This window comes from Eoetvoesiella sp. (genome assembly GCF_035555955.1).
GTDB lineage: Bacteria > Pseudomonadota > Gammaproteobacteria > Burkholderiales > Burkholderiaceae_B > Eoetvoesia.
The window spans coordinates 1-114,003 of sequence record NZ_DATMGA010000066.1 but is presented as its reverse complement, the minus strand read 5'-3'; the positions used below and the strand labels follow the sequence as shown (position 1 = coordinate 114,003).

Annotated in this window: 102 protein-coding genes and 2 tRNA genes; 41 read left to right on the top strand and 63 right to left on the bottom strand. The window is 62.1% G+C overall.

All coding sequences use genetic code 11. The annotated features are described in order from the left end of the window. Positions 1-106: 106 nt before the first annotated feature. From VNT00_RS15480 to VNT00_RS15465, 4 genes are all read left to right on the top strand, one after another. Positions 107-760, top strand: a complete 654-nt coding sequence (locus tag VNT00_RS15480; RefSeq protein ID WP_325589066.1) for a potassium channel family protein — start codon at positions 107-109, stop codon at positions 758-760. Between the two features lie 4 nt (positions 761-764). After that, a complete protein-coding gene (locus VNT00_RS15475; RefSeq protein WP_325589064.1) occupies positions 765-2,132 on the top strand; it encodes a TrkH family potassium uptake protein in 1,368 nt (455 codons plus the stop codon). Positions 2,133-2,417: 285 nt separating this feature from the next. Further along, positions 2,418-2,494 (top strand) — tRNA-Pro (locus VNT00_RS15470). 245 nt (positions 2,495-2,739) lie between these two features. Further along, positions 2,740-3,420: a PadR family transcriptional regulator gene (locus VNT00_RS15465; protein ID WP_325589062.1), complete on the top strand. Its 681-nt coding sequence runs from the start codon at positions 2,740-2,742 to the stop codon at positions 3,418-3,420. Positions 3,421-3,472: 52 nt separating this feature from the next. On the opposite strand, the gene VNT00_RS15460 is transcribed toward VNT00_RS15465, so the two are convergent. After that, the gene (locus VNT00_RS15460; protein WP_325589060.1) at positions 3,473-6,310 is read right to left on the bottom strand and encodes an autotransporter family protein; all 2,838 of its coding nucleotides are present in this window, start codon (positions 6,308-6,310) and stop codon (positions 3,473-3,475) included. A gap of 582 nt (positions 6,311-6,892) precedes the next feature. Next, positions 6,893-8,794 carry a GGDEF domain-containing protein gene (locus tag VNT00_RS15455; protein WP_325589058.1) on the bottom strand — a complete coding sequence of 634 codons (1,902 nt, stop codon included), beginning with the start codon at positions 8,792-8,794 and terminating at the stop codon, positions 6,893-6,895. 435 nt (positions 8,795-9,229) lie between these two features. Here VNT00_RS15455 and pgaA point away from each other — a divergent pair, with 435 nt between their 5' ends. From pgaA to csgH, 9 genes are all read left to right on the top strand, one after another. Next, positions 9,230-11,680 (top strand): poly-beta-1,6 N-acetyl-D-glucosamine export porin PgaA, encoded by a 2,451-nt coding sequence (gene pgaA / locus VNT00_RS15450; RefSeq protein ID WP_325589056.1) that lies wholly within the window; start codon positions 9,230-9,232, stop codon positions 11,678-11,680. Between the two features lie 9 nt (positions 11,681-11,689). Then, on the top strand, positions 11,690-13,726 hold the full coding sequence (gene pgaB, locus VNT00_RS15445; protein ID WP_325589054.1) for a poly-beta-1,6-N-acetyl-D-glucosamine N-deacetylase PgaB: 2,037 nt from the start codon (positions 11,690-11,692) through the stop codon (positions 13,724-13,726). Continuing rightward, positions 13,723-15,057, top strand: a complete 1,335-nt coding sequence (gene pgaC, locus VNT00_RS15440) for a poly-beta-1,6-N-acetyl-D-glucosamine synthase (RefSeq protein ID WP_325589052.1) — start codon at positions 13,723-13,725, stop codon at positions 15,055-15,057. The genes pgaB and pgaC overlap by 4 nt, the downstream gene beginning before the upstream one ends. Then, positions 15,054-15,533 (top strand): poly-beta-1,6-N-acetyl-D-glucosamine biosynthesis protein PgaD, encoded by a 480-nt coding sequence (gene pgaD, locus VNT00_RS15435; protein WP_325589050.1) that lies wholly within the window; start codon positions 15,054-15,056, stop codon positions 15,531-15,533. The genes pgaC and pgaD overlap by 4 nt, the downstream gene beginning before the upstream one ends. 454 nt (positions 15,534-15,987) lie before the next feature. After that, the gene (locus VNT00_RS15430) at positions 15,988-16,470 is read left to right on the top strand and encodes a curli production assembly/transport protein CsgE (RefSeq protein WP_325589048.1); all 483 of its coding nucleotides are present in this window, start codon (positions 15,988-15,990) and stop codon (positions 16,468-16,470) included. Next, positions 16,471-16,932, top strand: coding sequence for a curli assembly protein CsgF (locus VNT00_RS15425; protein ID WP_325589046.1), 462 nt, complete (start codon positions 16,471-16,473; stop codon positions 16,930-16,932). Continuing rightward, positions 16,929-17,930: a CsgG/HfaB family protein gene (locus tag VNT00_RS15420; RefSeq protein WP_325589044.1), complete on the top strand. Its 1,002-nt coding sequence runs from the start codon at positions 16,929-16,931 to the stop codon at positions 17,928-17,930. Before VNT00_RS15425 ends, VNT00_RS15420 begins: the two co-directional genes overlap by 4 nt. Positions 17,931-18,015: 85 nt before the next feature. Further along, positions 18,016-18,753, top strand: coding sequence for a hypothetical protein (locus VNT00_RS15415; protein WP_325589042.1), 738 nt, complete (start codon positions 18,016-18,018; stop codon positions 18,751-18,753). Positions 18,754-18,870: 117 nt separating this feature from the next. Beyond that, positions 18,871-19,203 (top strand): curli-like amyloid fiber formation chaperone CsgH, encoded by a 333-nt coding sequence (gene csgH / locus VNT00_RS15410; RefSeq protein ID WP_325589040.1) that lies wholly within the window; start codon positions 18,871-18,873, stop codon positions 19,201-19,203. A 273-nt stretch (positions 19,204-19,476) separates the two neighbouring features. Here csgH and VNT00_RS15405 read toward each other — a convergent pair whose 3' ends face one another. Further along, positions 19,477-19,617 (bottom strand): hypothetical protein, encoded by a 141-nt coding sequence (locus VNT00_RS15405; protein WP_325589038.1) that lies wholly within the window; start codon positions 19,615-19,617, stop codon positions 19,477-19,479. 33 nt (positions 19,618-19,650) lie between these two features. On the opposite strand from VNT00_RS15405, the gene VNT00_RS15400 reads away from it, so the two are divergent. Then, complete coding sequence (locus tag VNT00_RS15400; protein ID WP_325589036.1) at positions 19,651-20,391, top strand: response regulator transcription factor; 741 nt, start codon at positions 19,651-19,653, stop codon at positions 20,389-20,391. Between the two features lie 129 nt (positions 20,392-20,520). Here the strand turns inward: VNT00_RS15400 and sufT are convergent, their stop codons facing one another. The 8 genes from sufT to VNT00_RS15360 form a co-directional block, all read right to left on the bottom strand. Beyond that, positions 20,521-21,078, bottom strand: a complete 558-nt coding sequence (gene sufT, locus VNT00_RS15395) for a putative Fe-S cluster assembly protein SufT (RefSeq protein ID WP_325589034.1) — start codon at positions 21,076-21,078, stop codon at positions 20,521-20,523. An 11-nt stretch (positions 21,079-21,089) separates the two neighbouring features. Then, a complete protein-coding gene (gene sufU / locus VNT00_RS15390) occupies positions 21,090-21,536 on the bottom strand; it encodes a Fe-S cluster assembly sulfur transfer protein SufU (RefSeq protein ID WP_325589379.1) in 447 nt (148 codons plus the stop codon). A 14-nt stretch (positions 21,537-21,550) separates the two neighbouring features. Continuing rightward, positions 21,551-22,804 carry a cysteine desulfurase gene (locus VNT00_RS15385; protein WP_325589032.1) on the bottom strand — a complete coding sequence of 418 codons (1,254 nt, stop codon included), beginning with the start codon at positions 22,802-22,804 and terminating at the stop codon, positions 21,551-21,553. Further along, on the bottom strand, positions 22,801-24,111 hold the full coding sequence (gene sufD, locus VNT00_RS15380) for a Fe-S cluster assembly protein SufD (RefSeq protein ID WP_325589031.1): 1,311 nt from the start codon (positions 24,109-24,111) through the stop codon (positions 22,801-22,803). The genes VNT00_RS15385 and sufD overlap by 4 nt, the downstream gene beginning before the upstream one ends. Next, on the bottom strand, positions 24,108-24,878 hold the full coding sequence (sufC, locus tag VNT00_RS15375; protein ID WP_325589029.1) for a Fe-S cluster assembly ATPase SufC: 771 nt from the start codon (positions 24,876-24,878) through the stop codon (positions 24,108-24,110). The genes sufD and sufC overlap by 4 nt, the downstream gene beginning before the upstream one ends. A 14-nt stretch (positions 24,879-24,892) precedes the next feature. Continuing rightward, positions 24,893-26,341, bottom strand: a complete 1,449-nt coding sequence (sufB, locus tag VNT00_RS15370; protein WP_325589027.1) for a Fe-S cluster assembly protein SufB — start codon at positions 26,339-26,341, stop codon at positions 24,893-24,895. Continuing rightward, a complete protein-coding gene (locus VNT00_RS15365) occupies positions 26,304-26,777 on the bottom strand; it encodes an SUF system Fe-S cluster assembly regulator (RefSeq protein WP_325589025.1) in 474 nt (157 codons plus the stop codon). Before VNT00_RS15365 ends, sufB begins: the two co-directional genes overlap by 38 nt. A gap of 136 nt (positions 26,778-26,913) precedes the next feature. Continuing rightward, positions 26,914-28,701, bottom strand: a complete 1,788-nt coding sequence (locus VNT00_RS15360; protein ID WP_325589023.1) for an ABCB family ABC transporter ATP-binding protein/permease — start codon at positions 28,699-28,701, stop codon at positions 26,914-26,916. A 96-nt stretch (positions 28,702-28,797) separates the two neighbouring features. Between VNT00_RS15360 and VNT00_RS15355 the strand changes: the two genes are divergently transcribed. Beyond that, positions 28,798-29,325, top strand: coding sequence for a sigma-70 family RNA polymerase sigma factor (locus tag VNT00_RS15355; protein ID WP_325589021.1), 528 nt, complete (start codon positions 28,798-28,800; stop codon positions 29,323-29,325). After that, positions 29,322-30,233 (top strand): anti-sigma factor domain-containing protein, encoded by a 912-nt coding sequence (locus VNT00_RS15350; RefSeq protein WP_325589019.1) that lies wholly within the window; start codon positions 29,322-29,324, stop codon positions 30,231-30,233. Before VNT00_RS15355 ends, VNT00_RS15350 begins: the two co-directional genes overlap by 4 nt. Before the next feature lie 115 nt (positions 30,234-30,348). On the opposite strand, the gene VNT00_RS15345 is transcribed toward VNT00_RS15350, so the two are convergent. The 9 genes from VNT00_RS15345 to VNT00_RS15305 form a co-directional block, all read right to left on the bottom strand. Beyond that, complete coding sequence (locus VNT00_RS15345; RefSeq protein ID WP_325589017.1) at positions 30,349-30,747, bottom strand: MerR family transcriptional regulator; 399 nt, start codon at positions 30,745-30,747, stop codon at positions 30,349-30,351. An 86-nt stretch (positions 30,748-30,833) separates the two neighbouring features. Next, the gene (locus VNT00_RS15340; RefSeq protein WP_325589015.1) at positions 30,834-31,160 is read right to left on the bottom strand and encodes an integration host factor subunit alpha; all 327 of its coding nucleotides are present in this window, start codon (positions 31,158-31,160) and stop codon (positions 30,834-30,836) included. 12 nt (positions 31,161-31,172) lie between these two features. Continuing rightward, positions 31,173-33,584 carry a phenylalanine--tRNA ligase subunit beta gene (pheT, locus tag VNT00_RS15335; RefSeq protein WP_325589013.1) on the bottom strand — a complete coding sequence of 804 codons (2,412 nt, stop codon included), beginning with the start codon at positions 33,582-33,584 and terminating at the stop codon, positions 31,173-31,175. A 62-nt stretch (positions 33,585-33,646) separates the two neighbouring features. Continuing rightward, positions 33,647-34,669, bottom strand: a complete 1,023-nt coding sequence (gene pheS, locus VNT00_RS15330; protein ID WP_325589011.1) for a phenylalanine--tRNA ligase subunit alpha — start codon at positions 34,667-34,669, stop codon at positions 33,647-33,649. Between the two features lie 107 nt (positions 34,670-34,776). Further along, complete coding sequence (gene rplT, locus VNT00_RS15325; RefSeq protein WP_325589009.1) at positions 34,777-35,136, bottom strand: 50S ribosomal protein L20; 360 nt, start codon at positions 35,134-35,136, stop codon at positions 34,777-34,779. Between the two features lie 19 nt (positions 35,137-35,155). After that, a complete protein-coding gene (gene rpmI / locus VNT00_RS15320; RefSeq protein WP_325589007.1) occupies positions 35,156-35,353 on the bottom strand; it encodes a 50S ribosomal protein L35 in 198 nt (65 codons plus the stop codon). Positions 35,354-35,651: 298 nt separating this feature from the next. Beyond that, positions 35,652-37,043: a nucleobase:cation symporter-2 family protein gene (locus tag VNT00_RS15315; RefSeq protein ID WP_325589005.1), complete on the bottom strand. Its 1,392-nt coding sequence runs from the start codon at positions 37,041-37,043 to the stop codon at positions 35,652-35,654. Between the two features lie 146 nt (positions 37,044-37,189). Continuing rightward, on the bottom strand, positions 37,190-38,245 hold the full coding sequence (locus VNT00_RS15310; RefSeq protein ID WP_325589003.1) for a xylose isomerase: 1,056 nt from the start codon (positions 38,243-38,245) through the stop codon (positions 37,190-37,192). 13 nt (positions 38,246-38,258) lie between these two features. Beyond that, positions 38,259-39,344 carry an aromatic ring-hydroxylating dioxygenase subunit alpha gene (locus tag VNT00_RS15305; RefSeq protein ID WP_325589001.1) on the bottom strand — a complete coding sequence of 362 codons (1,086 nt, stop codon included), beginning with the start codon at positions 39,342-39,344 and terminating at the stop codon, positions 38,259-38,261. A gap of 211 nt (positions 39,345-39,555) precedes the next feature. Between VNT00_RS15305 and VNT00_RS15300 the strand changes: the two genes are divergently transcribed. Further along, positions 39,556-40,473 (top strand): LysR family transcriptional regulator, encoded by a 918-nt coding sequence (locus VNT00_RS15300; protein WP_325588999.1) that lies wholly within the window; start codon positions 39,556-39,558, stop codon positions 40,471-40,473. A gap of 32 nt (positions 40,474-40,505) precedes the next feature. Here VNT00_RS15300 and VNT00_RS15295 read toward each other — a convergent pair whose 3' ends face one another. Next, positions 40,506-40,979 (bottom strand): MarR family winged helix-turn-helix transcriptional regulator, encoded by a 474-nt coding sequence (locus VNT00_RS15295; RefSeq protein ID WP_325588997.1) that lies wholly within the window; start codon positions 40,977-40,979, stop codon positions 40,506-40,508. 211 nt (positions 40,980-41,190) lie between these two features. On the opposite strand from VNT00_RS15295, the gene VNT00_RS15290 reads away from it, so the two are divergent. Next, on the top strand, positions 41,191-42,228 hold the full coding sequence (locus VNT00_RS15290; protein ID WP_325588995.1) for a cupin domain-containing protein: 1,038 nt from the start codon (positions 41,191-41,193) through the stop codon (positions 42,226-42,228). Positions 42,229-42,232: 4 nt separating this feature from the next. Here the strand turns inward: VNT00_RS15290 and VNT00_RS15285 are convergent, their stop codons facing one another. The 4 genes from VNT00_RS15285 to VNT00_RS15270 all read right to left on the bottom strand — a co-directional run bounded on the left by VNT00_RS15285 (position 42,233) and on the right by VNT00_RS15270 (position 45,173). Then, positions 42,233-42,559 carry a DUF190 domain-containing protein gene (locus VNT00_RS15285; RefSeq protein ID WP_325588993.1) on the bottom strand — a complete coding sequence of 109 codons (327 nt, stop codon included), beginning with the start codon at positions 42,557-42,559 and terminating at the stop codon, positions 42,233-42,235. Between the two features lie 161 nt (positions 42,560-42,720). After that, a complete protein-coding gene (locus VNT00_RS15280) occupies positions 42,721-44,232 on the bottom strand; it encodes a YifB family Mg chelatase-like AAA ATPase (protein ID WP_325588991.1) in 1,512 nt (503 codons plus the stop codon). Positions 44,233-44,347: 115 nt separating this feature from the next. After that, positions 44,348-44,608 carry an accessory factor UbiK family protein gene (locus VNT00_RS15275; protein ID WP_325588989.1) on the bottom strand — a complete coding sequence of 87 codons (261 nt, stop codon included), beginning with the start codon at positions 44,606-44,608 and terminating at the stop codon, positions 44,348-44,350. 124 nt (positions 44,609-44,732) lie between these two features. Next, entirely contained in the window at positions 44,733-45,173 is a 441-nt protein-coding gene (locus VNT00_RS15270) for a hypothetical protein (RefSeq protein ID WP_325588987.1), read from the bottom strand. A gap of 521 nt (positions 45,174-45,694) precedes the next feature. On the opposite strand from VNT00_RS15270, the gene VNT00_RS15265 reads away from it, so the two are divergent. Both VNT00_RS15265 and VNT00_RS15260 read left to right on the top strand, forming a co-directional pair. Continuing rightward, positions 45,695-46,033 carry a P-II family nitrogen regulator gene (locus VNT00_RS15265; protein WP_325588985.1) on the top strand — a complete coding sequence of 113 codons (339 nt, stop codon included), beginning with the start codon at positions 45,695-45,697 and terminating at the stop codon, positions 46,031-46,033. An 11-nt stretch (positions 46,034-46,044) separates the two neighbouring features. Next, positions 46,045-47,274, top strand: a complete 1,230-nt coding sequence (locus tag VNT00_RS15260) for an ammonium transporter (RefSeq protein ID WP_325588983.1) — start codon at positions 46,045-46,047, stop codon at positions 47,272-47,274. A gap of 158 nt (positions 47,275-47,432) precedes the next feature. Here the strand turns inward: VNT00_RS15260 and ptsP are convergent, their stop codons facing one another. The 6 genes from ptsP to thrS form a co-directional block, all read right to left on the bottom strand. Then, entirely contained in the window at positions 47,433-49,139 is a 1,707-nt protein-coding gene (ptsP, locus tag VNT00_RS15255) for a phosphoenolpyruvate--protein phosphotransferase (RefSeq protein WP_325589377.1), read from the bottom strand. A gap of 90 nt (positions 49,140-49,229) precedes the next feature. Beyond that, positions 49,230-49,502 carry an HPr family phosphocarrier protein gene (locus VNT00_RS15250; RefSeq protein ID WP_325588981.1) on the bottom strand — a complete coding sequence of 91 codons (273 nt, stop codon included), beginning with the start codon at positions 49,500-49,502 and terminating at the stop codon, positions 49,230-49,232. Between the two features lie 25 nt (positions 49,503-49,527). Beyond that, entirely contained in the window at positions 49,528-49,935 is a 408-nt protein-coding gene (locus VNT00_RS15245; protein ID WP_325588979.1) for a PTS sugar transporter subunit IIA, read from the bottom strand. A 1-nt stretch (position 49,936) separates the two neighbouring features. After that, the gene (gene gshB, locus VNT00_RS15240) at positions 49,937-50,896 is read right to left on the bottom strand and encodes a glutathione synthase (protein WP_325588977.1); all 960 of its coding nucleotides are present in this window, start codon (positions 50,894-50,896) and stop codon (positions 49,937-49,939) included. A gap of 62 nt (positions 50,897-50,958) precedes the next feature. After that, positions 50,959-51,528 (bottom strand): translation initiation factor IF-3, encoded by a 570-nt coding sequence (gene infC, locus VNT00_RS15235; RefSeq protein WP_325589375.1) that lies wholly within the window; start codon positions 51,526-51,528, stop codon positions 50,959-50,961. A 15-nt stretch (positions 51,529-51,543) separates the two neighbouring features. Continuing rightward, positions 51,544-53,478, bottom strand: a complete 1,935-nt coding sequence (thrS, locus tag VNT00_RS15230; RefSeq protein ID WP_325588975.1) for a threonine--tRNA ligase — start codon at positions 53,476-53,478, stop codon at positions 51,544-51,546. Positions 53,479-53,799: 321 nt separating this feature from the next. Between thrS and VNT00_RS15225 the strand changes: the two genes are divergently transcribed. Genes VNT00_RS15225 through VNT00_RS15210 form a run of 4 tightly spaced genes read left to right on the top strand, consistent with a single transcriptional unit; the run spans position 53,800 to position 58,161 of the window. Further along, positions 53,800-54,924 (top strand): ABC transporter ATP-binding protein, encoded by a 1,125-nt coding sequence (locus tag VNT00_RS15225; protein WP_325588973.1) that lies wholly within the window; start codon positions 53,800-53,802, stop codon positions 54,922-54,924. Further along, the gene (locus VNT00_RS15220; protein WP_325588971.1) at positions 54,921-55,988 is read left to right on the top strand and encodes an ABC transporter substrate-binding protein; all 1,068 of its coding nucleotides are present in this window, start codon (positions 54,921-54,923) and stop codon (positions 55,986-55,988) included. Before VNT00_RS15225 ends, VNT00_RS15220 begins: the two co-directional genes overlap by 4 nt. 31 nt (positions 55,989-56,019) lie before the next feature. Beyond that, positions 56,020-57,309, top strand: coding sequence for an ABC transporter permease (locus VNT00_RS15215; protein ID WP_325588969.1), 1,290 nt, complete (start codon positions 56,020-56,022; stop codon positions 57,307-57,309). Between the two features lie 3 nt (positions 57,310-57,312). Next, positions 57,313-58,161 carry an ABC transporter permease gene (locus VNT00_RS15210; protein ID WP_325588967.1) on the top strand — a complete coding sequence of 283 codons (849 nt, stop codon included), beginning with the start codon at positions 57,313-57,315 and terminating at the stop codon, positions 58,159-58,161. 21 nt (positions 58,162-58,182) lie between these two features. Here the strand turns inward: VNT00_RS15210 and VNT00_RS15205 are convergent, their stop codons facing one another. Continuing rightward, a complete protein-coding gene (locus tag VNT00_RS15205; protein ID WP_325588965.1) occupies positions 58,183-59,925 on the bottom strand; it encodes a multicopper oxidase family protein in 1,743 nt (580 codons plus the stop codon). 13 nt (positions 59,926-59,938) lie between these two features. Then, positions 59,939-61,024, bottom strand: coding sequence for an RCC1 domain-containing protein (locus tag VNT00_RS15200; protein ID WP_325588963.1), 1,086 nt, complete (start codon positions 61,022-61,024; stop codon positions 59,939-59,941). 174 nt (positions 61,025-61,198) lie between these two features. Between VNT00_RS15200 and VNT00_RS15195 the strand changes: the two genes are divergently transcribed. Continuing rightward, positions 61,199-61,275, top strand: a tRNA-Val gene (locus VNT00_RS15195). A gap of 177 nt (positions 61,276-61,452) precedes the next feature. After that, positions 61,453-63,393: a bifunctional metallophosphatase/5'-nucleotidase gene (locus VNT00_RS15190; RefSeq protein ID WP_325588961.1), complete on the top strand. Its 1,941-nt coding sequence runs from the start codon at positions 61,453-61,455 to the stop codon at positions 63,391-63,393. Here the strand turns inward: VNT00_RS15190 and VNT00_RS15185 are convergent. From VNT00_RS15185 to VNT00_RS15140, 10 genes are all read right to left on the bottom strand, one after another. Continuing rightward, positions 63,383-64,066, bottom strand: coding sequence for a phosphoribosylanthranilate isomerase (locus tag VNT00_RS15185; protein WP_325588960.1), 684 nt, complete (start codon positions 64,064-64,066; stop codon positions 63,383-63,385). The genes VNT00_RS15190 and VNT00_RS15185 overlap by 11 nt on opposite strands. Before the next feature lie 36 nt (positions 64,067-64,102). Then, on the bottom strand, positions 64,103-64,948 hold the full coding sequence (gene truA, locus VNT00_RS15180) for a tRNA pseudouridine(38-40) synthase TruA (protein WP_325588958.1): 846 nt from the start codon (positions 64,946-64,948) through the stop codon (positions 64,103-64,105). Positions 64,949-64,953: 5 nt separating this feature from the next. After that, entirely contained in the window at positions 64,954-66,492 is a 1,539-nt protein-coding gene (locus VNT00_RS15175) for a type IV pilus assembly protein FimV (RefSeq protein ID WP_325588956.1), read from the bottom strand. 2 nt (positions 66,493-66,494) lie between these two features. Next, positions 66,495-67,625 carry an aspartate-semialdehyde dehydrogenase gene (gene asd, locus VNT00_RS15170; protein ID WP_325588954.1) on the bottom strand — a complete coding sequence of 377 codons (1,131 nt, stop codon included), beginning with the start codon at positions 67,623-67,625 and terminating at the stop codon, positions 66,495-66,497. Positions 67,626-67,763: 138 nt separating this feature from the next. Then, positions 67,764-68,840, bottom strand: a complete 1,077-nt coding sequence (leuB, locus tag VNT00_RS15165; protein ID WP_325588952.1) for a 3-isopropylmalate dehydrogenase — start codon at positions 68,838-68,840, stop codon at positions 67,764-67,766. Positions 68,841-68,849: 9 nt separating this feature from the next. After that, positions 68,850-69,500, bottom strand: a complete 651-nt coding sequence (leuD, locus tag VNT00_RS15160; protein ID WP_325588950.1) for a 3-isopropylmalate dehydratase small subunit — start codon at positions 69,498-69,500, stop codon at positions 68,850-68,852. A 9-nt stretch (positions 69,501-69,509) separates the two neighbouring features. Next, the gene (gene leuC, locus VNT00_RS15155) at positions 69,510-70,913 is read right to left on the bottom strand and encodes a 3-isopropylmalate dehydratase large subunit (protein ID WP_325588948.1); all 1,404 of its coding nucleotides are present in this window, start codon (positions 70,911-70,913) and stop codon (positions 69,510-69,512) included. Between the two features lie 132 nt (positions 70,914-71,045). Beyond that, a complete protein-coding gene (aroC, locus tag VNT00_RS15150; protein ID WP_325588946.1) occupies positions 71,046-72,104 on the bottom strand; it encodes a chorismate synthase in 1,059 nt (352 codons plus the stop codon). 154 nt (positions 72,105-72,258) lie between these two features. After that, positions 72,259-73,722, bottom strand: coding sequence for a protein adenylyltransferase SelO (locus VNT00_RS15145; protein WP_325588944.1), 1,464 nt, complete (start codon positions 73,720-73,722; stop codon positions 72,259-72,261). Next, on the bottom strand, positions 73,719-74,108 hold the full coding sequence (locus VNT00_RS15140) for a DUF2069 domain-containing protein (protein ID WP_325588942.1): 390 nt from the start codon (positions 74,106-74,108) through the stop codon (positions 73,719-73,721). Before VNT00_RS15140 ends, VNT00_RS15145 begins: the two co-directional genes overlap by 4 nt. 84 nt (positions 74,109-74,192) lie before the next feature. Here VNT00_RS15140 and VNT00_RS15135 point away from each other — a divergent pair, with 84 nt between their 5' ends. Together VNT00_RS15135 and VNT00_RS15130 are read left to right on the top strand one after the other, a co-directional pair. Beyond that, entirely contained in the window at positions 74,193-75,566 is a 1,374-nt protein-coding gene (locus VNT00_RS15135) for a YihY family inner membrane protein (protein ID WP_325588940.1), read from the top strand. Then, on the top strand, positions 75,550-76,020 hold the full coding sequence (locus tag VNT00_RS15130) for a CBS domain-containing protein (RefSeq protein WP_325588938.1): 471 nt from the start codon (positions 75,550-75,552) through the stop codon (positions 76,018-76,020). The genes VNT00_RS15135 and VNT00_RS15130 overlap by 17 nt, the downstream gene beginning before the upstream one ends. 66 nt (positions 76,021-76,086) lie before the next feature. Here the strand turns inward: VNT00_RS15130 and dusA are convergent, their stop codons facing one another. Next, on the bottom strand, positions 76,087-77,100 hold the full coding sequence (gene dusA, locus VNT00_RS15125; protein ID WP_325588936.1) for a tRNA dihydrouridine(20/20a) synthase DusA: 1,014 nt from the start codon (positions 77,098-77,100) through the stop codon (positions 76,087-76,089). A gap of 123 nt (positions 77,101-77,223) precedes the next feature. Between dusA and VNT00_RS15120 the strand changes: the two genes are divergently transcribed. Then, on the top strand, positions 77,224-78,192 hold the full coding sequence (locus VNT00_RS15120) for a homoserine kinase (protein WP_325588934.1): 969 nt from the start codon (positions 77,224-77,226) through the stop codon (positions 78,190-78,192). Positions 78,193-78,253: 61 nt separating this feature from the next. Beyond that, positions 78,254-79,039 carry a BPSS1780 family membrane protein gene (locus tag VNT00_RS15115; RefSeq protein WP_325588932.1) on the top strand — a complete coding sequence of 262 codons (786 nt, stop codon included), beginning with the start codon at positions 78,254-78,256 and terminating at the stop codon, positions 79,037-79,039. Positions 79,040-79,042: 3 nt separating this feature from the next. On the opposite strand, the gene VNT00_RS15110 is transcribed toward VNT00_RS15115, so the two are convergent. The 6 genes from VNT00_RS15110 to VNT00_RS15085 all read right to left on the bottom strand — a co-directional run bounded on the left by VNT00_RS15110 (position 79,043) and on the right by VNT00_RS15085 (position 86,986). Continuing rightward, on the bottom strand, positions 79,043-79,891 hold the full coding sequence (locus tag VNT00_RS15110; protein WP_325588930.1) for a 3',5'-nucleoside bisphosphate phosphatase: 849 nt from the start codon (positions 79,889-79,891) through the stop codon (positions 79,043-79,045). A gap of 25 nt (positions 79,892-79,916) precedes the next feature. Next, entirely contained in the window at positions 79,917-80,840 is a 924-nt protein-coding gene (locus tag VNT00_RS15105) for an alpha/beta fold hydrolase (RefSeq protein WP_325588928.1), read from the bottom strand. A gap of 71 nt (positions 80,841-80,911) precedes the next feature. After that, positions 80,912-82,159, bottom strand: a complete 1,248-nt coding sequence (locus VNT00_RS15100; RefSeq protein ID WP_325588926.1) for a dihydrolipoamide acetyltransferase family protein — start codon at positions 82,157-82,159, stop codon at positions 80,912-80,914. Further along, complete coding sequence (locus tag VNT00_RS15095; RefSeq protein WP_325588924.1) at positions 82,159-83,205, bottom strand: alpha-ketoacid dehydrogenase subunit beta; 1,047 nt, start codon at positions 83,203-83,205, stop codon at positions 82,159-82,161. The genes VNT00_RS15100 and VNT00_RS15095 overlap by 1 nt, the downstream gene beginning before the upstream one ends. A 2-nt stretch (positions 83,206-83,207) precedes the next feature. Beyond that, positions 83,208-84,446 carry a 3-methyl-2-oxobutanoate dehydrogenase (2-methylpropanoyl-transferring) subunit alpha gene (locus tag VNT00_RS15090; RefSeq protein WP_325588922.1) on the bottom strand — a complete coding sequence of 413 codons (1,239 nt, stop codon included), beginning with the start codon at positions 84,444-84,446 and terminating at the stop codon, positions 83,208-83,210. Between the two features lie 47 nt (positions 84,447-84,493). Beyond that, positions 84,494-86,986, bottom strand: a complete 2,493-nt coding sequence (locus tag VNT00_RS15085) for a DNA internalization-related competence protein ComEC/Rec2 (RefSeq protein ID WP_325588920.1) — start codon at positions 86,984-86,986, stop codon at positions 84,494-84,496. 229 nt (positions 86,987-87,215) lie between these two features. Between VNT00_RS15085 and VNT00_RS15080 the strand changes: the two genes are divergently transcribed. Beyond that, positions 87,216-88,460 carry a flavin-dependent oxidoreductase gene (locus tag VNT00_RS15080; protein ID WP_325588918.1) on the top strand — a complete coding sequence of 415 codons (1,245 nt, stop codon included), beginning with the start codon at positions 87,216-87,218 and terminating at the stop codon, positions 88,458-88,460. 10 nt (positions 88,461-88,470) lie between these two features. On the opposite strand, the gene VNT00_RS15075 is transcribed toward VNT00_RS15080, so the two are convergent. Genes VNT00_RS15075 through VNT00_RS15065 form a run of 3 tightly spaced genes read right to left on the bottom strand, consistent with a single transcriptional unit; the run spans position 88,471 to position 91,266 of the window. Continuing rightward, positions 88,471-89,289 carry a TatD family hydrolase gene (locus VNT00_RS15075; RefSeq protein WP_325588916.1) on the bottom strand — a complete coding sequence of 273 codons (819 nt, stop codon included), beginning with the start codon at positions 89,287-89,289 and terminating at the stop codon, positions 88,471-88,473. Between the two features lie 17 nt (positions 89,290-89,306). Further along, positions 89,307-90,002: an ABC transporter ATP-binding protein gene (locus tag VNT00_RS15070; protein WP_325588914.1), complete on the bottom strand. Its 696-nt coding sequence runs from the start codon at positions 90,000-90,002 to the stop codon at positions 89,307-89,309. Further along, the gene (locus VNT00_RS15065; protein WP_325588912.1) at positions 89,995-91,266 is read right to left on the bottom strand and encodes a lipoprotein-releasing ABC transporter permease subunit; all 1,272 of its coding nucleotides are present in this window, start codon (positions 91,264-91,266) and stop codon (positions 89,995-89,997) included. Before VNT00_RS15065 ends, VNT00_RS15070 begins: the two co-directional genes overlap by 8 nt. A gap of 44 nt (positions 91,267-91,310) precedes the next feature. On the opposite strand from VNT00_RS15065, the gene VNT00_RS15060 reads away from it, so the two are divergent. Next, positions 91,311-92,246, top strand: coding sequence for a hypothetical protein (locus tag VNT00_RS15060; RefSeq protein WP_325588910.1), 936 nt, complete (start codon positions 91,311-91,313; stop codon positions 92,244-92,246). Continuing rightward, positions 92,228-93,940 (top strand): single-stranded-DNA-specific exonuclease RecJ, encoded by a 1,713-nt coding sequence (gene recJ, locus VNT00_RS15055; RefSeq protein ID WP_325588908.1) that lies wholly within the window; start codon positions 92,228-92,230, stop codon positions 93,938-93,940. The genes VNT00_RS15060 and recJ overlap by 19 nt, the downstream gene beginning before the upstream one ends. A 63-nt stretch (positions 93,941-94,003) precedes the next feature. On the opposite strand, the gene VNT00_RS15050 is transcribed toward recJ, so the two are convergent. Then, complete coding sequence (locus VNT00_RS15050; protein ID WP_325588906.1) at positions 94,004-94,657, bottom strand: DsbA family oxidoreductase; 654 nt, start codon at positions 94,655-94,657, stop codon at positions 94,004-94,006. Positions 94,658-94,852: 195 nt separating this feature from the next. On the opposite strand from VNT00_RS15050, the gene VNT00_RS15045 reads away from it, so the two are divergent. Both VNT00_RS15045 and lon read left to right on the top strand, forming a co-directional pair. Then, a complete protein-coding gene (locus VNT00_RS15045) occupies positions 94,853-95,257 on the top strand; it encodes an Hsp20/alpha crystallin family protein (RefSeq protein WP_325588904.1) in 405 nt (134 codons plus the stop codon). 19 nt (positions 95,258-95,276) lie between these two features. Continuing rightward, positions 95,277-97,724 (top strand): endopeptidase La, encoded by a 2,448-nt coding sequence (gene lon / locus VNT00_RS15040; RefSeq protein ID WP_325588902.1) that lies wholly within the window; start codon positions 95,277-95,279, stop codon positions 97,722-97,724. Positions 97,725-97,835: 111 nt separating this feature from the next. Here lon and VNT00_RS15035 read toward each other — a convergent pair whose 3' ends face one another. Together VNT00_RS15035 and VNT00_RS15030 are read right to left on the bottom strand one after the other, a co-directional pair. After that, positions 97,836-98,756 carry a helix-turn-helix transcriptional regulator gene (locus VNT00_RS15035; RefSeq protein WP_325588900.1) on the bottom strand — a complete coding sequence of 307 codons (921 nt, stop codon included), beginning with the start codon at positions 98,754-98,756 and terminating at the stop codon, positions 97,836-97,838. 22 nt (positions 98,757-98,778) lie between these two features. Next, on the bottom strand, positions 98,779-100,629 hold the full coding sequence (locus tag VNT00_RS15030) for a feruloyl-CoA synthase (protein ID WP_325588898.1): 1,851 nt from the start codon (positions 100,627-100,629) through the stop codon (positions 98,779-98,781). 209 nt (positions 100,630-100,838) lie between these two features. Between VNT00_RS15030 and VNT00_RS15025 the strand changes: the two genes are divergently transcribed. After that, positions 100,839-101,456, top strand: a complete 618-nt coding sequence (locus VNT00_RS15025) for an LON peptidase substrate-binding domain-containing protein (RefSeq protein WP_325588896.1) — start codon at positions 100,839-100,841, stop codon at positions 101,454-101,456. 81 nt (positions 101,457-101,537) lie between these two features. Here VNT00_RS15025 and VNT00_RS15020 read toward each other — a convergent pair whose 3' ends face one another. After that, positions 101,538-102,377 (bottom strand): ferritin-like domain-containing protein, encoded by an 840-nt coding sequence (locus VNT00_RS15020; protein WP_325588894.1) that lies wholly within the window; start codon positions 102,375-102,377, stop codon positions 101,538-101,540. A 234-nt stretch (positions 102,378-102,611) separates the two neighbouring features. Between VNT00_RS15020 and VNT00_RS15015 the strand changes: the two genes are divergently transcribed. Together VNT00_RS15015 and infA are read left to right on the top strand one after the other, a co-directional pair. After that, positions 102,612-103,166: a hemerythrin domain-containing protein gene (locus VNT00_RS15015; protein WP_325588892.1), complete on the top strand. Its 555-nt coding sequence runs from the start codon at positions 102,612-102,614 to the stop codon at positions 103,164-103,166. A 469-nt stretch (positions 103,167-103,635) separates the two neighbouring features. Continuing rightward, entirely contained in the window at positions 103,636-103,893 is a 258-nt protein-coding gene (gene infA, locus VNT00_RS15010; RefSeq protein WP_325588890.1) for a translation initiation factor IF-1, read from the top strand. Here infA and VNT00_RS15005 read toward each other — a convergent pair. The 4 genes from VNT00_RS15005 to VNT00_RS14990 form a co-directional block, all read right to left on the bottom strand. Beyond that, positions 103,890-104,408 carry a SixA phosphatase family protein gene (locus VNT00_RS15005; RefSeq protein WP_325588888.1) on the bottom strand — a complete coding sequence of 173 codons (519 nt, stop codon included), beginning with the start codon at positions 104,406-104,408 and terminating at the stop codon, positions 103,890-103,892. The genes infA and VNT00_RS15005 overlap by 4 nt on opposite strands. Continuing rightward, a complete protein-coding gene (gene thpR, locus VNT00_RS15000; RefSeq protein ID WP_325588886.1) occupies positions 104,405-104,953 on the bottom strand; it encodes an RNA 2',3'-cyclic phosphodiesterase in 549 nt (182 codons plus the stop codon). Before thpR ends, VNT00_RS15005 begins: the two co-directional genes overlap by 4 nt. A 59-nt stretch (positions 104,954-105,012) precedes the next feature. After that, positions 105,013-105,849 (bottom strand): hydroxyethylthiazole kinase, encoded by an 837-nt coding sequence (gene thiM, locus VNT00_RS14995; protein WP_325588884.1) that lies wholly within the window; start codon positions 105,847-105,849, stop codon positions 105,013-105,015. Between the two features lie 106 nt (positions 105,850-105,955). After that, positions 105,956-107,134, bottom strand: a complete 1,179-nt coding sequence (locus tag VNT00_RS14990; protein ID WP_325588882.1) for a benzoate/H(+) symporter BenE family transporter — start codon at positions 107,132-107,134, stop codon at positions 105,956-105,958. 283 nt (positions 107,135-107,417) lie between these two features. Between VNT00_RS14990 and VNT00_RS14985 the strand changes: the two genes are divergently transcribed. Then, complete coding sequence (locus VNT00_RS14985; RefSeq protein ID WP_325588880.1) at positions 107,418-107,819, top strand: DOPA 4,5-dioxygenase family protein; 402 nt, start codon at positions 107,418-107,420, stop codon at positions 107,817-107,819. Here VNT00_RS14985 and VNT00_RS14980 read toward each other — a convergent pair. Next, the gene (locus VNT00_RS14980; RefSeq protein ID WP_325588878.1) at positions 107,807-108,643 is read right to left on the bottom strand and encodes a helix-turn-helix transcriptional regulator; all 837 of its coding nucleotides are present in this window, start codon (positions 108,641-108,643) and stop codon (positions 107,807-107,809) included. The genes VNT00_RS14985 and VNT00_RS14980 overlap by 13 nt on opposite strands. Before the next feature lie 156 nt (positions 108,644-108,799). Here VNT00_RS14980 and VNT00_RS14975 point away from each other — a divergent pair, with 156 nt between their 5' ends. After that, a complete protein-coding gene (locus VNT00_RS14975) occupies positions 108,800-109,975 on the top strand; it encodes an ABC transporter substrate-binding protein (RefSeq protein ID WP_325588876.1) in 1,176 nt (391 codons plus the stop codon). After that, positions 109,957-111,849, top strand: a complete 1,893-nt coding sequence (locus VNT00_RS14970; RefSeq protein WP_325588874.1) for an AMP-binding protein — start codon at positions 109,957-109,959, stop codon at positions 111,847-111,849. The genes VNT00_RS14975 and VNT00_RS14970 overlap by 19 nt, the downstream gene beginning before the upstream one ends. 193 nt (positions 111,850-112,042) lie before the next feature. Here VNT00_RS14970 and VNT00_RS14965 read toward each other — a convergent pair. Then, positions 112,043-114,003: DUF3772 domain-containing protein (locus tag VNT00_RS14965; RefSeq protein ID WP_325588872.1), on the bottom strand; the 1,961-nt coding region annotated here is incomplete at its 5' end.

The window sequence follows — 114,003 nt, the reverse complement described above, 5'->3', positions numbered from 1 at the left end:
GTCTGGATTACACGACGTGGCGGGGCTGGCGGTATGGTTTCATGCACGGCCTTCATGCTAAAAAACGTATATCAGAACAACAAACGACAGGGAACAAGGACGCCCAATGGGACAATTCGCCGTTATCGGTCTAGGGAGGTTCGGCTCGGCCGCTTCGCTCGAGCTCATGAAACTGGGACACTCCGTGCTTGGCGTCGATACCGACGGCAAGACCGTCGACAAATACGTCGACGAACTGACCCATGCGGTCATTGCCGACGTCACCGATAAGCATGCCCTGGAAGAGCTGGACCTCGGCAATTACGACGTCGTGCTGGTCGCCATTGGTTCGGACCTGCAGGCCAGCCTGCTGTGCGTGGTCCACCTGAAGGGCTTGGGGGTCAAGAACATCTGGGTCAAGGCCACCTCGCATTCTCAGCACCTCATACTGAGCAAACTGGGCGTTACCCGCATCGTCCATCCTGAAGAGGAAATGGGCATCCGGGTCGCGCAATTGCTCAGCTACCCCATGGTCAACGACTACATCTCCATGGGCAACGGCGAGTTCGTCGTCGAAATCGACGTGGGGGAACAACTGCACGAGGTCTCCGTCGGCAGTTTCCTGCAAAGCTCGGCAAGCACAGTGCACGTCCTGCTGGTCAAGCGCAAATCCGAGATCACGGTTCATCCCGGCCCGGAGTTCGTCCTGAACACCAAGGACATCGTGGTGCTGCTGGGCCAGCTTGCCGCATTGAAGGCGCTCGCGCCGAAGTTGGCCTAGCCGCATGCGCCACTGGGATCCCGGCCGCCCCTACCGGTCATACAAACGCTTTCGCAAGACGGGCCGCTTCAACGCCAGCCCTCCGCTGGTTCTGGCGGCGGGGTTTCTGGCGCTCATCGTGCTGGGCACCGTACTGCTGTCGCTTCCCGTGGCCACTTATCGCCCCATAGGCGTTTTCGATGCTCTCTTCACCGCCACCTCCGCCGTCACGGTCACCGGGCTGAGCCTGGTGGACATCGGCCCCACGTTCACACTGTTCGGCAAGGTCGTCCTTGCCCTGCTGGTGCAAATAGGAGGGCTGGGATTCGTCACGTTCGCCATCCTGGCCGCCCTGACTCTGGGCAAGAAGATCAGCCTGAAGCAGCAGGCCCTGGCGCTGGAAGCCTTCAATCAGACCAGCGTGTCCAAGATCCACAAGACGGCGTTTGCCGTGTTCAAGATCACGGCCTGCATCCAGATGATCGGCGTCGTGATTTTCCTGCTGTGCTGGTGGCCGGAATCCTCATTCACCACAGCCCTGTTCCGCGCGCTGTTCCATACCGTTATGGCGTTCAACAACGCGGGGTTCTCGCTGCAGGCCACGCAGATGTCGCTGTATATCAGCGACCCCGTCACCATATTGGCCACCACGCTGCTCATCATCCTGGGCGGCATCGGCTTCACCGTCCTGAACGACGTCCACAGCTCGTGGCGCTGGTCGAAATTCAGCCCCTACACCAAGCTGATAATCTGGGGCACCCTGGCCCTGAACCTGGCCGGCTTCGTCCTGATCTGGGCGCTAGAGTTCCGGAACGAAGGCACCCTGGCCACACTGCCGCCATCAGCGCAGGCCCTGGCCGCCTGGCTGCAAAGCGTCGCCGCGCGAACGGCGGGATTCAGCAGCATCAATGTCGATCTGCTCAGCGACAGCAGCAAACTGGTGCTGATCATGCTCATGTTCATCGGCGGCGGCTCGCTCAGCACCGCCAGCGGAATCAAGATCGGCACGTTCATCGTCCTGCTTGCCGCCGCGCGTTCCTATGTTTTCCAACGCCAGGAAGTCGTGCTGATGAATCGTTCGGTGTCTTCCGATACCGTGCAAAAGTCCCTGGCCCTGCTGTTGATAACCCTTGGCCTGACGCTGTTTTCCATCCTGTTGATGAGCATCTTCGAACAAGCGCCGTTCATCGACATCGTGTTCGAAGTGGTCACGGCCATCAGCACCACCGGCACGTCCACGGAACTGACCACGTCGCTTTCCACGCCAAGCCGCATACTGCTGGTGGTCCTCATGTTCGCCGGCCGGCTCGGCCCGCTGACCCTGATATACAGCCTGGCCACGCAAACGCGCAGCCGCATCCGCTATGCGGAAACCGAAATCCAGGTCGGCTAGGCCGTTCACGCTCATAGGCCCGCTGCCCGCCGCCGGCAAATGCCGCGCCCACGGCCGCCCGCATGCGACGCAACGCCTGCTCATGGACGAATCGCCTCGGGCAGGACGAGGCGATCCGAATTTTGCGTCCACGCCCCGCACCAGGATAAAAATTTATGCTAGAATCTCGTTCTTTACCGAACCACGGGTATCGTTAAACACCTGGCAAAACCAGGTGTTTTTTAAAGCGGCCGACAAAGCCCTACCCCAACCCTGAAGTTCGGCAAGCCAGGGGTACCTGGTTTTCGGGGCGTAGCGCAGCCTGGTAGCGCACTTGCATGGGGTGCAAGGGGTCGCGAGTTCGAATCCCGCCGTCCCGACCAATACAATCAAGGGCCTACAGCGTTTTGCTGTAGGCCCTTGTTCATTTCAGCTCGGCTCTTCCCCATCTGAAACTGTTCTTGCGCTTGACCAATCTGGTATCGTGGTGATGGCGTCCGATTCGATCGGACGCCGGATAGCAGCGCAAGCGAAAGTATAATGGCGCTTGACGCATGGTGCTGGCCTGCCGCGGATCGTCCGACTGCCGATCCGCGGCAGGCCGCACTCCACAAAGAGAAGGATTGCAATGCGGAGCAACTCGAGTAAGCGCACGGCCTCGCAGGTGTCGGAAGCGAGGAAGGCCAGGCAGAAGATTCCAATCATCGGCTACACACTAATGGGCAGGCTGGCCCAGGGCGACCAGACCGGCTACGAGCTTTCGTTGATGATGGGGCCGCCCCGCAATTTCATGTGGGAGGCCAAGCATAGCCAAATCTATACGGTTCTGGCGGCCTTGGCTAGCGCAGGCTATGTCACGTTCTCCCAGGTGATCCAGGACTCCAGGCCCAACAAGAAGGTTTACACGCTGACCGACCAGGGTAAGGCGGCGCTGCGCGACTGGGTCTTGCATTCCCCCACGCCCGAACCCCATCGGCACGAGTTCGCCATGAAGGTGGCGTCCTTGTGGACGCTGTCTCCCGCCGAAGCACTGGAAGTCGTGCGCGCCCAGATCGCCATGACCTATACTGAAATCGGCATGATCGACGACCATTACGAAGAAGCCCAGCGCCGAAACCAGGTCAGCTTTCCTCCTCCGGTGACCGACCGCTACTTCGGGCTGTACGCCACCGTCAAATATGCGCGGGACATCAAAATGTGCGCCATAGAATGGTACGAATGGATAGCCGAGCAGCTCGTCGCCGAATTGAACGGGCAAGAGGGCAAGACGGCCAAGCCTGCGCGCCCTGCCAAGAGCAGCCGATCCTAGCCGTCGGAATTGAGGAAGATAACGCGAGAGTGCCCTGGCGGCAGCCGTTGTGCTACCACCTCATACGGAAGCCTACCCGTCCCACAACGGAGTAGCTGTCTGCGAATTGGCTCAAGCTGGTGTTGACAAGGGCCTCGCCGTAGAACGAATACTTGTCGTCATTCCAGTTGAACGAGGCGCCCGCGCCAAAGCTCGCCCATAAGCGATCATTGCGGCTGGCAAAGCTCTGGCCGGCAACATCGACCTTTGCTTTTCCGAGAAATTCATAATGAATGTTTGCCACCCCGTACATATGCGCGCGGATGGGCATGCCATCGACATTCAGCCATGCGCCCTCATGGTCGAGCGTCACTCCGAAGCGGCTCCGCAGGCTCTCTCCACGGTCATTGCTGACGCGAGCGCCAAACGCATCGTTGAACGTGTCGAAATCGACATTGGAATAAACCAGTTGGACCTGTGGCGTAAACGACCAGACCGAATTCAGGACGATACGCTTGCCGCCTTCGATGGACGACGCATAGCCGAAACCGTCATTGCCCTTGGTCAACCCTCGGTGGGCCAGCCGGGAATTCAGATCGCTTTCATACCACGTAACGCGTGCCTGGCCGTCCAGATAAAAACCATTCTTGTTGTACCAGGTCAGCGTTCCTCCGAAGCCATAGCCGTCGGTGTCGATTTCGCCGTCCCCATGCGGGGAATAGGTATATGTCTTGCCGCGGACGTAGTGGACTGCCAGTCCGCCAATCAATTTGCCATGTTGGGCTTTGGTCAATTGACGATCCACGCCGATCTGAAGCCTGAAGATATCTTGGTCATAGGTCGTGTCCGATGTCGAGGAATGTGGATCAATATGGTTATAAGCCCCTTCGATGCGGCTCCATATGCCATTGCCTTCGATGGCAGCGCCGGGCCTGCTCGATGACGTGTAAGACTTGGTGATTGAGTCGGCACCCTGCCCAAACTGATTGCCCGCGCCAGCCCAAAAACGATTGCCGACGCGCTGTTGCAGGGTTGGCACGCTGTTCAAGGCAAGCAACGCTTGCGGATAGGCTTCGTAAGAAGGAACGCCGGCCTGATATAGTGGTTTCATTGGCGGCGAGCCGTCTGAATCGTCGTTCCCCTGGGGTGTCAGCTGCGAACGCAGGTACCAGTCGCCATCGTTCGGTGTCGTTGCCCCGCCCTGGTAAAGCTGGTAGGCATAAGCGCCGGCAACAATGGCAGGCTTGCCATTGACGGAGTAGTCGCCGGCGAGCGAGAAGCTACCTTTGGAAGCGCCGTCCACGCCAATGACACGGATGCCTTCGACGGTCGGCGCGCCTGTTCCGCCGACATTATTGACTGCCAAGCGTGTGGTGCCGCTCGTATCACCGTGGATAATCAGCTTATCGGTTTTTGATTCGTCATCGCCTAGAGCCGTATCAATCTGCAAGTTGCCGTTGGTGGCGACATAGTTTCCCGCGATTGTCATGATGTCGCCGGCGGCGCCGTCACGCAGGGTGACGAGGCCCGCATTGTTCACGTCGCCGCTGACTGAATAAACGCCGGCGCCACCTCCGCGGGCAACAAAGGACGACGTGGCATCAATAGCGAGCCTGCCATCCAGGGCCAGCCCCGCCATGCCGTCAAGCGTAGAGCCGTTGCTCAGGAAAACACCGGTGCCTGCCTCGTCGGCCTCACCGACCTTCCATGCGCCGTCGTTGATAGCCAGCGTGCTGCCATTCAGCCCAACGATTTCCCAGTTGACAATGTTGCCTCCGCTTGATGTTGCATGAATGCCGTCCAGGTTGAGCGTATCGACGATGCCATCGGCGCCGGACGTATCATCACCGCCGTCCAAGACCTGGCTGCCGTCATAGGCCACGGCGCTGACCGTAGCTGTATCGGAACCGCCCTGGCCGTAGAACCCGCCGATCAGCCTGCCGGCGGTCCAGGCGAAGGTGTCATTGCCATCGTCGGCGACCGAGTCGTCACCGAAAATTCTGCCTGTGTACGATCCGCCTGTCAGGTTGAATGCGTCGTCGCCGAGGCCAAGCATAGTGTCGCCAGTGACCGTGCCCGCGCTCGTTACAACGGCATTCCCGCTGCCTCCATTCCGTATCGCAATCCCCGACGAGGCGCCAACGATCCCAGTGGACGTGATTGCGATAGTCGTTTCGTTTGAGGTTACGGATTCAATGCCGGCGCCTGTGCCGCCGTTTACCGTGCCGCCGACTGTGATTGAAGTGGTTCCGGTTCCCTGGTTCGCCGCATAAATACCATAGTCCCCGCCGGTAATGGTGCCCGCCGTCTGGCTTATGCGAATATCTTTTGTCGCGGCTCCATTGTAGGCGGCAACGCCAGCGATGTCGGTGGCGGTCACATTGCCCGCGCTGCTAATAATAGTGGAGCCTATGCCCTGATTGTTTCCGTACATGCCGTAATAGTGGCCGGAAACCGTTCCACTTGTCTGGGTCAGGGTAATATCGGTTGCGGTGGGCGCGTTATAGGCATAAACCCCGTAAGAATCATAGCTTGTTCCCGTCTGGGTCACCGTTCCCGCCGTGATAATCGTCGCCGCTCCGGTTCCGTAGTTGTCCACGCGTATTCCGTGCGAGGTGCCCGTGATCGTTCCAGCGGCTTGTTCTATGGTGACATCGGCTGCAGCGGCGTCGTTGTAAGCGAATATGCCGTAGTCACCGTCGCCTGTCACGTTACCGGCAACGGTGACTGTATTCGAGCCGGCCCCGTATTTCTTGGCATCGACGCCGGTGGTTCCGATGATGCTGCTTCCGCTTTCTTGCGAGAAATCGATGCTGCTTCCCGAGCCTGTTATATCGAAACCGACACCGCTGCTGTTGATGTCGAGCGTGTTGTCGGCGACGATGTTCAGTGGGCCTGTCGTGCCTGTCAAGGCTTCTCCGGTAGAAGAGTCCGAACAGAGGTAGCTGCCATCGGCTTGTGTAGTGCACGCTGCCCAAGCAGTATCGACAGCTCCCGTCCAGGATGCCGGAAGTAGCGCTGGTATGAAGGCAATTCCTGCTGTGCGGATTGCAAGGGAGCCTACTGACGCCGAAACCCTGGAAGCAGCGGCGATCAGGCAGTGCGACGGAACGGCAACCTCCCCGGCCTGTCGCCTGATCATGTCATCAATGCGGAAAACCCAGCCTGTGTGATCGCATGAAGATTTATTGACCATCAGATCCCATCCAGTAAAAATAATGGTTTCTATAGAAATGTTTTAGGATGTTAGATGATGATTCTAGGCAATACCGCCAGTTACACATACGGGGATTACACTTTTTTGACAAAGCTTGACTTTTGCCAACTGGAAAAATCAACACGAGGCGCAAGGAATGGCAACTTCGAACCCCGCCATACTGGCCAATAAAATGAAGGCCTTACAGCGAAACCACTGTAAGGCCTTGTACTTTTCTTGGCGCTGAAACACCAAAAAAATCATTCTGTGCCGTGTAGCTCCGACTCTTCCTCCTTTTTATTGCTCCGGCATGTCGGGCTCGCGGAACGGGCCGGACGCATAAGGCTCGACCGAGGCCCAGGGCCGGTGCTTGCGCCGCTCCACGAAGATGCTGCTGCCCATGATTTTTTTGGCCTGGGTCTTGGCCTGAGCCGCCGCCACTGCTATCTGGTGCACGGAATCGAAGTGCAGGGGATCGACCTCGATCACGCCGATGGACAAGGACGGCAAGGCATAGAACTGCCGGTTGCCGCGCCGGTCCTTGGCGTAGTAGCCGCCCAGGTCGCTGCCTCGGGCCGTGTCGAAATACTGCGCCATGCCCAGCGTGAATTCGCGCAATATCGTGCTGCAGCGCTGTTCCCAGTCCTTGCTCTGAAACATGATGAGGAAGTCGTCGCCGCCGATATGGCCCACGAAATCGCTGTCGGCATCGGATGCGTTGCTCAGGATGCGCCCCGTCATTTGTATGATGTCGTCGCCCTTCTTGTAGCCGAACACGTCGTTGAACGGCTTGAAGTTGTCCAGGTCGACATAGCAGGCGCAAAAATAAAGCCCCGATTGCAGCAGATAGTCCAGGTGCTGGTTGATGGGAACGTTGCCCGGCAGCTGGGTCAGCGGGTTGGCATACCGGGCGGCGTCGATCTGCATGTCGGTCAGCTCGCGCAACAGATCGTGGCTGGTGCCTATCCCCATATAGCGGCCTTCGTCCGTAATGATGAAATCGCTGATCAGGCGGTGCTGGTCGGCCTGTACCAGAATATGGCTGAGCTGCTGCAGGCTGGTGTCTTTGTCGGCTACCAGAGGCTTGTCGTTCATGAACATGGAGCACGGCTTCTTGCCGTAGAGCTCACGCTGATATGGGCGGGCGAACCGTTCGATCAGCGCGGTGCGCGTAATGATGCCCAGGGGCTTGCCCGACGCTACGACCGGCACGGTATGCAGCTCGGCGTACTCGGCGAACACGTCGCAAACCTGGTTGTTGGTGAAGGTGGGCTCGACAACGGGCACCGAGCGCAGCAGCGTCTTTGCACTGCGGCCCGCGCGCGCCGGGGAAATTTTCATGCCATGCTTGACCGACCAGCCGTTTTCCAGCAGTTTCTTGAAGTCTTCGGACAGCGCCGTGACGGGGTTCGCCTTGGGATGCGCAATATAAAAGCCCTGGCCGCAGGCTATGCCGTTCTCGGCCAAAAAGCGTAGTTCGTTTTCGGTTTCGACGCCCTCGGCCACGATGACGGTGCCCGCCTTATGGGCGATGTCGTTCAAGGAGCGTATGAACTGCTGCTTGACCGGGCTGCTGTCCACCCCCTGGATGAAATGCATGTCGATCTTGATGTATTCGGGCAAAAGCTCGGACCAGCGGCGCAGGCTTGAAAAGCCCTCGCCCATGTCGTCGATAGCCATCTGGAAGCCCATGCGCCGATAGCGATCGATGACTTCCCGCAGCACGTCGTAGTCGCATCCGGTATGCGGATGCTCGGTCAGCTCGAAGACGATCCGGCCGGCCTCGACCCCGATTTCTTCCAGAAAGCCCAGGATGGTCTCGGCGCTGAAGTTCGTCAGCTCGAGCGCCATGGGGCTGACATTGAGAAACAGCTTTCCGGGCAGGTTCAGTTCGGCATAGCGTTCGAGGATGATGCGGCAGCAAAGGCGCTCGACCTCGAGGGCCAGGTCGTTGGCACGCGCCACCTTGAACAACTCGACGGGGGAATGCAGCGGGCCGTCGAGCGGGCCGCGAATCAGCCCTTCGTAGCCCAGTATATGGCCCTTGCCAAGGCTGATGATGGGCTGGAACACCGCGTCGAGCCGGCGGGTTTCGAGTATGCGTTCAAGGCAGGAAAGCCGGGCTGCGTCGGTACTGGCCGAATGGTCGCTTGCGCCGGCCGATGCGGGCGCATTACTTGAACCGCTATACGAAACCACGCAACCCCCTTTCAAGAAAGCATGTCTCAGGTCAACCGCAACCGTGATTATATTTAACTACTCAAAACAAGGTGTTGCCGGTTTATGAAATATTTATGCGGCAAGTTCCCTTCTTTACCATCTTAGTCCCCGGCCGGGCTCTGCGTGCGCCGCTTTCCGCCTAAGGCATCGGGCCTAACCCGTATTTCCTAGGCCTGGATTCCTAACGCATACGTAGGCCGGGGAGTACACCGTTCAGCGCATATCCCCGCTTAGGCCAGATGCTTAAGATTCAAACCATGACATCTGTATCCAGACATTAACGTCGGAATCCGCCAGGAAACTCCAGGACGAGATTCGGCCGCCCGGATGTAAAGCACGGATCAAAGCAAGAACCCAGGAGGGGATGATGAATCCGTTTACAGAAACGCCGAGCTTGCGTGAGCAGGTTGCAGCATGAACGACCTGACCCGCTCATTCTGCCTGCCCTTGATGCTGCTGCTAAGCGGCGCACCGGCGCTTGCGGCGCAAACCCAGGACTACGACTCACTGATCCTGCGGGCCCGCAAGGGCGACTACCAGCCAGCCCTGCAGATGCTGCAGGAACGCGAACAGCAGGGCCAAACCGACAAGCGCACGGTTTACGATCATATCACCATCGCCTCCTGGGCCGGACAGCCCGGCGAGGTTCTGGATCTTTACCGGAAATTCGCGCTGAACCCCGAGACACTGCCGGCCCCCGTCCTGTCGGCCGTCGCCCGCGCCTACCGCGACTCGAAAAACTGGGCGGATGCCCTGGCGCTATACCGGACCGGCCAGCGCCGCTTTCCCGGAAACCCGGCCTTTGCGCTGGAAGAAGCCATGACGCTGGCCGACTCCGGCAGCCTGGATCAGGCCGAACAGCGGGCAAAGGCGCTTGCCGCCGGCATGCCCGCCAATGCCGAAGCACAAAGCACGTTGAGTTATGTATACCGGGTCCGGCGCGAGCCCTATGCGGCGCTCCAGCATGCGGATGCCGCATACCGGCTGGACCCGGGCAATATTTCGGTCGTGCGGGAATATATTTTGGCCCTGCAGCAAGGCGGGCTGGCCCTTGCCGCCCTGCAGACAGCGCAAAGCCACCCCAAGGCGGCAAGCCCCGCATTGATGCGCGAGCTGCAGGGCGACTATGCCGCCGAGCTCAGCAATCTTGCGTCCATGCCAAGCCGTTCGCGCGAAGAACGGTTCCGCGCCGCCGACGCCGCCATCGCCCGATATGACGCCGAGCTGGCCGCCTGGGAACCGCTGGGCGAGCCGGCAAGGCGCGATGTGATACGGGCGCGGATAGACCGCATCCAGGCTTTGCATGCCCGCGTGCGCATGCACGATGTCGTGGACGAATACGAACGGCTAGTGGCCGATGGCGTAACCCCTCCAGACTATATCCTGGATGAGGTCGCCTCGGCCTATCTTTATACGCAGCAGCCCGACAAGGCGCAGGAGCTTTATCGGCGCTTTCTGGCCAGCCGCACCGAAGCGCCGACGCCTCTTGAAAAGGCCAACGACCAGATAAGCCTGTATTACGCGCTGGTGGAAGGCGGGAACTTCGACGCCGCCCAGACACTGATCGACAAAGCCCAGGCCGACCAGGCGGTCTGGATAAATATAAAAGGCGTTCCCAATAGATCGCCGAACGACGCCCGCCTTGCGCTGGCGCAAACCGCGGCGGCCGGAAAGGAATACGCCAATGATCCCGAAGCCGCCGAACGGCAGCTCTCGGCCATGGTGGCGGCCGCTCCGCGCGATCTGGGGCAGCGCATCGCCCTCGCGCAAATCCATCGGGACAGGCATCAGCCGCGCCTGGCCGAAACCGAATTGAAAATGGCCGAAACGCTGCAGCCCGAGAGCAAGGATCTGATTGCGGCCCAGGGCGAAACAGCCCTTGCCCTGAGGGAATGGCGGCAGGCGGAGATCCTGAAGAACTACGTCATCGACAACTACCCCGAAAGCCTGGCCGCCCAGAGGCTGGCGCGCGATTGGGAAGTACATCAGAAGTCGGAGCTGCGGGTCACAAGTTATCTGGACAGCAGCTCCAACAGTCCGGTTTCCGGCAAAGGGGACTTTGGCTTCGACAGTGTCCTGTATTCCCCTCCCCTGGACCGGAATTGGCGCGGCTTCGCGGGCGGCGGCTACGCCTGGGGCGATTTCGAAGAGGGGCACAGCACCTACCGTTGGGCGCGTGGAGGGGCCGAATGGCGCGGACGCGACCTGACCGCCGAGGTGGAAGCCTCGGCGAACAACTACGGGTACGGCGTCAAGACGGGAGCGAGCGCATCCATCGTCTATGATCTCGACGACCAATGGCAGTTCGGCGCCACAGCGGCGTTCCGTTCCAGGGCGACACCCCTGCGGGCCCTGGCGCACGGCATCTACGCCAACACGCTTACCGCTTTCGCCCACTGGCAGCCCAACGAGCGCAGGGAATGGTCCGTATCGCTGTCGCCCAGCCGATTCAGCGACGGCAACAATCGCATGGAAGTCCAGGTCAGCGGACGCGAACGCCTGTACAGCTCACCCAAGGTCGTCGTCGACCTGCAACTGGACCTGGGAGCTTCCCGCAACTCACGCGAAGACGCTCCCTACTTCAATCCCCGTTCGGACCTGACCGCAGTCCCCACCCTGAACATCACCCACACCCTCTACCGCCATTACGACACCAGCCTCGAGCAGATCTTCACCCTGGGCGCAGGCGCCTATTCTCAGCAAGGCTATGGCACGGGAGCGATAGGCGTATTGGGCTACGGCTTGCGCTACCGATTCAACAAGACCGTGGATGTCGGCGTTTCCATTACCGGCGTCAGCCGCCCGTATGACGGCGTGCGGGAGCGGGATGTGAACGTCATGGCAACCCTGAATCTGCGCTTTTGAGGAGCCGCCATGCCTACTCTTCTTCGCTTGCGGTTCCTGGCAATAATCTTGTTCGCGTCGTTCCTGCTCAATGGCTGCGCGCGAGACATTCCCCCTTTCGTCGCGCCAGGCCTGCGCCCAGTGCCGGCGAACGAGCAGGCCTGGCCGGCGGGCGGCTTCCTGGTGCTGGCCTATCACGATGTCGAAGACCGGGACCCGGACCAGACTTTTCTTGCCGTGCGCACCGACCATCTCGAGGAGCAATTTTCCTGGCTGCGCGAGAACGGCTACCACCCTGTTTCCGTGGATCAGATACTGGCGGCCCGCAACGGCGGCGCACCGCTGCCGCCAAAAGCCGTGCTGCTCACCTTCGACGACGGGTACAGCAGCTTCTACACCCGCGTCTTTCCCATGCTCAAGGCCTACCATTGGCCCGCCGTGGTTTCTCCCGTCGGTGCCTGGCTGGATACCCCACCGGACCAGGAGGTCCGGTTTGGAGACAAGCTGGCTCCACGCAAGAAATTCCTGACCCCCGCCCAGCTCCGCGAGCTGTCCAGGTCTGCGCTGGTGGAAATCGGCGCGCACACCTACGACGAGCACAAGGGCGTGCAAGGCAACCCGCAGGGAAACCTGGAGCCCGCCGCCGCCACCTATGCCTACGACCCGAAGACCGGGACGTATGAAAGCACCGAGGCATTCGAAAAGCGCATCGACGCCGACGTGGGCCGCATTACCCGCCGCATCCATCAAATCACGGGGAAAAGCCCGCGGGTCTGGGCCTGGCCCTACGGCGAAGCCAATGGCCAGGCGTTGAGGATACTGGAAAAGCATGGCTACAAGATGGCGCTGACCTTGCAGGAAACAGCGCTGGGCAATGTCGACAGCCTGATGAGCACGCCCCGGCTGCTCGTTTCGGAAGATCCGCGGCTTTCGGAATTCGCCAGCAACATCATGGACGTGGAAAACCCGCGCATCATGCGCGTCGCGCACGTCGACCTGGACTACATCTACGATCCCGATCCCGCCCAGCAGGAACGCAACATCGGCCAACTGGTGCAGCGCATCGCCGACCTGCAGATCACCACGGTATTCCTGCAGGCATTCGCCGACCCGGATGGTGACGGCCTGGTCAAGTCGGTTTATTTTCCCAATCGCCACCTGCCCATGCGCGCGGATCTGTTCAACCGTGTCGCCTGGCAGTTGATCACCCGCTCTTCCGTCAAGGTATACGCGTGGATGCCCGTGCTGAGCTTCGATCTTGCCCCGTCCATAGCCCGGGTCGAACGCTGGGATCCCGTGCACAAGCAGGCAAGCGTCGACCCCCGGCAATACCAACGGCTTTCACCCTTCGACCCCGAGGCCCGCAGGCAAATCATCGACCTTTACGAAGACCTGTCCCGGCACGCCAATTTCAGCGGCATTCTTTATCACGACGACGCCATGCTTTCGGACTTCGAGGACGCCGGCCCCGCTGCCCTGGCCGCGTATCGCCTGGCCGGCCTGCCGGGCGACATCGATGCCCTGCGGGCCGACCCTGGGCTCATGCAACGCTGGACACGCTTCAAAAGCCAATACCTCACGGACTTCACCAATACGCTGACCGAGCATGTGCGCGCCATCCGCGGGCCGCAGATCATGACTGCGCGCAACCTCTACGCACAGCCGGTGCTCGACCCCAAAAGCGAAGCCTGGTTCGCCCAGAACCTGGACGACTTTCTCTCCAACTACGACTGGACCGCGCTCATGGCCATGCCGCTCATGGAGGGCGTTCCTCCCAGCCAGGCCGATGCATGGCTCGACAAACTGGTCGATGCGGTCGCGGCCAAGCCCCGCGCTTTGACCAGGACGGTATTCGAAGTGCAAGCGCAGGATTGGAGCCGGCAAGGCCATGGCGGCCACGACACATCGCGGGCGGTGCCGTCCAGAACCGTCGCCCGCTGGATGGATCGCCTGTTGCTGAGAGGAGCGCCAAGCTTCGGTTATTACCCAGACGATTTCTCAAGGAATCAGCCCCGGCTCGACATCATTCGGCCGGCCATATCAACAGCCTGGTATCCATTTCCATGATAGATCGAATCATCGCCTTTCTGATCCTGTGCCTGGTTCTGGGAGCGCCTATCGGCCTGCTGGCTACCTTGACCAGCGACGTCCTGCTGAACTTCGTGTTCTTCTATCCCCTGTTCATGTCGGGCATATGGATAGCGGGAGGCCTGTACTTCTGGTTCATCTGGGAAAGACACTGGAAGTGGTCCCCGGCCCAGCCCGGCCCATGGCTGAAAGGCTCGCCCCTGGTCAGCATTCTGATTCCCTGCCACGATGAAGAAGAACATGCCGAAGAAACCATATTGGCCGCGCTGCAGCAGGACTATCCGCATATCGAAGTCATCGCCATCAACGACGGCTCCACCGATGGCACCGCCGATCTGCTCGACCGGCTGACGGCCTATCATCCGCGCCTGCGCGTCATCCATCTTGCGCGCAACCAGGGCAAGGCCATGGCGCTGCGCATGGGCGCCATGGCATCGCGCAGCGACTATCTCGTATGCATCGACGGCGACGCCATGCTCGAGCCGAATGCGGTCAGCTATCTGGTCGCGCCCTTGATCGACCACCCGCGGGTCGGCGCCGTGACCGGGAACCCTCGCATACGCACACGCTCCACCTTGATCGGACGCATACAGGTGGGCGAGTTCTCTTCCATCATCGGCCTGACCAAGCGGGCGCAAAGAGTCTACGGCCAAATATACAGCGTCTCGGGCGTGGTCACGGCATTCCGGCGCGAAGCGCTGGAACGTGTCGGTTACTGGAGCCTGGACATGATCACCGAGGACATCGACATCACCTGGAAGCTGCAACGCGATCAATGGTCTGTGTTTTTCGAGCCGCGTGCGCTATGCGGCGTGCTGATGCCCGAAACCCTGAATGGGCTGTGGCGCCAGCGCCGGCGCTGGGCCCAGGGCGGCGCCGAAGTACTGCTCAAGAACCTGGATTGCCTGGGGTCGTGGGAACTGCGCCGGATGTGGCCGCTCATCATCGAGTTCGTCATGTCGACCATCTGGGCCTTCGGGCTGGCTCTTGTCGCGCTGCTATGGCTGATAGGCCTGATCATGCCGATGCCCGACGCACTGCACATCCCTTCCCTATTGCTGCCGTCCTTTACAGGCATGGTGCTTGCGCTGATGTGCATGCTGCAATTCGGCGTGAGCGTTCTCATCGACCGCAAGTACGAGCCGGACCTGTCGCACTCCCTCTATTGGATAGTCTGGTATCCATTCGTCTACTGGCTCATCAGCTTATTCACAACCTTGGTAAGTTTCCCCAAAGTAATGCTAAGGACGCGCCGTCGCCGCGCCAGGTGGACGAGTCCCGACCGAGGCATAAAAAAGGAGTCATCATGATCAGAATCATCCATACACCGTGTTCCCGCGCCAACAGCGCCATCGACGCCGGCATGACCGCCATAGGCTGGGTTGGGTTCGTATACCTGGCATCCAGCAGCATCCTGTCCATTTCCATGGCATCGACGCTGCAGGGCGATGCGCCCTCGCTGTCGCTCGTCGCGCCAACCTTGGAAACACTGCTCATTTATCTGACCATTGCCGCCTTCAATGCCCTGCTCGTCGTACTATGGGGCACCTACCACAAGCGGCTGTTCCCTCCTCCACGAAAAGTCCAGGCGCGCAGCGCGCCCGACGACGCAGTCACCGCCGCCGACTTCGCGCTAAGCAGCGCCCAGCTGCATGACGTCCATGACAGCAGGATCACCGTCATCCATCATACCGACGACGGCGAAATCGCCGCCTTGCAGACCGACAAGCTGCGCATACCGCCGGTCAGCAACTCCGATATCTTCGATGCGACGCGGCTTGCCTGACGAATCACCGCAAGCGCCTCCATATGATCCAAACCGTGGCCGGCTTAAGCCGGCCGCTTCACTTTATGGCTCATGGCAATGCACTGCGCGAAAGGCTCGACCGGGGCGCCTTGCGCGGCCCATGAAGGATGGCGAGAAAGGACAGGCGATGCCTCATCCAAATGGCCGAGCTCCGATCTTTCGCCCCCGGAAAAAGTACTAGAACAGCCACGACCGCATCCGCCAAACCGAGCAAGACGTACTAGGCTGTTGATCCGCCCTGGATTACGTTATACGACGCATGTTTCCAGTCGCAACACATCCCTATCATGGACTTAACGATTCATAACATTTTTTGACGTTAAGAACCGGCCGACGCCGATCGCCACCAACCCATCGCGAGTCCCGACAACCTCGTCGCCTCTCGCTCGATGGCTCCGATCAATGTCCAGCCAGCACCATGAGGAGAGTCCGAATGCATGCGCATATCAAGCACGCCGCTCTTGGCCTTCTCTTGGCATGCGCCTTTGCTGTGGGCGCCGCCAATGCAAGCAACGGCGCCAACAACCAGCATTCGGAACAGGCGCCCAAACTGCCCGATCCCGACGCCAGCGCAAAAAGGCTGCTGACGGATCCGCTGGGCGGCATGGTCATCAATCACACCGTCACCGTGCTCGGCAACGACTTCTATCAGTACTTTGCCAACGCCTGGAACGAAATAGATCCCGACCACAAATACACGATTTCAATATACGAACGCCCAACCGCGCGCTGGGGAAGCGAGGTATGGGTGCAATTCCGGAACAGCCGCATGTTTCGCACATTCTTGTCGCCAGCGCGCCAGGCCGCCAAGAGCGTCAGCGAACAGGCGGCTCAAATCACCTTCAAGAATATTGAAAACAGCGAGTTGCAGCGATTGATGTTTCATTCCAAAGATCTGGGTGCAGAGGAGTTTTAAATGAAAAAATCGACCACATTCAAGGCAGCCGGGACAAGCTTGCGCGTCTCCCTTCTGGTTGCGGCCCTGGCGGCGGGCGGATCCGCCGCCGCCACGGAAATGGTGTACACGCCGGTCAATCCATCGTTCGGCGGCAACCCGCTCAACGGCCCCGTCCTGCTCAACGAGGCCCAGGCCACCAATCGCCACACCGACCCCGATGCCGGCAGCGCCACGGGCATCGACAGCGGCACTTCACCGCTGCAAAATTTTCAGAGCGCGCTTGAAAACAATATTCTGAACCGCCTTGCCTCGGCGGCAACCACCAAGCTGGTGGATGCCAACGGCAATTTCGTGCCGGGCACTTTCGACACGGGCAGCTACACCATCACCATCGGCACACCCGTCGATGGCACGGTCACCGTCACCACGCTCGACAAGAGCACCGGTGCGACAACCATCTTCCAGGTGCAGCAGCCATGAAAACAATCATCATAAGAAAATCCGAGGGGAAGCCGCGGCGCTGCGCCAGGCTGATGCTGACTGCGTTGGCCTGCGCGGCGCTCGCCGCTTGCGCCGTTCCCTACAAGCCCGCCGAAGTCGCTTCGCCGGCCCAGCTGACTCCGCCGACGCCCTCGTCACATGACCTGCTCAGGCTGCCGCCGCCCATGGGGCCGGTAACCGTGGCCGTTTATGGGTTCAGGGACCAGACCGGCCAGTACAAGCCTTCGCCGGACAGTTCGTTCTCGACTTCGGTGACCCAGGGCGCCGCGACCATGCTGATCAAGGCGCTCAAGGACTCGGGCTGGTATATCCCGGTCGAAAGGGAAAGCCTGCAGGAACTCCTGACCGAACGCCGCATTGTCCGCGCGCTGGACGGGTCGCAAGATAAAAACGCGCCCGCCATCAAGATCCCCGCGCTTCTGCCCGCGTCGATCATGATAGACGGCGGCATCCTGGCCTACGAAAGCAATGTCAAGACGGGGGGGCTGGGGGCCAAATTCCTGGGGGTCGGCATGTCGACGGAATATCGCGTCGATCAGGTAACCATAGGCCTTAGAAGTGTCGATATCCGCACCGGGAAAGTCCTGCAAACGGTGTCGACCACCAAGACCATTTTTTCCTACGAGGTTCAGCCCAGCGTCTACAAGTTCGTCAACTTCAAGGATCTGCTTGAGATCGAAGGAGGCGTAACCCGCAACGAGCCCGTGCAGCTGTGCGTCAAGGAAGCCATCGAGGCCGCCGTGATCCATCTGACCGTACAGGGCATTCGCGACGGGAACTGGAGGCTGCGCAATCAGGCCGACTGGAAGAACCCCATCATCCAGAGCTATCTGAATCAGGAAGACACCTACGCCACCACGACACCCGTCGGCGATGCGGAGGCGACGGCTGCATCGCGTGACGCATCGACCGGCGCAGCCTCGGACAACGCAAGCCAGACCCAGGAGCCCAATGCGGAAGCCAAGCCCGTGCCGTGATGGCGTCCTGCCGATTTTCCGCAAATCCGTTTCGTAGGCCGCCGGATTTGCGGGCAACACCAGGCCTTATCAAGAGGAGAGCAACATGAGCAACAGACTTACAGCAACAGCCCTGGGCATCGTCCTGGCATTCGGAACAGGAATCGCCATGGCCGCCGACAATGCCACCATTTACCAGAATGGCTCCGGCAACGACTCGACCATCGAACAGTTCTACAGCAGCAACACCGATGCCACGGTCACCACTTATGGCAATTACAACAAGAACGTCGTTCATCAAGAAGACACCAACAACACCAGCTCCACCATTCTTACGAACTGGGGCAACAGCAACGACAATACGATCGACCAGAACGAGGTCAACAACTCCAGCGCCAATGTCTATCAGACAGCCAACGGCGGCAAGACCTACATATCGCAAAGCGGCAGCGGATGGGGCTGGTTCTCGAATCCCGGCGAAAATCTGGTCGCATCCATCAGCCAGACCGGCTGGGGATGGGGTAACGACGCCACCATCAAACAAACCGGCAAGAATGACAACGGCATTCTGAACCAAAGCGGCGTCGACAATGTTGGAGTCATTCTACAGAACGGCACCAACGGCGGCTGGTATGGCCCGGCAACCTGGACCACGGCGGAAATGTATCAAACCGGCTATAACAACGACGGCTACATCAGCCAGGACGGCAAGGCGCTGTGGGCCAAGATGTCGCAATCGGGCGTGGGCAATGTGGCCACCATCACGCAGACCGGCCACAACCTGAACGCCCAGGTCACCCAGATCGGCAGCTACAACACCGCGTCGGTAACGCAACGTAACTAGTGCGGATCGTTGTTCAAAGGAGGCAGTGCGAACCGGGAGTTTTCCTCGTCTTTGCATTGCCGTCCCGGAGAAGGAATGCTTGCCGGAAACCGGCAGGCATTCGGATGGAGACACAGCATGAACGCGGATGCCGATATTCAGGTGTGGCTTGAAACCGCCGCCCGGACCAACCCGGAAATCATCGTGCCCTATGTGCGGACCGCGGCAAGCAAGACCTTGCGGTACGACGTGCGCACGGTGCAGGAAGGGGCTAATGGGCGCTCGAACATGGCCCAAAGCGGGGCTGTCACGGTTCAGGCCAACGTTGCAACACCATTGGTGCGCATGTCGGTCACACGCAGCGGGCAGGATTATTGCCACATTGAAATAGTGATAACGGAGGGTCGTTCCACGAGGCAGGACTACCATTTCGAGTGCCCCGCTTCCGGTGCGGAACGGACGGACGGCTGACGCGACAGGCTGCGGCTTGAACGAGACAGTTTGCCCGAAGCTGCATAAAACAGGTTGATTTCAGGCTCTGGCCGAATCACTCGTTACAGTAAATTCCTGATTCAAAGGAATATTTTTGATATTTTTTGATATTTTTTGGAAGAAAACGGTTGTACATGAACAGCCTCGTAATGATAGAATGCCCTAGCTGTTGAATGTGGTCAAATGCCAGCGCAGGTCTGATTACCAATACGAGAAATCTGCAAGTACCAACAAACTAGATAAACTCGCAACTTAAACCGGATTTTGACGAATAATCGGCAAGGCAGCACTGAAAAAAACAGCGCTTGCAACCGCAATACAGCACTCCAGCAGCCCGCCCATAGGCATGTCGTTAAATGCCAGGTTGGCGTCCCCTTCTGTGCTGAAAGTCATGTCAGGCATCGAGTTCGCTAGGGGGAGGGATGTATGACAAGTATTATTGTAGTCGAGCCGCACGCCATACTAAGAATGGGCATCGTGCAACTATTGTCCAATGTCGAGCCCGACCTGACACTCGAGGGCTGCGACTATTCCAGCCTTTCGAAACCCTCCGCCGAAAACCGTCAAAGCGACCTCGCGCTGCTGTCGGTGTGCGTTTCGGAGGACGTCGACAACCTTATCGGGGCCACGCAGCGCGCCTACGGGCCCAAGGCCATCATCCTGCTTTCGGAAAACCCCGGCGCTGCCTTGCTGACACGCCCTCTTCCCTCGCTGGTCGCAGGCCATATCCCCAAAAACGCGGCCCCGGAGGTCCTGCAGGCGTCCACCCGCCTGGTGCTTGCAGGCGGCACCTGCTTTCCGCCCTCGCATCACTGGGCTACGCAGCAAACCGACTCGCATATGGCAATGCCTCAAGAACCTCCTCCCTGGATCAACACCGGCCCCGCGCAGCGATGCGCACGGAAAACCTGCGAAGAATCGGAAATGCTGGGCCTTACACCCCGCCAATACGAGGTGCTCATATTGCTGGCTCGCGGCTACCCCATGAAGATGGTCGGGCGCCACCTCAATATTTCGGTAGCCACCGCCAAGGCCCATACCGAAACCCTGTATCAGCGGCTCAATGTGCACAACCGGAACGCAGCCGTGTACGCCGCCGTATCGCGGGGGGCCAAACTAGGCTGGACCTCCATCGGAGGGAACCCCGACTTCGCGCAAGAGGCCTGACGCAAGTCAGGCTTTTTTTTCCGCCGGGCCGCCCCAAGGTAAAAAGCCCCCCTCGGGGGGCAGCAAGCCGCGCCAGCGGCGCAGCGTGGGGGCACCTTTCACCGCCGGGCCGCCCCAAGGTCGCAGTTATTACATCATGCCCATTTCGAGGCGCGCGTGTTCGCTCATCATTTCGCGGCCCCAGGGGGGATCCCAGACCAGGTTCACATTGACGTTGACCACGCCGTGTATGGACTGCAGCTTGACCTTGGCCTCGTCGGCGATCATGGTGCCCATGCCGCAGCCGGGCGCGGTCAGGGTCATGTCCACGTCTATCTTGAACTGATCCTCGCCCACTACGTCCACCTCGCAGCGATAGACCAGTCCCAGGTTGACGATGTCGACCGGGATTTCAGGGTCGTAGCAGGTGGCCAGCAGGCTCCAGGCCATGTCGCGCACGGACTCCACGGTAAGCTCACCCTCGGGCACGACGGTCTCGACCGCCTCGGTCGGCTCGAACCCCAGCGCGTCGGCGTCCACGCCCTCTACGCGGTATAGATTGCCGTCCACGTAAACGGTATAGCTGCCGCCCAGCTTCTGGGTGATCTGGGCCATGCAGCCTTTCTCGATGGTAACCGGCGCGCCGTAGGGCACGCTGACCGCCGGACAATCCCGGCTGACCTCGACTTCGTGTCGCCCGTGATACATGATGACATCCCTTATTCTGTTTGCGCCGTATCGCGCATGCCGGCCAGCGCGTTATGCAAGGTATGCCAGGCCAGCGTGGCACACTTTACTCGTGACGGAAACTCTCGAACGCCCGCCAGAACTTCCAGCTTGCCGAAGTCGCGCCCTTCCGGGTGCGCCTGCGTCAGCATGGCATGCATGTCCTTGAACAGGGCTTCGACCTCGGCCACCGGCTTGCCCTTCACCGCCTCGGTCATCAACGACGCCGATGCCGTGGAAATTGCGCAGCCGTGGCCGACAAAACTGGCATCGCTTACCACGCCGTCCTGCACCTTTACGTACACGGTAAGCTGGTCGCCGCACAACGGGTTATGCCCGTCGGCCGCGTGACTGGCATGCTCCATGGCGCGGAAGTTGCGCGGATGGCGGTTGTGATCGAAGATGACTTCCTGGTAAAGCTCGCGTAAATCCTGCTGCATATCGGCCATGCTTATTACCGCTCCACTCCAAACATTTTTTGCGCCGCGCCTATGGATCGAACCAGCGCGTCGATATCATCGCGGGTATTGTAAAGGGCAAGCGAAGCCCTTGCCGTGCCGGGAATGCCGAAACGGGTCATGACCGGCATGGCGCAATGATGGCCGGCGCGTATCGCCACCCCGTCCATGTCCAGGATGGTGCCCAGGTCGTGGGGATGAATGCCTTCGATGACGAACGACAGAATGCCCGCCTTGTCGGCGGCATTGCCTATGATCTTCAGGCCCGGTACGCCCTGCAAGGCGGCGGTGCCGTAATCGAGCAAGGCATGCTCATGCGCCGCAATGGTGTCCAGTCCGATATCGAGCACGTATTGAATTGCCGCGCCCAGACCGATGGTTCCGGCGATATTGGGCGTGCCCGCCTCGAAGCGCTGCGGCACGTCCGCATAGGTGCTGCGCTCGAAGCTGACCGTGCGTATCATGTCGCCGCCGCCCTGCCACGGCGGCATGGACTGCAGCAGCTCGTGGCGCCCGTACAACGCGCCTATGCCTGTGGGGCCGTACAGCTTGTGGCCCGAAAACGCATAGAAGTCGCAACCAATCTGCTGCACGTCGACCACCTGGTGCGCGACGGCCTGCGCACCGTCCACCAGCACCAGGGCGCCCGCCTCGTGCGCCAGCCGGGTGATCTCGGCAACCGGATTGACCGTGCCCAGGGCGTTGGAAATATGGGTTACCGCCACCATGCGCACCTGCGGCCCAAGCAACTGCCGATAGGCCGCCATATCGAGTTCGCCCGCATCGTTGATGGGGATGACCTTGAGCTCGGCGCCGGTTTGCTCGCACACCAATTGCCAGGGAACGATGTTGGAGTGATGCTCCAGCGCACTGACGACGACGTGGTCGCCGGCGCGCAGCCTGGCGCGGCCCCAGCTGTACGCCACCAGATTGATGGCCTCGGTCGTGCCCCGCGTGAACACGATTTCATTGCTGTCGGCGGCATTGAGCAGGCGGCGCACCAGGTCGCGGCCCTGCTCGTACAGGTCGGTGGCATGCTGCGACAGCCAGTGCACGCCGCGATGGATGTTGGCATTGGAATTCAGGTAAAAGCTGCTGTCGGAGTCGATGACGGACTGCGGCTTCTGGGTGGTGGCGCCATTGTCCAGATACACCAGGCGCTTGCCGCGGATGGGATTGGACAGAATGGGAAAATCTGCGATACGGCCCAGATCGAGTGATTCGGAGAACGAAACGGCGGGTGCGTTCATGCCATGCCTCCCAGGAGTTCTTTGCCGGGCAGCAAGCCCCTGACCGCACGCGTCACCCGGCGGCGCAGCGATTCGTCGGCGATGCGCTCGATGGCCTGGGCCGCAAAGGCATAAATGAGAATGCTGCGCGCATGCTCGGCATCGAGACCGCGCGAACGCAGGTAGAACAAGCTGGTTTCGTCGATCTGCCCAACGGTGGCGCCATGCGCGCACTTGACGTCGTCGGCGTAGATTTCGAGCTCGGGGCGCGCGTCGGCGCGGGCCATGCGCGACAGCAGCAGGCTGTCGGAACGCTGGACGGCATCGGTGCCGTCGGAGCCCGGCGCCACCAGGATGCGCCCGGCAAACACGCCGCGGGCGGTATCGGCCAGAATGCCCCGGTAGTACTCGCGGCTGACGCCGTAGGGCCTGGCATGGTCGATCCAGGTATGGTGATCGACGTGGCGCTTGCCATCGACGTAATAAAGGCCGTTGAGCAGCGTCTCGCAATGCTCGCCATTGAAGTGCGTGACGATATCGTTGCGGGCCAGGCGGGCGCCGAACGACATGGAATGCGACACGTAATTCGAACCTTGTTCCTGCGCAATATCGCTTTCGCCCAGATGGAAGGCCTGCTCGTCTTCCTGCTGCAGCTTGAGGTGAACCAGGCGAGCATCGGCGGCCAGCACCGCCCGCAGGACGGTGCTGCTAAGCGAAACCCCTGCGCCGTCGCCCACGTAGTGCTCGATCAGCGTGGCCTGCGCGCCGCCTTCCAGCACGACGATGTTGCGCGAAAAGCTGGCGGCCTGCCTGGAAGCGGAAACGAATACTGCATGGATGGGCAGCTCGACCTGTTCGCCGCGCGCCACGCGAATGCAGATTCCGTCGTCGGCCAGGGCCAGATTGAGCGCCGCCGTGCTGGCGCCGTCGGCTTCGCTGCCGAAATACGCTTCAAGCCGCTCTGGATGGTCGCGCAGCACCTGGGATACCGCCTGGATTTGCACGCCTGCGGGCAAAGCACCCACATCGGACAATTGCGGCGTGTAGCGGCCGTCGACGAACACCAGCCAGTGCCCGGCCTCGCCGTCGCGCAGCGCCTGGATTTTCTCGGCAGCCACACGAGCCTCGCCTCGCAGCGCAAAGTCTTGTTGATCCAGCACGGCCAGGGAAGTGTGATGCCAGCTTTCCTGTTTGGCGACAGGCCAGCCTTCTTGTTGGAAGCGGTCGAAAGCCCGTTGCCGCAAGGCGGCCAGCCAAGGCGCATCGGCACCGGCCAAAGCGCCCGAACCCGCCTTGAAGCCGGCGGAGAAAGATTCCAGGGCGCTCATGCGACAGCCCCCTTGCCCGGCTTGGCGCCCTCGCCCAGCCAGCCATAGCCCTTTTCTTCGAGTTCGAGCGCCAGCTCGCTACCACCCGAACGGACGATGCGGCCGCCCGAAAGCACGTGCACGTAATCGGGCACGATGTAGTCCAGCAGGCGCTGATAGTGCGTAATGACGATGAGGGAGCGTTCTGGCGAGCGCAGGCGGTTCACGCCGTCGGCCACGACGCGCAGGGCGTCGATGTCCAGGCCGGAGTCGGTTTCGTCCAGGATGGCCAGTCTGGGTTCCAGCAATGCCATTTGCAGGACTTCGTTGCGCTTTTTCTCGCCGCCCGAAAACCCCTCGTTGACCGAACGGTACAGGAACTCTTCCTTCATGCCCACCGCTTTCATTTCGCTTTTTACGCGGGTCAGGAAATCCATGGCGTCCAGCTCGGACAGCCCCTGGTGGCGGCGCACTGCGTTGACCGCGGCCTTGAGGAAATAGGCGTTGGAAACGCCCGGGATTTCAATGGGATACTGGAACGCCAGGAACAGGCCCGAACGAGCGCGCTCTTCGACCGACATGGCCAGCAGATCCTGCCCTTGCCAGGTGACGGATCCGCTTTCAACGTGGTAGTTGTCGCGGCCGGCCAGCACCTGCGACAAAGTGCTTTTGCCGGCGCCGTTGGGGCCCATGATGGCATGGACTTCGCCCGGCTTGATCGACAGGGTCAGGCCGCGCAGAATGGGTTTGTTATTGATGGAAGCGTGTAAATCGCGAATTTCAAGCATGAATAACCTCTTTATTAACCTACGCTGCCTTCGAGGCTCACGCCGAGCAGATTCTGTGCTTCGACCGCAAACTCCATGGGCAATTCTTTGAAAACTTCTTTGCAGAAACCATTGACGATCATGGACACCGCGTCTTCGGCCGACAGGCCGCGCTGCATGGCATAGAACAACTGATCTTCGCCGATGCGGGACGTGGTGGCCTCGTGCTCGACCTGGCCGGTCGGGTTCTGCACCTCGATGGTGGGAAACGTATGGGCGGCGCACTTCTTGCCGATGAGCAGGGAGTCGCACTGCGTGTAGTTGCGCGCATTCTCGGCCTTGGGCGTCATGCGCACCAGGCCGCGGAAAGTATTGCTGCCGTGCCCCGCCGAAATGCCCTTCGAGATGATGGTGCTGCTGGTGTTGCGCCCCATGTGGATCATCTTGGTGCCGGTATCGGCCTGCTGGCGGTGATTGCTGAGCGCCACGGAATAGAACTCGCCCACCGAGTCGTCGCCGCGCAGGATGACGCTGGGGTATTTCCAGGTGATGGCGGAGCCGGTTTCAACCTGGGTCCAGGAAATGCGCGAACGCGGGCCGCGGCAGTCGCCGCGCTTGGTCACGAAGTTATAGATGCCGCCCTTGCCGTCCTTGTCGCCGGGATACCAGTTTTGCACGGTGGAGTACTTGATTTTGGCGTCGTCCATGGCAACCAGTTCGACCACCGCCGCATGCAGTTGGTTTTCGTCGCGCATGGGCGCCGTACAGCCTTCCAGGTAGCTGACGCTGGCGCCTTCGTCGGCAATGATGAGCGTGCGTTCGAACTGCCCGGTATCTTGCGCATTGATGCGGAAATACGTGGACAGCTCCATGGGACATCGCACGCCCTTGGGAATATAGACGAAGGAGCCGTCCGAAAACACCGCCGAGTTGAGCGCCGCATAGAAGTTGTCGCCCTGCGGCACGACCGAACCCAGGTATTTGCGAACCAGTTCGGGGTATTCCTTGACGGCTTCCGAGAACGAACAGAAGATCACACCGACATCGGCCAGTTGCTTGCGGAACGTGGTGGCCACCGAGACCGAGTCGAACACGGCGTCGACCGCCACGCCGGCCAGACGAGCGCGCTCGTGCAGCGGCACACCCAGCTTTTCGTAGGTGCGCAGCAATTCGGGGTCGACTTCGTCCAGCGACTTGGGGCCGTCCTTCTTGGACTTGGGGGCCGAGTAGTAGCTGATGTCCTGGAAATCGACGGGCGGGAACCCCACCTTGGCCCATTCGGGCGGCGTCATGGTCAGCCATTGCCGATACGCCGACAGCCGCCACTCGAGCATGAATTCGGGCTCGCCCTTCTTGGCCGACAACAGCCGGATGGTGTCTTCCGACAGGCCTTTCGGTATGGTGTCGGACTCGACTTCGGTGACGAAACCGGCCTCGTACTCCCGGTCAAGGAACGAGTCGATCTTTTCGGTCGCTGTTTTCATGCGATAAAACCTCTAGTTCAAAATGCGTGTGTGCAGACTGCGCCATGTCGGCGATGCTTATGTCTTCGAGTGTGCGTCGTACTATATTGTTGATGCGCAGCCAGTTGGAGCGGATTCGGCAATCGGACTCGTAGCCGCAAACGCCGGGCGTGGCGCTGCACTCGGTCAGCCCGAAAGGCTGCTCGTCCAGGGCGTCGACGACTTGGGCAATGGTGATTTGCGTTGCGGGCCGGCTAAGCGCATAACCGCCGCGCGCGCCGCGCATGCTGTGCACGAGGTCGTGGCGCCCCAGGGCCTTGAGCACCTTGCTGGCGGTAGGCTGGCCGATTCCCAGTACCCCGGCCAGATCGGACGCGCTGAAATAGCGCTGCGGATGGCTGGCCATATGGGTAAGAACCAGCGTGCCGTAGTCGATGATTTTGCTGACGCGCAACATGGCGGATTTTGTAACCGGTAAGTATTGAATGCAGAATCGGAGGTCGCCGAACCAGGAGTTTCAGGTATTCGGCGAGTCGGGTATATAGTACCGTTTTAGTCCTGTATGTGTCAAATGGCGCTTCGGGAAGCCCGCCCTATTCGGCTTCGTCCTGGCCGGCCTGCTGCATCATCCACATCTGGGCGTAGCGCCCGCCCAATAGCAGCAGCTCGCGGTGCGAGCCCTGCTCCACCACGCGGCCGCGATCCAGCACCAGGATCTCGTCGGCATCGATGATGGTCGATAGCCGGTGCGCGATGATCAGCGTCGTGCGGTTGCGCGCGATCTGCGTCAGTTCGTCCTGGATTGCCCGCTCGGTGCGGGTGTCCAGCGCGCTGGTAGCCTCGTCGAAAATCAGTATGGGCGGGTTCTTGAGCAGCGTGCGGGCGATGGCCACGCGCTGCTTTTCGCCGCCCGAGAGCTTCAGGCCTCGCTCGCCGACCGGCGTCTCGTAGCCGGCGGGCAGGCTCATGACAAAGTCATGGATGCGGGCGGCTTTGGCGGCCTGCACGATGTCCGCCTGCGAAGCCGCTGGATTTCCGTAGGCGATATTGTACAGAATACTGTCGTTGAAAAGCACGGTGTCCTGCGGGACGATGCCGATATGCCGGCGCAGGCTTTCCTGGGTGACGTCGCGCACGTCGGTGCCATTGATGAGTATGGCGCCCTTGTCGGCGTCGTAGAAGCGGAACAGCAAGCGCGACAATGTGGATTTGCCGGCCCCCGAGGCCCCCACCACCGCCAGGGTCCGGCCAGCCGGTATCGTAAAGCTTACGTCGAACAGTATCTGCCGGTTGGCTTCGTAGCCGAACTCGACGTGTTCGAAGCGGATCTCGGCCTGGTCGGCCTGCAACTCCGGAGCGCCGGGCTTGTCGGCGACCTCCTGGCTTTCCTGCAGCAGGCCGAACATGCGCTCCATGTCGGCCAGCGCGTGCTTGATTTCCCGATAGACGAAACCCAGGAAATTCAGGGGCGCATAAAGCTGGGTAAGATAAGCCGACACCAGCACGACGTCGCCGACCGTCATGGTGTGCGCGACCACTCCCGCGGCCGACAGCCATAGCAAGGCCGTGACGCCCAGCGTGATGATGGCGCCCTGCCCGATATTGAGCAGATTCAGCGAAACCTGGTTCTTGACCGCGGAATCCACCCAGCGCTTCAGATTCCCGTCGTAGCGGTCTATCTCGTATTTCTCGTTGCCGAAATACTTGACCGTCTCGTAGTTCAGCAAGGCATCGATGGCCTTGCTGTTGGCCTTGCTGTCGAGGTCGTTCATGCTGCGCCGGTATACCATGCGCTTCTCGGTGACCAGCAGGGTAAACAGCACATAGCAAAGTATGGTGCCCAGCGTCACGACGGCGAACAGATAGTCGTAGCGCCACAGCAGCACCGCCGCCACCATCCCGATCTCGAGCAAGGTCGGCAAGATGTTGAACACCATGAAATTGAGCAGAAAGCCGATACCCTTGGTGCCACGCTCGATATCGCGGCTCAGGCCGCCCGTTTGCCGCTTCAGGTGAAAGCTCATCGACAAGGCGAACAAATGCTGGAAAAGACTCGTGGCAATGCGCCGGATGGAGCCCTGGGTCACGCGCGCGAACAAGGCGTCGCGCAGTTCGCCGAACACGCTGCTGGACAAGCGTGCAAGCCCATAGCCCAGCAAGGCGGCCACCGGCAATACCAGCAGCGTTTCCTGCAGGCTGAGCTGATCGACGATCTGCTTGAGAAACAACGGCAGCCAGACGCTGGCGACCTTGGCCGCAACGAGGCAGCCCAGGGCCAGCAGCACACGCTCCTTGAACTGCCAGACATAGGGCAGAAGCGACTTGAGGGTCTGGATATCGTTGCGGTTTTTCGGCGCTGGGCCGGTGTGGCGGAATTTCATGCGTTCGAATGGTGAAAAAAAATGGCCCTGTTAAAGCCGGCGTTCATGGAGTACCTAATACAATAAGCGCGCTCCCCCAAGAAAAATGGAGATTCGATGCTTGCCCAAAACTTCGATTACGAAGCCGCGCTAGCCGCCTGTGCCCGAGGCAGCCAGGCCGCGCTGCGCGACCTGTACCATCGGGAAACACCGCAAATGCTGGCCCTGGCGACCCGAATGCTGGCCGACGGCAGCGCCGCCGAGGCGGTGGTGCGCGATACCTTCGTGCTGATCTGGAAAAACGCGGCCAGCTACGACCCGCAAGCCGGCACAGCACGCGCTTGGATTTACAGCATTATGCGCTATCGCGCCATGAACCGTTTGCGCCAGTCCGGACGCATCGTGCCCGCCGCCAAGGCCGGCTGGCAGGCCAGGCTGCCGGTACTGTCCAATACCGCCGATTCCGCGCCGCTGGCGCGCACCTTGAACAAGCTTGAACAGGCCCAGCGCCTGCCCATCCTCATGGCCTACTACGGCGGCCTGAACTACGAGCAAATCGGCGCGCTGCTGCACATGCCGCAAGAACAGGTCAAATCCCACGCCCACACCGCTCTGGCGGCCATTCTGGACGCGGAGCAGGCATGAGCAGGAATACCGCACCATCCCTTCTTACCGCCGAATATGCTCTTGGCCTGCTGAACCTGCAGGAAACCGCCCAGGCCCACGCCCTGCTCGGCGCCGACTACGACGCCGTGGTCAGCGCCCTGGCCTGGGAAGATCGTTTCCTGGCCCTGGCGGACGAACTTCCCCCCGAGACGCCATCGCCCGAGCTGCTGCTGCAAATACAAACCGCGCTGGGTCACGACACCACCGTCCCGCTGCGCCCCAGCGCCATGCCAGCCGCTTCGACGCCAGAGGCGACAAAGACACAGGCGCCGCAAGCCTCGGCGCGGCAGCCGGCAAAGTCCGGCCTGCCGCCCAGCAAGCCGCGAACGGCACAGGCTTCCGAACGCCGGGCAGGCCAGGCTGAATCCAGGCGCGGCTTCTGGTCCAGCCTTTGGCTGTGGCGCGGCGCAACGCTGGTGCTGGCGCTTGGACTGGTTGCCGCAGCCCTGCAACCCAAAGCGCAAGATGCGTCCGCCGGGCAAACCACGCCCGCGGTCACAGCCGGCGATACCGCCAAGCCGGCCGCCCCGCAGGCAAGCGTGGCCACGCCAACCCGCGCCGCCATTTTGCAGGCTCCGGGCCAAACGTCCACGCCGGGCTGGATCGTGACCTTCGATGCTTCGGGCGATCTGGTGCTTACACCTAAGGTCAGGATAGAAATCGCCCAGGACGCCGCCGTATATCTATGGGTGCACGGCGACACGGAAACCCCCAGGCTGTTGGCCGAACTGAGCCCCAATGCACCGCTGGTCCTGCCGGCGCAAGCCGCCGGCACCATAGCCACCGGGCAGATTTTCGAAATAACCCTGGAGCCGCGCGGCGCCGCCGCGCCACACGAGCCCAAAGGCCCGATTCTGTTCATCGGCCGCCTTGTCGCCCTGAGCTGAACCGCGCGGCGCAAAAGCGGGTTTCAAAAACCAACGGCAGCCCTATGCATCATAGGGCTGCCGTTGCATGAATTGCTGGCGCCGACACGGCCTATGGCCGGCTGTCGGCCTTTGGTCATTGGGCTCCGCTTTCGCCCAGGGCCTGGGCCAGCGCCTCGCGCGCCGCAATAAGATCGGCCCGCAAGACCTGGAATTCCTGTCCGCTGAGGCGCACGGCGGCGTCCTGGTCGTGCGGCGGCGCCTCGCGCGTATCGCCCAGGCGATTGCGCGCGCCGCTGATGGTAAAGCCCTGCTCGTACAGAAGATCGCGTATGCGGCGTATGAGCAGCACTTCGTGGTGCTGGTAATAGCGGCGGTTGCCCCGGCGCTTGACCGGCTTGAGCTGCGTGAATTCCTGCTCCCAGTAACGCAGCACATGAGGCTTGACGCAGCACAGATCGCTGACTTCGCCAATGGTGAAGTAGCGCTTGGCCGGAATGGGCGGCAAAACAACAGGGGTATCGGACTGGCTCATGTGCGGATTCTATCTATACCGATTGAAAAACGATTCGGAAACGGGACGAAGGGCGCGCCGCATGAGGCCCGCCCGCCAGAGGTGATTTATTCCGCCGGGGTGGCGCCGGCCTGGGCCGGAGGCTCGACCACGCCCTTGAGCTTCTGGCTTGCATGGAACGTGACGACCCGGCGCGCTTCGATGGGGATGACCTCGCCGGTTTTGGGGTTGCGCCCGGGACGGGGCGGCTTGTCGCGCACCTGGAAATTGCCGAAGCCCGACAGCTTGACTTCGACGCCGCGCGCCAGCGAATCGCGGATTTCCTCGAAAAAGGTATCGACGATGTCTTTGGCTTCGCGCTTGTTCAGGCCGACGCGGTCGAACAGCAGCTCGGCCAGCTCGGCCTTGGTCAGGGTACGTGGATCTGAATTCATTGCTTTAACTCCTTATGCGCGCAAGCGCACCCCATGAGCGCTGACCAGCGCTTCTAATAGCAGGTTCATGCATTGTTCGACACGGGCGTCATCCAGCGTGACTTCGGGATCCTGCAGCCAGAAATGGAAAGCCATGCTTTTTTCAGCCGCGGCATTTTCGGACTTGTCCCGCCAGACATCGAACAGCCGGATATCCTTGACAACGCTAAGAGTAGCATTAGACGCCACGGTTTGGGCAAGGGTGTCCAACAAATCCTGATACGAAACTTTAACATCCGCCCAGACCGCCAGGTCGCGCGCCACGACCGGCTGGCGAGACAGCTCGGCCGGCTGCGGCAAAGCCGCCGTGGAAATGGCGGCGACGTCGACTTCGAACACCACCGGCGCATGGGCCAGCTCGGCTTGCTGAACCCAGCGCGGATGCAGCTCGCCAAGCCAACCGATATCCCGGCCATCCAGGACCAGGCGCGCGCTGCGGCCAGGATGCAGTGCCGGATGGGCATCGGGCTTGCACAGCAGGCGCCCGGCCTGCGCGCCCAGCAACGTTTCGACATCCATCTTTACATCGTAAAAATCGACGTGGCGCGTCGGCGCGCCCCACTGCTCTTCCAGTGCCGGGCCCCAGGCCATGCCGGCAAGACGCTGCGGCTGGCTGACCCCGGCAACGGCCAGATCGGAGTCGGCTACTTTGGCGTCGCGCGCAAACACGCGCCCCAGCTCGAAAACCCGCACCCGGCTTTGCTTGTGATTGGCGTTGTACCGGACATTGGCCAGCAGGCCGCCGATCAGGCTGGAGCGCATGACCGCCAACTGGCTGGCAATGGGATTGAGCAAACGGATGGGGTCGTCGTTGCCGGCGTAGTCTTTTTCCCATGCCTCTTCGACGAAGGAAAAGTTGATGACTTCCTGGTAATCGAGGCCGGCCATGATGGCGCGCAAGGCATGAGGCCCGCGCAGCGTCTCGGGCTCGAGCCGCATTTGCGCCCTGGCAAGCGGCGGCAGGTCGGGAATGCGCTCGAAGCCGTAGACGCGCGCCACTTCCTCGATGAGGTCTTCTTCGATGAAGATGTCGAAGCGGTAGGAAGGCGGCGTAACGCTGAACACCCCGTCCTGCACGGTAAAGGGAAGATTCAGGCTGGTGAAGATGCGCTCGACCTCGGCCTGCTCCACCAGCACGCCCAGGATGCGGTGGCAGCGCTGCAGCCGCATGGCCACCGGGGCGCGCTCGGGCAGGTTGACGACCTGGTCGTCGACCGGGCCGGCCTGGCCGCCGCAAATGTCGATGATGAGCCGGGTCATGCGCTCGAGGTGCTCGGGAATCGAGCCGAAGTCCACGCCGCGCTCGAAGCGGTGGCTGGCCTCGGTGCTGAATTTATAGCGCCGGGTCCGGCCCATGATGGCCTCGGGCCACCAGAACGCCGCCTCGAGATATATGTCCGTCGTATCCAGGGTGACGGCGCTGGCCTCCCCGCCCATGATGCCCGCCATGCTTTCAGGCTCGGCGCCCGCCGCCACGACGCCGACGTCCGGCGCCAGCGTCACGGTCTGGCCGTTGAGCAATTCCAGGGTCTCGCCTTCGCGGGCCCAGCGCACGGTCAGGCCGCCATTGATGCGATTCAGGTCGAACACATGGGTGGGGCGCCCCAGTTCCAGCATGACATAGTTGGAAATGTCGACCAGGGCCGAGATGGAGCGCTGCCCCGCCCTTTCCAGGCGCGATTTCATCCAGGAAGGCGTGGCCGCGCGCGCATTGACGCCGCGTATCACCCGCCCGGCGAAACGGCCGCATAAATCGGGGGCCTGCACCTCGACGGCCAGGCGGTCATCCAGGGCGACCGGCACGGGCTCGAAGGACGGCAGGGTAAGCGGCGCGCCAGTAAGGGCCGCCACCTCACGCGCCACGCCCAGAATGGAAAGGCAATCGGCGCGGTTGGGCGTGAGCTTGAGCGTAAACACCGTATCGTCCAGGTCCAGGGCATCACGCAGCGATTGTCCGGCTTCGGCCTGGGCATCCAGCTCGAGCAGGCCGGCATGATCCTGGGAAAGGCCCAGCTCGCGCGCCGAACACAGCATGCCGAAGGACTCGACGCCCCGCATCTTGGCCTTGCCGATCTTCATGTCGCCGGGCAGCCTGGCGCCGATGCGCGCCAAAGGAACCTTCAGGCCGGCCGCGGCATTGGGCGCGCCGCAGACGATCTGCAGCAAGGCCCCAGATCCGTCGTCCACCTGGCACACCCGCAGCTTGTCCGCATTGGGGTGAGGCGCGATTTCGACGATATGGGCGACCACGACGCCGCTGAAAGGCGGGGCGGCCGGCACGGCCTCCTCGACTTCCAGGCCAGCCATGGTCAGGCGATGCGACAGCTCGTCGGTGTCGATGGCGGGATTAGCAAAGGTACGTAGCCAGGATTCTGGAAATTGCATGGTAGGTCGGATCCGTTTGACGGCAAGGCGCGGATGAATGGATTAGAGCCTGTTGCCAGGCCCTAGCGATTGAACTGGCGCAGAAAGCGCAAGTCGCCCTCGAAGAACTGGCGCAGGTCGTTGACGCCATAGCGCAGCATGGTCAGGCGCTCGAGGCCGGAGCCGAACGCAAACCCGATGTAGCGCTCGGGGTCGAGGCCGTAATTGCGCACCACTTGCGGGTGCACCTGTCCGGAACCCGAGATTTCCAGCCAGCGTCCCTGGTTCGGGCCCGACGTGAACATCATGTCGATTTCGGCCGAGGGCTCGGTAAAGGGGAAAAACGACGGGCGAAAACGCACCGACAGATCATCGGTTTCGAAGAAGGCCTTGAGGAAATCGCTGTAGACGCCCTTGAGATCGGCGAAGGAAATGTCTTCGGCGATCCACAGTCCTTCCACCTGATGGAACATGGGCGAATGCGTGGCATCGCTGTCGACGCGGTAGGTGCGCCCCGGGGCGATGACCTTGATGGGCGGCTTGTTCATGCGCGCGTAACGCACCTGCATGGGGCTGGTGTGCGTGCGCAGCAGCAGCGGCAGGCCCTGCGCATCCTGCATGTCGACGTAGAAGGTGTCCTGCATGGAACGCGCAGGATGGTTTTCAGGGTTGTTCAGGGCCGTGAAATTGGTCCAGTCGTTTTCGATTTCGGGGCCGTCGGCCACGTCGAACCCGATGGAGCGGAAAATGGCCTCGACGCGTTGCCAGGTCTGGATCACCGGGTGTATGCCGGCGGCGCGCCGGCCTCTTCCAGGCAGGGAGACATCGATGGTTTCGGAAGCCAGGCGCTTGTCGAGCTCGGCCTGGGCCAGCTCGGCGCGCCGGTTGTTCAACAGGCTTTCGATCTGCTGCTTGACCTGATTGATGCGCGCGCCCTCGGCACGCTTGGTTTCTGGATCCAGCTGGGCCAGGCCCTTGAGCATGGCTGTCAAGGCCCCCTGCTTGCCCAGGAACTTCGCCTTGGCGTTTTCAAGCGCGGCCGCTTCGGTGGCTTGAGCAAACAATTCTGTTGCCTGAGGTATCAGGTCATCGACCGGAGATGTCATGGATTATCCGCTTTCCAAATGCAAACGGGGCCCGCAAGAGCCCCGTTCGTAGCAAAACCAAACCGGAACCGCCATCGGCCCCGGTTACCGCAATCGATAGGTATCGATTACGCAGCCAAAGCCGCTTGCGCTTGGGCAACAATCGCCGCAAAGCCGGCTTTATCGTTGACGGCCATGTCGGCCAGCACTTTGCGATCGAGCTCGATCGAGGCTTTTTTCGTGCCAGCGATGAACACGCTGTACGTCACGCCCAGTTCGCGGCAGGCCGCGTTGATGCGGGTGATCCACAAAGCGCGGAAAGTGCGCTTCTTGTTGCGGCGGTCGCGGTAGGCATATTGCCCGGCGCGCATGACTGCCTGTTTGGCGATGCGGAATACATTACCGCGGCGACCGCGATAGCCTTTTGCAGCTTTGATAACTTTTTTGTGACGGGCACGGGCAGTTACGCCGCGTTTTACGCGTGGCATGGTGGTGGTTCTCCGTTAATCAAGCAAAAGGCATCATGGCCTTGACCGAAGCGACGTCCGATTTGTGGACGGCCGCCGAACCGCGCAGATGGCGCTTGTTCTTGGTGGTTTTCTTGGTGAGGATATGGCGCTTGAACGCCTGACCCCGCTTGATCGACCCGCTACCACGGACCTGGAAGCGCTTGGCAGCGCCCCGCTTGGTTTTCATCTTGGGCATATATAGCTCTATTTGCTGCAACCGCAGGTGACTTCCATACACACTGGAAATACTTGCACGACCTGGCAATTGCTTCTTGAAGTTTTCCGCTGGCTTGAAGTACTTCTCTTGAAGCTCTTCTCTTTAAGCACTTCACTTTAAGTACTTCTAAGTTTCAAGACAGCCGGAAAAGCCCTTGATTATACGATGGTTTTCATGAAGGTGTCCAGTGCCTGCCAAGGCCCGAACCAAAAACCAGGATTATGCCGGGGCTGGAACCCGCGAACGCCTCCCCCGGGGCAGGCGTTCGCGGCTTCGGTCACGCCTTTTCAGCCAGGGCGTCGTCCGAAAGCTTGCCGTCGTAGCCGTTCAAAAACAAATTAAGCAGCAAGGCCGTCACCGCCGCCAAAACGATGCCGCTGTGGGTGAACGGCGACATCCACTTGGGCAGCAGGCTGAAGACGCCGGGATTCACCATGGGTATCAGGCCCATGACGACGCTCACCGCCAGGATGAACAGATTGTGCCGGCTGCTTTCCTTTTTGTAGTCGACTTCGGCCAGGACCTTGATGCCCGTGGCCACGACCATGCCGAACATCACGATGCCCGCTCCGCCCAGCACCGACTGCGGAATCAGGGCGAACATGATGGACAGCTTTGGAAAAAGCGCCAGAACGATCATGATCAGCCCCGCCGCCACGCAGACCCAGCGGCTTTTGACCCCGGTCACGCCGACCAGGCCGACATTCTGCGAATACGTGACATAGGGGAAGGTGTTGAAGATGCCGCCGATCAACGTGCCCAGGCCATCGACCCGCAACCCCCGGGTAATGTCCTTGGAACCGACCTTTTTCCCGACCATCTCGGCCACCGCCAGCATCATGCCGGTGGTTTCCACCATGACGACGATCATGATGATGGACAAGGCGATGATGGGGCCTATCTCGAAATGCGGAATGCCGAAATGGAAAGGCGCGATCAGTTCGAACCAGCCGGCGTGCCCGACCCGCGAGAAGTCGACCTTGCCCAGCAGCGCCGCAACGACGAAGCCTATGGCGATGCCTATGAGCACGGCGATATTGCGCAAAAAGCCGCTGGCGTATTTCGAGATGGCGATGATGGACAGCAGCACGATGAAGGTGATCAGCAGATTGACTGGATCGCCCGTCGCCGGCCCCCTGCCCGCCACCCAGTTCACGCCGACCGGAATAAGGTTCAGGCCCGTTACGGTGATGACCGTGCCGGTGACCAGCGGCGGGAAGAGCTTGATGAGGCGGCCCACCAGCGGCGCGAGCAGGATGGTGACCAGGCCGGCGGCGATGATGGCCCCGAACATGCCCAGCAGGCCGGTTTCGGGGTTCGCCGCCATGACCATCATGGGCGGCACCGCCGCAAAGGTACAGCCCATCATCAACGGCAGCCTGATGCCGAACTTCCAGACGCCGGCCGACTGGATGATGGAGGCGATGCCGCAGACGAACAGGTCCGCGCTGATCAGCAGCCCGATTTCCTCCATGGAAAGCTTGGCCGCCCCGCCGATAAGTATGGGCACCGCAATGGCGCCGGCATACATGACCAGCACATGCTGCAGGCCGAAAAAGAACAGTCTGTTGGGTGGCAGTATCTCGTCCACCGGCGCCGCCGTTTGCGGCGGCGCCTCTTGCGATGCGTTGATGCGGCCTGCGCCGCGGATTGCAGCTTCCACTCCCATGGCTACCTCCTTTTGAACCGCTCTGGCGGCGCCTTGCGAAAAGCGCCGGCAGAATCGTTTATGTCTCGGTTATATGTTTTGCTCTATGGCTGGAATCGGATGGTGCGCGGTCTCGCCGCGTTTTCAGGTGATGGCTTCGCGACTCCTTAATATGGGTTGACAGGCCCTAGTTCTTTTTCGATCTGGCTGTAGGTTTCGCGTATGAACCGGCCCACGGCGACGCTGCTTTCGAACGTGTTGTACTGCACGCCAAGGCCGTAGTCGGGCAGGTTTATGTAGTCGACCGTCATCAGCTCCAGCGGGCTGTCCTCATGCGTAAGGTGGTAGCGCAGCGTCTTGCGCACGACTTCCTTGGTGGGCTCCAGCAGATAGGCATGCCATTCGTCGTACCACTCGCCCGGCCGGGGCCGGACGAACGGGTACTGCACCCCTCGGCCCGGCTTGCCGTCGTCGCCCTTGGCCCAGATGTTGACCGGTCCGTTGGGCACGGCCGGCCTGTTCTGCTGCCACCAAAGCATGTTCATCGACAGCCACTCATCCACCAGGTTGCCGTCCTCGAAAGGATCCAGCACCAGCCTGCCCGCCGCGACGTCCTCGCGTATGCCCGAGATGTCCTGCTCGGCCGGATTGCCGATCTTGAAGATGCAGTGGCTGTAGTCCATGACGAAATTGAAGGGGACTCCACGCTTCCTGATCTTCTCGGCAACAGGCGCGACCCTGCGGAAATCTTCGGACCACATCAGGATGTGGGCCTCGAACCCGATTTGTATGCCGTATTTCTGGCCCAGCTCGTACGAGCGCAGGTACAGATCCACCAGTTCCTCGTCCGTCACCACATGGCCCCGGGCGTGATGCGTCAGCACCATCATGTTGTGGTAGCGCACGCCCGTCGCCGCGCAGTTGGCAAGATGGCCCTCCAGCACTTTCAGGGGTTCGTCGCCGATTCGGTAGGTCCATGCCGAGCCCCAGACCGGAAAGTCGTATTTCTCGACCGCCTTGATGTAGTCGTCGACCTTGTCGGCCAGGGGCAGCCTGTCGAAAAAGTCGAACACACCCGACTCGACGACCATGCGAAACTGGGTATCGACAGGCAGCTCCTGCAGCGACACCGGGTTACCGGGCGCCGAATTTTGCACTCCCCGGCCCGCACAGCCCAGCTTGATGCGTTTTTGCTGCATGGGCCGTTGTATGTTTCCATTCATGCCGCGTCTCCCTTCATGCCACTTTGGCCACGGCCTGGGCGCCCTGGTCCTGGTTGCGCGCCTGGTACTCGCGAATGAGCTCGATGAACCAGCGCCGGTAGGCCAGCGTCACGGCATCGGCGCCGCCCACGGGCAATTCCAGGCGGATCTCCTCGCCGACCATGGGAGCCAGCTTGGGCTGCTGGGACTCGATGACCGGCTTGTCCTGTTCAAGCACCACTCTTTCGAAATCCAGCAGGATGGCGTCGTTTTCCGGCTCCACGCCGAAATCGCGGGCTATCCACCAAAAGCTGCGGGTTCGCGTGGCGGAGACCGGCGACGCGGCCATCATCAGCACGTAGTGCTTGCCGTTCTCGAACGTCCTGCGCAGGTGGACCGTATGCGGCATCATCACCCGGTAGGAGTTCGCCACGGCTATCCACTCGTCGCCTTCGATGCCCAGCATCTTGCGCTTCTGGCCCACACTGGGCTCCTTGATGGGCGGCCGCTCGAAGCGCAGCACGCCCTCCTCGCGCCACGGCTCGACGGTATCGACCTCGGGCCGCGAACGGCTGCCGATGCTGCCATCGTGCACGAAAGCGAAATGGGAAAAATCGACGAAATTCTCCAGCCGCCGCGGCGCGCTGGTCTCCCAGTCGTAAACAGGCCCCTGAATGAGCCGATACTGCGGGTCATCGTATTCGGCGAAATCGGGCACGCCGAATTTCGGCGCCGACTCCAGGCAAACCCACACCATGCCCGCCGACTCACAAACCTGGAAAGCCTGGATGGCGGGCTTCATCACATCGACCAGCTCGTTGCGGGCGGGGATCCTCGTGCAGCGGCCCTGGACATCGTAGCGCCACCCATGATACGGGCACTCGAAATTACCCTCGACAATGGCGCCCTTGGACAAGGCAGCGCCGCGATGCGCACATCGGTCTGCCAGCGCCGCCACCTTGCCGTCTATCCGAACCAGGGCGATTGCCTGGTCGAGCAGCACCACCTGCATGGGGCTTTCGCCCACCTCGCTGGAATACGCAACCGGATGCCAGAACTGGTGCAGCGTTCTGTACAACGGATGCGCGCTGTAGTCCCGCATCGGATTTTCCATCTTCATCGTCTTCCTCCTGGCAAATTCCGTATGCCGGCATTGCACGGCATGTTCAAGCCCATCCGGCGGCCGTGCGCCGCTCCGGCCGATGCTTCCGGCAACGGACACGAGCGCTGGGCCCCTCTTTTTCGCTATTTAATAGGAAGCCGACTTATCACACAAATTATTAATTTAGATTAATTCATAATATAATTCGATTAATTAGCGGAGCGGAACCATGGACATCACCCTGCGGCAATTGCGCGCCTTCATCTTCGTCGCCCAGACAGGCCAGTTCACCCTGGCCGCCCAGAAAATGCATGTCACGCAATCCGCGCTAAGCACCTTGATAAAAGAGCTCGAAAGCGCAGTCCAGGTCAAATTGTTCGACCGCCACACGCGCATGGTGGCCCTGACGGAAGCCGGCACGGGCTTTTACCGCAAGGCCGAAAACATACTGGCCTCACTGGAAAGCGCCGTTTCGGACATGCACGACCTGGCTTCGCTGCATACCGGCCGCGTGCGCATCGTCGCCTCGACCGTGATTTCGTCGGGCCTGCTGTCGACCACCTTCAAGCTGTTCAAGGAAATCCACCCCGAGGTGCAATTCACGCTGCACGACGTGGCCGAGGAAGACATCATGAGCACCGTGCTCGCGGGCAGCGTCGATTTCGGCATCGGCACCTCGAACGAACTGGAACAAGGCCTGCACGAAGAACATCTGTTCGACGACCGCTTCATCGCCCTGTGCCGGCGCGACCACCCATTGGCGCGGCGCAAGACGGTAAGCTGGAGTGAATTGTGCGGCCTGCCCTTTATCGCCCTGGCCGCCAAAAGCCCCATTCGCAAGCTGATCGACAAGGCCCTGGTCGCCCATGGCCTGAGCCTGAACATCGTCAACGAAGTCTCGTTCGCGACCACGGTGCTGAGCCTGGTCAGGGCCGGCATCGGCATAAGCGTCCTGCCCATGAACAACCACCCCACGCTGCCCGCCTTCGATCTGCATGCCTGCGCCCTGACGGCCCCGACCATCACGCGCAAGATTTCCATCTTCACGCCCGCCCACCGCTCCTTGTCGCCCGCGGCGCAGGCGTTTGCGCAGTTCCTGCATTCACACGTCGAACACGAAGGCGCCACTCCGCAGGATCCGGACTAGGGCTTGTCAACAGGCCTTAACCAGACGGCACGCTATTCTTTGTTTTTCTTCGGTGCCCGGCTCAGCTCGTTGTTGGCGACCACCAGCACATTGAGCATGCGCACGAATTCTTTGCGCTCGGACTCCGGCAAAGGCTCCAGCATCAGCCGCTGCGCCCTCTGGACCGCGGCATGCATGTCTTTCAGCAATTTGCACCCTTCGGGCGTCGCGCTTACGTGCTTGACCCGGCGATCTTTCGGGGCGGCATGCCGTTTCAGCAGGCCGCGCGCCTCCAGCCTGTCTATCACCCCCGTCGTGGTCGAGGCATCCAGGCCGGCCGCCTTGGCCACCGAACGCTGGTCGATATCCGGGTTGGCCACCACAAAGCGAAGCACGGCGAACTGGACCGGGGTAGTGGCGAACTTCTCGGTTTCCTGCAGGAATATCGCCACTGAAATCTGGTGCAAATGCCGGATGTAGTAACCCGGCAGGCTGTTGATGTCTTCAAAGGCCGATTCTTCACTCATAACAAATCCTAGGGTTTTCCCTTATTCATTCTTGGATCAATAAACGTATACTAATAATAAGCATACAAACTATATGTATGCTTACGTAGGAGGGATAACCCTCGCTGGCTGTCTTGGTAGTCGCCCATTCTTTAGCGCTTGGCGGCAATACAGATGACGAACTCGCCACCTTTTTGCCCGATCGCACCTTTTCCGTAAAGGAGAGTCTGTCATGCTGGAACTCGGTCGTCTTGAAGATCTACCCGTAGCATATCGTGATGCGCTCACGCAACAAAATCTGGTGCCCCTCTGGCCCAGCTTGCGTTCAGTGCTGCCACCCAATATTCCCCAGCCAAAAACCCGGCCCGTCCATTGGGCCTACAAGGCCCTGCGCCCCTTATTGCTTGAAGCCGGCGAATTGACTCCCATCGACAAGGCCGAGCGGCGCGTGCTGGTGCTGGCCAACCCCGGCCACGGCCTGGAAAAAATGCAGGCCAGCAGCGCCATGTACCTGGGCATGCAATTGCTGATGCCCGGCGAATGGGCGCCCGCCCACCGTCATACACCGAACGCTTTGCGCATGATCGTCGAAGGCGATGGCGCCTACACCACCGTCAACGGTGAAAAATGCCCCATGAGCCGCGGCGACCTCATCCTGACACCCACCGGAACCTGGCACGAGCATGGCCACGACGGCGACAAACCCGTAGTCTGGCTCGACGTGCTGGATCTGCCGCTTGTGCATTACCTGGAAGCTTCCTACCACGTGGATCGCGACCCTCAGGCCATACAACCGGGCAACGGCGAACGCCAATACTGCAGCGGCGGCATCGTTCCCACCCCCGCGTTCCAGCGATCCGACAAAGCCTACCCGATGATGCGCTATCCGTGGGCCGACACCAAGGCAGCTCTGCAGTCCATCGCCGCCGACCAGCCCGACCAGGAATTCGTGCAGGTTACCTACATCAACCCCGAAACCGGCGCCGATGCGCAAAACATTCTTGGGTTCTACGCGTTGATGCTGCGCCCCCGCCAGGTGCTGCCGCTGCCTGTGCGATCGCCCGCCGTCGTCATGCACCTGATCGAAGGCGCTGCCGAAGCCCGCATCCAGGACGAAACGTTCACACTGGAAGAAGCCGACACCTGCTGCGCGCCGGGGTTCAGCACGGTCACCCTGAGCAACCGGTCCGTCGACAAGCCGGCCTTCTTCTTCCTGGCCGACGAATCTCCGCTGCATCGCAAACTCGGAGTCTACGAAACACGCGGCTGAGCGGCTATGATTCTGCGCGCCCGATGACTCCGAACTCGACGGGCGACTTCGCGTAGAACAGCTCCAGGTTCGGCTCTGCATTCAGCCGCTCGAACAGCCTGACGGACTCTTCTTCGGAGACGATCATGGTGATTTCGAGCGGCTGATCGGTAAGCTCGAAAAAATGCGTGGAATGAAACCGGTGCCTGCCGCCGATTCCCGTCTGCGCGCCGATCAGCGTCGCGCCGTGCAATTGCATGGACTTTGCAAGCTCCAGCAGCCAGTCGCTCATTTGCTTGTGGCCGTGACGGCGATCCTGCACGGTGAAGAATGTTACTTGGTAGCCTTTCATGATGCCCGCCTCCAGACAATTAGGCTCGAATCGCGCAATCAGCAAAGCCACGGCATCGGGCAGCGCCACCAAGGCGCGATCAGACCAGGCAAAAACCGGCAAAGGCGCACGGCCCCGCCCGTCCTGGTTATTTTGAACCTTTGCAAGAAACCCGGCAAACGTTAGCCCCAAGGCTGGCGATATTGAATGGCCTCGGCGATATGCGGGCGGCCGATGCGCTCGCATCCGGCCAGGTCGGCCAGGGTTTGGGCCACCCGCAACACCCGGTGCACCACTCGCGCCGACCAGCTCCAGCGCCGCATGGCCTGTTTGAGCAAGGCCTTTGCCCCGGCATCCAGAATGCAATATTGCTCGAGGCCGGCAACGCTCAACGCCGCATTGGTGCTGCCTTGCCGGTGTAGTTGGCGCCGGCGGCATTGCTCCACCCGGGCCCGGACGCTGTCCGACGGCTCGCCCGGCGGGCTATCCATCCAGTCGGCATCGGCGGCGGGCAAGGCGATTTGCAAATCGATGCGGTCGAGCAAGGGGCCGGACAGCCTTGCGCGGTAATTGTCCACTTGCTGAGGCGTGCACCGGCAATACGCCCGGGCGTGACCCAGCCAGCCGCAGGGACAGGGATTCATGGCGGCGATAAGCTGAAATGCCGCGGGAAAGGTCTGGGTGCGCGCCGCCCTGGCGATGGACACCATCCCGGTTTCCAGCGGTTCGCGCAACGATTCCAGCACACGGCGCCCGAATTCGGGCAGTTCGTCCAGGAACAGCACGCCGTGGTGCGCCAGACTGATCTCGCCGGGCCTTGGATGCGCACCGCCTCCGACCAGCGCAGGCATGGATGCGGAATGATGGGGTGAGCGAAATGGCGGGGTCGCGCTGACAAGCGCCGCAGCATTGACCGCATTGTTCAAGGCGGCGACATCCAGGGCCTGTTCGGGTGTGAGCTCGGGCAGCAAACCGGGCAGACGATGCGCCAGCATGCTCTTGCCGGCCCCCGGCGGGCCGCACATCAGCAGGCTGTGTCCGCCCGCCGCGGCGATTTCCAGGACACGGCGCGCCACTGCCTGGCCGCGCACGTCGGACAGGCACAAACCGGAAGGCGCGCTTGCCATGATGGGGGCAGGCTCGGCAACCGGCAAGGGCGCCGCGCCAGTAAGATGCGCCACGACCTCCGCCAGACTATTGGCGGCAAGAACCTTCAGGCCTTTGACATTTGCCGCCACCCTGGCGCATGCCGCCGGCAGCACCAGACAGGCATCGGGCCGCGCGCGGTACACCGCCATGGCAATGGCCAAAGGCGCGCCTACCTGGGCAAGCGCGCCGGTAAGCGACAGCTCGCCGGCAAACACGTATTGACTGATCGGAAGCGAGCCTTTGCCCTCGGGCAGCGCAATCTGGCCCGACGCCAGCAATATGCCCAGCGCGATGGGCAGATCGAAGCGCCCGGATTCTTTGGGGATATCGGCGGGAGCGAGATTGGCAGTAATGCGTCCGGCCGGAAACTCGAAGCCGCTGCTCGCCACGGCCGACCGCACCCGCTCGCGGCTTTCGCGAACCCCCGCGTCGGGCAAACCCACCAGATGAAACGCCGGCAAGCCCGTGCCGACATGAACCTCGACCCGGACGGCCAGCCCGTCCAGCCCGCACAGGGCCCGGCTTGCCAACACCGCCAGCGACATGGCTGCTCCTTGCTGATGACCTATACGGCGACACCTACAAGTATGGAGCCCGAAGCCGGGGCGGCAAAAGCCTTACGAGACGGATTTAGCCCGCGTAATACTGCGTATTGAATCCCTACTCTGTCGCGGCGCCGCCGGTGCTGACGGTGGTTTCGAGCTCGCGCACCTTGACTTCCAGCACGGCAATGCGCGCCAGCGCGCGCTCCAGCAGTTCGGCCTGGGTATCGAACTCTTCTCGGGTAATGAGATCGAGCCTGGAAAACGTTTGGGCCATCATTGCCTTGACGTTGCGCTCGATGTCGGCGGCAGGACTTTTGGCGATGAGCTCGGATACGTTTTTCTGAAAATCCTCGAACCAGTCTGCACGGTTGGCCATGGCTTGCACCCTATTCATTGACGACAGCTCTAGTGTAATGAAAAACTGCCCCTCATAATGCGCAGCCCCCGAAGAAGCCGGACGGAATCCGGCCTGTTCGGGGGCAATGTTTTCAGGGTGCCGCTTATTTCGTGGAGTCGGCATCCGAGCCGCTGGTCGGCGCGGGCGCGCCGTCGGAGGTGCTGCTGCCGTTACCCAGCTTGTCCTGGATGGCCTGGTCGGCGCTGGCCGCGCCGCGTTTCACGGCTTCGCGGGCCCTGTTTGCGGCATCCACGGCACCATCCTTGATCTCGCCGGCCTTGTCGGCAATGGCGTCGCCCGTCGATTTTGCGGCATCGGAAGCGTTGCCGGCAGCCTGGCTGGCGGAGTCCTTGGCCTGATCCATGGAGCTGGACGAGCTGCTGGGCGCGGGCGCCGTGCCCGGAACAGGAGCCGGCGCGGTGCCGGGAGCGGGTGCGGACTGTTCGGTCGCCGGCTTGTCGTCTCCTTTGGAGCATGCGGCCAGCAAGCTCAGGGAGGCGGCCATGGCGATTACGGCAAGATGTGTGCGTGTATGTTTTTGCATAGAATTCCTCACTAGTCCAAGTCGCGATTGATGAATACTGACCCCGGTGCGACTGACGGTTCAGCAGCGAGCGTGTTACAACTGGCTTAGTTACAATTCTAGTCACGCTGCCGCGCAAAGAAATGGGGCTAGTGTAAATCCTGATGACAAACTCAAAAAAAATAGGTTTGGATTTTCACTCAAAACCCTTACGGATTAGCGGCTTGAAGCCGTCAGGCGTCTGAAAGGCCCTAAACACCCCGAAACAAAAACCCCGTTCAGGCACAGTTCAGTTACACATTTGCGCACGTCGGCTCTACGAAATCCAGGCAATTCCACCTAGCAAACAGGCCCTAAAGCGGATCAATTTGGTGCGAACCCGGGCCGATGCACCAAATCTGTGCTTGCCTGCGGCCGCCGGCCGGCGGCGTCCAAGGACTTCGCCCGCAATCTGCGGCCATTCCGCCCTTCCCGCCCTGCCAAATAGCTGGCATGAATCTTGCTTTTACTGAACTGACAGACCTAAACGAGGAAAGGCAATCATGAAGCTCATCACCGCCATCATCAAACCCTTCAAGCTGGACGAAGTGCGCGAAGCCCTCGCCGACGTGGGCATACAAGGCATGACCGTCAGCGAAGTCAAAGGCTTCGGCCGCCAGAAAGGCCATACCGAGTTGTATCGGGGCGCCGAATACACCGTCGATTTCCTGCCCAAGCTGCGCCTGGAAATGGTGGTATCCGACGACATGCTGGAACTGGCGCTGGAGCATCTGTGCGCTTCGGCACACACCGGCAAGATCGGCGACGGAAAAATTTTCGTCACCACGGTTGAACAGGCCATACGCATCCGTACCGGCGAAGCCGGCGACGCAGCCCTCTAGGAGCAACAAGAATGGATAAAGCAGATTTCGCCTGGGTGGGTATTTCTACCCTTCTGGTACTACTCATGGTCATGCCCGGCCTGGCCCTTTTTTACGGCGGGCTGGTTCGCGCCAAAAACGTATTGTCGATCCTGATGCAGGTCACGGCGACCTTTTCCCTGGCCCTCGTGATCTGGTTCATTTACGGCTACTCGCTGGCCTTCACCGGCAGCGGGCACTTCATCGGCGGTTTTTCCCATGCGCTGCTGAGCGGCGTGGCGGATTTGAGCGCCGGCAAATATGCGTTGTCGGGCACCATACCGGAACTGGCATTCGCCTCCTTCCAGGCCACCTTTGCGGGCATCACCTGCGCCCTCGTCGTCGGCAGCTTCGCCGAACGCGCCAAGTTCCAGGCCGTGATGCTGTTCACTTTGATCTGGGTGACCTTCTCGTACCTGCCCATTGCCCACATGGTATGGGCGCCGGGGGGCTGGCTGTTCGAAAAAGGCGCGCTGGATTTTGCCGGCGGCACTGTCGTGCACATCAATGCGGGGATTGCCGGACTGGTCGGCGCCTACTACGTCGGGCCGCGCCTGGGCTATCGCCGCGAGTCCATGCCGCCCCACAACCTGCCGATGGCCATGATAGGCGCTTCGCTGCTGTGGGTGGGCTGGTTCGGATTCAACGCAGGGTCCGCCCTGGGCGCCAACGAAACCGCGGCGCTGGCGTTCTTCAACACGCTCATCGCCACTGCCGGCGCGATTCTGGCCTGGGTGATCGTGGAATGGAAAGCCAAAGGCCACCCCTCCCTGCTGGGAGCGGTATCGGGCGCGGTGGCTGGCCTGGTCGGCATCACGCCCGCGGCGGGCTTGGTCGGCCCCGGCGGAGCGCTCATCATCGGCATCATCACCAGCGCCGTCTGCGTCTGGGGCGTCAATGGGCTGAAGAGGCGGCTGCGGGCGGATGACGCGCTGGACGTATTCGGCATACACGGCGTGGGCGGCATCGTCGGCGCCCTGTTGACGGGCATCTTCAACGCCAAGCCCCTGGGCGGGCCCGGCCTGGATTCCCTGGCCCTCATTCCCCATCAGTTGTGGGTGCAGTTCGAGGGCGTGCTGATCACGCTGGTCTGGTCGGGCGCCGTTGCCTTTGCCGCCTACTTCATCGCCGACAAGCTGTGCGGCGGCATGCGGGTGGGCAACGACAAGGAGCGCGAGGGCCTGGACGTCACCACGCACGGCGAATCGGCCTACCAACGCTAGATGAACGCGGACGCCGCCACCGCGGCCCCGCTGGAAAAACGGCCCTTCGGGGCCGTTTGGTGTTTTTTACCGCTGGACCGCCCCAAGGTACAAGAGTCCCTCCCGGGAGGGCAGCAAGCAGGCAAGTGCCCGCGCAGTGCGGGGGCGCACCTATCTCTTCAACCGGCCAATGCGTCCAGGTCGATGCGCTCGGCGCGGTTCAGGGCCGACGCCACTTTTATCCGCAGCGCGTTCGAGTGCGCCTGGCGCACTTCTTTTTTGACGTCGAGCAGTTGCTGCGGATGCATGGAGAATTCTTTCAGGCCCAGCCCCAGCAGCATGCGCGTTACCCGGACGTCGCCGGCCATCTCGCCGCATACGGCTACGGGCTTGCCCGCCCTTTCGCCCGCGTTGATGGTGTGGGCGATAAGGCGCAGCACCGCCGGATGCATGGGATCGTACAGCTCGGCGACGTCGTTGTCGCCCCGGTCGATGGCCAGCGTATATTGAATGAGGTCGTTGGTGCCGATGGATAGAAAGTCGAGGTTCTCGACGAAAGGTTCGATGGCGATGGCAATGGCCGGGATCTCGACCATGGCGCCCAATTCGTAGTTCCGGGCATAAGGCACCGCACGCGCGTCCAGCTCGGCACAGGCCGAGGCAATGGCCTGCCGCACCGCATGGACTTCGTGCATATGCGAGATCATGGGAATCAGGATGCGGATTTTCCCGTGCTGCGATGCGCGCAGCAAAGCGCGCAACTGCGTACCGAAGATTTCCGGATTCGCCAGGCAATAGCGTATGGCCCGCAACCCCAGGGCCGGGTTCGCCGCAACGGCAACCTCGCCATCCAGGGTTTTGTCGGAGCCGATATCCAGGGTGCGGATGGTAACGGGACGCCCGTCCATGTCGCGTACGACGGAGGCATAAGCCTGGTATTGCTCTTCCTCGTCGGGCAAGGTACTGCGCCCCATGAACAGGAACTCGCTGCGGAACAGGCCAATTCCGTCGGCGCCTGCAGCCAAGGCGGCGGCGGCCTCTTCGGGCAGCTCGATATTGGCTTCCAGCTTGACGCGCACGCCATCCAGCGTAATAGCCTCGGCATCGCGCAGCAGGCTCAGCTCGGCCCGGTCGTCGGCATAGGCGGCCTGGCGGCGCGCGTACTCGTTCAGGACGGTTTCGGAGGGATTGACCAGCACCGCGCCGGTAAGGCCGTCGACCACCAGAGTGTCGCCGTCGCGCACCAGCGAACGGATATTGCCCATGCCGACCACGGCCGGCACATTCATGCTGCGCGCCACGATTGCCGTATGGGAAGTCGGCCCCCCCAGGTCGGTCAGAAAGGCGGCGAAACGTCCGCCGCGCAGCTTGAGCATGTCGGCCGGAGAAATATCGCGAGCCACCACGATCAGGGATTCGTCGTCCGGGGCTTCCTTCAATTGCGGCAGTAGAACCGTAGAGCCCGACAGCACGCGCAGCACGCGCTCGATGACCTGGCGGATGTCCGCGCCGCGTTCGCGCAGATAGGCGTCGTCCATGGCGGCGAACTGCTCGCTGAGCGTCTGGCCTTGCGTGGTCAGCGCCCATTCGGCGTTGTAATGGCGTTCGGTGATGAGGTCGCAGGTTTGCTGGGCCAGCATGGGGTCGTCCAGCAGCATGCTGTGCACCGTCAGCAAGGCGCCCATTTCGCGGGGCGCGTCTTCCGGCAGATTATTGACCATGGCCTGCAGCTCGTCGCGCGCCACGGCCAAGGCGGCCTTCAGCCTTTGGCACTCCTGACCGACCGCCTCGGGCTGAATGCGGTAATGCGCTACCTCCAGCGCCGCCGCGCCCATGACGACGGCGCGGCCTATGGCATACCCTTTTACGACGCCCTGGCCGCGCATGCAAAGCATGGAACTCAAAGCATAGGTGTGGGAAACTGGATGAGGAGGAATCGGATTCATAGCGCAGTTCGAGCCGACGACAACGCTATCCTACTCCTGTTCGCCGAACTTGTTGCTGAACAAGGCCTGTATTTCGCCGAGCGCCGTTTCGGCATCTGCGCCATTGGCATCGACCTTGACCGTCACGCCCAAGCCCGCGGCCAGCATCATGACGCCCATGATGCTCTTGGCATTGACCCGCTGCGCGCCGCGCGCGATGAAGATCTCGCAATTGGAGAACCGGCTCGCCAACTGGGTGAGCTTGGCGGCTGCCCGCGCATGCAAACCCAGTTTGTTGCTGATGACGATATCTACTGTTGGCATAGGCTTCTTTTGTTTTATTCAGTAATCAAGACAGGGAGGTGCAATCGGTATTCACAATACCCTTGAGCGCTCCTTGCCGTACTTTTTCGCTGAGCTCGTCGGGATTCTGCTGCTGATCCGTCAGGGCCTTCAATACCATGCACAAGTTCGTGCCTGTGATCAGGTGCCCGATCACTCCTTTTTCAAGCGCCATTTTCAAGGCCCGGTTCGCGATATTGAACGGCGTGGCTCCAAATATATCGCACAAAACCAGAACCCCGCCGTCCGGCGACTTGGCAAGCAGCGCGGCAAGCTGCTCGACACGCTCGTCGATGGGATCGTCGGGCGCCACGTCGAACACCGTCAGCGCAGGCGCCGCGCCCAGCACGTGCTCGGCGCACGAGGCGAACGCCTGGCCCAGCGGCGCGTGCATGACGAGGACGACGTGCACCATTTCAGAGACCCACCGCGCACTCGAGGGCTTCGGCAAAGCGCTGCGCCACGTCGAAATCCGTTTGTTCGGTGATTTCCACGAAACAGGTCGGGCTGGTGACGTTGATTTCGGTCACGTAGTCGCCGATGACATCCAGCCCCACCAGCAGCAGGCCGCGCTGCGCCAGCCTGGGCGCCACGGTGCGGGCGATTTCGAGGTCGCGCTCCGAAAGCGGCCGGGCGACGCCACGGCCCCCGGCGGCAAGATTGCCGCGGGTTTCGCCGGCCAGCGGAATGCGGGCCAGGGCGTACGGCACGGGCTCGCCGCCAATGAGAAGGATGCGCTTGTCGCCGTTGACGATGTCGGGGATGTAGCGCTGCGCCATGATGGTTTGCGTGCCGTTGTTGGTCAGCGTTTCCAGGATGGCGCCAAGATTGGGCTCGGTCTTCTGCAGACGGAAGATCCCCATGCCGCCCATGCCGTCCAGCGGCTTGACGATGACATCTTCATGCTGTGCATGGAAAGCCCGCAGCCGGGCCATGTCGCGCGACACCAGGGTAGGTGATGTGAACTGCGCGAACTCGGTGATGGCGAGCTTTTCAGGATGGTTCCGTATGGCCGCGCCCGAGTTGAAGACGCGCGCGCCCTGCGCCTCGGCGTATTCGAGCAGGTGGGTCGAATACACGTATTCCATGTCGAAGGGAGGGTCCTTGCGCATGACGACCGCATCGAATGCGGACAGCACGACCTCGCGGCGCTCGCCGGCTTCCTTCCACCAGGCGTGGCCGTGCAGGTCGGCGCCCTCCAGCAGTTCGATGGAGGTAGCCGCCGCCTTGACCAGGCCCTGATCGATGAACAAGTCACCCTGCAGGACGACGCTTAGCGTATGGCCGCGGCTTGCCAGCGCCCGCATCATCGCTACCGAAGAGTCTTTGTAGGCCTTTAACGAAGGTAAAGGATCAATAACAAACAATACGTGCATAGGACACCTGCAAGCACAACCCGCCCGGCCTTGCTGGGCCGCAACGGGCTGGCCACTACCAATTAAGAGGCGGATTCGCCCGACTTGCCGGCCGCAGTCTTTTTACGCGGCGCCAGCACCATGACCATTTGACGCCCTTCGAGCTTGGGCATGGCCTCGACCTGGCAAAGCTCCAGCAAGTCGTCGCGCACACGCTCGAGAACGCGCATGCCGAGCTCCTGGTGGGCCATTTCGCGGCCGCGGAATCGCAATGTGACTTTGGCCTTGTCGCCCTCTTCGATGAAGCGGCGCAGATTCCGAAGCTTGACCTGATAATCGCCCTCGTCGGTTCCGGGACGGAACTTGACTTCCTTGACCTGGATGACTTTTTGTTTGGAACGGGCTTCCGCCTGGCGTTTTTGTTCTTGGTATTTGAACTTCCCGTAGTCCATGAGGCGACAGACGGGAGGAACGGCGTTCGGGGCTATTTCGACCAGATCGACTTCGTGTTCTTCTGATAAGTTAAGGGCTTCCGATGTTTTTACAACACCCAGCTGCTCGCCGTCGACCCCTATGAGACGCACCTCGGGAACACGGATTTCACCGTTGATGCGATGAGCTTTTTCGGTTGCGATGTCTAAGACTCCTAGAATTGATAAAAATGGTGGTCAGGTTTGCCCGACGTCGAGGCGGACCTCGATTTCATGTTGCAAGCGCGCGGAGAAATCGGCCAAAGGCATGCTGCCAAGATCGACCCCGCGACTGCGCACCGCCACGGTTCCGGCTTCGCGCTCTTTTTCGCCAACCACCAGAATGTACGGCACTTTTTGCATACTATGCTCTCTGATTTTACGGGTGATTTTTTCCCCACGCAAATCAGCGCTTACTCTGAAGCCTTGTTTTTTAAGGGTTTGGGCGATTTCGCCGGCATAATCGGCAAAATGTTCTGAAATACAACAGACGACCGCATGCTGGGGCGACAGCCAGGGCGGCATGGCGCCCGCGTGGTTTTCGATGAGCATGCCGATGAAGCGCTCGAACGAACCCAGTATGGCCCGGTGCAGCATGACCGGCGTCTGGCGCTGGTCGGCGGCGTCGACGAACTCGGCGCCCAGGCGGGCCGGCATGGAAAAGTCGACCTGGATGGTGCCGCACTGCCAATGGCGGCCGATGGCGTCCTTGAGCGTGTACTCGATCTTGGGACCGTAGAAGGCGCCCTCGCCGGGCGACACCTCGTACTCGCAGCCGGTGCGGTCGAGGCTTTCCATGAGGGCCTGCTCGGCCTTGTCCCAGACCTCGTCTGCGCCGATGCGCTTGTCGGGCCGGGTCGCCACCTTGTACAAAATATGGGTAAAGCCGAAGTCGGCATAGACCTTTTGCAGCAAGGCGGTAAAGGCCGAGCACTCGTCCTGCAACTGGTCTTCGGTGCAGAAAATATGGCCGTCGTCCTGCGTGAAGCCGCGCACGCGCATCATGCCGTGCAGCGACCCGGACGGCTCGTTGCGGTGGCATTGGCCGAATTCGCCGTAGCGTATGGGCAGCTCGCGGTACGAATGCAGGCCGGCGTTGAAGATCTGCACATGACCTGGGCAGTTCATGGGCTTGAGCCCGTAGACGCGGTTCTCGGACTCGGTGGTGAACATGTTCTCGGCGTAGTTGTCCCAATGGCCGGTTTTCTTCCACAAGGAAAGGTCGAGGATTTGCGGGGCCTTGACCTCTTGGTAGCCGTTGTCGACATATACCGCCCGCATGTACTGCTCGACCTGCTGCCAGATCGTCCAGCCCTTGGGATGCCAGAAAATGAGCCCGGGCGCCTCGTCCTGGAAATGAAACAGGTCGAGGTCGCGGCCCAGCTTGCGGTGGTCGCGTTTCTCGGCCTCTTCGAGCATGGTGAGATAGGCGGCCTGCTCTTCCTTGGTGGCCCAGGCCGTGCCGTAAATGCGCTGCAGCATTTCGTTCTTGCTGTCGCCGCGCCAATAGGCGCCGGCCACCTTCATCAGCTTGAAGACCTTGAGCTTGCCGGTTGAGGGCACATGGGGGCCGCGGCACAAGTCGACGAAATCGCCCTCGCGGTAAAGGCTGATGGTCTGGTTCTCGGGAATGGAGGCGATGATTTCCGCCTTGTATTTTTCGCCGATGCCATTGAAATACTCGACCGCATCGTCGCGCTTCCATTCTTCGCGCGTGACGATTTCGTCTTTCTTGGCCAGTTCGGCCATTTTCTTTTCGATGGCGGCCAGGTCTTCGGGCGTGAACGGACGCTTGTAGGAAAAGTCGTAGTAGAACCCGTTGTCGATGACGGGCCCTATGGTTACCTGCGCCTCGGGAAACAGGGACTTCACGGCGTAGGCCAGCAAGTGAGCCGTGGAATGGCGGATCAGGTCGAGCCCATCGGGGTCTTTGGCGGTAATGATGGCCAGCGAGGCGTCGCGGTCGATGACGAAGCTGGTATCGACCAGCCGGGGCTCCGCCCCACCGAAGCCCACGCGGCCCGCCAGCGCCGCGCGCCCCAGCCCTGTGCCGATGGAATACGCCACATCGTTGATGGATACAGGGCCTGGAAAATCGCGCTGCGAACCATCGGGCAGGGTAACTTGAACCATTAGATAACCTTACGTAAACAAAAAAACGCGGCATCTGCCGCGTTTTGGGATTTTCTGGTGCTTAAAGCATGAAATGCACGAAACGAACACACGCGGGCCGACAAATTAGTGGGCTGCCGTCAAAGTTCGCGCAAAAGCCGTTTTCATGAAAAGCGTAACCAAAGTAAAAAGAAGATAAAGTGTATCACCGAGCGCAGCCGCAAACAAGTACCGGCCAAGGGCTAACCCCAAACGACGCGAAGGTTTCCAAATGTTATCCTTCCATGCTAAGTTTGCGGTTCTACAGGCCCGCCGCTGCGCCAAGACAATACGGAACAACCGATGCCCGAGACAAACGAGGGTGAATTTCTCAAGTTCGCCAACGTCAGGAAAACCTACGACCAAAAAACGCTGGTAGTCAAAGACTTCAATCTGCATATCAAGCAGGGGGAGTTCGTTACATTACTCGGGCCATCGGGCTCGGGCAAGACCACGGTATTGATGATGCTGGCCGGGTTCGAAAACGTCACCAGCGGCGCCATCACCGTCAATGGCCTGCCCATTACCAAAACCGCGCCGCACAAGCGCAATATCGGCATGGTCTTCCAGAACTATGCCCTCTTCCCGCACATGACAGTGGCCGAGAACCTGTCCTACCCCTTGAAGGTGCGCAGCATGCTCGGCGCGCAAATCAAGGATCGCGTCGCGCATTACCTGAAGCTCATCGAATTGGAACAATTCGGCAGCCGCTACCCCGGGCAGCTCTCGGGCGGCCAGCGCCAGCGGGTGGCGCTGGCCAGGGCGCTGATTTTCGAGCCCACCCTGGTGCTCATGGACGAGCCGCTGGGCGCCCTGGACAAAAAGCTGCGCGAGCAGATGCAGCTCGAGATCACCCGGCTGCACAAGCAACTGGGATTCACGGTCATATACGTGACGCACGACCAGGTCGAAGCCCTCACGATGTCCAGCCGCATCGCCGTGTTCAACGAGGGCGTGGTGCAGCAATACGCCACGCCCGACGAACTGTACGAACGGCCCGCCAATGCCTTCGTCGCCAACTTCATCGGCGAAAACAACCTTATCCCCGCCCGCTCGCCGGCCATTGAAAACAATACCGTAACCGCCGCCCTGGAAGGCGGCTCGGTCATCCGCGCAAGCAACGGAAACTGCGATACGGCGGATAGCGAGTGCATTGTGTCGATCCGTCCGGAAAAACTCATCATCCAGACCAACGGCCTGAAGCTGGACAACCAGGTCGACGCCCGGTTCCTGGCCCGGCATTACGTGGGCGACTTCATCCGCTATTACTTTGCGCTGCCCAACGGCAGCCACATCGCCGTCAAGACGCTGAACGATAAAAACGCGCCCGACTTCACCGAGGGGCAATCCACAGTCCTGGGCTGGGCGGCCAAAGACTGTTTTGCATTCAAGAGCAACACCAAATCGATACCAGGAGAGCAAGCATGAAAAGATTCAGGAATTCATCGTTGGGCCTTGCCGTAGTGCTGGGCCTTACGCTTGGGGGAGTATCGCAGGCCAAGGACGAACTGACCGTCGTCTCGTTCGGTGGGGCCTATGGGGCCACGCAAAAAAAGCATCAAATCGATCCCTATGTTGCGAAAACCGGAAAAAAAATCCTGTTTGAAAACTACACGGGCGGCGTGGCGGAACTGAAGGCCCAGGTTCAGTCCGGCAACATCCAATGGGACGTGGTCGACGTGGAAACCATCGATCTGGAGCGCGCCTGCTCCGAAGGCCTGCTCGAAGCCATACCCCGCAACATCCTGCTGCCCGGGGCCGACGGCACCCCGGCCGAGAAGGACTTCATTCCCGAAGCCCTGGAAAACGAATGCGGCGTGGGCGAAATCGTCTACAGCACCATCTATGCCTACAACAACAAAGCGTTCCCCGGAGCAAAACCGACCACGCTGAACGATCTGTTCGATCTTAAAAAATTCCCCGGCAAGCGCGCGCTGCGCAAGCGCGCCCAATTCAATATGGAGTGGGCGCTGCTGGCCGACGGCGTCAAGCCCGAAGACGTCTACAAGGTCCTGAAAACGCCCGAGGGGCAAGCACGCGCATTCGCCAAGCTGGACACCATCAAGAAAGACGTCGTCTGGTTCGACAGCTGGTCGCAAGCGCCCCAGTTGCTCAACGACGGCGGCGCCGTCATGGTTCAATCGGCCAATGGCCGCATCTTCAATGCCATCAAGCACGAAGGCAAGCCCTTTACCATCGTCTGGGACGGCAATATGTACGACCTGGGGGCCTGGAGCATCGTCAAGGGCACGCCCAAGCTCAAGCAGGCGCTGGAGTTCGTCTCGTTCGCCACCAGCACCAAGGCATTGGCCGGCTTCCAGGACGTGGCCTACGGCCCTCCCCGCAAATCCTCCATGGCCCTGGTCGACAAGGACATCATCGCCGACCTGCCGACCTCGCATCTCAAGGAAGGCCGGCGCGTCGACAGCGTATTCTGGGCCGACTACGGCGAATCGCTGGGCGAGAAATTCAACGAATGGCTGCTCAAGTGACAAAAACCGGTAAAGCATGACGGACGCCCGCATGAACAGCCTCCCGATGCCGGCCCACCTCGAGGGCGCCGCGCCCCGCAAGGAGGCCGGCGCCGTGCTCACCCGCGAAGAACTGCGGGCCGAGCGCCTGGAACTGCGCCGCCGCAAACGCGTAGCGCTGCTGCTGGTGGGGCCTTTGCTGGTGTTCGTCTTCTTTGCCTTCGTCGCGCCGATTGCCTCGATGCTGTATCGCAGCGTCTACAACCCCACTTTGGTCGAACTCATTCCCGACACCATCCACCAACTCGGAAAATGGAACGGCGCCAAACTGCCCGACACCCCGGTCTTCGCGACCATGGCGCGCGAACTGAAGCTGCTGGCCCAGGAACGCAAGGCCGGCATACTGGCGGCAGCCGTGAACCGGGCCTATCCCGGCGCCTCCAGCCTCATCAACGCCACCGCGAGGAAAATGCGGCGCCTCGACGACGGGCAGATCAAAAGCAGCGGCGCCGACGAGCTTCGCAATGCCGATCCGCGCTGGTCGCAATTGGAATTGTGGCAAGCCATCCAGGACATCGGGCATGTATACACCGATACCAACTACCTCACCGCTCTGGACCTCGAACGCAACGCCCAAGGGGAAATCCAGCAGCGAGACTCCACGCGCATCTACCTGCAACTGTACGGCAGGACGCTGGGAATCGCGCTGATCATCACCCTGCTTTGCATCGTGCTGGGCTACCCCCTGGCCTACTATTTATCTCACGCCCCGCGCCGGCTGGCCGGCGCCCTCATGGTACTGGTCCTGCTGCCTTTCTGGACCTCGCTGCTGGTGCGCACCACCGCCTGGATCGCCCTGCTGCAAACCAACGGGGTTCTCAATTCGATCTTCCAGGCGCTGGGGCTGACCGACGCTCCGCTGGAAATGATGTACACCCGGTTCGCCACCGTCGTCGCCATGACCCACATCCTGCTGCCTTTCATGGTGCTGCCGTTGTACAGCGTGATGCGCGGCATCGATCCGAGCTATGTGCGCGCCGCGATATCGCTGGGCAGCCGCCCATGGTCGGCCTTCGTGCGTGTTTTCCTGCCCTTGAGCCTGCCGGGACTCAGCGCGGGTTCGCTGCTCGTGTTCATTATTTCCGTGGGCTACTACATTACGCCCGCCCTGGTGGGCGGAACAAGCGGCCAGATGATCTCGAACCTCATTGCCTTCCATATGCAGCACTCGAACAACTGGGGCCTGGCCGCCGCGCTGGGCACGCTTCTGCTGGTGCTGATCCTCGTGCTGTACTGGGTGTACGACCACCTCGTCGGCGCCCGCAACATAAAGCTGGGCTGAGCCATGAAAACACGCATGGCCTACTATACCTGGCGCCACAAGGCGGGCGCCTACGCCCTGACGCTTTCAGCCTGGGCCGTGCTGTTCTTTCTGATCCTGCCCATCCTGGTCATCGTGCCCCTGTCGTTCAATGCCGATCCCTTCTTCAGTTTCACCAAGGGCATGGTACACCTGGATCCGCAAGCCTACTCCACGCAGTGGTACACGGCCATTTTCCACAGCCAGAAATGGCTGCTGGCCATCCGCAACAGCTTCATCATCGGCATCTGCGCCACCCTGATCGCCACGACGCTCGGCACCCTGGCCGCCGTCGGCCTGGCCAACGACAACATGCCCTGGCGCCGGCCAATAACCGCCCTGCTGCTTTCGCCGATGATCGTGCCCTTGATCATCGTCGCCGCCGGCATGTTCTTTTTTTATTCGCGCTTCGGGCTGGTGGGCTCGTTCGCCGGCATCATCATCGCCCACGCGGCGCTGGGCGTGCCGTTCGTCATCATTACCGTTACCGCGACGCTTGCGGGCTTCGACCGCTCTTTATACCTGGCGGGGCTGAGCATGGGCGCCTCGCCGTTCCGGGTGTTTCGCGAGGTCATCATCCCGCTGATCCGCCCCGGCGTCATCTCGGGCGCCCTGTTCGCGTTCGCCACCTCGTTCGACGAAATCGTGCTCATCCTGTTCCTGGCCGGCCCCGAGCAAGTCACCATTCCGCGCCAGATGTTTTCGGGCCTGCGCGAGCAGATCAACCCCACCATCCTGGCCGTCGCCACGCTGCTGATCCTGGTTTCCATACTATTGCTCGGAACCCTGGAACTGCTGCGCCGCCGCACCGAGCGGATCCGTACGGGGCGCTGACGCGGCCCCGCGGCCCAAAAATCAGGCAACCACCTCGACCAGCTCCATCATGCCCATGTCCTCGTGGTCCAGGGCGTGGCAATGCCAGACAAACTTGCCGGTGAAGTCGGTGAAGCGGCTGCGGAATGTAATGGAGGTGGGCTTGTCCTGCGTACCGTTGGGCGCCAATGGAATGGTGTCGCACCAGTAGGGCTCGACGTCTTCGCCATTCACCTTGACGACATAGCAGTCATTGACATGAATGTGGAACGGATGCGGATAGCCATTCATGTTGTACAGGGTCCACTCCTCCACGGCATTGAGCGCCACGGTCTGCGTTGCGGCCAGCGCCGACTGGAACGGGGCCAGTCTGGTTCCCTCGTTGCCGGTGGAAAACACAAAATTGGTCAGGCCCGAGTTGTCGCTTTCGGGGACGAACCATTCCTCGCCCGCCGGGATGGGCTGCACAAGCAAGGGGTTGTCTTTGTCGAGTATGGCCAGGATGACCGCCCGCGTCTTGCCGCCATGCTCGGCGAGCTCGGCGTCGGTGATGGGCTGGTAGTTGTTGTACAAGGGCAATTGGTGCGGGCTGGGCAGATCCATGTCGACCGGCACGCCCTCGACGACGACGCGCGCCACGATTTCGGGCCCCGTGCTCGATGGCGCCTTGGCGGCGCGCAGGTAGTAGGTGCCAGGGGTTTTGCTGGCCTGCACCAGCATCGAATCGCGATTGCCCGGATACATGGCGCTGCCTGGCCAAAGCCGGCCATCCATTTGCGTGGCGGTATCGGCGTTGATGGGGCGATACTGGCGCGCAAAGACATTTCCGTCGCGGGCGTAGTACCACATGGTATGGCCATCCAGCACCGGATTGAAGGGATAAAAGACATCCGAATTAAGAAAATGCCAGTTCTGGATTTCCCCCGGACGCATGACGATGGTGGGCTGGTATGCGCCATTGAGCACGAAGCCGCTGTTGTTGTCGTCTTCGTATTCGTAAAGGTTGTCGCTGCGCCCTTTGTCGGTAAGATTCAGGCGGTGCACAAAGATGACTCGTTCGCGGATGCCGTCCGGCAGGTCGAAATCGTTGCGCGGGGTAGACACCAGGATGGCACCGAACATGCCGCCCAGCACCTGGGTGGTGGTGGAACCGTGCAGATGCGGGTGATACCAGTAGATGCCGTTGGAATGCTCGGCCGGCAGGTGCAGTTCGTGCTGGCGATCCTCGCCGGGTTTCACGCCGGCGTCGGGGCTGTCGACCATGTAATCGCCATAGACCCCGGGACGGATCTCCTTGGGGTCCACATGCATGCCGTGAAAATGCAGGTTGGTGCTGTTCTGGTAGTTAAGATAGCTTAGCGACGAATATTTGGAATCGTTTCCGGGCAGCCTGTTCTTGAGCTTGATGCGCAAGGTGTCGCCCGCATTCAGGCACAGGGTTGGAGCCAGCTGGCCGTCGTTGTAGCTGCGTAGATAGGCGCTCCGCTGCCGGGATACGCCCGGATAGATATTTTGCGCGCTGGCCGCGTACTGGACGTTTCTGGTGGTGTAAGCCGCCACCAGCTCTATGTCGATGAGGCCGCCGCGGGCATAGATGCGCGAGGCCTCGGGCAAGGTGTCGGCCGTAGCCTGCGAACCGTCGCCGCCGTCGCAGCCCGCCAGGGGCGGCAGTATCAGGCCGGCGGACAGGGCCAGCGACCAGCGCAAGACGTCGCGGCGTTTGGGATCCGAGGGTCCGTCGGCTTCCTGCACCCGCCCATTGCGGTGATGATCGTGTGTCGTCATGCTTGTACCCTCGTCAGGCCAGGTGGATGGAGTTGGGAGCCAGGATGACGGGATCCTGGGCGGCGCGCCCGCAGGCGGCGCTGCGGTTGTCGCCCCAGGCAAAAACCGTCAGGCCGTCGCTGGCCAGCACGTGGCCTGCCCCGGCGGCCAGGTGGGTAACCGGCGGCAGGCCGGCAATTTTTACGGCGCGCGGGGACGAATGCGGCTCCGGCAAGCCCATCTGCCCCAGCCCATTCCAGCCCCAGGCAAAGACTTCGCCCTGCTCGGACAGCGCCACCGTATAAAACTGGCCGCCATCGATGCGGAGCACGGGAAAGCCGGTCTGGATCTTGACCGGGCGAGTGAAATAAGCGCTGTCGGCGCTGCCCGCCTGGCCATGATTGTTGGAGCCCCAGGCCCACAACTGGCCCGCGTTGTCCAAGGCCATGCTGTGCGTATCGCCCGCGGCGATGCTGGCTATGGATTCAGGCAGCTCCACCCTGGCCGGCAGCGCGCGGGACTTGAGCGTTCCGTCACCCAGCTGGCCGGCCTGGTTCGCGCCCCAGCTCCAGACGCCGCCCGACTCATCCAGGGCCAGCGCGTGCGCCGAACCGCAGGCCAGGCTGGCGATGGCTGGCAGGCCGCCCACGGCCGCAGCAGCGTTCTGCGCCGGCTGCGCCGACCGGCCGAGCTGGCCTTGGTGATTGAATCCCCAGGACCAGACATCGCCGTTTTCCAGCAAGGCCAGACTGACGGTTTGCATGGCGGCCAGCTGACGCACCCCTTCGGGAATCGCCTGAACCGTTTGATGGGCTGCCCCGTGATCCGGCGCAATCACCGGCCGGCAGGCCAGCAACGCCCCTGCATCGCACGCGCCCAATATATGGGTGCTGCCGTCGGAGACAAGACGAAAAGGCGCGCCCGGATTGAGCATTTGCGCATAAGGCTGGGCATAGCGGCGATGGCCGATTTCGCTTTTGTCCGTCGTGCATAGCGCGGCGGGAAGCACTTCCTGCAGGCCGGGATAGACGGTTTTGAAAGCCCCCCACCCCCAAGCCGCGCCTACACCGTCGAGGGCGACGGAGCGCTGCGAACCCGCGCTGATCTGAACGATAGCCATGATATGTCTCGTTGTTATTAATTGTTAGATATTCTATCTTGCAACGTCGAGATTCTATGACTATTTTTAAGAACAGGAAAAGATTTTTTGCATGCCGGCCATCGGGCCGGTATGGCGGCAAAAACATGCGCTTTGACAAAGTAAAATCTTCTAGGTTAGAATTTCGTTCTTTCTAGGCGGTTAGCTCAGTTGGTTAGAGCGCTACGTTGACATCGTAGAGGTCGCTGGTTCGAACCCAGTACTGCCTACCAGGATTTCCTTCGCAACGCCCCGCGTTACGGCAAAAAAAGCCGCTTCTCACAGAGAAAGCGGCTTTTTTTATTTGCGTTCCCCCCACCAGGCAAAGCCATTTAGACTACACGCTCGCGCTGTCATCGACACCCGCTTGTTTCCGTGCATTCTCGCCCACCCGCATACGGCCATATTCCATGAGCGCACTTTTGCATCGCTGCCTGATCCTGCCCTTCATCCTGCTTGCCGCCGGCTGCGCGGTGACATCATCGAAAAACACCGGCGCCGTCAACGACCATCCCGCGCCTGCGCTCAGCATCACGCTTTTGCACATCAACGATCACCATTCGCACCTCGACCCGGAAACCCTGCCGCTGCAGCTTGAAACCGCTCCGGGCACGCGAGAGCGCATTCTCGTCTCCATGGGAGGTTTTGCGCGCATGGCCTCGGCCATGAAGGAGCTGGCGGCAAGGGCTCCCAATCCCATCAAGATTCATGCGGGCGACGCGGTTACCGGCGACCTGTACTACAACCTTACGCAGGGCAAGGCCGATGCCGACCTCATGAACGTTGTCTGCTTCGATGCCTTTACACTGGGCAACCACGAATTCGACAACGGCGACGCCGGACTCAAGGTGTTCCTCGACTACCTGCGCCAAGGCTCGTGCAAGACCTGGGTGCTGAGCGCCAACACGCATTTCGGCCCTGATTCGGCGCTGAACCCGGCCCGGGCCCCCGGCATGGTCGAACCCTATGCGGTCCTGGAGCGCGGCGGCTGCGTTTCCTCCAAAAACAATGCCTCTTGTCGCCGAACCTCCTCCGAAAACATGATCGGCCTGATCGGCATCACAGTGGCGGACAAGACGAAAAACTCGTCGCGCCCGGACGCGGGCACGACGTTCAGCGACGAAACGGCAACGGCCCAGTCCGAAATCGACCGCCTGGCCGCCCTGGGAGTCGATCACATCGTCCTGCAAACGCATCAAGGCTATCAGGCGGATCAGGCCATGGCCCGCAAATTGCGGGGGGTGGATGTCATCGTCGGCGGCGACTCCCACACCTTGCTGGGGCCGGCATCCATGAAGCAATACGGGATGACGCCAAGAGGCCCCTACCCCACCATGGCAACGAGCGCCGATGGAAAGCCTGTCTGCATCGTGCAGGCCGGCCAGTACGCCTACGTCCTGGGCGAGCTGCGCGTCGACTTCGACGCCCAAGGCAATGTCCTGAACTGCTCCGGCAGCCCCCATGTACTCATCGGCGACACCTATGCGCGCGCCGACACCTCGCGCGGCACGCTCAAACCCAAAGAGATCGAATCGATCCGCGCCGATATCGCACGCTCGCGCGGCCTGCTGCGCCCCACCGCCGAAGACCCCGAAGCGCTTGCCGTGCTGGCGCCATACAAGGCGCGCAAAGAAGCCTTCGGGTCGTCGGTGGTCGCCACGGCGGCAAACGTGCTGTGCCTGCGCCGGATTCCGGGCGCGGGCAAGAGCCGGTTCCACTCCACCCTGGGCGATCTGTGCAACCGGGATCCCCGTGTTCAAAAGCATGGCGGCGATGTCCAGCAACTGGTCGCCGAGGCTTTCCTGCGCCAAGGACAAAAATACTTCAAGGCCGACCTGTCCATCCAGAACGGCGGAGGTGTGCGCACCGACATCCAGAAGGGACCCGTAACGGTCAAGGACATCTACACAGTCCTGCCCTTCAAGAACACGCTGGTCCAGCTCAAGGCGACCGGCACCGAAATCAAGGCGGCTCTGGAAGACGCCCTGGACGCGGCGCTGGGGCCTGCCGGCAGCACCGGCGCCTATCCCTATTCGGCCGGCCTGCGCTGGACAGTCAGGGCCAACCAGCCCAAGGGGTCGCGCCTGGCCAATCTGGAAATACGGGGCAAGGACGGCAAGTACCGGCCTTTCGACCTGGGTAAAACCTGGAATGTCGCCACTATTTCGTTCCTGGCCGACGGTCATGACCATTACACGGCATTCAAGGCCATTACCGGCCAGCGGCGGGTCGACGTGGGCCTCGACTACGCGCAAACCTTGCTGGACTACCTCGCCGACCTGCCCGGCACGCAAAAAATCCTGCGCCGGCTGCCCACCGGCGACTACAGCACGCAGCAGTTCATCGAGTAGGCGTGAATCGGGACGCGGGACGCGCCGCCCTTTTGACGGCATCCATGAAGGCGTGGATTTTTTCCGGCGACTTGATGCCGCCCGAGACCTCCACGCCGCTGCTCACGTCGACGGCGTAAGGCTGTATTTCCTGGATGGAGCGGCCTACGCTGTCGGCGGCAAGCCCTCCGGCAAGCACCATGGGCCGGCTTTCGAGGTCTTGCGCAATGGCGTGCAGCAAGCCGGTATCGAGCTTCAGGCCGCTGCCCCCATAGCCCGAGCTGTAGCTGTCGAACAGCCATCCCGCCGCGCCGGGAAATTGCCGGCAGGCGGCCAATACCGCCTGCGGCGTTTCCAGGCCCGGTCCGCCCACGCGGAAGGCCTTCCAGTAAGGATGGTCGAACTGCGCGCAATATTCGGGGGTTTCGTCGCCATGGAATTGCAGCACGTCGGGCTTTACATGTGCGATGACGGCGCGAACCTCGTCGGGAGATGCATTGACGAACAAGGCCACCGCGCTGACCAGCGTGGGCACGCAGGCGCGCAAGCCGCGCGCCTGATCCAGCGAGACGAAGCGCGAACTTTTAGGGTAGAAGACAAAGCCTATCGCATCGGCGCCTGCCTGCACCGCGCAATGTATGTCGCCCTCCCGCGTCAGCCCGCAAATTTTTACTCGTGTACGTCCGTGCACCATGAAGCCCTTATTTCAGAATCAAGCTCATTTTACCGATTAACGCCGCCCCGGGAGCATAGGCGGTTCTACCGCTTGCGCTCCTGCCACCCAACCAAGATGCGTGAAGCAGGCCTCGAGTGGATCGGAACCGGGCAAGCCAAAGACGGCGGGATACTCAACCGCCGCCAGGTACAAGCCATGGGGCGCAAATGTCGGGGCGGCCAGACGCCGGTCGCGCTGGGCCAGCAAGGCATCGATCCAGGAAGGCTCCTGGCGGCCCTGGCCTATGTACAGCAAGGCGCCCATGATGTTGCGGATCATGTGATGCAGGAAAGCATTGGCCTTGAAGGTAAAGAAGAAATACTCGCCTTTCTGCTCGATGCTCAGCGCCTGCATCGTCCGGACTGGGCTGGCGGCCTGGCACTGCGACGAGCGAAAGCTGCTGAAATCGTGTTCGCCGACAAGCCTGGCGCCCGCCTGCTGCATCGGAGCAAGCTCGAGGTCATGGTAGACCCAGCCCACTCGCCTGTCCACCAGGGGCGAACGCACCCGCGCATTGCGCACCACGTACACATAGCTGCGGGACAGCGCCGAGAAGCGCGCATGAAAATCGTCGGAAACGGATCGCATCCATTGCACGGCAATGCTGTCGGGCAGCAAGGCGTTCAGGCCCCGCACCCAGGACTCGGGCCTGCGCAGCGCAGCGGTGTCGAGGTGAACCACCTGGCCCAGCGCATGCACGCCGGTGTCGGTGCGCCCCGCGCAAATCGTTGCGGCGGGCTGCGCCACGAAGCGGCTCAAGGCCGCTTCCAGGGTGTCCTGCACTGAGATTCCGTGGGGCTGCGTCTGCCAGCCCTGCCAGGCCGAACCATCGTAAGCAACCCCCAACGCCACTCGAGGCATGGCGGTCAGCTCTTGATGGATGGCGGCTCGGGAGATTCGCTCAGGTCAAGATTGATTTTTTCGAGCTGTTCCTTGACCATGGCCTCGGTAATGGGCGCCCCGCGATCGTCATCGTCGCGCGCGGCATTGGCCCTGCGCAAAACCCAGGCGATGATCAGCACCACCAATGCCAGCAAGGCGGTTACCACGCCCAGCAAATGTTCTTGAAACCACGACACGGATCGACCTGCCTTGTTTATTGCGTTTTTAACGGTATTGCTTTGTTGTGCCGGCGCGGCATTGGCGGCCGGGCCTGCGCCACCACCCTCGCCGGCGGCCGGCGAGCCGGCCGCCGAGGCGCCGGATGCCGTGGCCGATTTCCCGCCGGCCCCCGGCGGGGCCGAAGCGGCGGACGCCGCCTCGCCAGCGGATTTGCCGCCTGCGGAAGAGCCTGCGCCATCGGTGATGCCATCGGCCGCGTCGCTGACGGTTTGCCCGATACCCGCCGCGCCGTCGAGGACGGCGTTCTTGGCGGCCTCGCCCTGGGACTGCAAGGCTAGATTAAGGTTCTTGACGTTTTGCTCCAGCTGCGACACGCGGCCTTGCGCGTCCTCGAGATTCTTGCCGGCGGCGGCACGCTCGTCGGCGGCTTTATCCGAGGACGAGGAGCCGGACAGCACGACTTTGTCGCCGGCCTGGCCCGCGGACGAGCCGGACTCAGTTGACGATGCAGCGGAAACCCGACCCCGGGAAGCCGAGCCGCCCTCCACCGCGTGGCCCTTGCGGGCCGCGAGGCCCTGGCGATAGGCATCGAATTCCTGGGCCTGGCGTTCGAACAGCCGGCGCGCTTCTTTGTCGGAGATGGCCGTCAATTCGGCCGAGCCGGGCATTTGAAGCGTGGCCCCCGCCTTGACCAGATTGATATTTCCATGGATGAAGGCCTGGGGATTGGCCTTTTGCAAGGCGATCATCATTTGGTAGACGCTGACACCCGGCACGGCATGGCGGCGCGCAATCGAAAACAGAGTATCGCCACGACGAACGCGTATGGCCTGGGATGCCGACTGGGCCATGCCCGCCTGTCCCGGACCGGCATTGCCGCTGCCGGCCGCGGATGAAACAGGTGCACCCACCCTTGCCGGCGCCAATACGCTTACCTGATACTGCTGCCGCCCGCTGGCCGTTTGCACTTCGAGCAGCAAATCGGCCACCGGGCCGCCAAGCGGCTGGCTGGAGCTGATTTGCAGGCTTTTTACATTGGCGCGTGCGCCATCGACCAGGCGAAACACGAGCGTTGCGGGATCGACCGGGGGAATGAGCCCGGCCTTTTTCCAGGCCGACAGCGGCGCAGCGCTGACGTGGAACGACTGCTGCTCGGCGGGAGTCAGGCCGCTGACCTGAACCGCGATGCGCAGCGGCTGGTTTTGCTGGGAGACGATGCGGGCGTGGCCCAGCTGCGCTGCGTAGCTTGTCGAACACATGGCCATGAAGGCCGAAAAAGCAAGAACCAGGGGTTTGGTTCGGGGGAAAAACGTGTTCGTGGCTACGCAACGTGTTTTCTGCATTGTCAGAGTTCACCCAAAGAAATGCGCAGCATACGGCGCAAAGGTTCGGCGGCGCCCCAAAGCAATTGATCGCCAACGGTAAAGGCGCTGAGGTATTCCGGCCCCATGGACATTTTGCGCAAGCGCCCCACGGGAATGTCCAGCGTACCGGTGACGGCCACCGGCGTCAATGCCTGCATGGTCGCATCGCGCTCGTTGGGGATGACCTTGGCCCACTTGGAGCCCTCACGCAACATATCGCTGATTTCGTCGAGAGGCACGTCGCGCTTGAGCTTGATGGTCAGCGCCTGGCTATGGCAGCGCATGGCGCCGATGCGCACGCAAAGGCCGTCGATAGGCGTGGGAGCGGTGCCAAAGGCTTCGCCGCGGCCCAGGATTTTGTTGGTTTCGGCTTCGGCCTTCCATTCTTCGCGCGACACGCCGTTGCCCAGGTCTTTGTCGATCCAGGGAATCAGGCTGCCGGCCAGAGGGACGCCGAAATGGTCGCGCGGAAGGCTTTCGAGCTTTTGCGTGGCCAATACGCCGCGGTCGATTTCCAAAATTGCGGAAGCCGGATCGTCCAGCAAGGACTTGACCGACACGTTGAGCAGGCCGAACTGGGTAAGCAGTTCGCGCATGTGCTGGGCGCCGCCGCCCGATGCCGCCTGGTAGGTCATGCTGGTCATCCACTCGACCAGGTCGTTGTTGAACAGGCCCGACAGGCCCATGAGCATGCAGCTTACCGTGCAGTTGCCGCCGATGAAGTTCTTGACGCCGCGCCCGAGCGCCGCGTCGATGACGGGGCGATTGACGGGATCGAGCACGATGATGGCATCGTCGGCCATGCGCAAGGTGCTGGCCGCATCGATCCAGATGCCGGTCCAGCCGGCCGCGCGCAGCTTGGGATAGACCTGGGTGGTGTAGTCGCCGCCCTGGGCGGTGACGATGATGGGCAGCTTTTTCAGGGTTTCGATGTCGTAGGCGTCTTGCAAGGGCCCCGCGCCCTCGGCCCAGGCCGGCGCCTTGCCGCCGGAATTGCTGGTCGAGAAGAACACCGGTTCGAACAGGGAAAAATCGTTTTCGTCGCGCATGCGCTGCATGAGTACCGAACCCACCATGCCGCGCCAGCCGACCAGACCTACTGCTTGGCTCATGTTGCTGTCACTTAAAAAATAGGGAAATCAGGCGTCGATGCACTACCAGGACCCCGGTAATGCATCGTTAATACCGTTAACAAATCACGCTGGGAATCAGCCGTTAACCAGCAATATTAACAATATTATGGTAAGACGCTATTTTAGCGCCTTCAGGACGGCATCGCCCATTTCCGACGTCGAAACCCGGTTCATGCCGGCTTCGAAGATGTCGGCAGTGCGCAGGCCCTGGCGCAGAACCGCCTGCACCGCGGCTTCGATCCGATCCGCCTGGGCCGCTTCGCCAAGCGAGTAGCGCAGCAGCATGGCGGCGGAAAGTATGGTCGCCAGAGGGTTGGCGACGTTCTTGCCGGCGATATCGGGGGCCGACCCGTGGCTGGGCTCGTAAAGGCCCTGGTTCGAGGCATTGAGCGAGGCCGACGGCAGCATGCCGATGGAACCCGTGAGCATGGACGCTTCGTCGGAAAGAATGTCGCCGAACAGGTTGCCGGTGACGATGACGTCGAACTCCTTGGGCGCGCGCACGAGCTGCATGGCGGCATTATCGACATACATATGGCTTAGCGCCACGTCGGGATATTCGTGCGCCACGTCGATGACGGTATCGCGCCAGAACTGGGAGGTTTCGAGCACGTTGGCCTTGTCCACGCTGCAAAGCTTCTTGCTGCGCTTCTGAGCCGCCTGGAACGCCACGTGCGCAATGCGGCGCACTTCGGATTCGGCGTAGTGCATGGTGTCGAAGCCCTGGCGCTCGCCCTTGAACGGGCCGTCGGCGACTTCGCGCACGCCGCGCGGCTGGCCGAAATAGATGTCGCCGGTCAGTTCGCGAACAATAAGGATATCCAGCCCAGCCACCACCTCGGGCTTGAGCGACGAGGCGTTGGCCAGCTCGGCATACAAAATGGCGGGCCGCAGGTTGGCGAACAGGCCCAGTGCGCGGCGCAGGCCCAGGATAGCCTGCTCGGGGCGCAGCTCGCGCGCCAGCGAATCGTATTTCCAGTCGCCCACGGCGCCGAACAAGATGGCCGCCGACTCCTTGGCCAGGTTCAGCGTGGAAGGAGGCAAAGGATGGCCGTGCTTGTCGTAGGCCGCGCCGCCGACAGGCTCGGTATGCAGTTCGAGGTCAAGGCCCAGCGCGCTTAAAACGCGCACGGCCTGTTCCGTGATTTCAGGGCCGATTCCATCGCCGGGCAGTACTGCGATTTTGTGTGTCATTTGTTCTTCCTATGCAATGGGGCGTGATTCAAGCCAGGGGTGGCGAGCCAGGCGTTCGGCCTCGAAAGCGCGAATCTTATCCGCTTTCTGCAAGGTCAGGCCGATGTCGTCAAGGCCGTTCAACAGACAGCGCTTGCGGAACGGCTCGATATCGAAGGCCAGTTCGCGACCGTCTTCGGTGATCACGACCTGCCTCTCCAGGTCGATGCGCAGCTTGTAGCCCGCGAACGCCCGCACTTCGTCGAACAGGCGGGCCACCTGCAGTTCCGGCAGCACGATGGGCAACAGGCCGTTCTTGAAGCTGTTGTTGAAGAAGATGTCGGCATACGACGGCGCGATGATCGCCCGGAAGCCGTACTGATCCAATGCCCAGGGCGCATGTTCGCGGCTGGAGCCGCAGCCGAAGTTCTTGCGGGCCAGCAGGATGGACGCGCCTTGGTAGCGGGGTTGGTTCAGCACGAAGTCGGGGTTGAGCGGGCGTTTGGAGTTATCCATGCCCGGCTCGCCGTGATCCAGATAGCGCAACTCGTCGAACAGATTGGGACCGAAACCCGTACGCTTGATGGACTTCAGGAATTGCTTGGGAATGATGAGGTCGGTGTCGACGTTTTCACGGTCGAGCGGCGCTACCAGGCCGTGATGGGTGGTAAAGGCTTGCATGATGGCTTCCTATCGAAAATTTCGTACGTCGACAAAGTGGCCGGCGACGGCAGCGGCGGCCGCCATGGCCGGACTGACCAGGTGGGTGCGTCCGCCCTGCCCCTGGCGGCCTTCGAAGTTGCGGTTCGAGGTCGATGCGCAGCGTTCGCCGGGCTCCAGACGGTCGGCGTTCATTGCCAGGCACATCGAACAGCCCGGTTCGCGCCACTCGAAGCCGGCTTCCAGGAATATCTTGTCCAGCCCTTCCTTCTCGGCCTGCAGCTTGACCAGGCCGGAGCCGGGTACCACCATGGCCTGCTTGACCGAAGAGGCCACCCGCTTGCCGCGCGCCACGGCGGCGGCCGCGCGCAGATCCTCGATGCGCGCATTGGTGCAGGAACCAATGAATACGCGGTCGACCTTGATGTCGGTAAGCAGCGTGTTGGGTTTCAAACCCATGTATTCGAGCGCGCGCTCCATGCCGCTGCGCCGCACTTCGTCTTTTTCCTTGTCGGGATCCGGCACCCGCGCATCGACGGGCAGCACCATTTCGGGCGACGTGCCCCACGACACCTGCGGCGTGATCTGGCGCGCATCGATCTCGACCACGCGATCGAACGCGGCGCCTTCGTCGGAATGCAGCGTGCTCCAGTATTGAACCGCCTGATCCCACAAGGCCCCCGTGGGCGCATAAGGGCGGCCGCGGAAATAATCGATGGTCTTCTGGTCGACGGCCACCATGCCGGAACGGGCGCCCGCCTCGATCGCCATATTGCAGACCGTCATGCGCCCTTCCACGGACAAAGCGCGCATCGTGCTGCCGCCGAACTCGATGGCGTAGCCCGTGCCGCCGGCCGTGCCGATCTTGCCGATGACGTAGAGAACCAGATCTTTGGCCGTACAGCCCACGGGCAGTTCGCCTTCGACGCGCACCAGCATGTTCTTGTTCTTCTTCATGAGCAGCGTCTGGGTCGCCAGGACATGCTCGACTTCGGAGGTGCCGATGCCGAATGCCAGGGCGCCCACGGCGCCGTGCGTACTGGTGTGGGAATCGCCGCACACGACGGTCATGCCCGGCAACGTGGCGCCCTGTTCAGGCCCGATGATGTGCACGATGCCCTGGCGCCGATCGTTCATGCGAAACTCGGTCAGGCCGTATTTTTCACAGTTTTCATCCAGCGTGTCGACCTGAAGGCGGGAAACGGGATCCTGGATGCCTTCGCTGCGCGCGGTCGTCGGGACGTTGTGGTCGGCAACCGCCAGGTTGGCGCTGACGCGCCACGGCTTGCGCCCGGCCAGGGTCAGGCCCTCGAAGGCCTGGGGGCTGGTCACTTCGTGCAGAAGTTGACGATCGATGTAGATCAAACACGTGCCGTCGGACTCTTGGTCCACTACGTGCGCGCTCCATAATTTATCGTACAGGGTCTGGGCCATGGCTAAGTGCTCTTGAAAGTTCGGGATGGAAAAGCCGGTGCTCGCCACCGGTTTTTTACTATTATGCCAGTCTCATAACCTAGTACAAGAAGACTTTTTATACTAGTACAACGAGTGCTATCCTGAGCAAGGTCAGCCGTTTTGCGCCCTGTGGCGCAGGGCATGGTCCATGAGCACGATGGCCAGCAAGGCCTCGGCAATGGGAGTGGCGCGTATGCCCACGCAGGGATCGTGGCGGCCCAGGGTCTGGACGGTTACTGGCTCGCCCGCTCGATTGACGGACTGGCGTTCGATCCGGATGCTGGAGGTGGGTTTGATGGCCAGCGACACCGTAATCGGCTGGCCCGACGAAATGCCGCCCAATATGCCGCCTGCGTTATTGGTCTTGAAGCCGGCGGGCGTGATTTCGTCGCCGTGTTCGGAGCCGCGCTGCGCGATGCTGGCGAAACCCGCTCCGATGGACACGCCCTTCACGGCGTTCAAGCCCATCATGACATGGGCGATATCGGCGTCCAGCCTGTCGTACAGGGGCTCGCCCCAGCCAGCCGGCAGGTTTTCGGCCACGACCTCGATGCGCGCCCCGATGGAGTCGCCGTCGCGGCGCAATTGATCCATGAAGGCTTCGAGTTCGGGCACCACCGATGCGCACGGCGCGTAGAACGGATTGCCGGAAACCTCGTCCCAGGACTCGAAGGGAATGGCAATGGGGCCGAGCTGGCTCATATAGCCGCGGATTACGGTGCCGTAGGTTTGGGCAAGCCACTTCTTGGCGATGGCGCCGGCCGCCACCGAGGGCGCCGTCAGCCGCGCCGAGGAGCGCCCGCCTCCACGCGGATCGCGCTCGCCGAACTTGCGCCAATAGGTATAGTCGGCATGACCCGGCCGGAAGGTATCGGCGATATTGCTGTAGTCCTTGCTGCGCGCGTCGGTATTGCGGATGAGCAGCCCGATGGGCGTGCCGGTAGTGACGCCTTCGTAGACCCCCGAAAGGATTTCCACCCGGTCGGCCTCCTGGCGCTGCGTAACGTGGCGCGACGTGCCCGGCCGGCGCCGATCGAGTTCTATCTGGATGTCCTCTTCGGACAGGGGCAGCCCCGCGGGACAGCCGTCCACCACCGCTCCGATGGCCGGGCCATGGGATTCGCCGAAATTGGTGACGCAGAAAATTTTACCTAGTGTGTTGCCGGACATATGAATTTTCGGGTAGTAATGGATGAGGGCCTGGGGCCTGCCAACACATATTTCGCAGATCGCGTTGGGGCTGAGCCTGGCGGCAACCGTAATTATGGCATTGCAGCGATATCTTGCACCACGGCGGCGCTTGACGTCGCGGCGGGTATCCGCCTCACGACGAACAACTGACCTCCAGCCGGCAGGCCCACTCCGGCGCCGGCTGGGCGTAATCTTCATAGCCCGGCTGTTCGACATAAGGGTCGCGCAACAGCTTGAGCAGGGTTTCGATTTCGCCGGAGTCCTCCCGGTGCGCGGCCTGTATGGCCTGCTCCGCCAGATGGTTGCGCAACACATACAAGGGATTGGCCGACTGCATGGCAGCGATGCGCTCGGCGTCCGGCCGGTTTTCCAGTGTGAGCCGCTGCGCATAGGCCGCCAGCCATGCCTGGGCCGCCGCGCGGTCGGAAAACAGGTCGAGCCATGGTTCGGGGTCGCTCAGGGCCTGCGCCAGGCGCCTGAAGCCAAGGGTGAAATCGGCTTGCTGGTTGTGCAGCAGACGCCACCAGTCGTCCACCAGCATGTCGTCGCCCTCGCGCCATTGCAGCCAGCCGAACTTGCGAACCAGGTTGCCGCGATACGCCGCGAGGAAATCGTCTTCATAATGCTGCAATTCGGCCCGCAAGGCGTCGGCCTCGATGTCCAATACGGTAAGGCAGCTGGCCAGGCGGTAGAGATTCCAGTTCACCACGGAAGGCTGGGCATTCCAGGCATAGCGGCCCTGCGCGTCGGTGTGGTTGCACACATGGTTGATCTGGAAGCCGTCCATGAAACCATAGGGGCCGTAGTCCATGGTCAGGCCCAGTATGGACATATTGTCGGTGTTCATCACACCGTGGCAAAACCCCACCGTCTGCCAATCGGCCACCAGCCTGGCCGACCTGGCCACGACCTGGCGCAGAAACCTCAAGGCGCTTTCGCCGGGATTATCCTGGACCCGGCATTCGGGATAAAACCTGTCGATGACATAGTCGAGCAAAATACGCAGGTTTTGCGGGCTCCCGCCCCAGTGCTCGAACGATCCGAAGCGGATGAAGCTGGGCGAGACCCGCGCCACCACGGCGGCCCGCTCTTCGGTTTCGCGATAGACCGGATCGTCGCCGACCACGATGGCCAGGGCGCGCGTGGTGGGAATGCCCAGGCCGGCCATGGCCTCGCTGGCCAGGTATTCGCGCACGGAAGATCGCACGACCGCCCTGCCGTCGCCCATGCGCGAATACGGCGTGCGCCCCGAGCCCTTGAGCTGGATTTCCATGGGCCCTTGCGGGGTGATCACCTCGCCCAGAAGATGCGCGCGGCCGTCGCCCAACTGGCCGGCCCACACGCCGAACTGGTGGCCGCTGTATACGGCGGACAAAGTCTGGCCGCCGCGCAGCGGCACGCTGCCCGCGCAGACATCCAGGAAATCCTGGCCCGCCAAGGCCCTGGGCGACAGGCCAAGCAAGCCGGCAACGGAGGCATTGGCATGCAGCAGCCGGGGCCGGCGCAGAGGCGTCGTCGCCAGCCGGGTGTAGAAGGCCGGCGGCAGTTGCGCAAACGAATTGACGACCTCGAGATCCTGGATGCTGTCGATGCTCATTGCGCCTCCTTCTGGATTGCGCTTTTCGCCTTGGCCGCCTTCTTTGCCGGCCGCAGATAAAAAATGGCACAAAAATAAAAACCCAGAGACAAAATGATTTCGATCCAGGCCATGGCCACGGATGCGGAGGATGGATCGGAATACGCCCGCACGATACCCTCCATAAGGTAAAGCAGGACGAGCATGGCGGCCCATTGCAGCGTGTAAAGGCTGCCCTTGAGCACCCCGCGCAGCGGAAACAGCAAAGGCAGGACCTTCAGGACCAGCAGCGAACCGCCGGGGCGCAAGGGCGCGGCGCCAAGCTCCCAGACCAGGCAAAGGGCGATGAGCCCGACCAGGAAAAAAATGGCGCCATAGCGCAAGACAGGGTTAGGTTGCGTATTCATACTGGTATTATTACTCGAATCCGCTGCCGCGGTATGCGTGGACGATAGCCTGGCTGCCCACGCCCGCCATGCCGAATCCAATTCATGAATACCGACGCCAACGACCTTCCCGCCTCCGACACCCCCGCCGATCGCGTGCGGATCTGGGCCATCAACTCCGGCAAAGTGCTGCGCTACGCCGCGCAGCGCGCCAGCGAGAAGAAGCTGCCGCAAGTCGCATCCAGCCTGACCTTCACCACGGTCCTGGCCATTGTCCCCCTGCTAGCCGTCGTGCTGTCGCTGTTCACGGCATTCCCGTTGTTTGCCGATTTCAAGGACGCCCTGGAAGGCTTTCTGACCAGCAACCTCATGCCGCCGACGGTCTCGGACACGGTCATGAGCTACCTCAACCAGTTCGCCGCCAAGGCATCGGGACTGACCACGGTCGGGGCCGTCTTTCTGATCGTCGTGTCGGTCATGCTCATCATGACCATCGATACCGCCTTCAACGATATCTGGCATGTCGAACAGCAGCGCCCCATGCGCCAGCGCATGCTGGTGTACTGGGCCATTATTTCGCTGGGGCCGGTGCTGGCCGGCGCAAGCCTGTGGACGACCTCGTACCTGGCCCGCGAATCGCTGGGCCGCGTCCAGGAAATCGCGCCGGCCCTGAACGTGGTCTTGTCGTTCGTGCCGCTGGTCATCACAGGCCTGGGGTTCGCCGCCCTTTTTGTAACCGTTCCCAACAGGCAGGTGTACTGGCGCGACGCCCTGGCAGGAGGCTTCGGCACGGCCATCGTCCTCGAAATCATGAAATCGGGCTTTGCGCTGTACATTACGCGCTTTCCCTCCTACACCATCATCTACGGCGCGTTCGCCACCCTGCCGATCTTTCTGCTATGGATCTATCTGTCGTGGCTGGCCGTGCTTTTCGGCGCCACCGTCGCGGCGACGCTGCCGTCGCTGCGTCTGCGCCGCTGGGCGGAAAACCGCCAACCCGGCTCCGCCTTCGTGGATGCGATCAATGTCATGCGCACCTTGCGAAGCGCCCAGGGAACGCCCTCTCCGGGCCGCAGCCTGCGCTTCCTCAGCGCCCACCTGCGCCTGCATCCCGACGAACTGCTCGTCGTCCTGAGAACACTGAAACGCCTGGGATACGTGGTGCCGACGCATGAAAAAGGCGCGGAGCAATGGGCGCTGACCTGCGACGTGCGCGACGCCGATCTGGGCAGGATCATCGACGCGCTGTTGATAGACCGCAGCCAGATCGGCCTGCTTGAAGATCCGGGACTGCTCGACGCCGTTTCGGCCTCGCTGGCGCAATCGCTTCCGGTCACGCTCGAGCAGCTCATGGACGCCGGGCCGGGCACGGATCAAAAACACAACGAAACGCTATCCGAAAGCACCGTTATGATGCAAAATAGTCCAAAAGAAGCACACCAGTCGAACCAGGAGGCCCACCATGTTGAAAGTCAGTGAAATATTGCGCGTCAAGGGGCATACCCTTTATACCGCCACCCCTGACACCCCCATTGCCCAGGCCCTCGAAACCATGAGCGAGCAAGACATCGGCTCCTTGGTCATCATGGACCACGGCGAGCTGGTCGGCATGCTCACCTTCCGCGAAATCATCCGGCATCTGCATGCCAACCAGGGCGTCACCGGCCCCAACACCATCCGCAGCATCATGGACGACGCGCCGGTCAGCGTCACCCCCAACACCAGCGCCGACGAAGTCCAGCGCCTGATGCTCGACAAGCACGCCCGCTACATGCCGGTCATGGACGGCCCGGTACTGCAAGGCGTCATTTCCTTCTACGATATGGCTCAAGCGATTGTTGCGGCGCAACAATTCGAGAACACCATGCTCAAGGCCTACATCCGCGACTGGCCCGGCGACCACACCGACGCCGAAGCCAAGGAACAGAACTAAACAAGCCTTCCATAAGCCGTACAGGCCACGGGGCAAGAACCAGCCCAGGTTGCAAAAGCACAGACTCTAATCCGAATTCCGGGCCAGGGCTTCCCAGGCCTGCTCGATAACTTGCGGGTCGTTGCCGCCCAGCACTTTGGGGTCGGACAGCGTCCGCCGCCAATGACGGGCGCCGGGGCGCCCGCCCATCCAGCCCAGCATGGGCCGCACCACGATGCGCAACGGCACGCCTTTGGCGACCTCCCGCGCGGCGTAGTCCGTCATGGCATGCACGACCTGCCCGGGTTCCAGCAGGACGACATCCGGATCGCACATCCGCGACAACTCGGACAGCACGCCCGGCGTGTGCCAGGCCGCGCGGCCCAGCATGACGCCGTCGAAACCGTCCAGCAATTCCCGGGCATGGCCGGCCAGGGTAATGCCGCCGTTCAGCACGAACCGGCTGTCCGGAAAATCCGCCTTGAGGCGGGCCGCCATTTCGTAGCGCAAAGGCGGGATCTGGCGGTTGTCCTTGGGCGACAAGCCTTTCAGCACGGCATTGCGCGCATGCACGATGAACACGCGGCAACCCGCAATGTGCAGGGCGCCGACGAAATCGCGCACGAAACCATAGGATTCGTCATAATCCAGACCCAGCCTGTGCTTGACGGTCACGGGCACCGACACCGCGTCCTGCATGGCCTTGACACAGTCGGCCACCAGAGCCGGCTCGGCCATCAGGCAGGCGCCGAACGCGCCCTTTTGCACGCGCTCGGAGGGGCAGCCGCAATTCAGGTTGATTTCGTCATAGCCCCATTGCTGGCCCAGCCGGGCGCAGTCGGCCAAAGCAAAGGGTTCGCAGCCGCCCAACTGCAGGGCCACGGGCTGCTCTTCGTCGTTGAAGTCCAGATGCCTGGCCACGTCGCCGTGCAAAAGCGCGCCGGTGGTGATCATCTCGGTGTACAGACGGGCCTTCGGCGCCAGCAGGCGATGAAAGTAGCGGCAGTGCCGATCCGTCACGTCGATCATGGGCGCGACGCACACGCGCCAATCGGCGTCGCTGGCGCCAGTCGGAAAATCTGGATTTACAAGGACATTCACTGAACTTTGAACCGTATGAAGGGTTTATTGATGCATGCGCACAAGCGCATCCTGGTCTAAAATCGATGGCCCGCACTGGACGGGCCCGATGATAACCAAACAGCACACACGAGTTTACCGCCTATGGCCGTTTTTACCTCCGTCAGCGACAGCGACGCCCGTGAACTACTCACGCACTACAAGCTGGGCGAACTGGTGACACTGCGCGGCATCACCGCCGGCATCGAGAACACCAATTATTTTCTCACCACCACGCAGGGCGAATATGTGCTCACCCTGTTCGAAGTCCTGACCGCCGGGCAACTGCCTTTCTACATCGAACTCATGCATCATCTGGCCGGGCACGGCATTCCCGTGCCCCAGCCCCAGACGCAAATCGACGGCAAACGCCTGACCTCCCTGCACGGCAAGCCTTGCGCCATCGTCAGCCGGCTATCGGGCGGCTACGAACCGGACCCCGGCCCCGCCCATTGCGCCTTGGCCGGCGAAACCCTGGCGCGCGCCCATCTGGCGGGCTCGTCGTTCGACATACGGCAGCCCAACCTGCGCGGACTGGACTGGTGGCAAAAAACCATCCCGCAGGTATTGCCCTTTCTGAACCCCGCGCAGGCCGAACTCATTCAGACCGTGCTGGCCGAACAAACGCAGTTCGCCTCCGGCCCCGTCTACAAAGCCCTTCCCTACGGCCCCGCGCATTGCGACCTGTTCCGCGACAACGTGCTGTTCGACGGAACCTTCGAGACGCCCAAAATGGGCGGTTTCATCGACTTCTATTTCGCCGGCTGGGACACCTGGCTGTTCGACGTGGCCGTCAGCGTCAACGACTGGTGCATCGAACGGCACACCGGCGTCTTCGACCAGGACAAGCTGCAGGCCTGGCTTCGCGCCTATGCGGCGGTCAGGCCGTTCACCACCGAAGAGAAACTGGCCTGGCCCATGCTGCTGCAGGCCGCCGCACTGCGGTTCTGGGTATCGCGGCTGTTCGATTTTTACCTTCCGCGCCCGGCCCAGACCCTCAAACCGCACGATCCGCGCCACTTCGAGCTCGTCCTGCTGGCACGCCGCCGCGACGCCGCGCTGGCGTTACCATAGATCCATCGGCAAGCCCGTACCGGGCGCAAGCGACACACCCATTCTGGATTGAACCAATATTATGCAAGCAGCCACTCTCCCGTTTTCGTCCGGCTGGCGGTGGATACAAGACGGGGCTGGAATCTTCAAGCGCCAGCCCATGGCCATGTTCTTCTGGAGCCTGATAACCGGCTTTCTAATCACCATCGCCTACCTGATCCCGCTGATCGGGCAAATGGTGCTGATCGCCGCCATGCCCATCCTGACCTTCATCACCCTCAACGCCAGCCGCAACATCGTCGCAAACCGCCCCATGCTGCCCGGCATGTGGCTGGCGCCCCTGCGCGACACGCAAACGCGGCGCAGCCTGATGCGGCTGGGGCTGGTTTACCTTGGGTTCTGCCTGCTGGGGGGTTTCCTGGCCACCTTGCCTTTTCTGGATGGCCTGATGGCCGCCGTCTCGGCCGACGGCAATGTCGATCAACTGGCTCTGGCTCAAGCCATACGCGGCCCCTTCATTGCCTTCGGCATCCTGTACGTGCTGATTTCCGCCCTGTTCTGGCATGCTCCCGCGCTGATGGGCTGGCACCGGGTCAAGCTGGTACAGGCCATGTTCTACTCCATGGTGGCGTGCTGGCGCAATAAGTGGCCGTTCCTGCTGTACGGGCTGAGCTGGGGCGCCATTTTCCTGGCAACCCAGCTGCTGGGCAATATGCTGGTCGAACTGGGGCTGGGCGCGGGCGTGGTGCAGATCATCCTGACCCCGGTCAACCTTATCATTGCCGCCGTGCTGTATTGCAGCTTCTACCCGACCTACATGAGCGTATTCGGCGCAAACTACCCCGCGTCGCAGCCCGACGGGCGTTAGGCCCTAAACCCAGTCGTGCCAGACCGGCGTCAGGCCCGGAGGCAGAGCGGGCATGGCGCCCAGGTCGATCCGGCTTTCGCCCGGGGCATGGAAATCCGAGCCGCGCGATGCCAGAAAGCCGTATTGCCGGGCGATGTCGGCATACTGGCGGTACTGGTCAGGCCGATGGCTGCCGGTAACCACTTCGATGCCCTGCCCGCCCAATTGCTTGAAATCGTCGAACAAAGCGCCGAACTGCGTCGGCGTATACATGTAGCGCCCCGGATGGGCCAGCACGGCGCGGCCACCCGCCGCCAGTATCCAGGAAACGGCTTGGCCAAGGCTGGACCAATGCACTCGCACATAGCCGGGCTTGCCGTCGCCCAGGTATTTGTCGAAGGCGTCCTGCATGCCTTTGCACAAACCCTGCTCGACCATGAAGCGCGCAAAGTGGGTGCGGCTGAGCAGGCCCGGGTTGCCCGCATAGCGCAAGGCGCCTTCGTAGCTTCCAGCCACGCCCTGGGCCTCCAGCCTGCAGGCCATCTCGCGCGCACGCCCTATGCGGCCGGCGCGGATGCCGTTCAAGCCATCCTGCAGAACCGCGTTATTCACATCGACGTTCAGGCCCACCACGTGAACCGTTTGATTGGCCCAGGTCGTGGACACCTCGACGCCGGGAATGAACACCATGCCCAGCTCGCGCGCTGCCCGGCCCGCTTCGGCAAGGCCCGACAACTCGTCGTGGTCGGTCAACGACCATACATCGACGCCGTTGCGGCTGGCCCGCTCCGCAAGCACGGCCGGCGCAAGCACGCCGTCGGACACGCTGGAATGGCAATGCAGGTCGACGTTGAGGGGGCTCTTGGAATTCATGCTTGTTTCTCGAAACCGGCCGGCATCATGCGGCCAATAAAAACTGCCTGATGGGCTCGATCTGCTCGTCGACGAGCAAGGTGGGCGCATGGCCGACATCGGGAAACTCGACCATGGAGGCATGGGGGTTGCGGGCCAGCATTTCGGCAGCCGTTTCGGGCGACAACAGGTCGGACTGCTGGCCGCGAATCAGCAATATGGGCGCGTCGATGCTCTGGTAAGCAGCCCACAATACGAGTTCGGCCGCCGCCACGCTGGCTTCGTTCTGCAGGGCCATGGGTTCCGCCATGCGCACGTCGTAGTGCTTGATCCAATGGTCGCCCTGCCGGTTGAACACATAGCGCGTCAGCTGCTCCCATTGTTCGGGGCTGTGCTGCCCGAAACCCTCCGACACGGACCGCACATACTCGACCGCCTGCGCAAAATTGTCGAATTGCGGGCTTTTTCCCACATATTCGACAATGCGGCTCAAACCGGCGATATTCAGTTGCGGGCCGACATCGTTCAGCACCAGCCTGTTGAAGCGGATGGTTTGCTGGGCAGGCAAGCCGAAAGCGCCGCGATCCGGGCGCTGGACGGCGGACATGGCCAGCACGCCGGCCAGCCCCAAGGCGATGAGTCCGCCCATGGAAGTACCCAGCCAGTCCAGCCGGACCGGATTCAATCGGGCGATAAGGGTGAGCATGTCGGCAACGTATTGCGGCACCGCGTAGCCGGCAGGATTGACGAGCCAGTCCGATTTTCCGCGCCCCACGACGTCGGGACACACGACGCGAAAACGATGCTGCAGCCGCTTGGCGACTTCGTCGAAGTCGCGGCCGGTGCGTGTCAGGCCATGCACGCAAAGCAGGACATCACGATTGCCGGGGTCGCCCCATTCCCAATACGCCATGCGATGCGTGCCCGCCGGGCTTGCGCACATTACATATTCGAGACGAGGTTCCGGCATGGATGCTCCAGGTAAAAGCAAAAAAAGGCAAAAAATGGCGTGCGGCCTGATTAGCCAAACAGAACACTAGCTTACTCTACAAACAGTGTCGCGGGGCACTCCAGATAGCCGCGAACCGCCTGGATGAAGCCGGCGGCGTAGGCGCCGTCGATGACGCGATGGTCGAACGACGACGAAAGGTTCATGCATTTCCGCGCCACGATGGCTCCCCCCAGCACGGCGGGACGCTCGACAATCCGGTTCACGCCCACGATGGCCACTTCGGGACAATTGACCATGGGCGTCGAGACAATGCCGCCCAGGCGCCCAAGGTTGGTCAAAGTGATGGTCGAGCCGCCCTGGTCGGCAAGCCTGGCCTTTCCCGCCCGAGCTTCACCGGCCATGCGGGCAATTTCCCTCGCACAGAACCAGAGATCGTGGCTTTCCACGTTGCGCAGCACCGGAACCAGCAGGCTCTCCGCCGCATGCACCGCCACGCCCGCATGCACCGAGGAATAATGCGTAATTATTTCCGCCTGGTCATCGTAGCGGGCATTGACCAGAGGGTAATCACGCACAGCCTGGGCCATGGCGCGCAAGATGAACGCCGATACCGTCAGGCGGCCCCTGTCATCTTCCCATTTGGCGTTCAGGCGCGCGCGCAGCGCCTCGAGCTCGGTCACGTCCACCTCTTCCACATAGCTGAATTGCGGAACGTGCCGCAGCGCTTCCTGCATCTTGCGGGCCATCCGGCGACGGACTCCGGCAAGCGGGAGCGCCGTTCCATCCTGCGCGGCAACGCCATCGATGCCTGCAGGCCCGCTTGCATCGGCGGGATGCCGCTTGCCCTGGCCCGCCTGCCAGGCATCCAGGTCCGCATGCAGGATGCGGCCTTCCGGGCCGCTGCCTCGAACCTCGGCCAGGTCGATTCCTGCTTGGCGCGCATGCTGCCTGACGGAAGGCGACGCCAGCGCCTTGCCGCCTCCGGCGCCGGATGATACGGATTGCACCGCCGCATGGGCCGGCCCGCCCCGCCGCCCGGCATCGGCGCCGGGCGCTTCCGGTTGCCGCCGCGCTTGCTGTTGCCCGGCTGCTGCAGCCGCCGTTTCGATATGAATGAGATCGGAACCCACCGCCACAGTATCGCCTTCCCGCGCATGCAGGGCGATAACCGTGCCGCTGACCGGCGAAGGAATCTCGACCGTGGCCTTGTCGGTCATGATGTCCGCCAGGACCTGCTCTTCGGCGACTTCGTCCCCCGCCTGGACATGCCATGCAACCACCTCGACCTGAGCAATGCCCTCGCCGATATCCGGCACCTTGACGATGTTCAACGCCATTATTCCGCCTCCACGCAACGCCTGAACGCCGCCGCCAGTCTGGCCGGCCCGGGGAAATACGCCCATTCCTGGGCATGGGGATACGGCGTATCCCATCCGGCGACGCGCTCGATGGGCGCCTCGAGGTGGTAGAAGCAGTGCTCCTGGACCAGGGCGGCCAGCTCGGCTCCGAACCCGCTGCTGCGGGTCGCTTCGTGCACGATGACGCAGCGGCCGGTTTTCTTGACCGATTCGACCAGGGTGTCGAGATCGAGCGGCCACAGGCTGCGCAAATCGATGATTTCCGCATCGATGCCCGATAGTTTGCACGCCGCTTCGGCCACGAAGACCATGGTCCCGTAGGTAAGTACCGTCAGCGCCGCGCCCGGGCGGAACACCGACGCCGACTCCAGCGCGACGGTATAGTGGCCAGGCGGCACATTGCCCAGGGGATGGCTGGACCAGGGCACGACGGGCTTGTCGTGGTCTCCGTCGAACGGTCCGTTGTAAAGCCTTTTCGGCTCCAGGAAAACAACCGGATCGTCGCTTTCGATGGAGGCGATCAGCAAACCCTTGGCGTCGTAAGGGTTGGAGGGCATGACCGTGCGCAGGCCGCTGACGTGCGTGAAAAGCACCTCGGGGCTTTGGCTATGGGTCTGGCCGCCGAAGATCCCCCCGCCGCAAGGCATGCGTATGGTCAACGGCGCGGTGAACTCGCCGGCCGAACGGTAGCGCAGCCTGGCCGCTTCGGACACGATTTGATCCATGGCCGGATAGTAGTAGTCGGCGAACTGGATTTCGACCACAGGCCTCAGGCCATAGGCCGCCATGCCGACCGCCGCGCCCACGATGCCGCTTTCCGAAATGGGCGCATCGAACACGCGCGTGCGGCCGTACTTGGCCTGCAGCCCCTCGGTGCAGCGGAAAACCCCGCCGAAGTAGCCGACGTCCTCGCCGAACACCACCACGTTTTCGTCGCGCCCGAGCATGACGTCCATGGCCGAACGCAGGGCCTGCACCATCGTCATCGAAACCGTTTCCGCGACATCCCGGATTTGCGCCGCCATGATCATTCTCCCGATCGAAAATCCGCAAGCTGCCGGCGCAGGTGCGCGGGCATGACTTTGTATACATCGTCGAACATGGAATCGGGGTCGGGAATGCGGCCCGTGGCCAGGGAGCCGTGGCTTTCCGCCTCTTTCTGAGCCGCCAGCACCTCGGCTTCGAGCTCTTTGAGCGCGGCCAGGTTTTCCTGCTCGGACCAGAGCCCCTCCCGCTCCATGTATTGGCGCAGGCGGGGAATGGGATCGCCCAGCGGGAAATTGGCCCAGTCGTTTTCCGGCCGGTAGCGGGAAGGATCGTCGGACGTGGAGTGCGCGCCGCCGCGGTACGTGACCCATTCGATCAGGGTGGGCCCAATGTTGCCGCGCGCGCGCTGCGCGGCCCATTGCGAGGCGGCGTAGACCGCCAGGAAGTCGTTGCCGTCGACCCGCAGCGACGCAATGCCGCTGCCGATTCCGCGCGCGGCGAAGGTGGTTTCCTCGCCGCCGGCTATGGCTTGGAAAGTGGAGATGGCCCACTGGTTGTTCACGACGTTGAGGATGACCGGCGCCCGGTAGACATGGGCGAAGATCAGCGCCGAGTGAAAATCGGATTCGGCCGTCGCGCCATCGCCGATCCAGCCCGAGGCGATGCGGGTATCGCCCTTGATCGCCGAGGCCATGGCCCAGCCCACGGCCTGCACGAACTGCGTGGCCAGATTGCCCGACAGGGTAAAAAAGCCGGCATCGCGCATGGAATACAGCACCGGCAACTGGCGCCCCTTGAGCCGGTCGTTCTCGTTGGACAGCAGCTGGCAGATGATGTCGACCAGCGGCGCGTTGCGTGCCATCAGGATGCTTTGCTGGCGGTACGAGCAAAAGCACATGTCGTCCGGGTTCAGCGCCATGGCTTGCGCCACGCCCACCGCCTCCTCACCCAGGCATTGAATGTAGAACGACATTTTCTTCTGGCGCTGGGCGACAAGCATGCGCGTATCGAATATGCGGGTCTTCATCATGGCGCGCAGGCCCGCCCTGAGCGTTTCGGGACTGATGCCGGGAACCCAGGGCCCCAGCGCGCGCCCATCGTCGTCGAGCACGCGGATCAGCGTATAGGCGAGGTCGATGAGTTCGGAAGCGGATGTGTCGATTTCGGGACGGCGCGCCTCGCCAGCGGGCGCCAGGCGCAAATACGAAAAATCGCTGGGATGGCCGGGGCGCCCGGAGGGCTCCGGCACATGCAGCCTTAGTGGTTGCGATTGACTCATGAAAGCTCCTTCCCGTACGAAGTTGCTGCTTTCCATTCTACCGCCGATTACCGTCCCTGCCAGTATCGCCGCCGCGCCTGCCGGCTGCTTTGGACGGCAAGGCCTTCCGGGCGCGACCGGAACGATACGGCGCCGTCCATGTCGGTGCGCCAGAACCGCGCACCGGCAGCCTCCCAGCGCCGCTGCACCCGCGGACTGGGGTGGCCGTAGCGGTTCCAGGCGCCGGCTTGCGCTACGGCATGGTCCGCATCCGCGGCCCGCACGAATGCGGCTCCCGACGATCCGGCGGAGCCGTGATGGCCGACGGCCACGACGTCGACCCCGGCCAGTCCCCGATCGACCAGGATGCGCTCCTGCGCCACGCCGATATCGCTGGTCAACAAAATGGAATGGTGTTTTCCCCGTATGCGCAGCACACAGGCCGCGTCGTTCGGGCGCACGGGCGTCTTGCTGCCTTTGCCGGCCTCGCCAGGCAAAGGCCATAGAAACTCGAAGGCCACGCCGTCAATGCGCCACGCCGCGCCGTATTCGCACGCCGACATGGCCAGCGGCATGACGGGCAATTGCCCGGCAAGGCCAAGCAGTCCCGCTTCGCGGCCAAGATAGGCCCGCAAATCGAAGGAGCTGTACGACTGCTGCACAGGCATGGAAGAAAGCAGGCTGCGCACGCCGCCCGCATGATCGATATCGGCATGCGACACCACCAGCACGTCGATCGCGCGTTCGCCCAGCGCCTTCAGGAACGGCAGGACGATGCGCGCGCCGCCATCGGACTCCGGGCCGCTGCGCAATCCCGTGTCGAACACCAGCACATGACGCGCCGTCTGCACGACCAGCGAGCCGGCCTGTCCGACATCCAGCGCAAACAGATTCCACCCGCCCGGCGGCGGGCGTTCCGCGCGCCAGAACAAGGCCGGCAGCACCAGCAGCCAGGCGGCCCGCCGCATGGGCAGCCCGTAAGGCATGGCGGCCAGCAGCAGCCCCGACACGGCGAACAGGGTCGCCCACGCCGGCGCCGCGGCCACCCCTACGCTTGCCAGTTCCAGGCCCGCAAGCCAGGCCGTGGGCCGCATCAGCACATCGAGCACGGCATGCCCCAGCCAGGCGGTCGCCGCCGCCGCAAGCTCCAGGCCCGGAAGCACGGCGAACAACGCCAGCAACAGCGACAGCGGCGTGACGATGAAGGTCACCAGCGGTATGGCATAGGCATTGGCCAGGGGCGACACCAGCGACACCTCGTTGAACAGCAGCGCCAATATCGGCATGAGCGCCACGGTGATCGCCAGTTGCAGGATCGTGGCCGCGGCAAGACCCAGGACAAGCGCCTTTGTCCGGGAAATCCTCGCGTGCCGCATATGCCTTCCCCACCACGAAGCGCTGGCCATCAGTACCCAGACAGCGCCAAAGGAAAGCCAGAAGCCGCTGGCCAGAATCGCCCAGGGATCCAGCATCACCACAGCCAGGGCCGCAAGACACAATAAGCGGGAGGCGGTGAACGGAACACGGAAAACATGCGCGCCGGCCAGGACGGCCAGCATCAAAAAAGTACGCCGTGCCGGCACGCCCCATCCCGCCAGAAGGCAATACAGCCAGGCAACCAGCAAGGCCGCCAGGGAAGCGGCGATTTGCGCGGGGACGCGCTCGGCCAGCATGCGGCCGCCAAAACGGCAACGCCGCCAGGCCCAAAGCACCGTCAACCCTCCAAGCGCGGCTATCATCGTGATGTGCCCGCCGCTTATGGCGATAAGATGGCTCAGGCCCGCCCTGTTGAATACCTGCCAGTCCGCAGCCGGTATGGCCGCCTGGTCGCCTATGCTCAGCGCCAGCAGCACCGAGCCGTAGCGCTTGCCCTCGATGAACGGCGACACCGCGGCCCTCACCCTATGGCGCAAACGTTCTGCGGCCACGGGCAGGCTCTGCCAGGGGTCATCTTCGAGCAGCACCGGCGTGCCGCGCACGCGGCCCACGGCCCGGATCCCCTGGGCGAACAGATGGGACTCGTAGTCGAAACCGTGCGGATTATGCACGCCATGCGGCCGACGCAGCGTCAGCGCCATGCGCCAGACCTGCCCGGGCGCCAGCTCGGGAAACTCGGCGGGCGTCGCGCGCGACGCCCCATAGGGCCCGGAATAAGCGGCTGCATTCCACGACACCTGGATGCGCGACGGCACGCCCGCCGGCCTGGACGAAACAACCTCGGCCTCGAACACGCGGCTGTCCGCATTGACGCGCGCCAGCCCCGCCACCCGGAGCACCACGCGCGACACTTTGTCCTGGTTGCCTTCGTCCAGGCTGTCGGCCAGGCGCAGCTGGGCAAGCGCCGCGGTATACGCCAGACCCAGCGCAGCGCCCCAAAGCAGAACCAGTAAAAACCTGAGCCTGCATGCCCAGGCGTGGCGGCGCAGCGCAAAGACACCCGCCGACAATATGGCTACAGCGGCAAACGCCATTATCAGCGGGAAAGCCCCCGGCAAAGCCGGCAGGCTTTGCACGGCGCCCGATGCCAGCAGAAAGGCCAATATGCCCGCACGCCCCGTCACCGCCCCACCTCCATAAAGCGGACAGCATAGACGCGGGCAACTGAATTCGGCGGAGCAACGGGACAAAACCGGAACATCGGCTTATACCTGTCCATGCCCGCTCATCGCTGCGCCACCCGAAGATGGATGTGACCGGGGACGATCGGCCCAGCCCGCCAGACAAGCAGCGGCCGACGAAGGACCTACCTCTGGTTTGGTATGATCTACGCCTTATCGTCGGGAGAAAAAAGTGAAAGTCATTATCGTTGGCGCCGGCATCGGCGGCCTGACCCTGGCCCTGATGCTGCACAAGCGCGGCATCGAATGCGATATCTACGAAAGCGTGCGCGAACTCAAGCCGCTGGGCGTGGGCATCAATCTGCTGCCTCATGCGGCCAACGAAATGCGCCAGCTGGACTTGCTGGACACGCTAAGCGCCCGCTCCGTGCTGACCTCGGCCCTGCACTACTACAACAAGCACGGGCAAACCATCTGGGAAGAGCCCAGAGGGATTGCCGCCGGCTATCCCGTGCCGCAACTTTCCATCCACCGGGGCGAGCTGCAGCTGCTGCTGGCCCAGGCCGTGCGCGAGCGGCTGGGCGCGAATCGCCTGCATCTTGGCATGGCTTTCGAGTCGCTGCAGCAAGACAGCCACGGCGTCACTGCCATGTTCAACAACCGCAACAATGGCGGCTGCGAGCAGGTTCGCGCCGACGTTCTGGTCGGCGCCGACGGCATTCATTCGGCCGTACGCAAGGCCTTCTATCCAACGGGCGACGAATTCCAGTTTTCGGGCCGCATCCTGTGGCGCGCCATCACCTATGCCGAACCGTATCTGGACGGCAAAACCATGTTCATGGCCGGCTACCAGGACCAGAAATTCGTCGCCTACCCGCTTGCCGCCACCCCGCAGGCCGGCGGGAAAACACCCATCAACTGGATCGCCGAGCTCAAGGTCGACGCCGACGACCTGCCCGCCACCGACTGGAACCGCATCGTCGACAAATCCGTTTTTGCCGACCGCTTCAAAACCTGGAACTGGAGCTGGATAGACATCCCCGCGCTGATCGACGGCGCCGAGGCCATCTACGAGTTCCCCCTGGTTGACAAGAACCCGCTGCCGCGCTGGTCCTTCGGCCATGCCACCCTGATCGGCGATGCCGCGCACCCGCTCTACCCCATCGGCTCCAACGGCTCGGCCCAGGCCATTCTCGATGCCCGCCGCATTGCCGAGTCGCTGCAGGAAGTCAGCGAAAAAGGGCAAAAAAGCATTACCCTGGCCCTCAAGGAATACGAGGCCGACCGCCTGCCCACCACCACAGGCATCATCCTGAGAAACCGCCTGAACGGCCCGGAACAGGTCATGCAGCTCGCGCACGAGCGGGCGCCGAACGGCTTCGCTCACATCCACGATGCGGTCTCCGAACAGGAACTGCAGGAAGTCTCGCTGCGCTACAAACGGCTGGCGGGTTTCGATCCCAGCATGCTCAAGTAAGCCAGGCCGCTCAAGCCGCCAGGGCTGCGCCCAGCCTGGGCAGCACGCGCCGCGCATTGGCGCCGGTGGCGGCGTCCAGCGTCGCGCGCGGCAACCCGCGCAGTTGCGCCAGCACGTCGGCAATGGCGGGTATCTGCATGGGCTCGTTGCGCCGCGACTCGAATTGCGGCGTTCCCAGCCAGGCCGGGGGTATGTCGGGGGCATCGGTTTCCAGCGCCAGCGCCTCCAGCGGCAGGTGCTCGGCCAGGCGCCTGATCTGCAAGGCCCGCTCGAACGTCATCGCGCCGCCCAGCCCCAGCGCAAAGCCCTGCTCGATGAACTGCCCCGCCTGCTGAAAGCTGCCATTGAAGGCGTGGGCCATGCCGCCGATGCGCGATCGGCGCCGCAAATGCTTGAGCAGGACATCCTGGGAGCGCCGCACGTGCAACAGCACCGGCAAATCATAGTGCAGCGCCAGGTCGAGCTGGGCTGCATAGAACATTTCCTGCCTGGCGCGCATGGCGGGCGCGGTCAGCGAGGGAATAAAGAAATCCAGGCCTATCTCGCCAATGGCGACGAAGCGCGGATCGTCCATGGCCGCTTCGACGCTGCGGCGCAACACCTGCAGATCGTCTTCGCGGGCCAGGGGTACGTACATGGGGTGTATGCCCAAGGCATAGAACCCGCCCGTAAACGAATGCGCCAGTTCCCGCACGGTGTCGAAGTTGGAACGCGCAACCGAAGGAATCACAATGGCCTCGACCCCCGCCTGCGCCGCGCGCGCAATGACCTCGGCGCGATCCTCGTCGAACTCGGCGGCGTCCAGATGGCAATGCGTATCGATAAGCATGGGAAATCGTAGCGCCCCTAGGCTTCGGTATCAACCAGGCATCCTTTATCCATGTACAACTGCCTGTGCGCCAGCAGGGCCAGCGCCGGGTCGTGGGTGACGATGGCGAACGCCGTGCCGAACTCCTTGTTGACCCGCACCAGCAACTCGAACATGCTTTCCGCCGTATAGCGGTCGAGATTGCCCGTGGGCTCATCGGCCAGCACGCAAGCCGGATGCGTGACCAGGGCGCGAGCCAGCGCGACCCTTTGCCGCTCGCCGCCCGACAACTGGCCGGGAAAATGATGTTCGCGCGCGCTCAGCCCCACCTGGTCCAGCACCGCCCGCGCGGCCTCGCGGGCCTTGTTGCGGTTTTCGCGGCGCACGATCAGGGGCATGGCCACGTTATCCAGCGCCGAAAACTCCGGCAGCAGGTGATGGAACTGGTATACGAAGCCCAGGCTGCGATTGCGCAAACGGCTGCGCTGCGTCTCGGAAAGCCCCTTCGCGCTGGCGCCGTCCACGAACACTTCGCCGGATGTCGGCTCGTCCAGCAGGCCCAGCGAATGCAGCAAGGTGCTTTTGCCGGAGCCCGATGCTCCCACGATGGCCACCATTTCGCCGCGCTCGACATGCAGGCTGACGTCGCGCAGGACATGGATGGCCTGCGCTCCTTCGTCGTAGGTCTTGACCAGGTTTTTTGCACTTAGAACATGGGCTGCGGTTTCAGTCATGGCGCAATACCTGTGCGGGTTGCAGGCGGGAGGCCCGCCAGCTGGGATACAACGTGGCCAGCAACGACAGCACCAACGACGTCACGGCAATCGCGACGATGTCGGAAGCCTGGGGATTGGAGGGCAGCTCGCTGATGAAATAGATTTGCTGGGGCAGGAACTGCACGCCCAACAGATGTTCGATGAACGGGACGATGACGTCGATGTTGTACGCCACCAGCATGCCCAGCCCTACCCCCAGCAAGGTGCCCACCACCCCGATCAGCGAGCCTTGCACCAGGAAGATGCGCGAGATTTCCCGCGGCGTGGACCCCAGGGTGCGCAAGATGGCGATATCGGACTGCTTGTCCTTGACCGCCATGACCAGGGAAGACAGCAGGTTGAACGCGGCCACGGCGACGATCAAGGCCAGGATAAGGAACATCATGCGCTTTTCGGTCTTGACCGCGGCGAACCAGGTGCGATTGCTTTGCGTCCAGTCGCCGGCACGCACGTACGCAGGCATGGTGCCCATCAGTTCGCGCGCCACCTGCGGCGCCTTTTGCATGTCGGCGATGCGCAGCCGCACGCCGCTGATGCCGCTGTCGCGGAACACCTTGGCCGCATCGTCGTCGTCGATGAAGGCCAGCGACACATCGTACTCGTAGTAGCCCGAGGAAAAAATGCCCGCCACCGTGAACTGGCGCATTCGGGGCGTAAAGCCGGCCGGGGAAATCGACCCCTGGGGGGCCAGAACCATCAAGGTGTCGCCCACACGCACGCCCAGCATGTCGGCCAGTTGATTGCCCAGGACAATGTTGAAGCTCCCGGGCTTCAGGACGTCCAGGCGTCCCTCGATCATTTGCTGGCCCAGTTCGGAAACGGCGCTCTCGCGCTGCGGATCGATGCCGCGAATCTGCGCCCCTCGCAATTCTTCGCCGCGCGCCAGCATGGCCTGAGCCGAGACAAAGGGCGCGGCGCCCCTGACTTCGGGGTTCTTTCTGGCGTCTTGCGCAAGCTCCTGCCAATGCGCCAGCACATCGGTCGGCGCGGCGCCCGGCACGGACAATTCAATATGCGGCAAGACCGACAACATGCGATCGCGCACCTGCGTTTGAAAGCCGTTCATCACCGACAGCACAATGATGAGCGCCGCGACCCCCAGCGCAATGCCGGCCATGGAGCTGCCGGCAATAAACGAGATGAAACGGTCACGTCGGCCGCGCCGGCCGCGGCCTCGCAGCAAACCAGCGTAGCGCGCGCCTATCCATAGTTCATAAGACATTATTATTCAGCCACCGTTCCACTTATTAACACTACAATAAAAGTATGCAAATCGTACTCCCTGGCGCCCTGCCCGACCCCATTGCGGCAAAGGCGCTCATTCCCCATGTCCTGGAAACGGCGCCCACCTTCGCGCACTGGCTGCGGCAAGGCCGCGCCGCCGTGCAGGCGGCCGACCCGGCAGCGGCCGGATGCACACCGCTGGAACAATGGCTGCTGAAGCGCAACGGTTTCGTAAAACGCGATGGACAGAATCTTAGCGCAGGTTTGGGCCCGTTATGGGCAAACAACGTTACCCAACGTGACCAAGCCGTGTGGCTGGCCGAACTGGTGCACGTATCGCCTTCCCGCGACGGCGCCGTCCTGCTGCCCGCCAGCGAGCTCGAAATCAGCGCCGAACACAACAGCGCCCTGCTCGAATCGGCGCAAGCCCTGTTTGCCGGCACCGGCTTCACCCTGCACCCCGACGGCGCCTCGCGCTGGCGCATCGAATTGCCAGCCGATTTTACGCCGCAATGCGCCAGTCCGGTGCTGGTCAGCCGGACCACCGTCAACGAATGGTGGCCCCAGGATATCTCGGCGCGCCCATGGCGCCGCCTGCTCAACGAACTGCAAATGCTGTGGTACGACCACCCCGTCAACAACGAACGCTATGCCGCCGGCCGCGTTCCCGTGAACAGCCTGTGGTTGTTCGGCGGCGCCAGCCCCGACCAGTTGCGACAAACCCCGCAGCCTGATTCCGCCATTCATGGGTCGCTGCTGGAGCCCGGCCTGGCCCAGGACTGGGGCGCCTGGATAAGCGCGCTTGGCGAGCTCGAGCGCAGTGTGTTCAAACCGCTTGCGGCAAGCCTCCAGCCCGAGCTCGTCTTGCTTGGCCGCGACCGCATCGTCGAAATCCAGCCCCGGCCCCAAGGCCTGTTGTCCCGCCTGATGCCCCGCCGCAACGAAACATGGAGAACCTGGTGGTCGCCCCAAAACTAAGCAATCGTCCCGCTCAACCCGAAACCGCAAGGGCGCTTGAGAGCGCTGGCATCCATCCCCTGCTCGCCCGACTGTGGGCGGCGCGCGGCGTCACCCAGGCCAGCGAAGCCCAATTGAAATGGTCGGCGCTGATACCGCCGGCACAGCTTACGCAAAGCGAGCACGCTGCCTGCGTGCTGGCCGACGCCATCCAGGCACGCAAACGCCTGCTCATCATCGCCGACTACGATTGCGACGGCGCCACCGCCTGCGCGGTCGGCATCCGCGCCCTGCGCGCCATGGGCGCCATCGTCGACTTCCTGGTACCGAACCGCTTCGAAACCGGCTATGGGCTTTCCCCCGAAGTCGTGCGGCTGGCCGCCGTCCACCCCACAGGCAGGCCAGACATCCTGCTGACCGTGGACAACGGCATCGCCAGCGTCGACGGTGTGCAAGCCGCTTCGGACAACGGCATGGAGGTCGTCATTACCGACCACCACCTGCCGGGCGACGTGCTGCCCGCCGCGCTGGCCATCGTCAACCCCAATCAACCCGGCTGCGGCTTCCCCTCCAAGAACCTGGCGGGCGTGGGCGTCATTTTTTACCTGATGCTGGCGCTGCGCGCCGAATTGCGCCGGCGCGGCGTCTTCACTCCCGATGGCGGCCCCAGGCTGGACAATCTGGCCGATCTGGTGGCTCTGGGAACCGTGGCCGACGTCGTCAGGCTGGATGCCAACAACCGGCTGCTGGTTACCCAAGGCCTGCTGAAAATGCGCGCGGGACGCATGCAGGCCGGACTGCGCGCCTTGTTCGCCGTGGCGGCCCGCGAACCGCGCACCGCCAACGCTTTCGACCTGGGCTTTGCATTGGGGCCGCGCATCAACGCCGCGGGACGCCTGGCCGACATGAGCCTGGGCATCAATTGCCTGGTTACCGACGACGAGGCGCTGGCTCTCAAGCTGGCCCGCGAGCTCGACGAGATGAACCAGCAGCGCCGCGGAATCGAGACCACCATGCGCGAAGAGGCCCTGGCCTCTTTGGCTCAAAGCGACCCCGTCGTCAAGGCCTCGGTATGCGTCTACCATCCCGAATGGCACCAGGGCGTGGTCGGCCTGGTCGCCTCGCGCCTGAAGGAAACCTACTGGCGGCCCACCCTGGCCTTCGCCCGCGCGGACAGCGGCGAACTGCGAGGTTCGGGCCGCTCGATTCCCGACGTGCATCTGCGCGACGTGCTCGACCTGGTTTCCAAGCGCTACCCGGGCATCATCCTGAAATTCGGCGGCCACGCCATGGCTGCGGGCCTCACATTGCGCGAAGATGCCTACGACCTCTTCGCCGAAGGCTTCGACGCCGCGGTCAGAGAATTCACGGGCAAGGCCAGTTTCGAACCCGTCATCACCACCGACGGCTCGCTCGAAAGCGGCTACGCCAACGCCGACGTCGCCCTGCTATTGCAGCAGCAAGTATGGGGCGCCGGCTTTCCGGCGCCGGTTTTCCGCGATACGTTCATCGTGCGCCAGCAGCGGCTGCTCAAGGACAAGCACCTGAAGCTGAGCCTGGAGCGCGGCCACCAGCGCTTCGACGCCATCTGGTTCAACCACGCCGAAATGCTGCCCGAGCAGGTCGACGTGGCCTACCGGCTGGATCGCAATGTCTGGAACGGCATGGCCTCGGCGCAATTGATCATCGAATACGCGGGGCAGGCGCAGGGCTAGCCAGCGGCCTGCCCAGGCCTTCGCTGCCTGGCCTCAGACAGGGGCTGAAGCAGCGGCGCGGCCTCAGGCCTGTTCGGCCTGGGTGCCGGCTATCTGGCGCAGCGCGCGCTCGAAGACTTCGGGCGGCTGGCCGCCCTGGATGAGATGCCTGCCGTTGACGATGATGGCCGGCACCGAGCTGATGCCGTGATCCAGATAGAACTGCTCGCGCTCGCGCACTTCGGCGGCGTAGGCGTCGGACGTCAGGATTTCCCGGGCCTTGGCTTCGTCCAGCCCCACCTTGCCGGCCAGGCGCACCAGCACATCGTGCGAGCTGGGATCTTCGCCATCGGTAAAGTAGGCTTGAAACAGGGCATGCTTGAGCTCGACCTGGCGCCCCTCCAGTTCGGCCCAGTGCAGCAGGCGATGCGCATCGAAGGTGTTGTAGATGCGGTTGCGCGGCCCGAAGGTGAAGCCCACGCCTTCGCCGCGTGCGCGAATGGCCTCGTGCGTCTGGGCGATTTGTTCGGGCGTGGAGCCGTATTTCTCGGCCAGGTGCTCGACGATCTCCTGGCCGCCCTCGGGCATTCGGGCATTGAGTTCGAAAGGCTGGAAATGCAGCGTTGCCTGGATGTCGCCATCCAACCGGCTCAGCGCGTTTTCCAGCGAACTCAACCCGATGGCGCACCAGGGACACGAGACATCGGAAACGAAATCGATTTTGAGCTGGGCAGTCATGAGGGCCTCTGGCAATGCGGGATGGCGCCGCGCCACCGGCGGCGGACGAGCAAAGTATACGAACCCCCCGGGCCGATTGCAACGGATCGGTTTTGCTCCTACTATTGTTTGTGCAAGGCGCTCCAGGGTATGCGGGCAGTGTTCTTCAGGCAATGGCATCACGCTCCCAGGCGCCACATGAAAAGGATGCAATCCATGACATACCGCAAGCCGGCCAGCACCATGTGGTCGGAGGCCGTCAATATGCTGGAACAGGCCGACCGTCTACACCGCCAATTTTTCCGCCTGGCCCAGGGCCCCGCGCGAGGCCCCACCTGGGAACCCCCGGTCGATCTCTTCGAAACCCAAAACCAGATAACCGTGCTGGTCGCCTTGCCCGGGGTCGAGCCAGAGCAAATCAAGGTCGTCATCGAAAACGGCCATCTGAGCATCGTCGGCGAACGGCCCATGCCTGCCCCCGCGCTGGCGCACGTGCGCCGCATCGAGATTCCCTACGGGCGTTTCGAGCGCCGCATCGAGCTTCCCCCCGGACAGTTCCAGATCCAGGAATCCAGGCTGGCGCACGGCTGCCTGGTGCTCAGTTTGCTGAAACTCGCGTAACGCCAAGCAAGGTCACGTCATGCAAGCCAAAAATCCTGACACCGCCACGACGCCCGAAACCGCCAACGCCGAGGCCGCCAACGCACCGCCCGACCAATCCAGCGCTTCTTCCCAAGCCGAGCCGTCCCCGCCCCTGCCCGACGACGCGCTCATCATCATCCCGGTGCGCAATCTGGTGCTGTTTCCACAGCTCGTCGTGCCGATCAGCATAGGCCGCGAAAGCTCGGTGCTGGCCGCCCAGGAAGCCGCGCGCGCCGGGCGCCAGATCGGCGTGCTGCTGCAGCGCGAACCCGATAAGGACGAACCCAACAACGACGCCATGTACCGCGTAGGCACGGTGGCCAGCATTCTGCGCTACGTCACCACCCCCGATGGCTCCCACCATATCGTCTGCCAGGGCGAGCAGCGCTTCCGCGTCGAGGAATTCCTGGACGGCTATCCCTACATGGTCGCGCGCGTCAAGACCTTCGAAGAACCCAAAACCGAAAGCCCCGACATCGAAGCCAGGATGCTGCAGCTTAAAATGCGCACCGGCGAAATCCTGCAATATCTGCCCCAGGCCCCGGCCGAGCTGGCCACCACCGCACAGAACATCACGTCTGCATCGGTGCTGGCCGATTTCGTCACCGGCTTCATGGATCTCAAGCCCACCGAGAAGCAAGACGTCCTGGAAACCTTCGATCTTCTCAAGCGCCTGGATAAAGTGCTGGCCTACCTGGTGCACTTCGGCGAAGTGCTGCAGATCAGCCACGACATCGACCAGCAAACCAAAGAACGCTTCGAAGACCGCCAGCGCGAAGTCCTGCTGCGCGAGCAGCTCAAAACCATTCAAAAGCAGTTGGGCGACACCGACGGCAATTCGGCCGAGATGGAAGAAATCGAAAACAACATCGTCAAGGCCAAGATGCCGAACGAGATCGAAGCCGTCGCCCGCAAAGAACTCAAGCGGCTCGAACATATGTCGGACGCCTCGGCCGAATACGCCATGGTGCGCACCTACCTGGACTGGCTTACCGAACTGCCCTGGTCGGTGACCACCCAGGACCGCATCGACATCGCCGAGGCGCGCGAAATACTCGACAAAGACCATTACGGGCTGCAGAAAATCAAGCGGCGCATTCTCGAATACCTGGCCGTGCGCAAGCTCAACCCGCAAGGCCATAGCCCCATACTGTGCTTTGTCGGGCCTCCGGGCGTGGGCAAGACCTCGCTGGGGCAAAGCATTGCCAAGGCCACCGGCCGCAAATTCGTCAGGCTGGGCCTGGGCGGCGTGCACGACGAGGCCGAGATCCGCGGCCACCGGCGCACGTACATAGGCGCCCTGCCCGGCAACATCATCCAGGCCGTGCACAAGGCCGGCGCGAAAAACTGCGTCATGATGCTGGACGAAGTCGACAAACTCGGCGCTGGCATACAAGGCGACCCGGCCGCCGCCCTGCTCGAGGTGCTCGACCCCGAGCAGAACTCGGCATTCCGCGACAACTACCTGGCCGTGCCGTTCGATCTGTCCCAAATCCTTTTCATCACCACGGCCAACGTGCTCGACACCGTGCCCGGCCCCTTGCGCGACCGCATGGAAATCATCCAGCTGATGGGCTATACCGAAGAGGAAAAAACCCAGATCGCCTTGCGCTACCTCATTGCGCGCCAGTTGGAGGCCAACGGCCTGAAGCCCGACCAATGCTCCATCAGCGAAGCCGCGGTGCGCAGCATCATCCGTTCCTATACCCGCGAAGCGGGCGTGCGCTCGCTGGAGCGCGAAATCGGCAGCACCTTCCGCCACGCGGCCATGCGCATCGCCGAAGGCACGGCGCAACATGTGGAAATCGGCGAAGACGATCTCCATGCCATTCTGGGCCCCAAGAAATTCGAAAGCGAGCTGGCCATGCGCACCAGCACACCCGGCGTCGCCACCGGGCTGGCGTGGACGCCTGTGGGCGGCGACATACTTTTCATCGAGGCCAGCCTCATTCCCGGAAGCGGCAGGCTCATTCTTACCGGCCAGTTGGGCGACGTCATGAAGGAAAGCGCACAGGCGGCGCTGACCCTGCTCAAGGCCCACGCAAAGCAACTGTTCCTGGACGAAAAAATCTTCAAGGACAGCGATATCCATGTGCACGTCCCCGCCGGCGCCATTCCCAAGGACGGGCCCAGCGCCGGCGTCGCCATGTTCGTCGCACTGGCATCCCTGGCCACCGGCATCCCCGTGCGCAGCGATTTCGCCATGACGGGCGAAGTCAGCCTGCGCGGCCTGGTCCTGCCCATAGGCGGGGTCAAGGAAAAAGTGCTGGCCGCGCTGGCCGCCGGCATCAAGACCGTCATGCTGCCCGCGCGCAACCAGAAGGATCTCGAAGACATCCCTCCCGAAGCGCAAAGCCGGCTTCAGTTCGTATTTCTGGAAAAAGTCCAAGACGCCATCCGGGCCGCGCTGGAACGCCAGCCCACGCCCGCCGACCCTGCGGCCTGAGCCCGACGGCAACAACCGGGCAAGCCCCGCGGCGCGCGGCCAAAGCCTGGCCCCGCCGCCACCTCGGTGCGCTCAGCACGAATAACGGCTATCCCCGGGGCAAACCGCACGCTATGCAGCGCTGGCCTTGGAAAAATCCGGGTGGACGTTTTCGTCGATCAGCCGCCTGAGGGCGCCGACCAGCTCATCGACCTTCCGACCGGTGGTTTCCATATGGGCATGGGCCAGCGCGTACAGCTTGCTGCGCGCGCCCAGCGCGCCCACAATGCTGGCCATGGCCTCTTCCTGCAACTGCGGCGTGGCGATGCGAACATCGTGCTGCGCCATGACACGCCTGAAATGCTCTTCGGGCGCGGCATGCAGCCACACGCTGAAAAACGAATGCAATAGCAGCTCGTAGGTGGCGGGCTCCATCACGATGCCTCCGCCGGTTGCAATGACAACCTCCGGGTAGGTGGCCACCACCCGTTCCAGGCTGCTGCGCTCCAGGCGGCGAAATCCCGCCTGGCCATAAATGGAAAAAATTTCGTTCAGGGAAAGCCCCGCCTCTTTTTCCACCTCGGCATTCAGTTCGACGAAGGGAACCTCCAGCCGCTCGGCCAGCAATACGCCCAGCGTCGACTTGCCCGCGCCGCGCAGGCCGATAAGCGCAATGCGGCGCGGCGCGGCTCGCCCTGTCTGTGACCGGGCGAATCGTTCGACCAGATGCTTGCGGATCTCGCGCAGTTGCAGCGGCGGCTGCCGCTTCAGCAGCTCGATGATCAGCGCGTAATCCGTGCCGTAGCGCTCGTTGTCCGACAACAGGCTGTCGGCCGGCAAGCTCAGTGCAGCCGCCAGTTTATGCAGCACGGCAATGGAAATATTGCCGTCGCCCTTTTCAACCCGCGACAAGTACGGCAGGGAAATGTCGGCATCCTGCGCCAGCTGCTTCATGGTCATGCCCCTGCCCGCGCGCGCGGAACGCACGCGCTGCCCAAGGCGCCGGGACAGTTCGGCGATTTCCTGTTCCGACAACGACTTTTGCAGTGTCATGATCTTGCTTCAGCCGCGCCGCTTACAAGCGGATGACCGCATCGGAAGGTTCGGCGTCGTACATTTCCTCCACCAGCCTGCCTCGGGCAGCCAGAACCGCCGACTGGTTGATATAGCCCTTGTCGGTGATTTCACCATCGTCGACCGAAGGAGGCGTGGTCAGCAGCAGCGCCCGATCTGCATAGGTGGAGCTGCCCGTGCCGTCTTTGTGCATGGCTCGCAGCCCTTTCCGGATATGCTCGCGCACGGCGGGATGCGCGGCGATTTCCTCCAGCGAGGCATCGGCGCCCAGCCCTGTAAGCTGGCGGCATGCCGTGGCGTTGAGGAAGACAAGAAACCCCACGGAATCGCGATCGTGGCCGGTCACCACGATGTCCTGCGCCAGGGGAGCCAAGTGCTCGATGCCCTTGACCCGTAGCGTCCCGACACTTACCCAGGTGGCCGTGGTGAGCTTGAAGTCTTCGGAAACCCGGCCGTCGAACATGAGTCCGGCTTCGGGACGGTCCGGGTCGGCGAAGCGCACGGCATCGCCGATAAGGTAGAAGCCCTCTTCGTCGAACGCCTTGGCCGTCAGCTCGGGCTGCTTGAAATAGCCCGGTGTGATGTTGGGCCCCTTGACGCGAACTTCCAGCTTGCCGCCGTTGGGCACCAGCTTGAGGCTGACCCCCGCGATCGGCAAGCCGATGACGCCGGATTGGTCGGCCTGGAAATGACAGTCGGTGGCCAACGGCGAGGTTTCCGTAGAGCCCCAGGCCGTCACCATGGGAATGGCGTGGCCAAGCTCCTGGCGCGACAGCTCGATAAGGCCGTCCCACAAATGCTGAGGCAACGCCGCGGCTGCATAAAAGATGACCTTGAGGCGGGAAAAGAACTGGCGGCGCAACTGCGCATCGGTGCGCAGTACGGGAAGCAGCATGTCGAAAGCCCGGGGCACGTTCATGTACAGCGTCGGGGCGGTATCGCGCAAATTGGCGATGCTGGTGTCGAACAGCCCCGGCATGGGCTTGCCGGCATCAAGGTAAAACGTGCCGCCGTTGACCAGGACGATATTGAAATTGTGATTGCTGCCGAAGGTATGGTTCCAGGGCAGCCAGTCCAGCAGCACCGGAGGCTCCTCGCCCAGGAAGGGCCATGCCTGCAGCTTGCCCTGCATGCTCGAGCACAGCATGCGCTGCGTATTGATGACGCCCTTGGGGTACCCCGTGGAGCCCGAGGTGAACAAAATCTTGGCGATCGTGTCGGGGGTGACTTGCGCATAGGCACGTTGCACCGCCTCGTCGTCCCGCTGGGCCAGCATATCGGAAAACACCAGGCCGCCCTCGGGCCTGGCGTCGGAGTCGGCCACCACCAACGTTGCGTTGTGCAAGCCTTCGATGGACTTCAGCGCAGGCCTGTAGCGCTCGACGCCGCCTACATAGATGACGGATGGATCCAGGCGCTGAACCAGGTTCTTCAGCTTGGCGTGGTCTTTGGAAACCAATGAATACGCGGGTGAAATGCCCGCATAGGGAATGCCCACATGCATGCAGGCAAGCATGATGAGCCCATGCTCGATGCTGTTGTCCGTCAGGACGCAGAAAGGGCGATCGGCCAGCACGCCCTGCTTCAGCAGCCAGGTGCCGATGCGGTAGACCTTGTCCAGGGCCAGGGCGTAGCTGACGCCCTCCCATCGGCCTGATGCCGGGTTGCGCGCCATCAGGAAGTCGCGATCGGGCGCCTCGCGGGCCCAGTGCTCGAGGAATTCGCCGATGCAGCGCGCATAAGGCTCGAGGGGAACGGGATTCTCAACCACAATGGTGCCGTCGGGACGCGACGCGACGGTTACGGCCGGCTCGGCGAAAAGCGCGGCTTCCTGGGCTTGAGGTAAATTCATGCTTGTCTCCATCGTATATCTTGCCCCGGACTGGCCGGACAGGGCGACTCCGAAGCGATTATGCTGCCCTTGCGGGCATTTATTGATGAATACTATACGCAATTTGAATATCACATGCAATATATAGTTTATATCCACGAACCTGCCGCATCCGGCCCCTTCCCGCCGGCGCCGCGGCATCCTGCAGTCTTCAAACGCGGCGCGGAATCATGAACACAAGCAATATTCCTCTCTTCCCGCTGGGCAGGGCCCTGTTCCCCGACGGGGTCCTGCACCTGCGCATCTTCGAGGTCCGCTATCTCGACATGATCAAGAAAAGCATAGAAGCCGGCGAACCCTTCGGCATCGTGCCCTTGATCGAAGGCAGCGAGGTGCGCAGGCCCGAAGCCACCGAGGTCCTGGCGCAAGCCGGCACGCTGGCAAGGATAGACGAATGGGTGTCGCCCATGCCCGGACTCATTCAGCTGCGCTGCTCGGGCACCCGGCGTTTCCATCTGCAGGACTGCGAGCAAGGCCGGTTCGGACTGTGGAGCGGGGATATCGCCCTGATGGCGGACGACCCCGTCATCGCCATTCCCGACCCGCTGCAGGCCAGCGCCAACCGGCTGGGAAAACTGATCGCCGACATGCAGAAAAGCGGCACGCCAGCGGCCGCCATGCCTCTGTCCCCGCCGTTCCGCCTGGACGAATGCGGCTGGGTTGCAAACCGCTGGTGCGAGCTGTTGCCGCTCATGCCCATCGAGCAGCAAGACATGCTGACGCTGGACGATCCAGTAAGGCGCCTGGCCCAGGTGCAGCAGATATTGAACGGCCGGGGGCTGCTTTAAACAGCGGCCAAACCGCAATGACGCGCATCGGGCTGTGCCCGCCCCGCTGCCGCGGCATCGCGGCAGCGATCAGCCCGATTCTTAACGGATAAGCCAGCTGGAAGCCACGGCCAGGGGCATTTGAATGGCCCGCGACACGCCCGAAGGCAGGTTCAGGGGCTTGAGCACCATTTTGACGGCCATGGAAACAGGGTAAAGCGGCCGCAGTTCGCGGCCGAGCTGTTTGCACAGCATCTTGAACTCCGCCTTGTTGGCCCTGGCGCCGACATGCGTGGAATAAGCGTACCAGAGCGCGCATTCGGCGTCGGACTGCCGGGCTTCCAGTACGCGCCGCTTCAGCGCGCCCAGAACCTTCAGGCGGCCAATGCGCTCGACGTCGCTGTACTGGCGGAAATAGCGGAAGAAATGTTTGTAGTGGCCGACCTCTTCGGCCCCGATGCGAGCAGCTATGCCTGCCAGCACGGGTTCGGTGGCCCGCTCGGAAAGCGCCCTGTAGAACGTGGCCGTGCCCGTTTCGACCACGCAGCGGGCCGCCATTTCCAGGCCCCGGGTCGATTCGAACTCTTCGACCGTGCATAGCTTGGAGTATTCGGCGAAGAACGCATCGTAGGCGGTGTTCCAGTCGAACTCGGGCCAGGCATGCTGCACATAGCCCCTGAGGGCTCGCCCGTGGCGCAGCTCTTCGTGCTGCCAATGTTGGTCCAGCCATTCGACCACCGGCGCGTCGCCATCGAAGTACTGGATGAGATTGCCGGTATAAAGGTCGGAGGCGATTTCAATGAACGATGCGCCCGCCACCATGTAAAGCAGCTCGTCGCATCCTGAAACGCGCGCCATGTCGATGGCATCGTATGGGATCTGGTCGAGCCCCCAAGCCGGCAGCCTGGGGGTGGTATCTTGCTTCACAACGTCTTGCGTCATATCTGCACCTCACACACTATTCTTCTCCCCGCTTCATGGATTATTGTATGCCATGCTGCCGCGATTCGACAGCGCGGCCGCCCGTGCGAACCTATGGTCCTCACCGTGCCATGCTATAACTAAAACAGCCGCGATACGTCGCGGGCAATACCCTGATACGCCGCGCAATCGCCTGTTGCAAGCGCCACGGACAAACACGGCAAGCCCGGCATTCACACACCACGAGGACACGCCATGAGCATCGCCTTCCCCGGATATTCCAGCCCACTGGCCGGGGCGGAAGCCCCTCTGGACATGCTCGCCACATGCCATACCCGGATCGAGCGCCAATGCGCCATTTTGAGCCGGCTGGTTCCCCACCTGGAACAACACGGCGCCGACGCCGAAGCGGCATCCGCCGCAGCCGGCATCATCCGCTATTTCGATATCGCCGCGCCCTTGCATCATGCGGACGAGGAAGAAAACCTTTTCCCCGAACTGCTGGAAGCCATGGCCGGCTCCGACGCCGTCTGCATCCGCGAAATCACGGCAAGCCTGGCCGCCGAACACCGCCTCCTGGAAGCAGACTGGCGGCATTTGCGAATCGCCCTGGCGCAAATCGCCGAAGGCCGAACTACCCCGCTGCCCGCTCCGGAAGTCGAAGCTTTTGTCCAGCGCTACGCCAGGCATCTTGAACGCGAAGACAACGAACTCTTTCCCATGGCATCCAGACTGCTGGGCGACGCGGCATTGAGCCGCATGGGTGGCGCCATGGCGCAACGGCGCAATCTTGCGCCGCCAAAGTCGTAGGCGCGGCGGGAACACGCGAGATACCAGCTTGCAGGGCTTGCAGGGCTTGCAGGGCTTGCAGGGCTTGCAGGCAAGATTTTATCTTGACAAAACGGGCAATCCGGCGTATCTTTTATTAGACAATTTTTACGCTATGCTTTGCATGCTTCAGTTGATTCTTGAGTCGGCACCCAAGATAAAGCTGTCGCTTTTTTGGGAATCTTTATCCCCCTACCCACGGTTCACACCGCGTCTCACGAGCAAGCTCCGCCACTCATCGTAGCGGCAAAGCTCTTCATCCCCATCAGCCAGCAAAGCAAACGCGGCTCAACGCCCAAGGCGTGCGCCGTCATAGTTATTTTTCCTGTACCACGCCGCCGAATCAACGCCGCGCCCATCGCCCGCGCTTCGATTCGCCGTTCGTACCCGGCTAAGGCCGGGCAGGCGCAATGCCCGCCCGGTTCGATCAACCAACTTAGGAGTCCCGTTTATGGCCAAAGAAGAACTACTTGAAATGCAAGGTTCCGTTACCGAAGTATTGCCCGATTCGCGCTTCAGGGTCTTGCTGGACAATGGGCACCCCATCATTGCCTACACCGGCGGCAAAATGCGCAAGCACCACATCCGTATTCTGGCGGGCGACAAGGTCACGCTTGAAATGTCGCCCTACGACCTGAGCAAAGGCCGCATTACCTTCCGCCATATCGCAGGCCGCCCCCCCATGGCCCCCGCACGCCGGCACAGCTAGCTCTTCGTCACGGCAAACCGCTCCAGGGCGCCGCTCTGCCCGGAAACCCTGCTCCACTGCGCAACTTCGAAATCGATCACGGCCAGGCCGGCTGGAGGAAACTCCTGCCGCAACCGGCTGTACGCGGTGCGCCCGCCCCGCCCCACCAATTGCAGGGCCAGCAAGTGCAAACCCGGATTGTGTCCAACCAGCAAGATGGTGGACGGTTCGGACGAAACCCCATGCAGGGTTTCCAGCAAGACGCTGGGATGCGCTTCATAAATCCTGTCTTCGAAAATGGCCGGCACCAGGCTGGGCAAGCGCTTCTGCACAAGGCTCCAGGTGGTGCGCGTACGCAGCGAGCCAGAAACCAGCGCCAACTCGGGCAGCAGGTTTTCCTGGGCCAGATACCCTCCGATCTCGTCCGCCTCTTGTTCGCCCACCGGCGACAATGGGCGATCGTAGTCCCTGGTATGGGGCGGACGGTCGGCCTGGGCATGGCGCAACAGCAAAAGACGGCGAAACACAGCTGTCATGAACGGCTTCCTCGTTGAAGCGGACATTGGCGGGATGCCAGTATCCGGTAATGCGGCGAACCAGGCGAGGCCTTGACCGACTGGGCCAGAACCAGCGAAAACGACGCACAGGGTATGGGCGCCATCGGCCATTCGGCAACGGCCTCCACCTTGCGCGCCAGTGTGATGTGGGGACGAAAGGACGTTTCCTGCGGAAACGAAATGGATTTTTCCCGCAGCTTTTCCAGCAACTGCCGCCGGACCTCGAACACGCTTTGCGGGGGATTGGTCATGCCCGCCCAGACCAGCTTCAAGCGGCTGAAGCAGCCGTAAGTATCCAGCAGGCACGTTATCTCGGGCAAGGACAAGCCAAGCAGTATTTCCTTCAGGACGGGCAAGGCCTGTTCGGGCTGCTCGCCAAGAAAGGCCAGGGTCAGATGAAAATCCTCGACATGGGTCTTTCGTCCCGACAAGACCTCCTGCAGACCCTGCAATTGCCGCGCGGCGCTTGCATCCGGCCATAAAGCGTAGAACAGACGCGGCCGCCCGGAGGGCTGGGCACCCATTGTGCTACGCCCCGCCTCGGGCTTTCCGGCGGCCTGCGGACAACGATGCGGCCTGTGCCTCAGGCACTGCCGGCCTCGAGCCTGAGGCGCATGGAAAACTCGTTCCAGGTCATCAGCTGCAGACCGTCCAGCATGCGGATCTGCAGCGCGCCGACACCCGCGCCCGCCTGCTCGACCGCCTGGGCGGCCCATTCGCCCACGACGCCAAAATACGCCATGGCCGATACCGTTGCCCGCCAGGCATCCGGCTGCACGGCGGCAAAAGCGCCAATGACGGCGGTTGCCGAACACCCCATGCCCGTCACCTTGGTCATCCACTCGTGCCCGTTCGAAAGTGCAAGCCTGCGGCCCGCCGCATCGACGATATGGTCGACCGCGCCCGAAACGCACACCACGCAGGAATGCAAACGCGCAAGCCCGCATGCCGCTTCGACGGCCTGGTCGGAAGCCGCCAGGCTTTCCACCCCCTTGGTGGCGGCATCCAGCCCCGCCACGCTCATGATCTCGGACGCGTTGCCGCGAATGACGGCGGGCGAGCCGATGGCCAGCAATTCTTTCAACGCCGCATTCCGGTACGCTGTTGCGCCGGCGCCGACAGGATCCAGCACCACCGGCACGGAAGCGTCCTTGGCGGCGCGAAAAGCCAGTTTCATGGACTCGACCCAATACGGATCGAGAGTGCCGATATTCAACACGACCGACTGGGCAATCCTGGCCATGTCTTCGACCTCTTCATGCGCATGCGCCATGACGGGCGCGGCGCCCAGGGCCAGCAAGGCATTGGCGTTGTAGTTGGTGACCACGAAATTCGTAATGCTGTGCACCAGCGGCGCCCGGCTGCGCACAGCCAGGATGTCCGCCCATATGTCATCGGCGCTCAAGGTGGTTGGGTTCATCGTATGCTTTTTGGAAGACAGAACTGCCACCATGATAACGCCATCGGCCGCCCCCGCAGCGTCTCGACCCGCGCGGCATCGGAGCCCTTCACGCCCAACCGCGGACTCAGCCGGCCGCTGGCGCCTTGCGCGCCTTGTTCAGGACCAGATAGGCGAATCCGCCGATCACCACCCCCCAGAACGCCGACCCCAAACCCAGGAAGGTCATATTGGACGACGTTGCCAGGAAGGTGATGATCGCGGCCTCGCGGTGTGCTTCTTCCTGGATCGCACTGACGACATTGGTCGCAATGGCCCCTATCAGTGCCAGCCCGGCCAGAATGGCGACGAGTTCCTTGGGCAAAGCCGTGAACAGCAAGACTATCGTTCCGGCGAATGTCCCGCCAATCAGGAAAAACACGCCGTTGGCTATGCCGGCAACGTAGCGCCTGGAAGGGTCCTCATGGGCATCTTCCCCCGTGCACAACGCCGCGGTGATGGCGGCAAGCATTACAGTAATGCCGCCAAAAAAAGCAATGACAATGGATGCCAGGCTGCTGAGCGATAGAATCGGCCGTGCCGGCGCCTGATAGCCGGACACACGCAAAATAGCCATGCCTGGCAGAAACAACCCGGTAAGACTGACCAGAACCAAAGGCAACGCCAAGCTGAGCGTGCTGCTCCAGGTCCATTCGGGGCTGATGTACACGGGGGTGGCCAGCTTCAATTGCAGATTGCCGAGATGGGTGCCGCCAAGCAGAACCGCAACCGCTACGCCCACAAGCAAAACCAGTACGATGCTATAGCGCGGCACAAGACGCCGGAACAAAATATAAGCGGCCACCATGCTCAGGGCCAGTACCGGCATGGTGGCAATCGACTTGAACGCATTGACCCCAAAATCAAACAGAATGCCGGCCATCATCCCTGAAGCGATGCCATTGGGAATACTGCGCATAATCCTGTCGAACGAGCCTGAAATGCCAATAAAGAAAATAATGACAGCGGCCGTGATGTAGGCGCCCACCGCCTCATTGATCGAAATGGCCGGAAACACGGTGACCAGCAATGCCGTTCCCGGCGCCGACCAGGCAACGATTATGGGCATTTTCAGGCGCCAGCTCAACCAAATGCCCACCACGGCGGGGCCGATCGAAATCGCCCAGATCCAGGACGACATCATTTCGGGGGAAATACCCGCCGCATCGCCTGCCTGAAAGAAAATGACCGCTGGCCCGGCATAGGCAATAAGCACGGCCAGGAAAGCAGCCATTATGGCGGAAACCGACCAATCTTTGCTAAGCACCGTATTCCCCTTTTTGTATTGGCGCCATGTTCCGTCCAGCTCGAGGCGCTCGGCTCCCCGGCATAGTATCAACATCGGGCCCGGACTCTTCTTTCATCCGGCATTTTATGCTGCAAACCGCCCGAGCACTGCGCCGCGAAGCCGAAGGCCTGCAATCCGCAAGCCCGCGCATTGGCGGCGCCAACACCCTTGTGAAATGCCCGGCCCCATGGTACACACAGAATGTGCACAGCGTCGACGGCGCGCGGCCCGAACAGCCATCGGCATACCCATAGAGCGAAACATGACTGCCACCTCATCTCCCAATCTTCCAGACGTCCACGCCGAACGCCGCGTCGCAGGCTATCACGCCCATGTGTATTTCGACTCGGCAACCACGGCACAGGCCCGCGCCCTTTGCGAAGAAGCCGCGCGCCGCTTTCCCTTGAAAATGGGAAGGGTGCACGAAAAACCGGTCGGGCCGCATCCCGACTGGAGCTGCCAATTGGCATTCCGCAAGGGCTTGTTCGAAGAAGTCATTACCTGGCTGGCCATGCACCGCAACGGCCTGGTGGTCTTCATCCATCCCGTCACCGGCAACGATCTCATCGACCACCGCGACTACGCCATCTGGATGGGCGCGGTCCGGCCCCTCGACCTCTCGGTACTGTCCGGCCGCGACGAACCCGTCAGCTACGAGTTCTGATTTTGCGGCAGCAGGCCCGAGGCGATGGCGAACAGCTGGCTCTTGAAATTGATGCCCAGCTTGTCGAATGCCCTGCCCCGATAGGTTTTCACCGTGGTCAATGAAAGCCCCAGGTCGGCGGCGATTCCATCGTAGGTCCTGCCAAGCAGCAAGCCCTCGCACACCGCCAGTTCGCGGCCGGTAAGGCGCGGGCAGATCCGGCCAAGCTCGACCGCCAGGGTTCGGCGCTGCGTTTGCGCGAACCGCCACTGCTGTCGACCGATGGCAATATGCTTCTTGATGCAAATGGAAACAGAGCCGGCGAACTCGGCAACCGCGTCCACATCGCTGGAACCGAAGGTTCGATGGCTTTCGTAGCGGTACAGGTTGGCGGCGAACAGCCCTTCGTCACCGTCTTCACACACGATGGAAAGGCGATCCCCGATGCCATGCCGCCGATAGATAGCATCGCGATGGGCCGGCGCGAACTGGCTTTGATGCGTGTAGGTCATGGACAGCCCGCCGGGCGCCAGCACGGCCTTTGCCGAATCGAAGGTACGATCGTACTCGTACAGGTTCGAGCGATAGCTTTTGAAGCAATCGGCGTTTACATCGATCTCTTTCTTGCTCGAAGACAGGAACATGCAAGGCGCGGATTGAGTGTCCAACTGGTAAACCGACAGGAAGTCCACGTAGACGACCTGGTTCACCGCGGCCAGCAGACGCATGCCGAAATCGGCTTCGCCCAGCGAGACAATAATATCTTCGAGGCCTGCGCCAAGTCTCAAGTCGCCCTTGTTCGCACCTCTCCCACACGCTTGTCTTCCCAGATTCCAGGCATCCATGGCCATCTCCTTGCACGTCCAACGGCCGGTCGCGCTTTGCAGCCGCTTGTCGACCTTTGGGAGGACAGACCGCAAAAGGCAGCGTGTCCATAATTGTCCACACAATAAAAAAACCATATGTGATCCAGTACGTAATATTACAGGGAGACAATTCGCATGAAAACGCTGAAAACCATTAATCTGCCCACTATCCTGGGCTTCGCCCTGGCAGCCGGTCTGGTCAATATTTTGCCTGGGGTCGCTCGTGCCGACATTACGGTCGGAGTCATCCTTTCCACCACGGGCCCGGCCGCCTCGCTGGGCAAACCGGCGGAAAACACGGTCAAGCTCTGGCCCGGCAGCATCGCCGGGCAAAAGCTCAAGATCATATCGGTCAACGACAACAGCGACCCCACGGAAGCCGCCAAGCTGGCCAGCAAGCTGATCACGGAAGACAAAGTGGACGTCATCGTCGGCCCCTCGATCACGCCGCCCTCGATCGCCGCCGTGGAAGTCGCCGGACGAAACTCCACTCCCATCCTTGCCCTGGGAGGCGGAAACGCCATCATCGAACCTCAGGAAGGCCCACGCAAATGGGCTTTCAAGATGGCCGCGCCCGAGGTCAATTTCGTCGAACATACGCTTGATCACATGGTGAAAGACAAAATCAAGCGGGTCGCCGCCATAGCCGTTACCACCAGTTATGGAGAAGGCTTTCTACGCGCCTTCAACGCTCAAGCGCCAGCCAAGGGACTCGTCATCAGCGCCGTGGAAAAGTATGGGGCCCAAGACCTGGGCGTCACCGCGCAGGTAGTGCGTGTCATGGCCTCCAAGCCCGACGCCGTGTATATCTTCAGCTTCGGAACGCCGGCCGTGCTGCCGCAAGCTGAACTGATCAAGCGCGGCTACACAGGCAGAATCTATCAAACTCAGGGAATCGCCAATGCGGATTTCCTGCGGGTGGGCGCCAAATCGATTGAAGGCACCTATGTTTCTCTGGAGCCCGTCATGGTTGCCGAACAGCTTCCGAAAAACAATCCAACCAAAAATGCAGGTATGCAATACACGCAAAAATACGAAGCTGCCTATGGGCCGGGCACTCGATCATTGTTCGGCTCCGAAGCCTGGACCGCATTGAACTGGCTGCAAGCCACCGTTCCCGTCGCGCTCGAGCACGCCAAACCGGGCACGCCGGCCTTCCGCCAGGCCTTGCGCGATGCGCTGGAAAACATGCATGAAGTCGTCAGCCCCGAAGGCGTATTCACCATGAGTCCCAAGAATCACAACGGTATCGACAGCCGCGGGCAAGTGATGGTGAAAGTCGAAGACGGAAAATGGAAGTACATACAATGAGCCTCCCGCAGCACGGCTGGAGCGTGCGCGATATCGCCTCTCCGGACGATATCCGCGCGGTCGAACGGCAGCCCTATGGCCAGGTCATCCCGTTCCGTTCGACCTTCGACCTGATACGGCATAGCGCCGCCCGGGTTCCCGACAAGGCGGCGCTGCTCTTCCAGGTCGACGCCGACCCGGAAGGCAGGATCCTCCAGTGGTCTTACAGCGAACTGCTGAAGCAAATCGTCCAGGCCGCCGACCTGTTCAGGCAATGCGGCATACGGCGTGGCGACCCCATCGCCATACTGGCTCCCAATATTCCCTCCACCCATGTGGCCCTATGGGGCGCGCAACTGGCCGGCTGTGCGTTTCCCATCAACTATCTGCTGGGCGCCGAGCATATCGCGAAGCTGCTGCAGGCCGCGCAGGTCCGGGTTGTCGTCACCCTCGCGCACTGCGGCGAGCTCGACATCCGGCAAACCGTCGAAGAAGCCGTGAAGGCCTCCGGCCTGGACTGCCGCATACTGGAGATCGACGCCAACGAAGCCCAACCCGCCGAGGGCTCCTTCCAACCCCTGCTCGCCCAAGCCGACCCCGTTGACCGATTGAGCGGCGAACTGCGTCCGGACGATATCGCAGCCATATTCCATACGGGCGGCACAACGGGCCTGCCCAAGATATTGCAGCAAACCCACGGCAATGAACTGCATACCAGCTGCCTGGCGGCGGCCTACTACCATTTCCATGAGGGCGACGTGCTCCTCAACGGCTTCCCGCTGTTCCACGTTGCAGGCGCGTTCGTCTACGGCCTTGCCGCGCTGGCGGCGCGGGGCACGATCTACATACCGACGACGCTGGGCATGCGCAACCGGCAATTCGTGCGCAACGCCTGGAAGCTGTTCAACCGGCATCGCGTCTCGCACCTGGGCTGCGTTCCCACCACTCTGGCCTCGCTGGCGCAAAGCCATCGGGAAACCAATGAGCAAGGCAATTGCGGCGTTCAGGCGGCACTGACCGGCGGCTCGCCCTTGCCGCCCGAACTGGCGGCCCAATTCGAGCAGCGCACCAAAATCCCCGTCCGGAATATTTTCGGTATGACCGAGTGCGCGGGCATCGTTTCGATCGAACCATTAGACGCCCCTCGCACGGCCGGCTCCGCCGGCCTGGCCCTGCCCTATACGCAAGTACGGGCGGCGCCGCTGTCCGAGGCGGGCAAGGCATTCATCCAGGACTTTTGCGAAGCCGGGGCCGAGGGCGTCCTGTGCGTGCGCGGCCCCCACGTCAGCCCCGGCTATATGGACGCCTCCCGAAACGCCGGCACTTTCACGCAAAACGGCTGGCTGGTGTCGGGCGACCTGGGCTACGTGGATGCCCAGGGGCGCATCTACATCACCGGAAGATCCAAAGACCTGATCATTCGCAGCGGCCACAACATCGACCCGCAGGCCATCGAAGAAGCCTTCCTGGCCGACCCCGACGTGCTGGGATGCGCCGCCGTCGGGCAGCCTGACGAATACGCCGGCGAACTGCCGGTCGTATTCGTCACGCTGAAACCCGATGCCAAAACAACCGCGCAGGAGCTGCTGTCCAACGCGCGCGGCAAGATTTCCGAGCCCCCCGCCGTCCCCAAGGCCGTCTATCTCGTCGAGGCCCTGCCGGTAACACCCGTGGGCAAGATATTCAAGCCCGAGCTGCGCCGCATGGCCATACTCGAAAAAATACGCGGCATCGCCCTGGATTGCGGGCTGGCCGACGCCTGCAGTGCGGGCTTTCCGGATAAAGACTCGATGCGGTGCGTCGTGTCGATACACGGCGCCGGAAACCGGGACGGCATGCTGGAGGCCCTGAAAAAACTGCCCATCGACGTTGCTGTCGAAGAATCCGCAACCTGAAGTCCCGATCCCGTCCTATGCGGCGGTTCGCGGCCTGCGGCTTCGCGGCGATGTCCTGCCATTACCCAGGCAACCCAAGACCGGCGTATCGCAAGCTTTGCGGCAGACTATGAAAAAGTTATACGCAGATTTATTCACAGTTTTTGTGGATAAGTAAAAGCCAGGTAAAGAAGCCAGGCGGAGCCGCCCGCGCTCAGGCGGGATTTCCCCCCGACACAGGCGCCACCGCGGACGACGCAGGAGCCGTCGCTTCGGCCTGCCGGGAAACAATGACGGTCGACGGTGTCGACAAAGGCAGCCCGGCCTCGTTGAGCCGCTGCAGCAGCGTAAACAGCACGGTGCTGCGTACCATGCTGACCAGGCGCGGCGAAATCACGTATCCGGTCAGCTTGAACGCCAGGCCGTTGGCGCTGACACCATCCAGCATGACGTTGGGAGCCGGTTCGTCCAGCACGTCGCGAGTCTCGTCCAGCACCTCTTGCATAAGCGCCCTGGCCTTTTCGACATCGGTGGCTACGGGCATGGTCAGCACGAACTGCACACGCCCGATGGGATTGGCATGCGTGACATTGCGCACGATCTTGGTGATGAACTCCGAGTTGGGCACGATGACCGTGGAGTGATCGCCCATCTGGATTTCGGTGGCGCGCACATTGATGCGGCGAATGTCGCCCTCGACATCGCCCAGCGACACCCAGTCGCCGACCTGCACCGGCCGTTCCGCCAGCAGGATAAGCCCGGATACGAAGTTCTGCACGACCGCCTGCAGGCCAAAACCTATGCCCACCGACAAGGCGCTGGCCACCCATGCCACCCTTTCCAGGCCTATGCCCACCGCCATCATGGTCAGGGCCGCGATTACCACGTAGCCCGCGTAGCCGAACAAGGACGCGGCCGACATGCGCATGCCCGGGTCGAGAGCGGTGGTCGGCAAATAGCGGTCGGCCAGCCAGCCCTTGAGCAGCCTGACGAGGACCAGCCCAAGCACCAGGACCGCCAGCGCCAGCAGGATGGACGCGGGCCGCAGGTGCATTTCGCCTATCGGAATGCCCTCGTAAAGGTATTGGGCGCGGCGGGCCCATTCGGCGGGCCCCTCGCCGAACGGCACCATCAGCATGATCAGCGCCATAGCGTAAACCAGCAGCCGGCCCAGTCCCGACAACAGCACCACGGCCTGGCTGCGCGCCCGCACCGGCGAACGGGCCGGGTCGGCGCCTTGGTCGTTGGCCTTGATGATGCGCAGCAGCACCGAACACGCGTCGTCGATCAGCACCGACAACAGATAGGCGGTGGCGAGGATCAGCATGCTCCAGATAAGCTGCCTGATGATGAAGCTGCCCAGCGCGACGTAGCCGATGAGCAGGCTGCCGAACCCGGCGATCAGCGCCGCCCATATCGCCGCCACCAGAACCGTTCCCCAAAACGGCATGGCGCGCCCCTTCACGGCGCCATCCTGCTCCGCGCCAGCTTGCCGCACCCGGCCCCAGCGGCGCAACGCCAATGCGATGACCGCGCCTATCATCAGCGACATCAGGCAATCCAGGGCCACCGAAGAAACGAGGCTGACGTTGGTCCACGACGCCAGCCTAAGCATGATCCAGCTGATGACCGCCGGACAGGCGAACCCCCAGGGCACCCAGCGCAGGCCGCGCGCCACCGGATCGGAAATGGAAATCAGCCGCCACGACGGGCGATCGGCCTCCAGCAAGGCATAACCCAGGCCCACGCAAAGGCCGCCGAACGCCGCAGCCCCCGTCAGATCGCCAAGCAGCCCCGCCAGCGCGTCGGACAAAGGATCGCCAACGTTGTCGGTAATACCTGTAAACCATGCCTGCACGATCAGCATCGGAGTCGCCACCGCCAGCAGGACGACGGCAATGGCGTAGGTGGAACGGCGCAAACGGCCCGGAGCCACTCGTTTGGCGGCGATGCGCACCAGCCATTTCCTGGCCCACGCGCACAGCCACAGCAACACCACGGTAATCGCCAGCATGGCCGCCCAGATCCTGCCCGGCAGCGCCGCCGGGAGGGCGGACAACTCATCCAGCAACGGGTCCAGCCGCTGCAGGTCCCTGGGCCATTCGGATTGCAGCTCGCTCCAGAACGAACCGCTAAGAATCGACGACGTGCGCTCACCCATCTGGGCCTGGAACT

Excerpts from the sequence above, each read along its gene's own strand:
- VNT00_RS15480 (WP_325589066.1), top strand. The coding sequence starts at position 107 with ATGGGACAATTCGCCGTTATCGGTCTAGGGAGGTTCGGCTCGGCCGCT.
- VNT00_RS15475 (WP_325589064.1), top strand. The coding sequence starts at position 765 with ATGCGCCACTGGGATCCCGGCCGCCCCTACCGGTCATACAAACGCTTT.
- VNT00_RS15465 (WP_325589062.1), top strand. The coding sequence starts at position 2,740 with ATGCGGAGCAACTCGAGTAAGCGCACGGCCTCGCAGGTGTCGGAAGCG.
- pgaA (WP_325589056.1), top strand. The coding sequence starts at position 9,230 with ATGAACGACCTGACCCGCTCATTCTGCCTGCCCTTGATGCTGCTGCTA.
- pgaB (WP_325589054.1), top strand. The coding sequence starts at position 11,690 with ATGCCTACTCTTCTTCGCTTGCGGTTCCTGGCAATAATCTTGTTCGCG.
- pgaC (WP_325589052.1), top strand. The coding sequence starts at position 13,723 with ATGATAGATCGAATCATCGCCTTTCTGATCCTGTGCCTGGTTCTGGGA.
- pgaD (WP_325589050.1), top strand. The coding sequence starts at position 15,054 with ATGATCAGAATCATCCATACACCGTGTTCCCGCGCCAACAGCGCCATC.
- VNT00_RS15430 (WP_325589048.1), top strand. The coding sequence starts at position 15,988 with ATGCATGCGCATATCAAGCACGCCGCTCTTGGCCTTCTCTTGGCATGC.
- VNT00_RS15425 (WP_325589046.1), top strand. The coding sequence starts at position 16,471 with ATGAAAAAATCGACCACATTCAAGGCAGCCGGGACAAGCTTGCGCGTC.
- VNT00_RS15420 (WP_325589044.1), top strand. The coding sequence starts at position 16,929 with ATGAAAACAATCATCATAAGAAAATCCGAGGGGAAGCCGCGGCGCTGC.
- VNT00_RS15415 (WP_325589042.1), top strand. The coding sequence starts at position 18,016 with ATGAGCAACAGACTTACAGCAACAGCCCTGGGCATCGTCCTGGCATTC.
- csgH (WP_325589040.1), top strand. The coding sequence starts at position 18,871 with ATGAACGCGGATGCCGATATTCAGGTGTGGCTTGAAACCGCCGCCCGG.
- VNT00_RS15405 (WP_325589038.1), bottom strand. The coding sequence starts at position 19,617 with ATGACTTTCAGCACAGAAGGGGACGCCAACCTGGCATTTAACGACATG.
- VNT00_RS15400 (WP_325589036.1), top strand. The coding sequence starts at position 19,651 with ATGACAAGTATTATTGTAGTCGAGCCGCACGCCATACTAAGAATGGGC.
- sufT (WP_325589034.1), bottom strand. The coding sequence starts at position 21,078 with ATGTATCACGGGCGACACGAAGTCGAGGTCAGCCGGGATTGTCCGGCG.
- sufU (WP_325589379.1), bottom strand. The coding sequence starts at position 21,536 with ATGCAGCAGGATTTACGCGAGCTTTACCAGGAAGTCATCTTCGATCAC.
- VNT00_RS15385 (WP_325589032.1), bottom strand. The coding sequence starts at position 22,804 with ATGAACGCACCCGCCGTTTCGTTCTCCGAATCACTCGATCTGGGCCGT.
- sufD (WP_325589031.1), bottom strand. The coding sequence starts at position 24,111 with ATGAGCGCCCTGGAATCTTTCTCCGCCGGCTTCAAGGCGGGTTCGGGC.
- sufC (WP_325589029.1), bottom strand. The coding sequence starts at position 24,878 with ATGCTTGAAATTCGCGATTTACACGCTTCCATCAATAACAAACCCATT.
- sufB (WP_325589027.1), bottom strand. The coding sequence starts at position 26,341 with ATGAAAACAGCGACCGAAAAGATCGACTCGTTCCTTGACCGGGAGTAC.
- VNT00_RS15365 (WP_325589025.1), bottom strand. The coding sequence starts at position 26,777 with ATGTTGCGCGTCAGCAAAATCATCGACTACGGCACGCTGGTTCTTACC.
- VNT00_RS15360 (WP_325589023.1), bottom strand. The coding sequence starts at position 28,701 with ATGAAATTCCGCCACACCGGCCCAGCGCCGAAAAACCGCAACGATATC.
- VNT00_RS15355 (WP_325589021.1), top strand. The coding sequence starts at position 28,798 with ATGCTTGCCCAAAACTTCGATTACGAAGCCGCGCTAGCCGCCTGTGCC.
- VNT00_RS15350 (WP_325589019.1), top strand. The coding sequence starts at position 29,322 with ATGAGCAGGAATACCGCACCATCCCTTCTTACCGCCGAATATGCTCTT.
- VNT00_RS15345 (WP_325589017.1), bottom strand. The coding sequence starts at position 30,747 with ATGAGCCAGTCCGATACCCCTGTTGTTTTGCCGCCCATTCCGGCCAAG.
- VNT00_RS15340 (WP_325589015.1), bottom strand. The coding sequence starts at position 31,160 with ATGAATTCAGATCCACGTACCCTGACCAAGGCCGAGCTGGCCGAGCTG.
- pheT (WP_325589013.1), bottom strand. The coding sequence starts at position 33,584 with ATGCAATTTCCAGAATCCTGGCTACGTACCTTTGCTAATCCCGCCATC.
- pheS (WP_325589011.1), bottom strand. The coding sequence starts at position 34,669 with ATGACATCTCCGGTCGATGACCTGATACCTCAGGCAACAGAATTGTTT.
- rplT (WP_325589009.1), bottom strand. The coding sequence starts at position 35,136 with ATGCCACGCGTAAAACGCGGCGTAACTGCCCGTGCCCGTCACAAAAAA.
- rpmI (WP_325589007.1), bottom strand. The coding sequence starts at position 35,353 with ATGCCCAAGATGAAAACCAAGCGGGGCGCTGCCAAGCGCTTCCAGGTC.
- VNT00_RS15315 (WP_325589005.1), bottom strand. The coding sequence starts at position 37,043 with ATGGGAGTGGAAGCTGCAATCCGCGGCGCAGGCCGCATCAACGCATCG.
- VNT00_RS15310 (WP_325589003.1), bottom strand. The coding sequence starts at position 38,245 with ATGAATGGAAACATACAACGGCCCATGCAGCAAAAACGCATCAAGCTG.
- VNT00_RS15305 (WP_325589001.1), bottom strand. The coding sequence starts at position 39,344 with ATGAAGATGGAAAATCCGATGCGGGACTACAGCGCGCATCCGTTGTAC.
- VNT00_RS15300 (WP_325588999.1), top strand. The coding sequence starts at position 39,556 with ATGGACATCACCCTGCGGCAATTGCGCGCCTTCATCTTCGTCGCCCAG.
- VNT00_RS15295 (WP_325588997.1), bottom strand. The coding sequence starts at position 40,979 with ATGAGTGAAGAATCGGCCTTTGAAGACATCAACAGCCTGCCGGGTTAC.
- VNT00_RS15290 (WP_325588995.1), top strand. The coding sequence starts at position 41,191 with ATGCTGGAACTCGGTCGTCTTGAAGATCTACCCGTAGCATATCGTGAT.
- VNT00_RS15285 (WP_325588993.1), bottom strand. The coding sequence starts at position 42,559 with ATGAAAGGCTACCAAGTAACATTCTTCACCGTGCAGGATCGCCGTCAC.
- VNT00_RS15280 (WP_325588991.1), bottom strand. The coding sequence starts at position 44,232 with ATGTCGCTGGCGGTGTTGGCAAGCCGGGCCCTGTGCGGGCTGGACGGG.
- VNT00_RS15275 (WP_325588989.1), bottom strand. The coding sequence starts at position 44,608 with ATGGCCAACCGTGCAGACTGGTTCGAGGATTTTCAGAAAAACGTATCC.
- VNT00_RS15270 (WP_325588987.1), bottom strand. The coding sequence starts at position 45,173 with ATGCAAAAACATACACGCACACATCTTGCCGTAATCGCCATGGCCGCC.
- VNT00_RS15265 (WP_325588985.1), top strand. The coding sequence starts at position 45,695 with ATGAAGCTCATCACCGCCATCATCAAACCCTTCAAGCTGGACGAAGTG.
- VNT00_RS15260 (WP_325588983.1), top strand. The coding sequence starts at position 46,045 with ATGGATAAAGCAGATTTCGCCTGGGTGGGTATTTCTACCCTTCTGGTA.
- ptsP (WP_325589377.1), bottom strand. The coding sequence starts at position 49,139 with ATGCGCGGCCAGGGCGTCGTAAAAGGGTATGCCATAGGCCGCGCCGTC.
- VNT00_RS15250 (WP_325588981.1), bottom strand. The coding sequence starts at position 49,502 with ATGCCAACAGTAGATATCGTCATCAGCAACAAACTGGGTTTGCATGCG.
- VNT00_RS15245 (WP_325588979.1), bottom strand. The coding sequence starts at position 49,935 with ATGGTGCACGTCGTCCTCGTCATGCACGCGCCGCTGGGCCAGGCGTTC.
- gshB (WP_325588977.1), bottom strand. The coding sequence starts at position 50,896 with ATGCACGTATTGTTTGTTATTGATCCTTTACCTTCGTTAAAGGCCTAC.
- thrS (WP_325588975.1), bottom strand. The coding sequence starts at position 53,478 with ATGGTTCAAGTTACCCTGCCCGATGGTTCGCAGCGCGATTTTCCAGGC.
- VNT00_RS15225 (WP_325588973.1), top strand. The coding sequence starts at position 53,800 with ATGCCCGAGACAAACGAGGGTGAATTTCTCAAGTTCGCCAACGTCAGG.
- VNT00_RS15220 (WP_325588971.1), top strand. The coding sequence starts at position 54,921 with ATGAAAAGATTCAGGAATTCATCGTTGGGCCTTGCCGTAGTGCTGGGC.
- VNT00_RS15215 (WP_325588969.1), top strand. The coding sequence starts at position 56,020 with ATGAACAGCCTCCCGATGCCGGCCCACCTCGAGGGCGCCGCGCCCCGC.
- VNT00_RS15210 (WP_325588967.1), top strand. The coding sequence starts at position 57,313 with ATGAAAACACGCATGGCCTACTATACCTGGCGCCACAAGGCGGGCGCC.
- VNT00_RS15205 (WP_325588965.1), bottom strand. The coding sequence starts at position 59,925 with ATGACGACACACGATCATCACCGCAATGGGCGGGTGCAGGAAGCCGAC.
- VNT00_RS15200 (WP_325588963.1), bottom strand. The coding sequence starts at position 61,024 with ATGGCTATCGTTCAGATCAGCGCGGGTTCGCAGCGCTCCGTCGCCCTC.
- VNT00_RS15190 (WP_325588961.1), top strand. The coding sequence starts at position 61,453 with ATGAGCGCACTTTTGCATCGCTGCCTGATCCTGCCCTTCATCCTGCTT.
- VNT00_RS15185 (WP_325588960.1), bottom strand. The coding sequence starts at position 64,066 with ATGGTGCACGGACGTACACGAGTAAAAATTTGCGGGCTGACGCGGGAG.
- truA (WP_325588958.1), bottom strand. The coding sequence starts at position 64,948 with ATGCCTCGAGTGGCGTTGGGGGTTGCTTACGATGGTTCGGCCTGGCAG.
- VNT00_RS15175 (WP_325588956.1), bottom strand. The coding sequence starts at position 66,492 with ATGCAGAAAACACGTTGCGTAGCCACGAACACGTTTTTCCCCCGAACC.
- asd (WP_325588954.1), bottom strand. The coding sequence starts at position 67,625 with ATGAGCCAAGCAGTAGGTCTGGTCGGCTGGCGCGGCATGGTGGGTTCG.
- leuB (WP_325588952.1), bottom strand. The coding sequence starts at position 68,840 with ATGACACACAAAATCGCAGTACTGCCCGGCGATGGAATCGGCCCTGAA.
- leuD (WP_325588950.1), bottom strand. The coding sequence starts at position 69,500 with ATGCAAGCCTTTACCACCCATCACGGCCTGGTAGCGCCGCTCGACCGT.
- leuC (WP_325588948.1), bottom strand. The coding sequence starts at position 70,913 with ATGGCCCAGACCCTGTACGATAAATTATGGAGCGCGCACGTAGTGGAC.
- aroC (WP_325588946.1), bottom strand. The coding sequence starts at position 72,104 with ATGTCCGGCAACACACTAGGTAAAATTTTCTGCGTCACCAATTTCGGC.
- VNT00_RS15145 (WP_325588944.1), bottom strand. The coding sequence starts at position 73,722 with ATGAGCATCGACAGCATCCAGGATCTCGAGGTCGTCAATTCGTTTGCG.
- VNT00_RS15140 (WP_325588942.1), bottom strand. The coding sequence starts at position 74,108 with ATGAATACGCAACCTAACCCTGTCTTGCGCTATGGCGCCATTTTTTTC.
- VNT00_RS15135 (WP_325588940.1), top strand. The coding sequence starts at position 74,193 with ATGAATACCGACGCCAACGACCTTCCCGCCTCCGACACCCCCGCCGAT.
- VNT00_RS15130 (WP_325588938.1), top strand. The coding sequence starts at position 75,550 with ATGTTGAAAGTCAGTGAAATATTGCGCGTCAAGGGGCATACCCTTTAT.
- VNT00_RS15120 (WP_325588934.1), top strand. The coding sequence starts at position 77,224 with ATGGCCGTTTTTACCTCCGTCAGCGACAGCGACGCCCGTGAACTACTC.
- VNT00_RS15115 (WP_325588932.1), top strand. The coding sequence starts at position 78,254 with ATGCAAGCAGCCACTCTCCCGTTTTCGTCCGGCTGGCGGTGGATACAA.
- VNT00_RS15110 (WP_325588930.1), bottom strand. The coding sequence starts at position 79,891 with ATGAATTCCAAGAGCCCCCTCAACGTCGACCTGCATTGCCATTCCAGC.
- VNT00_RS15105 (WP_325588928.1), bottom strand. The coding sequence starts at position 80,840 with ATGCCGGAACCTCGTCTCGAATATGTAATGTGCGCAAGCCCGGCGGGC.
- VNT00_RS15100 (WP_325588926.1), bottom strand. The coding sequence starts at position 82,159 with ATGGCGTTGAACATCGTCAAGGTGCCGGATATCGGCGAGGGCATTGCT.
- VNT00_RS15095 (WP_325588924.1), bottom strand. The coding sequence starts at position 83,205 with ATGGCGGCGCAAATCCGGGATGTCGCGGAAACGGTTTCGATGACGATG.
- VNT00_RS15090 (WP_325588922.1), bottom strand. The coding sequence starts at position 84,446 with ATGAGTCAATCGCAACCACTAAGGCTGCATGTGCCGGAGCCCTCCGGG.
- VNT00_RS15075 (WP_325588916.1), bottom strand. The coding sequence starts at position 89,289 with ATGCTTATCGATACGCATTGCCATCTGGACGCCGCCGAGTTCGACGAG.
- VNT00_RS15070 (WP_325588914.1), bottom strand. The coding sequence starts at position 90,002 with ATGACTGAAACCGCAGCCCATGTTCTAAGTGCAAAAAACCTGGTCAAG.
- VNT00_RS15065 (WP_325588912.1), bottom strand. The coding sequence starts at position 91,266 with ATGTCTTATGAACTATGGATAGGCGCGCGCTACGCTGGTTTGCTGCGA.
- VNT00_RS15060 (WP_325588910.1), top strand. The coding sequence starts at position 91,311 with ATGCAAATCGTACTCCCTGGCGCCCTGCCCGACCCCATTGCGGCAAAG.
- VNT00_RS15050 (WP_325588906.1), bottom strand. The coding sequence starts at position 94,657 with ATGACTGCCCAGCTCAAAATCGATTTCGTTTCCGATGTCTCGTGTCCC.
- VNT00_RS15045 (WP_325588904.1), top strand. The coding sequence starts at position 94,853 with ATGACATACCGCAAGCCGGCCAGCACCATGTGGTCGGAGGCCGTCAAT.
- lon (WP_325588902.1), top strand. The coding sequence starts at position 95,277 with ATGCAAGCCAAAAATCCTGACACCGCCACGACGCCCGAAACCGCCAAC.
- VNT00_RS15035 (WP_325588900.1), bottom strand. The coding sequence starts at position 98,756 with ATGACACTGCAAAAGTCGTTGTCGGAACAGGAAATCGCCGAACTGTCC.
- VNT00_RS15030 (WP_325588898.1), bottom strand. The coding sequence starts at position 100,629 with ATGAATTTACCTCAAGCCCAGGAAGCCGCGCTTTTCGCCGAGCCGGCC.
- VNT00_RS15025 (WP_325588896.1), top strand. The coding sequence starts at position 100,839 with ATGAACACAAGCAATATTCCTCTCTTCCCGCTGGGCAGGGCCCTGTTC.
- VNT00_RS15020 (WP_325588894.1), bottom strand. The coding sequence starts at position 102,377 with ATGACGCAAGACGTTGTGAAGCAAGATACCACCCCCAGGCTGCCGGCT.
- VNT00_RS15015 (WP_325588892.1), top strand. The coding sequence starts at position 102,612 with ATGAGCATCGCCTTCCCCGGATATTCCAGCCCACTGGCCGGGGCGGAA.
- infA (WP_325588890.1), top strand. The coding sequence starts at position 103,636 with ATGGCCAAAGAAGAACTACTTGAAATGCAAGGTTCCGTTACCGAAGTA.
- VNT00_RS15005 (WP_325588888.1), bottom strand. The coding sequence starts at position 104,408 with ATGACAGCTGTGTTTCGCCGTCTTTTGCTGTTGCGCCATGCCCAGGCC.
- thpR (WP_325588886.1), bottom strand. The coding sequence starts at position 104,953 with ATGGGTGCCCAGCCCTCCGGGCGGCCGCGTCTGTTCTACGCTTTATGG.
- thiM (WP_325588884.1), bottom strand. The coding sequence starts at position 105,849 with ATGAACCCAACCACCTTGAGCGCCGATGACATATGGGCGGACATCCTG.
- VNT00_RS14985 (WP_325588880.1), top strand. The coding sequence starts at position 107,418 with ATGACTGCCACCTCATCTCCCAATCTTCCAGACGTCCACGCCGAACGC.
- VNT00_RS14980 (WP_325588878.1), bottom strand. The coding sequence starts at position 108,643 with ATGGATGCCTGGAATCTGGGAAGACAAGCGTGTGGGAGAGGTGCGAAC.
- VNT00_RS14975 (WP_325588876.1), top strand. The coding sequence starts at position 108,800 with ATGAAAACGCTGAAAACCATTAATCTGCCCACTATCCTGGGCTTCGCC.
- VNT00_RS14970 (WP_325588874.1), top strand. The coding sequence starts at position 109,957 with ATGGAAGTACATACAATGAGCCTCCCGCAGCACGGCTGGAGCGTGCGC.